Origin of the sequence: Paenibacillus sp. MAHUQ-63, assembly GCF_028765165.1 — a bacterium.
Taxonomy (GTDB): Bacteria; Bacillota; Bacilli; order Paenibacillales; family NBRC-103111; genus Paenibacillus_E.
On the sequence record NZ_JARADB010000003.1, the window covers coordinates 1,472,069 to 1,587,411 of the forward strand.

Sequence of the window (115,343 nt, forward strand, 5' to 3'; positions counted from 1 at the left end):
CGGATAAATTCATTGTTCTGCAGCGCTCGGCGAATGCGCTCCACAGCCGGGCGCATATCGTCAAGCAAATACGGATCGTGATAGTAGCGGATGCCGCCATGCATGAATTGCTCGGCCTCCGCCAAGGTGCGAATGTCTCGAAGAACAAGCAACCTGGCCACAAGCGGGTCGATCTGCAGCTCGCGCACGAAAGTTTCTATGAGCATCTCGTCGGCATTACCTATGCTCCATCTTGCCTTTGGTGCTAGCACGGGGTCGTGTCCTCCTTACAACTTCTTTAGTGAATAACGGAAGGCAGATCGTTAAGCTCTGCATCCGTTGCATGTTTATAGGGATAACCCGCATCATACGGCGCGACATGAACAAGCACTTCCGAAATATGATGGAATCGTTTCATCAACTGCTGCTTAACTTTTTTGGAAATTTCATGACCTTCCCAGACGGAAACACGGGGATTCACGCTGATCTTGAGTTCCACAACCACATAGTGGCCCTGTTCTCTGGCTTTCAGGTCGTCAACGGTAATGACGCCTTTGATCAACTGAACGACGGCAAGCAAATCGTCCGCATCCTCCTGCTGGAGGACGTAGTCCTTCTTCGTATGTAAAGTTTCCTTCACGAGGGCATACCCCATTCTCAGGATCATAAGAGAGATGATGATTCCAGCTATCGGATCCAGGTAATAGAAGATCGAGATATCGAGCAGATTAGCGACGCTGGCGCCAAACACCCCGATCAAAGCCACAATAGTAGAGTATATATCGGAACGGTGCGTCCTGCCATTGGCAATTATTTCCGGCGATTCGATGGCTTGGCCAAGCTTGGTTGTGTACTGAAACATGATTTCCTTCAACAACAGAGAAATGCCGATTGCAACAAGCGCATAGGTCTTGGACGTATGTGCCGCCGGCGTCCACAAGGATTTGACGGCGGAGAACCCCATCTCGATGCCCGCAATCAGAATCAACAGGGCGATGAGGACCGTTGTAACCGCAGCTCTCTGATCGAACCCGCCAGGATTCGTATCTTCCTGTGAACGTCCAGCTGATCTTAGTCGAACTAATGCAGCAGATGAACCTGCCACCCCTGCGGCTGAATGCGCCGCGTCAGCAAGCAATGCTTGACTTTGCGTCATGACACCAAGGATCCCTTTCAGACAAGCAAGCGCTGCATTGCCTGAGATCGCTACCCATACTGCCAGTTCCGTCTTCCGAAAACGCTCGTCTTTCACCGTTGACACTCCCCCTGAACGGATACAAAGGCCGCGCAACATTCACGCGGCCGGTTATTATGGTTATTACGCTGCTGCTTTCTTTTTAGAACTGCGTAGCGATTTTCTTTTCAAGAGGTACCAGAGTGAGCAAGCAATGACGATGGACGAATAAGCACCGCTTGTCAGACCGACCAGCTTCGCAAGCGCGAAGAGCTTGATGGATTCGCTACCGAAAATATACAAACAGCCTGCCGCGATCAATACGACGAGAACCGTATTAATATTCCGGGCCATCGTTTGCCAAATACTGTCGTTCACGAGATTCACCAGATCCTCGTCCGTTTTGAGCTTAGCGAACCGCAAGTTCTCGCGAATACGGTCAAAAATAACGATCTTATCGTTGATGGAATAACCGATCGTCGTCAGAACTGCGGCCAGGAACGGAAGGTTGACTTCCAGACGGAAAATCGCAAAAATCGCGATAACCATGAACGCATCGTGAAGAATGGCAATAATAGCGGCAATCGCGAATCGCCATTCAAAGCGGATGCTCACGTACACGCAAATCAGTACGCTGGCGATGGCTACGGCATAGACGGCCTTTAACAGCAATTCTTTGGCCAGCTGCGGGTCGACCGTGTTGATTTCCTTGGAAACCTCGGTGCCGTAAGCCGTAGCGAAAGCTTTCTGGATCGCATTGACGGTAGCGTCGGTCAACACATCGTCGAACCGGATCGATACGCGGTCGCTGTTGTTGCCGCCGATGGTCGGATCCGCGTAGTGCGACTTCACTTCCCCGCTCGTCGTAAGGCCCTTCATAATCTCATCCACTTTGGCTTTGTCCAGCTGCTTGCCGACGACAAGATCGATATTCGTTCCGGCTTTGAAGTCAACGCCGAAATTCATTCCCGAAACCAGCATCATAACCAAACCGATAAGTAATAACGCAATGGAAATACTGAAAAAGGTTTTGCGCGTATTTACAAAATCAAACCGTTTCTTAGAGTCCACGGATTTCTGCCTCCTTCACGCCGAAATAACTTGGCTTCTTCAGCAAGTTGCCTCGAATGATCAGGTGCAGCAGCCATCTCGAGAATATGACGTTCGTTAAGATACTAATGACGATACTGAGCATGGTGATGACGGCGAACCCGCGAATCGCGCCGTTACCTACGTAATACAGAACGATACCGGCAATCAAGTTCGTGACATTCGCATCCATGATCGTACGGAAGGAGTGCTTGGAGCCCGCCTTCAAGGACGAGAGAATGCTCTTGCCTGCGCGGATCTCTTCGCGAATCCGTTCATATGTAATAATGTTCGCATCGACGGCCATACCGGCCCCGAGCACCAAAGCCGCAATACCCGGCAAGGTTAACGTTGCGTTCATGAAGTCGAAGATCGCGAGCAGCACCCAGATATAAGTAATCAGCGTGAATGCCGCTACCAGTCCAGGGGCTCTGTAGTAGAACAACATGAAAATGAAGATCAGAATGGAGGCGATGAGGCCTGCACGCGCTGTTTCATGCAAGGATGCTTGTCCCAGCGTTGCGTCCACACGCTGAATATATTTCTCGGTTAACTTCAGCGGCATGGCCCCTAAGTTAATCATTTTCGCTACTTTGGTCGCTTCCGTTACACTCGTTTGTGTTATTACTGCGGAATCGCTGTCAATCGGGAAGTTAACCGCTGCTGTAGATTGCAGTTGATCGTCCAGATAGATCGACAACGTGCTGCCTACCAGTTTCGTCGTTACTTCCTTGAATTTCTCTCTGCTTTTCATCTTGATTTCTACGATCGGCTGCTTCGTGTTCGGATCGTAGCTCAATTTGGCTGCGTTCTCGACGAAGTCCGTACCGTTCATGTAGACGGTTCCGTCCGGTCCTCTGAAAGTAAGAACAGACGGCTTGGACATCAGCGTTCTCACTTCTTCTTCATTCTCCACGCCGGCAAGCCGCACGCGGATGCGGTCCGATCCTTCCGGATAGACCTCAGGCTCAGCTACGCCCAGGGAGTCAGCCCGCTTCGCAAGACTTTCCGCCGCTTGAGTAAGCGTTTCCTTCGTTAAAGGCTGCCCAGCTGTCAAAGGCTCTGCGGTGTACAAAATTTCGAACCCGCCTTTTAAATCCAAACCAAGCTTGATTCGTTCTACAAGTCTAGGGCTTGTTGCTCCGATTGCGCCGAGAACAATAACAACCGTTAGAAAAAAGAACGAGATTCTTTTCCAATCCAGCATCTCTTGCTTGTCTCCCTTCGATACTCAATATGCCTATTATATACAGGTCTGAAAATCGAGTCAATTTAAGCCGTTTCAACAAAAAATAAGCCCTATTCTTAGAATTGGGCTCCTTTATACATACTGATCGTCATCCAGTTCATGAACTGTGTCGATTTCAGCGATAAAATGTCATTTACGATTTGATGAAGGGAAGGGACTCCCGTTTTGCGGTATCGATCGCTCACACAATCCCAAATGTCTTTGCCGGTAACATGCTCATATCCGAGCAATACGAATTCTTCAACCTTGCTTAAGCATAGGCTCTCAATCAACTCATTCAATTCCAGATCGGAAATCGTATCCTGAACCTCTTCCTCGTTCGTGGGGGCTGCTTCGCCATCCGCTTCCGCATGCTCCGGTTTGTCCTCAGGACGTTGAGGAACCACATCGTTATCTTCTCCGTTCATAGCGAGATCCTCCTAAGGTCAGTTTCATACGCAATCTTGTATTATTCGCTATACACTTTCATTTTCCTGCCGGTCTGCCGGCCCGTCCGCAAAATGTTAGCATGAGCTTGACCCGATCCCGCATATTCATAGAGTAAGACAAGTATCGGAAGAGGGTATTGCATTGACGAAGCAGTCATTTATTAGAGGTACGATGATTCTGCTAGCCGCAGGAATTTTGAACCGGCTCCTCGGTTTCATACCTAGAATTACATTGCCGCGTGTCATCGGTGCTGAAGGCATCGGCCTCTATCATATGGGATGGCCCTTCCTCTCCGTCATCCTGACGATCATTACGGGCGGGATCCCCGTGGCTATTGCCAAATTGATCGCCGAGGCCGAAGCGGAGCGCAATGAAGCGCGAATTCGGAGCATTCTGCGAATTTCTCTCGCCATTACGGCGGGACTTAGCATTTTCTTTACGATTGCCTGCATCGCGGGAGCCTCGTGGATCACTTCCCACCTCTTGACCGACTCGCGCGTTTACTACACGTTCCTCACCATGAGCCCGATGATTCCCATTATCGGCATTTCGGCCGTGTACCGCGGCTACTTCCAAGGCAGACAGAATATGATTCCTACCGCCACGTCGCAGATCATGGAAACTTTGATCCGTATCGTGATGGTGCTCGTATGCGCCTATGTGATGATCCCTTACGGTGTCGAATATGCTGCCGCGGGAGCTATGCTGGGAGTGCTGGCTGGGGAAATCGGCGGACTCGTCGTGCTCGCCATCCATTTCAAGTATGATAAGAAATCGTCCCTGCAAACGACTGTTGCCCAGATCGGCACGACGAAAACGAATGGCCGAATGGCCAATTTCCGCAGAATTATGCGCATTTCCATCCCGATTACTGGCAGCAAGCTGATCGGAGCCGGCTCTTACTTGTTCGAATCCATTCTAATCGCGCAAAGCCTTGCCATCGCCGGCATTACAACCTCGCTGGCAACCGCTCAGTACGGCGCTTTGCAAGGGATGATCATCCCGATCATCTTGCTGCCGAGCGCACTGACGATGTCGTTGTCGGTTTCGCTCGTCCCCTCCTTAAGCGAAGCGGCGGCACGCAAAGATATGAAGACGATTCATGCCCGCCTCCATCAATCGCTGAAGCTGGCTCTGGTGACCGGAGCTCCGTTCGCCGTGCTGATGTTCGTTTTGGCCGAGCCTATCTGTACGTATATGTACAACCAACCCGATGTAGGCGTGATGCTGAAAATGATGGCTCCCGTCGCTCTATTCATTTATTTTCAAGCGCCTCTGCAATCTGCCCTGCAAGCGTTGAATAAGCCAGGAGCCGCTTTAATCAACACCCTGATCGGATCGACCGTCAAGCTGATCCTTATTTACTGGCTGGCCAGCAAGCCGGAGCTTGGCATTCACGGTGCCGTTTTCGCCATCAACATCAATATCGTGTTGGTTACGCTGCTGCACTGGAACAGCGTTGTCCGCTTGTTGAAGTTCCGTATGGAAGGCAGCGATTTCGGCAAGATCGGAGCCGCCATGGTCCTCACCGGGGGTAGCATCTACTTCCTCATGTACGTACCTTGGACGAACGTGGAATGGATCCGTTTTATCACATCGGCGCTTCTCGGATTTCTCGTTTATATGATTTCCATAACGGCATTCCGGCTGATTAGCTTGAAAGATTTGAGCCGGCTCCTGCATATGGGCAAAAAGATCATCCGGTAACGGGTTATCTCGCTGCCCTATCTCTTCCGGTCGAGAAACATCCGGCCTCTATGGTCGATCGAGCAGTAAAACACTTCTTTGAAATCGCGCGCACCTTTGATTTGCAGCTGATTTTTGAGCCAGAATCGGGTCTTCCCTATTTTCTCCAAATTATCGTCCTGCACCTTGCCATCCATAATAAGCGGCAGCGGAAGCCCCTCATACCGAATCGTCCCTTTCAAGCCGTGTTCGTCGACGACCGTTTCCTGCTCTTTCTCTTTTTTCTCCATGACGCTCAATTTCCCCGAAGGCTCCAGTATGGCAAACTCCACATCCGCGACATTCATGATTTTATTTTGTCTGAGCTGAAGCATTAAATCATCCAAATTGTAACGATGCTTCTTCATCTCTTCCCTGTCGATCATGCCTTGTTTGATAATAACGCTAGGTTCTCCATCGAATAGAATCCGCAGGGTTCTATTTTTTAGCGTCACATAGGCAATGACGATCTGGATCATCACCAGTGTCGCCATAGGAACAAGGCCGCTCATGAGCGGTTTGGCTGAATCTTCAAGGACGAAAACGGCGATCTCAGCAATCATGATCGAGATGACCAGATCGAACAGCGACAATTTCCCGATTTCCCGTTTCCCCATTAGGCGCAGCATGAGAAAAACGACAAAGTAGATCAGCACGGTACGTAAAAAAATGGTCAGAATATCCATGGATGCCTCCCCTGATCTAAGCTCTTGCTTGTTCTCGGAGTTCACTGGTATTCTGACCGTCGATTCACTTCATCATGCAGATTTTACGTATTCAATTGTTGGCAATTACAGCAGGAATAGCTTGAAGTAAAGGGTCGCGGCAAGGAATAGAACAAGGGAAATCGGCGCCGTGACCATGAAGTAAGTCCTGGCGTTCAGCCCTCCTCCTTCTTGCTCGGCAAGCGCTGCCGTATACATGCCGGCAATCGATCCGAACAGCGTCACACCGCTTCCGATCGCCGTTCCTGCGATGAGGGACCACCAAAGCGGCTGGACAGAGGTTTGCGAATAACTGTGTATGTCTTGACCGATATGCTCGATCACAGGAATCATCGCGGCTATATAGGGGACGTCATCAACAACCGCAGAACAGAATCCAGTAAGCCACAGAAGCAGGATGGAAAAGAACGGCACGCTGCCTTGGGCGATTTCCAAGCCCCTGGCCGCAATGAATCCCGAGATGCCGGCGTAGGTCAATCCGCCGACCATGATGAACAGACCGAGGAAGAACAGTCCCTGCGAATCCTGCACGCCATGCCAGACCGTTCGGTAATCCCGTGTCTGAATGAGCCCAAGAAGCTGCTTATAGTTGAGAGCCAGCATGGCCACAGCTCCACCCCCCGCGATATACGAGGCTTCCCACCCCAATAGTCCTTGAAATATGACAGCCAGCACGGTCAAACCCGTAACCAGGCAGCCGCCATAAAACAAGAACCGGTCCTCCGTTAAATAGGCGTCCGGCTGCAAACTGAGCGCCTCGCGCTTGTACGTTTCCGGGATGATCATTTTCCTTCCATAGAAGAACCACAGGATGAAATAGACGATCGCCAGCAGGATGATCATAAGCGGTCCGATCCGGAGCAATATGGAGCCCGATGTCACATGCCCCCCTGCTCCGATCAGCCTGTTCGACCAATTGCCCATCAGGGTCGCGGCTCCTCCCAAATGTGCGGACAGCAGCGCTGAGATCAGAAAGGGCACTGGCGATAATTTCATCATTTTACTCGTTTTGAGCAGCAGCGGGACGATCACGGCAATGGCTGCAAAACCGTTAAATAAAGCAGCAACTGCGGCAGTGAGAACGGACAAGCTCATCAAAATGGTAAAGGGCTTTAAGCGAAACACCCGAATAATTCGGCTAGCTGAATAAGAGATAAGTCCTGTTTGTTGAAAAAGTACGGCGATGATAAACCAACTGACAAGAAATAGAAGCAAGTGCCAATTCGCGTAGGTTCCTAAAGCCTTGCCGGCCGGCACGATGCCGAGCACGATCATAAGCAGTGCTCCGCCAAGCGCGGTATACATGCGGTCCCATTTTTCAATCAAGATACATACATAAGCTGCAGCGAAAATGATAAGTGCAAGAATAGCCTGCCATAGAGCGGGTCCTTGAGAAAATTCCGTCATAAATATTCACCTTCCCTTTGAACAGTCTGTACTAATTCTATGTGCTTGGCCATACAATGATGTTAATGAAAAGAATCGAATATAGGAAAGGATTGGTGCCTGTGAACCCTATGCGATCGGTCAGTCAGGTTCGAATAACATCTCCTTTATTTTCCGGGCTTGTGTATTCATTAAGCATGATGACAATTGGGACAATAGTTACATCTTTGTTTTTGCTGCTAACGAGCACACAAGAAAGTTCCTTGCATACGCTAACTACGATCATCCATGCCGTTTCTTTGTTTATCGGAGGCTGGGTGTCGGGCAAAAGAGCCGAAACACGCGGTTGGTATCATGGGGGACTCGTCGGTATTGTGTATTTCATCCTTATTTTTTTGGTAGGCTTCCTTGCATTTGACGCTGGCTTAAACCTGCAATCCCTTCAGTTGCTGGGCATTCTTTTCGCATCTGGCGCGCTCGGCGGCGTCTTGGGTGTCAATACGAAAAAATAAGTCGTTTCCGTGAAAATATCACTATCCCCCTATGGTTGTGGTATAATACTATAGTTATATTCGCAATAATTTCCAATATTAGGGGGAAAGCACCATGAGTCCGTTTCAGTCTATGACGCATGCAACGGTCTATATAGTCATTACAGTCATTGCCTTTCTAATTGCCGCCTCACGCAAAAATCCATTCGCTATAGCCGGAAGCTTCGTTCATGAAATATTCACTTCACGCAAATATTTGCTCCACTTCGTCGCGCTGATTACGATCCTCTTTTTCAACAAGGTTGAGATGTGGGTGGAGAAAAGAATAAATTATAAAGCTGATTTTACCAAATCGATCTACAGTATCGAAGGCAACTTCGTGTCATCGATCCAACATTTCTTCCATAACGATACATTAACCATGATCAGCAGCTATTTTTATGTCGTCGTTTTCCCGTCCGTTATGATTGCTTCCATCGCACTATATACATTCAAGAAAGATTTCAAATTATTCTACGCCGTTTGTTACGCGCTAATGTTCAATTACATGATCGCGATTCCGTTCTACCTGTTCTTCCCGGTCAACGAGGTTTGGGCTTTCCACCCTTCGGTGAAGCTGCTCATCCTTGACGTGTTCCCGACCTTCGAGCAGGATTACCGGCCGCTGTCCGGACTGGATAACTGCTTCCCAAGCTTGCATACGTCGATTTCCGTATCGATGGCCGTCATAGCGGTCAAGAGCCGCAACGCTTTCTGGAAAGTGTTCGTACCGATCTCTTCCGCCTTCATCATCTTCACCATCTTCTACTTGGGCATCCATTGGTTATCCGATATGTGCGCCGGTGTCGTACTTGGTGTGGTGGCTGCCAGATTGGGACTGCGAATCGCAGAGGGGCGTCTCGTGCTTGGCGAGCAGGCGCTGCTTAAGCGGTCGTTCAAGAACAACGAACTTTAATCGTAAAGCAAATAAAAAGCGAGAGCCTGAGAAGGTTCTCGCTTTTTTGATTTTATTCCTTAGCTGCCGTCGATTGAGAAACGGAGTTGATGGCAGAACGATCGAACGTCATTTTCGTTGCGTCGTTTACACGAAGCACGCAAATATCGTCGGTGATTTCCATGATCGTGCCGTGAAGACCGCCAATGGTAACGACCTTATCCCCTTTTTTCAAGCCGCCTAGCATTTGATTGCGAGTTTTCTGTCTTTTTTGCTGTGGACGAATAAGTAAGAAGTAGAGAACTACAAACATGAGCACGAGCGGCCCGTATGTATACAAATATCCTACAGCGCCTGTATCCGCAGTTGTAGTTTCAGCCAATAGAAACATAGGTATCCTCCTTTCTTAAAATCCTCTTTCATTATCATTCAGCCCGTAGCTGGCAAAGAATTCATCGCGGAAATCCAGCAAGCGGTCTTCCTGGATGGCGGCTCTGACATCGCGCATGAGCTGAAGCAGAAAGTGAAGGTTATGAATGGTCGTCAAACGGATTCCGAACGTTTCATCCGCTTTCAACAAATGACGAATGTAAGCCCTGCTGTAATTCGTGCACGTATAGCAAGAGCATTTGGGATCCAACGGACCGAAATCGGTCGCATTCTTCGCATTGCGAATGACCAGCCTGCCTTCGCTTGTCATGCATGTCCCATTTCTGGCGATCCGGGTCGGCAGCACGCAATCGAACATATCGATTCCGCGAATGGCGCCCTCAATCAACGCATCCGGTGAGCCTACCCCCATCAGGTAACGGGGTTTGTTCGCCGGCATCAAAGGTGCTGTATAGTCTAGCACTTCGTACATCAAATGCTTAGGCTCGCCAACACTCAATCCACCAATAGCATACCCCGGGAAATCCATGGAAGTCAACTGCTCCGCGCTCATTCTGCGCAGGTCCTCGTACATGCCCCCTTGAATGATCGCGAACAATCCTTGATCTTCGGGCCGGCTATGACTCTGCAGGCAGCGCTCCGCCCAACGGGTCGTACGCTCCAGCGACTTCTTCACATAATCATACTCTGCCGGAAACGGCGGGCATTCATCGAAAGCCATCATGATATCAGAGCCCAGCGCATTCTGAATCTCCATCGCCACTTCGGGAGAAAGAAACAGCTTGTCCCCGTTGAGGTGGGATTTGAACGTCACGCCTTCTTCCGTTATTTTCCGCATGTTGCTTAAACTGAATACTTGGAAGCCGCCGCTATCCGTAAGAATCGGACGATCCCAGTTCATGAATTTGTGCAGTCCGCCCGCGGCTTTCACAATATCATGTCCGGGACGAATGAACAGATGGTACGTATTGCTCAATATAATTTGAGCGTCCATCGTTTTCAATTCCTCCGGGCTCATCGTTTTCACCGTCGCCTGGGTGCCGACCGGCATAAAAGCCGGCGTCTCGATGACACCGTGCGGGGTATGGACCCGGCCCAAACGGGCTCCGGATTGTTTACAAGTTTTAATCGGTTCGTACGTTACCGCTGCTGCCACTACATCCACTTCCTATTCTAATAAATAAACATTGCATCCCCGAAGCTGAAGAAACGATACCGCTCTTTCACCGCTTCCTCGTAGGCCCGCATGATGTGGGTTCTGCCGGCCAACGCGCTGATCAACATCAGCAAGGTCGACTTGGGCAGATGGAAATTCGTCAATAAAGCGTCCACGACGCCGAAGGTGTAACCGGGATATATAAAGATGCTGGTCCATCCTTGCGACGGTTGGATTTCCGCTCCGGCTCCCGCCTGCTCACGACTCAATCCGGCAGCCGTTTCCAGCGTTCTCGCGGAAGTGGTGCCTACGGCGATGACGCGCTTGCCGCTGGCCTTGGTCTCGTTAATGGCTTGCGCCGTTTCCGGCGAGAGAATATAATACTCCGCGTGCATTTGATGCTCTTCGACGGTATCGACGGACACCGGCCGGAACGTGCCTAATCCGACATGAAGAGTGATGAAGGCGAGTCGGATTCCTTTGGCCTGCAGCTTCTGCAAATAAGGTTCCGTGAAGTGCAAGCCCGCCGTCGGCGCAGCCGCCGAGCCTTCATGCTTCGCATAAACGGTTTGATAACGTTCCCTCTCGGGCAGCTGTTCCTTGATATAAGGAGGCAGCGGCATTTCGCCCAGCTTATCCAAGATTTCGTTGAAGATGCCCTTGTAGGTGAATTGCAGGACGCGAGCGCCCATCTCGCCGACTTCCACAACCTCCGCCGTTAACAGTGGAGCGCCGACATCTCCCTCATCTTTGCCGAAAATGGCTACGGCACCAAGCTGCATCCGCTTCCCAGGCTTAACAAGCGCCTCCCAGCGGTCTTCGCCCAGCTGCTTGAGCAGCAGGAGCTCCACCTTCGCCCCGGTGTCTTTCTTCACGCCAAAGAGCCGTGCTGGAATGACCCGCGTGTCGTTCATCACGAGTAAATCCCCGGCTTCCATGTAATCGATCAACTGCTCGAACGTACGATGGCCGATTTCTCCGGTTTCTTTGTTCAAGGTAAGCAGCCTGGACGCCGTGCGGTCAAGCAGCGGCGTCTGGGCAATCAATGATTCAGGTAGGTCAAAATCAAATGCTTGTACATCCATGAGTGTGTATTCATTCCTTAGTTATGTTGACTCCAGCGTAATAGGTCTGAAGTATTTTTTTGTAATCATACCCTTGTTCGGCAAAGCCTCTCGCGCCCCACTGGGACATGCCGAGTCCGTGTCCGAAGCCCGTGCCGCGAAACACGAACGTCTTGTTCGGGCCAGCAGGCTGTACGCTGCCGGTTGCCGGCTTATCGGCCGGTTGATCCGCCGGTTTGGAGATTCCTCCCGTACCTAAGGCCGATAAATCCGATTTCTTCAGTGCCGTCGGTTGAGACTGGCCGCCTGAAAGCACATAGACCGAATCGCCGTCAGGCGCGTTCGTCTGTGAGCTTCCCGCTCCGACAATCGCCAGTTGGCTTGCTTCCGGGCTATTACCAGTATAACTTCCTGCTCCTTCAATTTCAAACCGTGTGCTCGGCAATCCGCCAAGCGCCGTGCGCAGCGCATCCGGATACGGCACTTTCACGACAATGCCATTCGCCTTCAGCTCCGTAACTCTGCCGGAAGGACCGCGTTTCGAAATTTCCAGCGACTGCAGCTCCCCGTTTACCACAGCCCCTGCAGCGGCTAATTTGCTTTTGATTTCTGCCGCCGTATAAGGGCCTCTGATCCAGGAATAGGCATTGGATTCTTTCTCCTGACCGAGAATGACGACTTTCTCTTTGGCCGCGAGTTGATCGATGGCCGGATTAGCCACATTATCCACATATGGCGCCAGACGCACGTTGACTCCCGGTTCCGTGGCTTCATAATACGAAGTTCCGTCCTTGTTCTTCTGGCCGGTATCTTTCAAATATAAAGCGGAGACATACCCCGCCCGTCCGTCGGCCAATTGAACGCGGTACCACGTCGCTTTGCCTTTCTCCGCGCCTTCATCCGGGCTTGGCACTGCGCGCAAATAATTGACCGGATTGCCCCAAACCTCGGAAGGATCGGCGGTCATTCCGCCGGAATTGGAAGAAAAGACAGGAGAGATAAGGCCGCTGCTATCGGAAATCACTTCATCCTTCGTAGCATCCACCGCTTGATTGCCTGCGGCAAACTCTCTCTGGACGCCATAGTAAGCTTGGTCCAGTGTCGTATCCGTCACTTGCGCGATCTCATACTTGTCCCCTTGCTTAATGGCAAACGTCCGCGCTGCAACGGCTTGAGCTTTCAACGCTTCGGCAGGCCATCCCGCGCTCAGCTCGGATCCGAGGACGCCGTATAAATAGGCTTCCATCGGTACTTCATTCACAAGCGCCAATTTGTTCTGGTATGTACTGATTTCCATGTCCCCGCGATATTTGCGGTCCGCCTTCTCTTTCACACCGATCATTTCACCCTTGGGGTGGACCAGCGTTTTCTGCTGCCCGGCTCCTGCGGCGAAATGTGGAATTGGATCCGCACCGTTCGCAGATGCCGTTACATCCCCCCGGCGAATAAGATAGGCTGACTTCGTATCCGCCGCTTGCAACGGAACGCCGGGAACCGCTTGCTGGGCCGTCTGCTTCACGGCTTCCAGCTGTGCGGCAGTCGCTTCGCTGCCTACCCATACGCCGTACGCCGGCTTGCCCGCCGCATCCTCCTGCACGGCGAGATCCGCCTGAATGCCGGCACCGGCGTATACGGCCGCCTGCTGCAATGCCGCAGCCTCCGTCGGGTACGTGCCCGCGCTCAAATGGAACGGCCCTGTCATCACCGGCGGAGCCGACTTCGTCAAGGCGGCAACCGTCCCGTCTTTCAGCGCCCCGGCTGCGGCGCTTTCGGCCGCCTCCTTGGAGGCATAGCTGCCGTAGAATACTTGATAAACGGTTCGGCCTTGTTTCACACGGCTTATCACGTAGGCATCGCCTGACAGAGTAGCCAGCTTGGCATGGAGCGTTTTGGCAGCGGTATAATCGGCCGTCTCCAGCATCATTGCGCCGTACTGGTCCAGCGACATCCGAAGGGTGGTGTCCGGTGCGCTTAGCCACAGCTTCTCGGGAGCGCCTGCTGCGCTGCGCACGCTGACGTCCATTCCGCCTGCGGAGCTAAGCGTCACTACGCCTTCTAGCAATTTGTATTTGGCAGAGTCTATGAATAAAGCGACGCGAACTTCATCCAAATGTTTGATTCCCGCCGCGTAGGCAGAGGGATTAAGCCCCGGGGCAGTTCCTAACAGTAATGCGGCTGTCGTGAGCAACGCCATTGTCTTCGGGGCCAGCAGCTTTCTTATCGGTTTCATTCGACAATAGTTCCTTTCCTTATGCAGCATTCTACTAAGTTAGACTCTATCATGTTGCAGAAGTTTTGTTTAGTAGAATAATAAAATAAGGCTGCGCCCTCCGTGAAAGCGAAAGAGGAGCCCGCCGGCTCCTCCCTTACGTCTTCATGACTTCTGTTCCGGCACCGGCAAGCCCAGGTGCTGGTACGCCTGCGGCGTCACGATTCGCCCTCTCGGCGTACGCTGCAGAAACCCGATCTGCAGCAAATACGGCTCATAGACGTCCTCGATCGTCTGGCTCTCCTCGCCGATCGTGGCGGCAATCGTCTCCAGCCCGACAGGACCGCCCTGGAAGCTCTGGATGATCGCCCGCAGCATCTTATGGTCGATCTCGTCCAGACCCAGGTCGTCGATCTGGATGCGCTTCAGCGCCTCTCGGGCGATGTCGAGCGTAATGATGCCATCGCCCTTCACCTGCGCGAAATCGCGCACCCGCTTCAGCAGGCGGTTGGCGATCCGCGGCGTTCCGCGCGAGCGCATGCCGATCTCGCGCGCCGCTTCGCCGACGATGCCGACCTGCAAAATGTCGGCCGTTCGGGAGACGATGTAGGTGAGCTCCTCCACCGTATAGAACTCCAGCCGGGAGACGACGCCGAAGCGGTCGCGCAGCGGCGCAGACAGCAGGCCGACGCGCGTCGTCGCGCCGACCAGCGTGAACGCCGGCAAGTCCAGCCGCACCGAGCGGGCGCTCGGCCCCTTGCCGATGATAATGTCAAGGGCAAAATCCTCCATCGCCGGATACAGCACCTCTTCCACCGTACGGTGGAGGCGGTGAATCTCGTCGATGAAGAGCACGTCGCCCTCCTGCAAATTCGTCAGGATGGCGGCCAAATCGCCCGGGCGCTCAATCGCAGGACCGGACGTGGTCCGGATGTTCACGCCCAGCTCATTGGCGATGATGTTCGACAGCGTCGTCTTGCCCAGCCCCGGCGGTCCGTACAGCAGCACGTGATCCAGCGCTTCCTTGCGCATTTTGGCCGCTTCGATATAAATCTTGAGGTTCTCCTTCGCTTGTCTCTGGCCGATATATTCAGCCAAATAACGAGGGCGCAGGCTGTACTCAATGGCGCTGTCCTCCATCATCAAATTAGCCGATATAATCCGGTCATTCTCCATGGTGATCCTCCTCAGAGCTTTCCGCAGGAAAGCTTTCTTCGTCGATATGAACGACTTTACTTCACATCAACCTTGATAAACCGTACGTCCCTAAGGGCCGGCGTTATCGTTTATTCTAGGTAAGCAGCTGCTTAACTCATCGTATATAAAGCCTGCAGCGCATGCTTCATCAATACATCTACGGAATCCGAAGGATTGGCCTTCGGCTTCACCTGCAGCCAAGCGCGGTCGGCTTCCGCCTCCGTATAACCGAGTGTCATGAGCGCTTCCTTCGCTTCCGCCCACACCGAGCTGCCTTCCGTAATTTGGGCCGAGCCTACAACGCTTAACGCCACCGCAGCCTCAGGGCTCGAGAAGGTCACAGATCCTAATTTGTCCTTGAGGTCCAAAATAATCCGTTGAGCCGTCTTCTTGCCGATGCCGGGAAGCTTCGTTAGGAAAGCCAAATTCTCTTGGGAGATCGCCAAGATCACGGCTTCCGGCTTCCCGCCGGCGGCGAGGATGCCTAGAGCAACCTTGGGCCCGATGCCCGTCACATCCAGCAGCAGCCGGAACAAAGCTTGCTCATCGCGCGATGTAAAGCCGAACAGCAAATGCGCATCTTCACGCACATGGTAATGCGTGTACAACGTTACATCTTCATGCTCCGCATGCGGGAGGGCATACGGGTTCGGACAAAACACGCGGTAGCCCACGCCATTCACATCCAGCACCGCATACTCGCTCTCCCTTAGCGCAACTTTCCCTCGTAAGAAATCTATCATCTTTTTCTAACCTCATTTATTCTAGATTGCAAAGCAGAAGAATGCGCATGGCAAATCGCGATCGCAAGAGCATCTGCCACATCATCGGGCTTCGGCACCTGGGACAGCTTGAGCAAAATTTTGACCATTTCCTGAACCTGATGTTTCTCGGCATTCCCGTAACCGACAACCGACTGCTTCACTTGAAGCGGCGTATACTCCGCAATCGGCAGCCCCGCCTGTACGCCGGCAAGAATCATGACGCCCCGGGCTTGCCCCACGGTGAACGCCGTCGTCACGTTGCGGTTAAAAAACAGTTTCTCTATGGACATTGCGTCCGGTTTATACTTCTCTATCAATTGCGTTGTAGCGTCATAGACGTCCTTAAGCCTCTGCCCCGGATCCGTATGGGCTTGCGTCTGAATCGAGCCGTATTGGACAGGAACAAGCTTACTGCCGATCTTATCAATAAAGCCAAAGCCTACAATCGCGATCCCCGGATCAATCCCCAGAATACGCACAGCATTACTCTCCTATCCTTCAAAAAAGCGAACATATGTAGTCATTTCTCATTATAGCAGATAACAAAAAAAAGAGATAGACTCCGGTTTCCCTTCATCTACCTCATCGTATCGAACAATTTTACGGTGTTGTCATCGCTCTTTCCGTCTCTTCCACGGCATAATCGCTGAAAGTCGATAATACGCTATTATACTCCTCCATATCAGAGATGCGAATTCCGTCCTTCAGCTGCTGCACCGTATCCGGCGGCAAGCTGCTTTCCAAGTACTTGATATTCAGTTGAAAAAACGTCCGAATCACATTGTCTTTGTCCGGCGTTCCGTTGAACAGCGAAAGATTGCTGCTGCCGTCGATGCCAAAAACGGCTTTCTCCTTGCATGCCGGAGACAAATCCTCAATATGTTCGGTAAACGTGACATTCCCGTTAGCGCCTACGCTCAGGATCCAGTCCGGATGCTTCACCTGCATGTCAAGCAGCTGCTCCGAGCTTTGGAGACCGAGCTGGATGCGCTCTTCGCCGCACACATACGACTTGAGCAAGTAGCTTTCTCTGCTGTCCGTAATCCGCTTCAGCACATCGGCAGCTTCCTTCAGACGCTGGTCGTCTTCCGGTGTCAGCGCGGCAATGACGGCCTGGGATGGGGAATTATCCGAACCCGGCAAATAATTCGTCGCATATAATATAGAGCCGGCCGCACCTGCAAGGAAGCACATTCCCAATGCCAACCGATTGCGTTTCCAGCGAAGCCTTCTTTTCCAATGTTTCAAAAATCGCTGTACATTCACGGGTATCCCCTTCATTCTCTTTTTTACCCGTATTGTTTCCATTTGCATGTGGCGCTATACATCATTTACCATAAGGAGAGAATCATCAAACAATCAAGACGGACGGTGAAGCTCTATCATGAAAGGTAGAAGACGGATTAAGCGTACGACACTCCTGATCATTGGAGCTGTCCTGCTATGGGGAGCGGTCGCCATCTGGAACGAAGTGTTGAAAATTGAAAAAGGCTCGACGATCCCGCGCTCAACATCGGCTTCACATCCACAAACCGATAAAAGTAACCAAACCTCCATAATTTCGGAAACAAATGGGAATAAATTAACGGTAAAATAGCTTAATAATTTGACTGTAGCCGCAGAAATGATATAGTCAGAAGTAGATGAAATATTCTCAATACTTATTCGGGGAATACAATATATATTTGACCTAGGCAGAGGAGGGGGAATCAACATGAATGTGGCAGAACTTCAATTAATTCAATTATCCAGACGGGGCGATCGGAATGCTTTCGTGGAATTAGTCGAATTATACCGCAACAAAATACAAAAGCTGGCTTTCCGCATGCTTCACAACAAGCCCGATTCGGAGGATATCGTTCAGGAGACTTTCATTCGCGTATATTTGAACTTGAATCATTACGACGAGAGTCAGAACTTCTCAACCTGGATTTATCGAATCGGCAAAAATGTGGCCATCGACTTGCTGCGCAAAAAGAGACCCGTTCAATCCCTGGATGCCGAGCTGAACGATCACGATGACGATTACAGCTATTACAGCAAGCTCGCAAGCACGGACCAATCGCCTGAGAGCGCTGTGCTTCAAACGGAAATTCAAGATCACATGCACACCTCCATCAATAAACTGGCTGATAAATATAAAAGTGTCATCACCCTGTATTACTTGGAGGATCTATCTCTTCAAGAAATCAGCACGAAGCTGAATTTGCCGATCACTACGGTCAAAACGCGGCTGCATCGCGGGCGTGAGCTGCTCCGCAAGAAGTGGGGCATGAATTTCGTCGTTGGCCTTATGGTCTTCTTCACCATCGGGATGGTCGCTTAAGCGACGACCTCCCTTCGCACAGATAAGCCTCCTGGTCCACGTCCGTGGAACCGGGAGGCTTTCTTCATGTTAGAAATTAATCCAAGGCATCGTTGGTCTCGCTTCTTCCTTCTCCGGAGCTAACCGGTGTTGACGCTCGATGAATGCGTGAAGGGCGTCCGTTCCCGAAGGCTTCGTTTTCTTGGACTTGCCGGAACTTTTGGCCTTCTCAGCCTTCTTGGAGCGAATGTCGATTTCGACGACCTCTTCCTTCTCCGTCTCTTGGGCAAGCTCGTGCGTATGGGCTTGCGGCATGAGCGGCGATTCGAATGGAGCCTGATAATGCGCTCCGGCATACGGAATTCCGTAAGGGCCAGGCTGGAATGCATACGGGTTATGTCCCCCTTGCCCGAGGTGATCGTAAGGGGAGCCCGGCGGGTATAAGCCTGGCATGCCTGACATGCCGTGCTGGTCACCCCATGGACTTGCTGCGTGACCGGTCGGGAAGCCCTCCGGTACAGCCATCCACGGGCTTGCTGCGTGACCGGCCGGGAAGTCTTCCGGCGCAGCCATCCACGGGCTTGCTGCGTGGCCGGCTGGGAAGCCTTCCGGTGCAGCCATCCACGGGCTTGCTGCATGACCGGTCGGGAAGCCTTCCGGAACGGCCGCCCACGGCTGTCCCATGATCGACGGACCGCCGCAGCCGCAGCCTCCATCCGTTACCGGAACCGTGTGCTGATGGGACGTGAGCGGCGGGTGCTCCCACGGGTGCTGCGGAGTAGGCGAGAACGCCGGGAAAGCGGCGGCCTCATGTTGATCCGAGCCCGGATAAGCGAATACTTCCGTCGCCGTGATATGAAACTGCTTGAACGGATGAACGGCTTGCGGCTCATACGGCTGATCCAGCCCGATGACTCCAGGTTCCGCGCCATGCATCATCTCAGCCCCTGCGAAATCCGGTACAGCCGGCTCTTGGGCAGGAAGTATGGGCATGGATGGCATGGATGGCATTTGCGGCATTTGCGGCATGGACGTCATTGGAGTCATAGGAGGCATCGCTTCGGGCATCGCTTCCGGCATCGCTTCCGGCATCGCCTCCTCCGCAATCGGCACAGACGGCGGCGGGCTCGCGATATCGCTCGGCTCCGCAGGCTGCGATTCCGGCATCTGATCGAACGGCATCGTCGACGGTTTCGACGGCTGCGCATCCGTATGCTCCGTTTTGGGAACGTAGACCACTTCCCCTGTCATAAGTACATTGGGATTTTTGAGCTGCGGATTCGCTTGAATCATCGCTTGGAGCGGCACGTCCCAAGCTTTGCCCAGCTTCCACAAGCTGTCTCCCTGTTGAACGATGTGCTTGTAAACAAAGTCGGAAGCAGGCGGCTCAACCGGCTTCGGCTTGGAAGGTATTTTCACCTTCATGCCGATGTCCAGCTGGTTCGGATCAGCTATTTGGGGATTAAATGCGATGAGTTGATCCAATTCAATATGATGCTTTTTGGCGAGCTCGTACAGGGTATCTCCCTTTTTGACAATATGGATTTTCAACACCTTACCTCCTTTTTTCGTTAGAAAGAACTGGCATTGGAACCTTAATCACAGTGTTTTCACATGAAAACGTGCAGCGGAAGCCAGCGGCTTATCACAATGATATTACATCTTATGCGCGATTCTAGGCTTTTGCCCCTTTCGGACAAAAAAAATCCCCCGGCCGCAGAAGGCAGGGGGATTGCTGCATTAACTTGTATAAGAATAGCTGGGATAACAGCCCAGAATACGGACCTGGCAGCCGATCGCCTCAATCTCTTGAAGGGCTGAAGGGAGCAGCACAGAGTCCAGAGAACCGGCGATATCAATATAGAAATAATAAGTGCCCAGCTTCTTCTTCGTCGGCTTAGATTCGATTTTGGACAAATTGATCCGGCGCCACGCGAACGCGGAAAGCACCTGATGCAGGGCACCCGGGAAATCTTCCGGCAGCGTAACGAGTATCGTCGTTTTCATGTCTTCCGATGATTTCAGCTCGGGCGCTTCCGCGCCGACAAGCAAGAAACGGGTCATATTGTCTTTATGATCCTGAATTTCCCGCTGCAGCATAGGGACGCCGTAGTTCGTTGATGCAATGGCCGTTCCGATCGCGGCGACCGACGGATCCTGCAAGGTGGACACAAGCCGCACACCTTCTGCCGTAGAGCTCACCTGCTCGAACTCCGCTTCGCTCAAGTACTGCTTCATGAAACGGGAGCACTGCGCAGGTACGACATGGTGGGACAGCACCTTGCGAATATGGCCGTACGGATTGGCGCCGTCGGGCGTTCCCGCGGGATTGGCATACCCGATAAGATTCATATCGATAGGGAATACCCATTCTGCGCGAATCGGGAGATCCACCTCATGAACGAGCCAGTCCACATGCAGGTGAACCGAGCCTTCAAGCGTATTCTCGATCGGAATGACACCCAGCTCCGTTTCCCCTGACGATGTAGCGTTGAAAACTTCGGAAATGAGCTTGTAAGATACGTACGTGAAATCATTGCCTAGAAAATGGCGGGTCGCTTCTTCGGAGAAAGTGCTCGGTCCGAGAATCGCAACTTTCTTCATGCCAGCACCTCTTTCTCCACGAAGGTCTGAAGATCCCCTTCCCCGTCGGCGAGCTGTGTCGTCGTCACGCCTTCGCGGCTCGGCTTCAGCCACAGCGTCTGAGCCTCGATACCTTCCTTGGCCAGCGTCTCCTTCAGGAACGCCTCCAGCTCCGCCTTACGTCCGCTTCGCGCGTCGACAAGCGCCAGCATCGTAGGTCCGGCTCCGCTAAGTGCAACGCCCAGCGCGCCGTGATGCTCGGCTTCCTCCAAGAGCTTCTCCATGCCCGGAATGAGCGCAGCGCGGTAGGGCTGATGCAGCGCGTCCTTCATGGCATGGCGGATCATCTCCAGGTTGCCTGTAGCCAGAGCGGCCACCAGCAAGGACGAATGGCTGAGGTTGAATACGGCATCCTTCATCGGCACCTGCTTCGGCATGACGCCTCTCGCCTTCTCCGTTGAAAGCTGGAATGCCGGTATCGCCACCAGCACCTCCAAATTCGCATCCGGCTCGATTCGAATCGATTCAGCCTTCTCGCCGTCCCAGAACGCTACGACAATTCCGCCGTACAAGCTGGCCCCGACGTTGTCGGGGTGCTTCTCGAGACGGCTTGCAATCTGGAACAGCTCGTACGCCGAGAGCTTGTTGCCAATCAGCGCATTGGCGCCCGCAAGCGCGCCCACGATGGCGGATGCGCTGCTGCCAAGACCGCGCGTGAGCGGAATATCGCTGTACATCGAAATCGCCAATTCAGGATGGACTACACCCGCTTCTTGAAAAACCATCTGCGCGACTTTATAGATCAAATTGGTCTTGTCCGTCGGAATCCCTTGCATTTGATCACCGATCAAGCGAATCGTCGTGTGATCCGAGATGGCCATGTCGATCCAGGCATATAAATTCAAGGCCATCCCCAGTGAGTCAAAGCCAGGACCTAAGTTAGCCGTACTTGCCGGCACCTTCACTCTTACCTTTTGCACTGCCCCATAACTCATTTCGAAATTGCGCCTCTTTTCTATTTAACCTTCAACGCGGTACACGCTCTTGATCGCGTGAATCACGTCCATGGATTCGAACTGCTTCAGCACTTTTTTCATGCTGGCCTGGTTCGCGTCGTGTGTAATAATGATGATTTCCGCCTTCGGATTATGCTGGTTCGGATGCTGGAAGACCGACTCCAAGCTGACTTCGTGCTGAGCGAAAATTTGTGTAATTTGCGCGAGCACCCCCGCTTTATCTTCAACGTGCAGTAGAATGAAGTTCTTGCAGGCGATTTGCTCGTCCGTTTTGAGCTTCTTCTCTTTGTAAGGCGCCTGCATCTTGCGGCCGTTCACGCCAAGCTTCAGGTTCCGTACGACCGCAACCAGATCCGCTACGACCGAAGTTGCCGTCGGCAGCTCACCCGCTCCGGCTCCGTAGAACATCGTCTCGCCTACCGCTTCGCCTGTCACGTATACCGCGTTGAATACGCCGTTGACGGAAGCAAGCGGATGGGAATTTTTCACCATCGTCGGCTGAACGCTGACGGAGATGTGCCCGTCATGATTTTCCGCAATACCTAGCAGCTTCACTTCGTATCCTAATTTTTTGCCGTATTGAATGTCCTCTTTGCTTACTTGGGAAATCCCTTTCGCTTCCACATCGCTGAGTGCGACATTGGCGTGGAAGCCGAGTGTGGACAGAATCGTCATCTTGCGCGCCGCATCCAAGCCTTCTACGTCCGATGTCGGATCGGCTTCCGCATAGCCCAGTGCTTGCGCCTCTTTGAGCACATCGGCGTAAGCTGCGCCTTCCTGGCTCATTTTCGTCAAAATGTAGTTCGTAGTTCCGTTCACAATACCCATGATCTTCGTGATACGATCGGAGGAGAAGCCCTCTACGAGCGTGCGAATGATCGGAATGCCGCCGGCCACGCTGGCTTCATAGAAAACGTCGCAGCCGTGTTCGGCCGCTTTCGCCAAGATTTCCGCTCCATGAAGCGCCATTAGATCTTTGTTCGCCGTCACGACATGCTTGCCGTTGCCCAGTGCCGTTAGAATATGCTCCTTGGTAGCCGCAACGCCGCCCATCACTTCAACCACGACATCGATCTCGCTGTCGCTGATCACATCCCACACGTTCTCCGTCAGCTTGTCCGCGTCCACGGAAATGTTGCGGTGTTTGGATTTATCCTGCACCAAAATTTTGGCGATCTCGATAGCTGAGCCCGTCTGACGCTGCAAATCCTCTTGATGCCCTTCAACGATACGAACGACACCTGTTCCTACTGTTCCTAATCCAAGCAATCCAACCTTGATCGGTTTCATCTTGTAATACCTCCCGAATAGTATGCTATCTTAACTGCCTTGACCTATGATCACGGCACGCTTGACTCCGTCTTGCGATTGCAGCCGGTCCAATATTTGACGAATCTCTTCCCCCATCGAAGAGGTTTCGACAGAGATGACGACGTTCGCCATGCCTTGCAGAGGTATCGTCTGATGAATCGTTAGTACATTGCCTTCCAGGTTAGCGATCAACGCGAGTACGCGGGACAGAATCCCCGACCGATGCTCCAGATCCATCGATATGGTGACGATACGCTCTCTTTCCAGCTTGCTCAGGGGATGAATCCCATCCTTATACTTGTAAAAAGCGCTGCGGCTAAGTCCGACTTGCTCAACGGCGTCGTGAATCGTCTTCACTTCGCCACGTGCCAGCAGCTCCTTCGCCTGCACCGTCTTCAGCACACCCTCTGGCAAAATATCTTCCCGGACTAAGTAGTACCTCTCAGGACCGGTATGCTTGATCGTTTGAAAAAACTCTTTGCTATCCGGCACTACCTTTACCGTCCTCTCTAGAAAGACTATTGTTTACCTATAGAGGACATTATATCGAAACATGATCGTCGAAGCAATAGGCAAATTGGTATTCCCGCCAGCTTTTGCAGCCGCTAGGTTTCCTGTGCTAAGCTGAGTGTACTAGAAAAAGAAAGGAATCGCCAACATGATTACATTGCGAATGATATCTACGGCTCTTCTCTGGAACAGCCGGGACGAACTGCTCATGATGAAACGATCCATGACGCGTACACTTTCGCCGGGATTATGGGCGGCTATCGGCGGACATCTGGAACCCGGCGAGCTGAACAATCCGCGTGCGGCCTGTTTACGGGAAATATATGAGGAAACCGGGATCGAGCATGATGAAATTCGCGATCTGCATATGCGCTATATTTTGCTTCGACTGAATGGGTTGGAAATCCGGCAGCAATTTTTCTATATCGGGCACACCGACATCAATCCGCGCATTACAACGGCTGAAGGCGACCTGCATTGGGTTCCCCGAGAGCTGGTTCTCGAGCGTCCTCTTCCATTTATTTTCCGCTCTTTGCTTGAACATTATTTCACCGCTCCGCCTGCACCGCATCCCTGGATCGGCTCCGCCGGAATTAGCGAGGACTCCGGTCTTTCCACCATACATTGGCATCCGTTCGTCGATCCTATGCAAGTTTAGCCCAAAAAAAGCAGACTTCGATTTCTCGAAGTCTGCTTTTTTGGGTTGCTGCTAGAGGGCGCTGCCGCCATATAGGAACCGGTATTCCCAGTGACGGTTTTCGATGGAATCGATGCGCACCCCGCCGCTTTCTTTGGAATACGTAGAGAGAATTTGTCCGTTGCCTAAGTAGATCGCCACATGAGAGACCGTTTGCGTGGATTTGTTAATCCCGCTGTAGCTGGACTTGCTTGTCCCTTTGTAGGACATGAAAAACATTAAATCGCCAGGCTTCAGATTGTGCCAATCCGTTTTGGCGTTTCCGAGAGATTTGACGTAGCTGCCTTGGCCTCTGGAATCACTTGGCAGCTTCAAGCCAATGCCGTCAAGGAAAGCTTGACGGACGAAATCCGAGCAATCGAACGTGCTTGTGTTATTGCGGCTGGAGCCGTACTCATAAGGTGTTCCTAAGTACTTTTTGCCTGCGGCGATAACCTTCTGAGCCTTCTCACTGGCGGTTCCGCCGGTGCTGCTCGAACCTCCGCCTCCTGACGTTGTTGTGCCTGAGGTTTTTATGTATTTGGCATTGGTGCTGATATATCCTTCACGGCCGTCGGAAGCTCTCACTTTGTACCACCAGCTGTTTACTTTAGACAAAATGGTCACTTTCTCGCCGGTCTTTAAATATCGAATGCGGGATGCATCTGTACTTGCTCCTGTACGCAGGCTAACGGAGCTTACGATTTGACCGGTCGCTGTTGCGGCCGATGCCTCTTGGGGTGACGGGACGGTTACTGCGCCTAAAAGAAGTGCTGGGACTAGCGCTAGGGTAAGTATTTGTTTTTTCATGCGTTTCATGCTGTAAATATGCCTCCTTAGCGGTTTGCTTTTAAGTGTGTACGCTGCCGTTTATATATCTTCGGACGAGGAGGCATGGATGAGGGGGTAGGTTCGTCAAAAAGATAAAAAAGGCCGCCTTCTCCGGATTTCTCCTTTCAGGCTGGCCTTTATCCGATTAGGGAGGCAGAATCCGGCGGAGGCAAGTCTTGCCTAGTAAAGCGTTGACTCTGTTCGGCCCATCTCAGCATCACCTTCTGCGCTTCCTTTCTCTGGAGCAGCGACTCGGCAAGGTGAAAGCCTTCTTCGTAGCTGCCCACTTTATCAAACCACGTCAACCGCAGTCCCGCATTAAAAATAACATGATCTCTCTCACGCTTCAGCTCCTCCGACTGATCCCCGGCAATGATCCGGCGCAGCATCGACACTTGATCCGTTTGGTCCAGCGGCTGCAGGGGCTCGCTCACAAAGCCGAACTTCTGCGGCTCGACCAGCCTTGATTCATCCCCCCATGGCGTTACGATCCGTATCGTACTGTTCTGATAGATCGGCAGATCTTCCGAGCCTTCGATCCCGTTCACTAGGTACACGCTCTGAATTCCGGATTTCATCGTAATGGGAATCAGCGCTTCCATCGTTTTCCGCTGGTTCACGCCGATGATCATGTTCATCGATTGTACGGGATTCATCACTTTCTCGATCGTGTTGATGACGGTGCGCAAACCGATTTGTTCACGGACCGGCTTCAGCTTGCCCAGCGGCGGACACAGCTGTTCCGTGTGGAGGAAGCCGATATTCGTGTGGAATAGCATCGCTTCCCAGGCTTTGCCAGATACATTCATCGCGACTCCGAAGCTCTCGAGTATGTCTTTCATGGCTGTCCCCTGTCTCGGCGGTAGCGCATCGCCTCCATGCAGCACTTGAGGAAAGCCTACCGAAGCCAGCAATAAGGAGACCGGCAGCGTAACGGCGAAATATCGGCGTCCTTCCGTCTGGCCGGCGCAATTCAGCGAATCCTCGAAAGGCTGGTATTTCAAGGAATAGCTGCGGAACACATCGATGAATGCTCTCAGCTCTTCGTCAGCTTCGCCTTTCATACATAATGCCATCAAGAATGCGGCGCATTGCGCGTCCGTGGAATCCCCGCCGGCCATCTCATGTGCGGCCTCGACCGCTTCTTCGTACGATAAATCTCGGGCTATTCCTTGCTGGCCGGATCCTATGGCTTGAATCCATCGCTTCATTGCATCTCCCCCTTTCTCGCACGAATATATGTTAGTATAGTTAACATAATGGAAGGTTGTTTAGGGAAATCGTAATACTTTCCAGTTTATGTGTCAAGTATTATGACATTATACTTGCGGATTTACCCAGATTACGCAAGTCAGTGACGCGTGAGGGAGCTCAACAGGCGGAGCTCAGGCGGAGCTCGCCGGAAGCAGCGCCTTGCTAGGCGAGCAGTAGCAGCCCGCCTCGGTGCTGCCCTCTCGTGCCAGGCGCTGCAGATCCCTCGGCCGGCCGGCTAACGGACACAGCGGACCTTATTCGGCGTGATACGGCCGCTCGATGATTCTAATGGACACACGCGACGCTATTTGCCCGTTTCTGCGCGATTTCGCCTCCGTAATCGGCAAATAAGGGCTCCGGTGTCCGTTAGAGTTATCACGGCCCCATTTTCGCGCGATTAGCGGCCGTGATGTCCGTTAGCTTCGGCGCGCGCGGCAAGGTGCCAGCCCGCTTCGGAGCTGCGCCCTCACCGCTGGGCTGCAGATCCCTCGGCCGGCCGGCTAACGGACACAGCGGGCCTTATTCGGCGCGATACGGCCGCTCGATAAATCCAACGGACACACGCGACGCTATTTGCCCGTTTCTGCGCGATTTCGCCTCCGAAATTGGCAAATAAGGGCTCCGGTGTCCGTTAGAGTTATCACGGCCCCATTTTCGCGCGATTAGCGGCCGTGGTGTCCGTTAGCTTCGGCGCGCGCGGCAAGGTGCCAGCCCGCTTCGGAGCTGCGCCCTCACCGCTGGGCTGCAGATCCCTCGGCCGGCCGGCTAACGGACACAGTGGGCCTTATTCGGCGCGATACGGCCGCTCGATAAATCCAACGGACACACGCGACGCTATTTGCCCGTTTCTGCGCGATTTCGCCTCCGAAATCGGCAAATAAGGGCTCCGGTGTCCGTTAGAGTTATCACGGCCCCAATCTCGCGCGATTAGCGGCCGTGGTGTCCGTTAGCTTCGGCGCGTACGGCCCAAGCGCCAGGCGCCGCCCCCGGAGCTGCGCCCTCACGTCGCCTGCCCGCCTCCCGTCACTCACGCTGCTTCTCGCACACTCGCTCCCCTCGCCCTCGCCCTCGCGCCGCCCGCCGCGACTCGCGCGCCTTTTGTGCCCCCTCCCGCGGCCACAAAAAAAAGGCGTCCGCAGCCATTTACACGGCTTGCGGACACCCTCTATTGATGCTATTGCTTCTCATCAAATTCAAAATCAAAATCGCCGATCTGGATCGTTTGCCCGTGCACGGCGCCGCGGTTACGCAGCTCCTGATCGATCCCCATGTTACGCAGAATGCGGGCGAAGCGCGCCACGCCATCCTGTGTGCTGAAATTCGTCCGCTTGATCAACTTCTCGATCGATGGACTTTCAACCACGAACACGTCGTTGACGCGGCGAATGGTATAATCATTCTCCTCGCGCTTCTCGTAGCGGTACACCTTGCGTTCTTCCGTCTCAGCCACAGCCTCGACTTCCGGAGCTTGCGGAATGCTTTCCACAATATCGGAAATCTTGTACAGCAGCTCCTGCACACCCTCGCGAGTTAACGCCGAGATCGGGTAGACTTCGTACTCGCTGCCGGCCGCGGCAAGCTGCTCCTTGAACAAGGCCAGATTCTCCTCCGACTGCGGCATGTCCATCTTGTTGGCCACAACAATCTGCGGACGCTGCTCCAGCTTCGCGTTGTAAAGTCTCACTTCCTCATTGATCTTGAGGAAGTCCTCGTAAGGATCGCGGCCGTCTGCTGCGGACATGTCGACCACGTGCACGATCACGCGCGTCCGCTCGACGTGACGCAGGAACTCATGACCGAGACCCACGCCTTCATGCGCGCCTTCGATCAAACCAGGCAAGTCCGCCATGACGAAGCTGCGGCCATCTCCTACATCGACAACCCCCAGGTTCGGGGTCAGGGTTGTAAAATGGTACGCGGCGATTTTGGGCTTGGCCGCAGACACAACGGACAGGAGCGTAGATTTCCCCACGCTAGGGAAACCGACAAGACCGACGTCCGCCATCACTTTCATCTCGAGCACAACCCAGCGCTCTTCGCCTTCTTCGCCGTTCTCGGCGATTTCCGGCGCCGTGATGCGCTGCGTGACGAACCGCGTGTTCCCGCGTCCGCCGCGTCCGCCCTTGGCTACGACGACTTCTTGCCCATGACGCGTCAAATCCGCGATAATCTCTTGCGTATCGTCATTAATGATCGTCGTCCCCGGCGGAATGCGAACGATCATATCTTCCGCATTGGCGCCATGCATGGACTTATTGCGCCCCTTCTCGCCGCGGGCCGCCTTGAAATGCTTCTGATAGCGGAAATCCATCAGCGTGCGAAGACCTTCGTCGACGCGGAAGATCACATCGCCGCCATTGCCTCCGTCACCGCCGGCAGGACCGCCCTCCGGGACATACTTCTCGCGCCGGAACGCTACGAGTCCGTCGCCGCCGTCGCCGCCTTTTACAAATACTTTCGCTTTATCTACAAACATCTCTGCACCTCAACTAAACCGAGACCTCGACCTTGCGGTCAAGCTCCCTATATGATGTATGAAACGGCAGCTTGATGGTAACAGCCGCTTCATCCTCTTGCCAATCCGTATGCTCCAGCACATAGGAACTGACGTTCCCAGGGAAATTCTCATGAACCGCCTTCTCAAGCAGGTCCCGTCGATATGGACCTTGATAGACGAAATCAAGCAGCAAGCCGTCTTCCTGAATATCGAACTCCAAGCTCAGCTTCCCGCTTTCATCCTCGCCGGCTGCTGCATGCCGCTGTACACACGCAACCGTCTGCCTGATCAATCGTTCAATCAATCCGTCACTTAATGGAAGCTGTCCCAAATTGATTTCCTGATCCAGAGCAACTTCCAGCTCCAATGACTTGGACTGCACCCGGAACAGCAGCAAGTAAGCGATCAAGGAGGGGATACCCAACTTGGACAGATTGCTTTCCTGCTGCATCGTCATTTTTATTTTTTCCATATACGGCTGTAAATTATCAAATTTCTTCAATTGTATGTAGCCGAACAAGATTTGCGTGTCGTTCATCCAATCATGACGCAGCCTGTTGATGACTGCTATCAAATTTCTCTGAGCAAGCCCTTCCTCACTCCGGTACTTATCGCTCCACTTCTCTTCCACGCGGCTTACTTCCAGTTTGAAAGCTGTATAACCGCATATCACCACGATCAAAAGCAATGCGCCCCTAACGACCCAAGGCTCTAAAAAGACCAGTCCCGTTAAACCAATGAGCACAAGTGCCAACAAATAAATCTGTGTGCTGCCTACTCGTTTCATCCCTCGTCCGCTCCGTTCTCCCCTGCTACGTAACCGTTCATTCAGTATAGCATGGCCATCTTGCAAACGTCACCAAACAAATGAGAAAACCTCCGCCCTTGGCCATCCGACAAGCAGCGACCGCGATTAGAGGTTGTCGTCATAGTAGGAAAAAATCCCTGACGGGCTCATCGCTCGCCAGGGATTCTCATTACGCTTCTAGTGCTGCAGCCACAGGAGCTACATCAACTGGGTATACGCTCACTTTTTTGCGATCGCGGCCCAAACGCTCGAATTTCACTACGCCTTGTACCAAAGCGAAAAGTGTATCATCCGAACCGATGCCTACGTTCGTTCCTGGGTGAATTTTCGTACCGCGTTGGCGATAGAGAATGCTTCCCGCAGTAACGGTTTGACCGTCAGCACGTTTAGCGCCAAGGCGCTTGGAATGGGAGTCACGTCCGTTCTTCGTGGAACCTACACCCTTCTTGGAAGCGAAAAACTGGAGATCCAATTTCAACATGATGTTATCCTCCTTCGTGATAGATTGTTTCAATCGTTATATAGTCACCGTAATTGTCTGCAATGGTTTGTAGCATGACGACCATAGATTCCAGAATCACCTGGATTTTGTTCCAATTCTCCGTTACGGTACGAGCGTTTTCTGGAATGGTAACATCCATAAACCCTCGCTCCATGTCGTGAATGGGAACGACACCCGTGAGCGATTCAATCGAATTATAAGTACCGAACGTTACCGCCGATACCGCAGCGCAGACCAGGTCTTTGCCAGGTACGTCATATTCAGCATGGCCTTCCACTACAAAAGATACAATTTGAGGTGAATCCGGTAGTTGACGCTTTATGGTCACGTAGATCATAAGGCAGCCGCTTACGCTTGGATTTTCTCAACTACAACTCTTGTGTATGGTTGACGATGACCTTGCTTTTTGTGATAGTTCTTTTTCGCTTTGTACTTATACACGATAACTTTCGCGCCTTTGCCGTGTTTCTCCACTTTCGCGGAAACTGCAGCACCGGATACCAATGGAGCACCTACAACAACGCCGCTCTCTTTGGATACCATAAGTACACGATCAAAAGAAACAACTTCACCTTCAGCTGCGTTCAATTTCTCGATGTATAGAACATCGCCCTCTTGAACTTTGTACTGCTTACCACCTGTTTCAATAATTGCGTACATTTGCATGACCTCCTCATGTCTCAGACTCGCCTTGTCCAGGTGACGGTCAGGAGCTATACCTGTCCGTTCTTAAACCCGTTTCGCGCGGTTACAGCATGCCTAAACAACACACTTCGAGTATTATATCACACGTACATTCTTATATGCAATGTTTTATTTGCGCTTTCGTGTCATTTCCAGCAGCCCGAGCTTCGTCCATCCGACAACGATCGTTTTGGAACGGTCTTTACGGACGGCCTGCGTGATGTTTTCCATGACCGCTGCGCGGTTCGTTTCCGATGCCATATCAATAAAATCAACAATGATGATGCCCCTGATGTTCCGCAAGCGCAGCAGCCGCGGAATCTCGGCCGCCGCCTCCCGGTTAATATCGGTCACGGTCTGTTCGAGATCAACGGAACCGGTGTACCGGCCCGTGTTCACATCAATGACCGTCAGCGCTTCGGTTTGATCGATGATCAAATATCCGCCGCTTGGCAGCCAAATCTTGCGTCGGAAGCTGACATTCAGCTCCTCTGTCACACCGAACTGATCGAATAACGGGACTTTGCGGTCATAAAATGCGACGCGGCCCCGCCAGCTCGGATGCTGCTTGCGCAGCAGCAGCTTCATTTCTTCATACACTTTGGCATCGTTCAGCCATACTTCGTTCACATCGGCGGTTATGACATCTCTGGCCAAACGCGGCAGCAGATCCAGGTCTTGATAAAGCTGCTGAGGTGCTGTAGCCTGTTTCATTTTGGAGAGAATCGTTTGCCATAAATCCCGCAAGTTCTGCAAATCGTCACGGATCGCTTCTTCGCTTTGACCGAGAGCGCCCGTCCGCAGAATGACGCCTTCGCCGGGAAGCAAATTGCCTTCGGCCAGCTGTTTAAGGCGCTGCCGTTCGGTTTCCATATCAATTTTGCGGGAAATAGCGATGTAGTCGGCGTCTGGCATGTAAACGATCCAACGTCCCGGGATGGAAACATGCGTCGTTACTCTTGCGCCTTTGGTGCCTTGCGGTTCCTTCGTTACCTGGACCATGAAGGTTTGCCCTGGTTCGGCGAGCTCCGTGATGGAGGGTTTGATCTTAGGCTGCTTGTCCATATGGACGGGGAGGAGATCGTCTATATAAAGAAAGGCATTCTTCGCTAAACCGATGTCGACGAATGCCGCCTGCATGCCGGGAAGTACGTTGACGATGCGACCCATGTAGATGCTGCCTGCCCGCTTGGAATCAAGCGGATACTGCGAATCATACTCCACAAGCCGCCCCTCTTCCAGCAATGCCGCTTGCGTAAGCTCCGGTGCGCAGTGAATTATAAGTTGCTTCATACACGTTTCACCTCAAAGGTTATTTTACATGAAAAGATCGGAAACTGCACTCCCCGGTTTTTTTCCATCCAAATAACCGCTCACCAATTGCTGCTCGGGCAGAATGGCTTGTATGCGTCCCGCCTCGTTGACAATGTAGATCAAATGATATTTCTCCCTCATAAAAAGCTTGAGCGTATCCGCCATCGTCCGCTGCTTCGTAATTACAATCGGCTGTGCCAGCGTGCCGCGGCTGAGCAGCCTACTGACACGGCTGCCCCGGCCAATCAGAAAGCGAAAGAAATGATACGGCATCTGACGGTACGCATACCAATTGGAAACAAGCAGGAAAATGCCGATGACCAGGATATTGAGCGGGAGCTGCCCGCTGGCCAGCTGGATGACGGCCATCACGATGATCGCGAAGCTTAAGAACATGGAAATCCAGACCGTATACAGAATCGTATTGTGATAGGATAACAAATACCCCAGCAGGGACTGCATAATTTTGCCCCCGTCGAGCGGCATGACCGGTATCAGATTGAACAATAGAATCATGAGATTGGCTTCGATGAAATAATCCCACCACGTGCCTGCACCAATCTCCAGCATTTTCATGAAGTAAGCGAGAAGAATCATCCATACATGCTGAATCGGCCCTGCAACTGCCACGACAAGTTCTTCCCAGGTCGGCACCGTGCCCAGCTCGTCCACAACGAGCACACCGCCGAATGGGAGCAGCTGCACTTCCTTGACGCGCCACCCTAGGCCGTTGGCGGCAGTCAGATGACCCAGTTCATGAACGAGCACGATACCGAACAGCGTGATGGCTTCCAGGAAATAGCCCGTCAAGGCGGAGCCGATCATGACGAGCGTGAATAAAGGATGAAACCGGTAAGTGGTGCCGAACAGTCTAATCAAAGGAAATCACATCCGTCGGATTGACAGGACGGCCGTCCCTCGTGAACGCCACATACAGCGTCCCTTTGACCGGATCCTTCTTCGATGCCTTGCCGATCGGCTCCCCTACTTTCATCCAATCCCCCGCTTCAACGCTCGCTTCTCCCAATCCCCCGTACAGCGATTGCAAACCGCCCGGATGGCGGATGATGACCGTAAGGCCCGTATCGGCCGCCACGCCGGAGAATATGACTTGTCCGGTATCCAGGGCATAGACAGGCGCATAATCCTGCGTATTCAGATTGACGCCAAGCTGGTTAGTCCCATCGAACGGCTTCATAACGGTTCCCTTGACAGGCGCATACATCGTCCGCTTCGAAGTGCTGACTCTGACCGCTTCATCACCTTCGCGATTGAAGCTGGGAATGAACGAGGGCGCGCCGCCGAACCGGTTCTCATACCAATTGGAAAACGCCGTGAAATTATAAGATTCGGTCAGGGAAGCCGCCACGAACTGCTTGCCTTTGTTCGCCCACGGCTCATTCAGTTGAAACATGCCGTACAACGCAGCGAACAGCATGCAGCTGACAAGCAGTTTCATCGCTATTTTACGCGGTGACGGAGGGGCAAACAGACCTCTCTCGCCATCCGGATCGTACGCATCGCCGCCAAGCGTCTTATCCATCCGCACCTTCTGCTTCCAAGCGTATTCCGGGTCCTCCAGCTCCAGTCTTCTCTTCCAATCTGAGTCCACATAGAGCGGGAGCTCCGGCTGCTGCCGGGGAGGTGCGGCTTGATCCAGGGACCGCGTTGCTCTCGCCGGACTTCCATTCAGGCTGGAATTGTCCGCTGCCTCGCGCAAATGGCGAAGGCGTTCTAACCGCCGTTGTTTCACTTTATCTTTGACTTCCATGGAAGCCCCCTCCTGTACATAGTCTTCAGAGTCGTACGAGCTAAGCTTGCTTAGTACAGCCTATGAGAAGAAGGACAAGATTATGTGAATATACGAAAAAGCCCGCTGGCTGGGGACCAGGGGCTTCCTTATGCGTGTACCATGAAATCCGTTAAAACAATTCAAGCTCGCGTTCCTGATGCAGCTTCACGCTCATAACGAGGCCGAGCGAAAGCATATTGATGAGCAGGGACGTTCCTCCGTAACTGACAAAGGGCAGCGTAATCCCCGTCAAAGGCATGATGCCGATCATCATACCGACATTTTCGAAAATTTGAAACACGAACATGGACACGACGCCGACAACGATATAAGCTCCGCTAAGCTGAGTGCTTTGGATGGAAATCAGAATCATGCGGTAAATAAGCAAGAAATAAATGAGCAGCAGAACGGCCGATCCGCGGAACCCGAACTCTTCTCCCACAACGACGAAGATCGAATCCGAATACGCGAACGGAATAAAATTACTGTGCACGGAAGTCCCCTTCAGGAAGCCCTCGCCTTCCAGGCCTCCGGACCCGATCGCCCGAATCGCGTTCCGCACCTGATAGCTGTCGTCATCGGTAACGTTCTGCGGGTAGAGATACGTATCGATCCGGTCCATCCAGTGGCTGAAGCCGTACCCTTTGAGCGCCTCGAATAAAGGATCGTGGAACGTCTTATAGAGCGTCAGCAGCAAAAAGCCCAACCCTGCCAGCACGACAATACTCACGAGCACATGCGTATATTTGATGTTGCCGATCCAGAGCATCCCAAGCAAAATGATCACGAAAATAATCGCATTCCCCAAGTCCGGCTGAATGAGGACCAGAATGAACGGCAGCAGTACAGCCCCGCAGACTGGGATCAAATCGTTCTTGATTTGCAGCAGGTCGCCGCCTCTTCGAGCCAGCAGCGCCGTCACACAGATGATCAGGATCAGCTTGACGAGCTCCGCCGGCTGGAAGGTCAAACCGCCCGGAAGCTCGAACCAGCCTCGGGCACCGTGGATTTTTTTGCCGAAGAAATAAACCGCAATTAGGGACACAATACCGATGCCATATAAGAAAGGAGCAATTCGAATAAGTACGCGATAATCGAACATGCTGCACGCCAGAAAAGCGACAAGGCCGACGGCATACAGAATAAGAATTTTGGAAATCGAGATGACGATCGACGGATGATCCACCGACGCGCTGTAGACCGTCATTGTGGAGATGATCATGAAGGCAAACAAGATGACAACAATAGGAATATCGATCTTTTTCAGTTTGGCAAGCACAGCTCGATCATCCTATTCCGATAAACTTTTTCATGCGTTTGACCCAGCCAGTCTTGTCTTCCAGCTGCATGAGAGGAACCGTATCCCCTAAGATGCGGCGCGCCACGTTCCGGTAGGCAATCGCCGCGCGCGATGAAGGATTCATTACGGTCGGTTCGCCTGCATTGGCCGCTTTGATGACATGCTCGTCATCGGGAACTATGCCAAGCAAATCGATGGCAAGCACCGAGCAGATTTCATCGATGTCCAGCATCTCGCCCTTCTTCATCATCATCGGACGAATCCGGTTAATGATCAGTTTGGGCGCGGTAATTTTCTCATTCTCCAACAGTCCGATAATCCGGTCGGCATCGCGCACGGCGGCATTCTCCGGAGTGGTGACGACGATCGCCTTATCGGCTCCGGCCACCGCATTCTTGAAGCCTTGCTCAATGCCTGCCGGGCAGTCGATAATGACGAACTCGAAATCTTTCTTGAGTTCAAGAACGATATCCTTCACCTGCTCCGGCGATACCGCATGCTTGTCCTTCGTCTGGGCTGCCGGCAGCAGGTATAACTCCTCGAAGCGCTTGTCTTTGATCAAGGCTTGCTGCAGACGGCAGCGTCCTTCGGCGACATCGACCAAATCATAAATGATCCGGTTCTCAAGCCCCATCACAACGTCCAGATTGCGCAGCCCGATGTCGGTATCCACCATGCAAACTTTTTTCCCCAAAAGCGCCAATGCTGTTCCAAGATTTGCTGAAGTCGTTGTTTTACCAACGCCACCTTTTCCAGAAGTAACAACGATTGCCTCTCCCATATGTTCTCACCCCACGCGCATTTTTCTAGTATTCAATCTTGCTTTCCATGGACATTCGGATCCGGCCAAAGCCGGTGAAGCTGATGCAGCTTGTCGATTTCCATCTTGCCGTCCTTCACATAGGCGAATTCCATGAAGGCTTCGTCAATCCCCCACTCATCCGGAGAACGGCTAATGATCCCGGCAATTCGCAGTTGAGTCGGACGCATGTGCGATGCGGCGATAATCGCCTTATCGTCACCGTCGATACCGGCATGCGCCATGCCGCGAAGCGACCCCATGATGTAGATGTTGCCCGTTGAGGTAATCGTTCCTCCCGGATTCACATCGCCTAGATATAGTAAATCACCCTCATGATGGAGGGTTTGTCCTGAGCGAATCATTCCTTTAAGTGTCGTCATTGTGACAGCAGGCTCTTCCGCAGCTGCATCCTTGCGCGGCTCGCTTTCGATCGACTGAATGAGCAGGTTGCCCTTCTGCTTAATGACGGATCGGATTTCTTCTTTTTGTTCCTCGGTCGCTTCCCGGCTGCCTAATTTCACATGAACATGTATGATCGGACCGGTCAAAATCTGCTGATGCGTCTTCTCCAGCTTGTGCTGCAGCTCCTTCAGCAAATCCTGCCATTCGCAGGCATCGTTAAGCAAAAAAACAAGGCCATCTTTGACCCCTTTTATCATCACATGGTGCTTGGTTACGGACATAGTTCATTGACAACCTCCCAACCTATACATTTCGGCTCATGTTCCTGAATTTCCTGCTAACCGCTTGGAAATTTAATCTTCGCTATTCCCAGGCACGATCCGCTTGCCTTCGAGCAGCTTGCGAATCGGGACGTAGCAAATCAAAGCAAATAGCAGATTGAACAGGACGCTCGGAAGCATGTAATGGGTGAGAGCAAATTGCAGATCGATGTCAATTAACTTGAACAACCGGTTGATTCCATAGTTAATGAGCTCAAATACGAGCAAACCGACTCCGGTTATGAGCAAATTGTAAAAAATCAGGTTAGGCTGTCTTCGCTGCGCAAGTCCGGCCAAATACCCCGTCAGGCCCATCCCGAAGGAATAAACGCCGAGCATTGCACCGTAATAGTTGAAATCGTTCAAAAGACCGAAGATCAGCCCATAAATCAATGCGGAATGACGATGATGAAAAAGTCCGATAAACATAATAAAAACGAGTGTAAAATGGGGGGTCACATGCACGCTGGCTTGCCAAGAAGACGGGATCAGCCAAACCATAATCGTGCCTTGCAGGACGAACAATCCCAATAGAATGAGCCACAGCAAATGTCGAGTCACGTAACGGCTCACCTCATTTCACTTCCGGAACTTCGACGACGAACACTTCACGAATGCGGTTGAAAGAAGCCTTCGGCTTCACCATCACCTTATACGTGATGCCGAATTCCCCGGGACCTATAGAAGAAATTGTTCCGACTTCAATCCCTTTGGGAAATACTTGTCCCAAGCCCGATGTAATAATCGTATCCCCGACTTTCATATCGTCGGCATGCTCCACCTTATTCATCACAAGCTCGCCTGTTTTGGGATCAAAGGATTCGATCATCCCGAACGGCTGATTCTCATTGCCCTTCACCGTAACGGCGATCGCCTTGGAATTGTTGTCGGTGTCCGTAATCTCGGTCAACAATTGTACGTTGGAATGGAAGCCGAACACTTTGCTCACACGGCCGACCAAGCCGTCGACGGTCATCACCGCCATATTCTCTTTGATGCCGTCCTTATCGCCTAAATTAATAGTCACCGTGCTGTTGTACGGATCCGGGTCGATCGTTACGACCTCGGCAATCCGGTACGTATACACGTTAGCCTGACGCTGACGCTCCGTGAAGCCGAGGGCTTCCATCAGGCGCTTGTTTTGCGACTCCAGCTCATTCAGGCGCTGCGTATCCCGCGCATACTGCGTCAAGGTCAGCTTCAAGGTCTTGTTTTCCTCGTAAATGACACTGAGCTGCCGGATATCCTCGAAGAAACCCGCCACTTGCGCAGCGGGCTTATAGAAGAGTCCTTGCGTCCACGATACCGTATCTTTGACAAATTTCTCCGGCCATGTCATCGGTACCCGGGGGCCCAGCGTTAATCCCATCAATATAAAGAAGCAGACTAATCCGAACATCAGAAAAATCAGCCTCTTATTTCCCATGAATTTAAACAAAGTAAGCACACCTTCTAACGAATTTTAACGCAATTTTAACGCTTATATCGTGTACTTGAGCCAGACTTGTTCTTGAATAGATGAATGTTCTCGAGCGCACGTCCGGTTCCGATCGCCACGCAATCCAGCGGATTCTCAGCCACTAGCACCGGCATGCCGGTCTCTCTCGCGAGCAAGCGGTCCAAATTGCGGAGCAGTCCGCCGCCGCCGGTCAGCACGATGCCGCGATCCATAATATCCGCCGATAATTCGGGCGGACACTTCTCCAGCGTCACCTTCACCGCTTCGACAATCGCATTCACCGTATCTGTGAGAGATTCGGTAATTTCATCGGAAGTGACGCTCATCGTTTTGGGCAAACCGGAGACGAGGTCACGTCCGCGGATCTCCAGCGTTTCGGGCTTGTCCATCGGAAGAGCGGAGCCAATTTCCATCTTAAGCGTTTCTGATGTGCGTTCCCCAATCATCAGATTGTATGTACGTTTAATGTATTGAATAATGGCTTCGTCCATTTCATCTCCGGCGATTCGGATGGAACGGCTCGTCACGATGCCTCCGAGCGAGATCACGGCAACCTCTGTCGTACCGCCGCCGATATCGACTACCATGCTGCCTGTCGGTTCCCAAACCGGCAGGTCCGCACCGATGGCAGCTGCGAACGGCTCCTCAATCGTATAAGCTTCGCGCGCTCCCGCTTGTTTGGTGGCGTCTTCGACGGCGCGCTTCTCAACGGCGGTGATGCCGGAAGGCACACAGACCATCACGTTGGGATGCCGCTGAAACAACCAGCGCTGCTTCTGGGCTTGCCGCAAGAAATAGCGAATCATCGTTGAGGTCGTGTCGAAATCTGCAATAACGCCGTCTTTCATCGGGCGGATCGCACGGATGTTGCCCGGCGTCCGGCCGATCATTTTTTTCGCTGCGTCTCCGACAGCTTCGATTGTTTTTGTATCCGTACGCAGAGCAACCACGGAAGGTTCTCTGACGATTATGCCTCTGCCTTTTACATATACCAATGTATTCGCGGTACCCAAATCAATTCCTAAATCTTTCGTAAAGCCTCCGAACATGGCAGTTACTCCTTTCCTATTGCCAACCTATTATATTACATAAAGCCTTGTTCCTTCAAACTTATGAATCTCTGATCACCAATGATAACATGATCCAGCACTTCAATTCCAATGATTCTTCCGGCTTCGACCAACCGGGCTGTCAATTGGATATCTTCCGGGCTTGGCGTCGGATCGCCGCTTGGATGATTATGTACACAGACGATAGATGCACTGCTCCGTTTGATGGCTGCGCGGAAAACTTCCCGGGGATGCACGATGGACGCATTCAAGCTGCCCATGGACAGCGTCTCCTGCGCAAGCACGTGATTTTTCGTATTGAGAAACAAGCAAACGAAGTGCTCTTTCTGCAAATAACGAAGATCCTCGCTAACGAGACTGGCGATATCCTTCGGAGAGCGGATCGTCATCCGGTCGGTCAATGCGCTCTTGGCCAGCCGCCGTCCCAGCTCGATGCCGGCCATAATTTGCAGCGCCTTGGCATTGCCGATCCCTTTGATCTCCTTAAGCTGATCAATGCTCATATCCACCAGGCTGCGCAACCCTCCGCATTCGCTCAATACGCGGTCGGCCAACCGCACCGCAGATTCGGCAACCGTCCCTGTTCGCAGCATAATCGCCAAGAGCTCCGCATGACTCAGCGCCTCGGCTCCATAATGGAGCATTCGCTCCCGCGGTCTCTCCGCAAGCGGCACTTCACGCAGCAATAAACGTTCTTCCATCAATTCCCCTCTTTCCTCCTGTAGGTTGTGTCACTTGTTCGCATCCCATTCATATGGGATTAGCCCGTAAAACGGCACAAAACCCTCGGATGGGTTAGATCCGAGGGCTTCTAGGACAATTGCTCATTATTCGTTTGTGTACATCCGAAAGCTTTCACTTTCTCCAGCATGCTGCCGATTGTATAACCATCGAAGTACGTTTCCATTTGCTTCTCGGCGTCGGTGAAGATGTTGCCCATCACCTTATCCATCTTGGATGAAATCATACAGGCATTGTTCTTCTCATCGCCGGAGCACCAACTAGGCTTCAAGGAGCCGTGGCACGTCAACCTGTAGATCTCACCGAGGGTGACCTCGTCCGGATTCTGGCAGAGGATGAAACCGCCTCCGATGCCTTCCTTCGTAGAAACGTAGCCTGCTTTGCGCAGAAAGCCCATCACTTTACGGATACGAGCTGAGTGCGTAGATACATTCGCAGCAATTTCTTCACTGGTTGCCATATGATCGGGCAGATTTGCAAGAAATACGAGACTATGGACGGCTATTGTAAATTCGCTGTTCATGGCCAATCCTCCCTGATGAATGCGAAGTCATGTCGCTTACTGTCATTGTAACCGTTACAGATAGCACAGTCAATGTGTGAAAGTCTGGAGGGCGGCCTTACAGCACCTGAATGTCGAAGTTCAGCAGCAAATCGCTCAGCAAAGACAGCGGTAAGCCTACCACGGTGAAATAATCCCCTTCAATGGACTCCACAATGGTCGCGCCGATCCCTTGAATCGCATACGAGCCGGCTTTGTCCTTCGGCTCCCCGGTTGCAATGTAGCGCCGAATCTGCTCATCCGACATGGCTTTCATCCGCACGTGCGTCACGCTGTGTGAGACGACTTCCCGGCCCGTCGCCGCGTCGACACAAGCCACTCCGCTATAGACTTGATGCGTCGTGCCCTGCAAGGCTTGCAGCATCCGGAAGGAATCCGCTTCATCCACCGGCTTGCCAAGCACCTCATCATGCAGAACGACGACGGTGTCCGACCCGATGATGATCCCATGCTTGTCGGCGGCATCCAGCATTTCCCTGACGGTTGACGCTTTGCGGATGGATAAAACTTCTACTAGCTCCGCCGGCGTTATTTTTCCTTCTACGGTCTCATCCGCGTCGCTCACCCGAATGATATAGGGTAGTCCAAGCGCTTGAATCAACTCCTGCCTCCGCGGCGAGGAAGAGGCAAGGATCAATCTTTGTTTATGGTTAAGGGTATGGCTCAACGGTAACAACTCCTAGGTTCAGATTATTATAGCTTGCGGTATAGGAGGAAGGCTCCTACCAAGCCAAGAATGCTGCACAAGTTTAGTCTCACCACAAGGTGGAGCTCATATTTCACGACTTGCAGATCCGCCTCGGGATCCCACGTAATCGCGACCGATTTGGTCAAGAACGATAGAGCAGGCACAGACGCCAGCAGCTGGCCGATGATAATCCCGGTAATTAAGCCGATGATCAGAAAAATGATGAGCGTGAAGGTGCCTTTTTTCAATTGCTGTCATCCTCTCTTCTATGTACAAGCCCTATTATACGAGCATGTTCTAATTTTTGCCATGACAAATATGGTCCATGGTGTTTCTTACCTGCTTACAACCCTGACCGATCCTAGTAAGATAGTTTAGTGGAGGTATTTCAACAATGACTTTACTCAAAAGACTTGTCCTGTTCACCTTGCTTCTAACCTTTGCATTCCCTTACCAAGCTTTCGCTTACAAAGTCGTCATCGATGCCGGACACGGCGGGAGCGATCCCGGAGCCATTGGTGTAAACGGTTTGCGGGAGAAAGATGTCAACCTGGACATCTCGCAAAAGCTGCGGGACGAGCTCACCGCTCGAGGCTACAAGGTCTTCATGTCGAGAACCGACGACTCGTACTGGTCGCTTGCTCAGCGCGTAGCCTACACCGACTCCCTGCAAGCGGATTTATTCGTATCCATTCATGCCAACTCGCATCCGAACAGCGCAGTGAAAGGTTCCATGGTGCTGTATTACGACAACGATTACCCGCAGGAAGACTATCCGGCCAGCGATAAAATGAAGCAGCTCACGCCATACAGCAAAGATTTGGCGCAGCATGTTCTGGATTCGCTCGTGTCGGCTGCCGGAACCAAAAACCTGGGGCTGGTGCCGAGCGCGGTTTATGTAGCCCGCATGGGCAGCATTCCCAGCATTCTGGTGGAAACCGCATTCCTAAGCCAGTCCGGCGACGCAGCTATGCTGGCGAACGATGCCGTCCGGGCGAAAATGGCTGTCGGCATTGCGAACGGCATTGCGGCTTATTCCCCTCCGCTCTTCACGGACACCCTCGGACATTGGGCCAGAGAAGCGATTGTGCGCATGAAAAATAAAGGCGTCATCGAAGGCATCGCCAACCGGTATGAGCCCGACCGCGCTTTGAAACGCTCCGAGTTTCTCGCCTTGATGGACCGCACGTTCTCCTTCAGCAAGCTTGAAGCGGCTTGCGCGCCGAGCGGGACCGTCACCTCTTCGGTTTACAGCTGCTCGGAGGGAACTGCCAAGTACAAGGACTTGCCTGCAACTCACTGGGCAAGCCCGCTATTCGCCAAAGCCCAGAAGTTGAACCTGCTCCAGGGCTATGCCGACGGGACGATTCGCCCCGACCAGCCGATCACGCGAGGCGAGGTGGCCTACCTCTTCGATCGTCTCCTCCAGCTATCGGCCAAAACCGGCAGCCAAAGCGCAGCTCCTAAGGCTTCATTTGACGATGTGCCTGCTGCACTATGGAGCGCGAAAGCGATCTATGCATTGAAGCAGAAAGGCATCATCAACGGCATCACCGATACGTCGTTCCAACCTGACCGAACGATGACGCGTGCGGAGATCGCCGCCTTGCTGGACCGTTATTACGCCAAATAGGATCCCTCAATGACGAGCGGAACGCCGCCAAGAACGGCAAAAAGCCTTCCCGAGATTTCTCTCGGGAAGGCTTTTTTGTGGAGCCCGATGCCCGCGGATCCGGGACTCGGGACCGGGACCGGTGCACCAACATAGGCACCGGCACCGGCACCGGCACCGGCCGGCTAACGGACACTGCGGCGCTTATTCGGCGGAAAACGGCCGTTTGGCCATTGTAACGGACACCAGAACCGCTATTTGCCGGTTTCGGCGCGATTTCGCGCTTAGATCGGCATAATAAGGTCTCCGGTGTCCGTTAGCTTGGATGCAAGCCCATTGTCCCACGAATAGCGGCTGTGGTGACCGTTAGCTTCGCCAAGTGCATCCGACAAAGCTTCATAAGCTCTGTCGGAGCACTGCGTCATCCTAGGAGGCCACGCTAATCTTCTTGAGCAGCTCCTTCTGCGCCAGGATGTACTGCATCATGGAAGTTTGGGCCTGCCACAGCATCGCCGTGGAAGGCGATTTTTTGTATTCATCCATAGACTGCACGGCGCTGTTCAAGGAAGCAGTCATTTTTTGCACGATTGGCTTGGAATCGTCGTTTAAGCCTTCGTTCAGCGCAGCCGTCAGGGTGGTTAAGTTTTGATGCGAGGCGTGAATGGCTTGCAAGGAGCTGTCCGAAAGCGCCGTCGGCTTCGTTTCCGCAAGATGAATGATGGCCAATTCATTGATCGTCCCCACCAGCTTATCCCCCTCGGCAATAAAGGAAGGGACCGCTTCCGGCTTCGACCCGCCCCAGCGGATGCCCGCAGCTGCCGGGATATCCAGGCTTTTGACATACACCTCGATCGTCTTGTCCGCCGTTTGGACCTGCTGCCTGAGGGTAGTCGCATCCTCTTTGCTTTTCGCAAATCCCACAAAAACAGTAGGTTTATCCGAAGCATCGAGCGCGGAAGCCAAGCCTTTCTTCCTCAGCGTATCCTGAATTGCTTGAGCGCCCTGCAAGGAGCTGAAAACGCCGTTTTGCAGGAAATTATAGGATTTGGCTGGAATCTGTACAGGGGTCACAGCTCCCGCCGCGGCCGGAACCGTGGTTCCTTGATCCGTTCCCGTTGAGGCAGTACCGCCCGGGGCCTTGGACGTTCCGCCCGATTGAACGTTCGATGTCGGCAAGGCGATTGTATTTTTGCCGGAAGCCGGATCCGCCTTCTGGCCATCCGAAGAAAACATGGATAGGACGAAGAAGCCGAACGCGATCCCCGTTACAACAGCTCCCGCTACCGAGGTGGCAATGCGAATCCAGGGTGTGCCGCCCGATCGGGCATATCTCGGCCCTATTTCTTCTTCGATATAAGGACCTTGCTGCGTCCAAGTTGACCATTCGTCGCGATTGCGTTCGGTCACCGGCTCTGGCCTATGCGGTGCGGGCGGCGGCGTCTCCCGGCTTTCCTGCTGCTCCCGCACGGCCTGGGATTCGCGAATGATTCGTTCCACCCGCTCCCCTTCCGTCTCAAACTGGCTCGTCCAGCTCCCGAAATCCGTCGTGAACGTATTCAGGGCATGCGGTTCAAACAAGCTTTCGACTTGTTCCCGCTCCGCCTGATGATAAGGCGTAACTCCTTCCTGCTGGCGTGTATCTCTATTTTCGCTGTCTATGACTTTGAATTCTTCCTGATAGAGAGGGATGACCTTCTCTTCCGGACTCGGCACCCGCGTTCCTTTGCGTCCGGCATCCGCAGCTTCCTTGCCGTCAAAACGATACGTGATTCTTGCTTTACTCATGCCCATTTCACTCCTCATCATCTGTATTTGGAAACGGTCCTGCCGTCTTCTTGTCCAAATCTTCTGTTACTAGATTATGATTGAGAGAGTTGAAATATGTTCGCTTGGCACAAAAAAAGACCGCCTACAGCCAATTGGCATGCAGCGATCTTTCTTCTAATCGTTCGTCTCGTATTTCTTGCGCAGTGATTTTGCCAACCCGTCGGCCGCTTTCCATATATCGCCGGCTCCCATCGTCAGCACCAAATCTCCCGGCTGCACGCATTCGATCAAATAGGTGAGAACCTCATCCCGCGTAGCGATATGCCGCACGTTCGGATTGCTGTTGCTCTTAATCAACTCTACCAGCTTGGCTGAGTCTACGCCTTCGATCCGCTGCTCGCCCGCCGGCGAATAAATGTCCGTAATGATGACCTCGTCCGCCTCATCGAAAGACCGGCTGAACTGCTCGAACAAATAATACGTTCGCGTGTAACGTTGAGGCTGGAACACCGCTATGATTCGTTTGCCCGTAGCTTTGGCAGCGGAGATGGTCGCTTGAATTTCAGTCGGATGATGTGCGTAATCATCGATGACCAAAATATTTTCGACTTCTCCGAGCACCTGGAATCTGCGCTTGGCTCCGCGGAACTCCTGAATCGCTTCGGCAATTTTGCTGAAAGACAGGCCCGCTTCCAAGCAAGTGATTAACGTCGCGAGTGCGTTATAAACGTTGTGCTTACCCGGAACGGACAAGGAAATTTGGCCTAGTGCCGCTCCCTTGCAGTGAACGGTAAAAGTCACTTTCCGGTCGCCTAACGTAATATCGCTGGCCACATAGTCAGCATCGGTTTCTATGCCGTACGTGACGACTTCGCTTTGAATGGACGGAATCATTTCACGCAAGAAAGCGTCATCTTGGCAAACGATCGCTTTGCCGCCCGGGCGCACTTGCGAAAGGAACTGCTTATAAGCTTTCTTCAAGTTCTCGAAATCGCCGTTATAGTTCTCCAGATGATCCGCTTCGATATTATTGACCAGGGCAAGCGTCGGATGGTATTGCAGGAACGTGCCGTCGCTCTCGTCGGCTTCCGCGACCACGAATTCGCCTTTGCCCGCTTTGGCGTTGCTGCCCACATTCATAATTTCCCCGCCGATAATATAGGTCGGATCCATACCGCAGATCTCCATGACCAAGGCGATCATCGAGGACGTCGTCGTTTTGCCGTGTGCTCCGGCTACCGCAATGCCTTTGCGCTCATTCATGAGTCTGGCCAGCATTTGGGAGCGGTGAATGACCGGAATGTTTAATTCTTCCGCTGCTTGCATTTCCACATTGTCTTTGGACAAGGCTGTCGAATAGACAACCAGATCCGCACCCGATACGTTGCGGGCTTCATGCCCGATGAAAACCTGCGCACCCTTGGCTTTCAATTTCTCCGTTAACTCTTGGTGTGCCAGATCGGAACCGGAAATCCGGTATCCCATTTCAAGCATGACTTTGGCAATAGCACTCATGCCGTATCCGCCGATGCCTATAAAATGTACGTGTTCAGCTTGACTCACGCCGTTCTCACCATCCTTTTTCAGAATCGGTTTGATAGGTAATCCAAGAACGAACATCAGAGATTAAATACAGCGTGCCGGATACGACCGCCAGATCATCCTGCTCAGTTCTGCTTGTAAGGATTTCCAGTGCCTGCTTCCAATCTGGCTCCACGACGATATCCACCTGACGGTTCATATCATGGAGCAGCTCACGTGCCAGGTCGGCAAGCAAGGAGGCATCCCCTTTTTTATGAAAATCGGGTTCCGTCAGAATAAGAGTATCCACCAATGGTAGTATATGCCTGAGGTAGCCCGTATGATTCTTTGTCGAAAGCATTCCCATCATAAGGTGAAGCTTCTTGTAGCTGTATACGGTTTGGAGTGCGGCAGCCAGTGTCGCAGCCCCTTCCGGATTATGCGCGCCATCGAGCAGAATGCGCGGCTCGTTCGAGATCATCTCGAGACGTCCGGGCCAACGGGTCTCTTTCAACCCTCTGTACAAGTCCTCATCATCTACGATAAGGGCGTAGTATTGTCGCAGCACCTCCAGCGTCATCACAGCCGCAGCGGCATTTCTCAACTGATGCTCGCCATTGAGGGAAATCGGCAATCCGGGAATCGGCCGGAAAGGCCCCCGGAAATCGAAGGTTTGAAGATCCAGCTCGCTTGTGACATTGGAGAAGTCGAATTGCTGCCCCAGCGTGTACAAGGTTGCCTTCTTCTCTTTCGCCTTCTGCTCGATAACGCTCAAGCCTTCGTGAGGCTGCGCTGCAGTAATGATCGGAACGCCTGATTTGATAATTCCGGCTTTCTCCGCCGCCACCTTCTCGATCGTATCTCCCAGAATCTCCATATGGTCATGGCCGACGTTAGTAATGACGGTTACGACCGGATTGACGATGTTCGTGCTATCCAGCCTTCCCCCCAGGCCCGTCTCCCATACCACATAATCGGGATAAGCCACTTTGCCGAAATACAGGATCGCCAGCGCCGTGGAAATTTCGAACATGGACGGAGCGCCGAGCTCCGTTTCGGCAATCTCGTCAATGACAGGCTTCATGTCATTAACTAATCTTAGCAGTACGTCGTCCGGAATATCCTCACCGTTCACTTGGATACGATTCGTATACTTCTCCAAATACGGGGACGTGAACGTCCCCACATCATAGCCGCACGCCCGCAAGACGGATGTTAAATATGCGCAGGTAGAGCCTTTGCCGTTCGTTCCCGCCACATGAATGAATTTCAATCTGCGTTCGGGATGTCCGAGCTTCTCCATCAGCATCTCCATGCGCGCTAACCCTGGTTTGATGCCAAGCTTTTCCATCCGGCCCACAATCCAGGCAATCGCCTCTTGCGCGCTCTGGAATGCGTCCGGATGATTGTCTTTGATTTCGTTCATCGATCTCATCCTCATTTACTATATGAATCACCTTGTATGCGTAACTAGGCAATCGTTGGTTTTGCGAAAATTATGCTTGTAATTCCGCTAATCGAGCAATCACTTTATCCCGCTTATCCGCATAATCGGCAAGCTTCGCTTTCTCTTCCTCGATGACCTTCGCAGGCGCCTTGGCGACAAAGCCTTCGTTGCCCAGCTTCTTCTCGATACGGGCCACTTCGCCGTGCAGAGTCTGCAGCTCTTTGTCCAGCCGCACCAGCTCTTGCGCGATGTCGATCAGCCCGGCCAGCGGCAGGAACAGCTCTGCGCCTGTGATGATCGCCGTCATCGCTTTGTCAGGGGCCGCCATGTCGGCATTGATTTGCAGCAAGGACGTGTTGCAGAAGCGTTTCAAATAGTCTTCGTTACGCTGCAGAATAGCTTGCGTTTCGACGCTTGCCGGTTTGATCAGCAGCTCTACCTTCTTGCTCATCGGCACGTTGACTTCGGAACGGATGTTACGCACGGAGCGAATTGCGTCCATAAGCAGCTCCATCTCGCGCACCGCATCCGGGGATTCGAACGCCGGGTTCTCCGTCGGCCAGGATGCGAGCGTGATCGTTTCGCCTTCATGCGGCAGATGCTGCCAAATCTCCTCGGAGATGAACGGCATGAACGGATGGATCAGGCGCTGCGTGCGGTCGAGCACATAAGCGAGGACGGACTGCGTCTTTCTCTTCGCAGCGGCATCCGTGCCGTACAGGCTCAATTTGCTGAACTCAATGTACCAGTCGCAGAGATCGTCCCAAATGAAGTTGTACAGCAAGCGTCCGGTTTCACCGAATTCATAGCTGTCGATGAGACGGGTAACATCGCGCACGGTTTCGTTCAAACGATGCAGAATCCAGCGGTCCGCCGTACCGAGCTCGCCGGACAGATCGATGTCCGCTGCCGTTACGCCTTCGAGATTCATCAGCGCAAAGCGGGAAGCATTCCAAATCTTGTTGGCGAAATTCCGCGCCTGCTCGACGCGCTCCCAACGGAAGCGGAGATCCTGCCCCGGCGTGCTGCTGGTCGAAATCATGTAGCGCATCGCATCGGCGCCGTACTTCTCGATAACCTCCAGCGGGTCTACGCCGTTGCCGAGCGATTTGGACATTTTGCGGCCTTCCGAGTCGCGTACGAGACCGTGCATCAGAACGTCTTTGAAAGGAATTTGGTCCGTGAATTCGAGCGCCGTGAAAATCATCCGGGCTACCCAGAAATAAATGATATCATATCCCGTTACTAGAACATTCGTAGGATAGTAACGTTTCAAGTCCTCCGTATCGTTCGGCCAGCCCAATGTGGAGAAAGGCCATAGCGCAGAGCTGAACCATGTATCCAGTACATCGTTATCCTGCTTCAGGTTCGTGCTTTGGCAGCTGGAGCAGGCATGGGCATCCTCGCGCGATACGGTGATATGGCCGCAATCCGCACAATGCCAAGCCGGAATACGGTGACCCCACCATAGCTGGCGGGAAATACACCAGTCGCGTACGTTCTCGATCCAGTTCAGGTACGTTTTCTCGAAACGGTCCGGTACGAAGTTAACGCCTTTGCCCGATTTCTGCGCTTGAATCGCTTGATCGGCAAGCGGCTGCATCTTCACGAACCACTGCGTGGACAAGTACGGCTCGATAACCGCGCCGCTGCGCTCGCTGTGCCCTACCTGGTGAACGTGCTCTTCAATTTTGATCAGAACGCCTTGTTCTTTGAGGTCGGCCACGATTTGCTTGCGGCACTCGAAACGGTCTAGGCCTTGGTAAGGGCCCGCGTTCGCATTCATCGTACCGGATTCGTCCATAACGAGAATTTGCGGAAGATCGTGGCGCTTGCCTACTTCGAAGTCGTTCGGGTCGTGCGCAGGCGTAATCTTCACTGCGCCGCTTCCGAACTCTTTCTCTACGTACTCGTCGGCAATAACCGGAATCTCGCGGTTAACGATCGGCAGCAGCAGTTTCTTGCCGATCAAGTGCTGGTACCGCTCATCCTTCGGATGTACGGCAACAGCCGTATCGCCGAGCATCGTCTCGGGACGCGTCGTCGCGACCGTGATGGCATCCTGGCCGTCCGTCGTTCTGTAAGTCAGGTGGTACAGGGCGCCTTGCACCTCTTTGTATTCAACTTCGATGTCGGATAGGGCGGTGCGGGCGGCAGGATCCCAGTTAATAATATAGTTGCCGCGGTAGATTAACCCTTTCTCATAGAGCGAAACGAAAACTTCGCGAACCGCTTGGGACAGTCCTTCGTCGAGTGTGAAGCGCTCACGGGAGTAGTCCAAGGAGAAGCCCATCTTGGCCCACTGCTCGCGAATCGTATTGGCGTATTGTTCTTTCCATTCCCAAACTTTCTCCAGGAATTTCTCACGGCCGAGGTCGTATCTCGTTTGCCCTTGCTCGCGGAGCTTCTGTTCAACCTTCGTTTGCGTTGCTATACCCGCATGGTCGGAGCCTGGCAGCCATAGTGTGTCAAAGCCCTGCATCCGCTTCGTGCGAACGAGGATGTCCTGCAGCGTGAAATCGAGCGCATGCCCGATATGCAGCATCCCGGTCACGTTAGGAGGCGGAATCACGATCGTGTATGTTTCCGCGTCCGGACGGCCGCCCGCCTTGAAGAACTCGTTCTTGATCCAGAAGTCGTACCACTTGCGCTCCGCTTCTTTCGGATCGTACGTCGTTGGCATTTGCAATTGTTCTTTGGTTTCATTTGCTTCTGTCATAAGTTTACCTCCATCACTGTTATCGCTGTTGAATCGGCTCTGGGAGCCTGTAATTAATCTTGGACACCGGTAAAATCAAACAAAAAAAGCCCTTCGCCCGCAAAGGACGAAAGGCTTGCTTCCGTGGTACCACCTTTATTCCGCACAGCTTCAATGATGAAGCGCACGGCTCTCGAACAGATAACGGCTGCGGCCGGCAAATGCTAAGCCTGCGACCCTTCGGGCGCTTGCATCACATTCACAACTCCAGGGCGACTTCGTTCGGTTGCTTCCTATGGAACCTTTCAGCGCTGCAGTTCCACTCTCTGAAGGGCATTCCGCCTACTACTCCCTATCGACGTTTCCAATATTACTCAAAATGGTTTACATCATATGATATCGAACATTTGTAACTGAGTCAATATATCATTCCAGTATTACCGATTATACATAAAATATGCTTCAAGTTGAAAGATGTTCCCCACATAGAATAAGAGCCCCCGGCCGTTATCACAGCCGGAGGCTCTTGCCTATGTATCGGTACATTATCTTGGGAGATAAATGACCTGCCCGATAGAAATCTCCTGATCGCTCAGCCTGTTCAGGAGCTGAAGCTCGCGCGGATTGATCTGATAACGCTTGGCGATCGACTCCAGCGTGTCTTCCTTCTGCACGATGCACATCTTCAGCTTGCGGAATTCCTGCGAATTCTCACTGCTCTGCAGGAATAGACGCTTCCATTCGACCGCATCTATACGCGACTCCTCGGCGAGCGCAGCCTGGGCTTCTTCTTCAGACTTCCGCTTATCCGCGAGGTACGAGCCTGCCTTGGACAGCAGGGATTTGATGCCGTACGGGTTAATCTCAACAGCCTCGTTGGCCTTTTTACCAAACGCAACTTTAAGATCCTTCTTCTCTTCCGTAACCACCGTGCTCTCCGAATGGGGGCTCACCTTCAATTCTGTTTGTTCGATCTCCACAACGACCGATCCGCCGTCATCATCTTCCTGAACGGCCGGCGGCGCAAACTGCGGCTCAGGCGTTTCATACACAGGTGCCGGCGGCGGCTGGGACACTTGCGGCTGAGACTCGACCTGAGGCTCGATCTGGGGCTCGACCTGAGGCTCGGGCTGCGGAACCGGCGGAATGTAAGGCGTCTCTTGAATCGGCTCTACGGGTAAAGCGGCCGGAGGTTCGTTCCGCGGATAGTCGACTTCGTGCACGAACGTTACTTCCTCTTCCTCCCGCCAGCTCTCTACCGGAGCCGAAACGATTTCCACACCCTGCAGCGACAGCACACCGGTTACATTCAAGCTTCTCGCCGACAGGAGATCAATATCGAAATTTTCGATCTCCACTTGGATATCCTCGACGCGATGAATGCGATTCAAGGGCAGCGTGATCTCGACAGGAATCAAGTGCTCGAGAAGCCGCGGCGCCCCCCCTTCTTCACTGGCATAGTTGCCGGATAGCTGCAAATTCCCCTTCAGTATCGCTTGATCATCCAAAGTAAGCACCTGAATGTGAGGAACCAATTCCACATCGTTCAACTCTTGTATCCCCGCCAAATCTTCTTGCAGATGAACGCGCTCGTAGATATCGAATCTCAGACCTGGTTGTTGTTCAGACACCGGATTAATCCTCCCTTCCATCAAACCCGGATGCCGGAGGGCATTCTCGGATTGTTGGGCCATTTACTTGTTTGTCTTTCTAAGTATATGGGTGGGAAGGGCCAGGCATGACTACATTTTTGACTTGTCAAGCAGCTGCTGCAAATCTAGCGGCATCGGCGCATGAATCTCGAGCCGCTGCCCTGTGACGGGATGCTCGAAGGTCAGCCGCTCTCCGTGCAGCGCTTGGCGGCCGATTAGACGGGACGAGCCCCCGTACAAGGTATCCCCGGCAAGCGGATGTCCGAGATAACTCAAATGCACCCGGATCTGATGAGTGCGGCCGGTGTCCAGCTCCAGCTCGACGAAGGCCGCATCCTTCATCTGGCGAAGCACGCGGTAGTGCGTCAATGCCTGATCGCCGCCCGGAGCGACCCTCCGCTTGCCCGCATGATGGCGGTCCTTAGCGATCGGCTTATCGATCGTTCCCTGCTTCGCCCGGAATACGCCTTGCGCTATGGCCACATAGCGTCTATCAATGCGCTTCTCGCGCATCGCTTCGTCCAACAGGACATGCGCCCATTCATTTTTGGCATATAAAACGGCTCCCGTCGTATCTTGATCAAGACGATGAATGTGACGCACGGCGCAGGCTTGCCCTGTCGATTCGTAATAATAGGCCACGGCCGAAGCCAATGTCCCGCCTTGACCCGCTTCCGCAGGATGAACCGACATCCCCGCCGGCTTATCTACGACCAGGCAGAAGTCGTCCTCATAGAGAATTCCGATGTCGCGGTTCTCAGGCCGAAACGACGCTTCTTCCTTCGGAAACAGATGAAGCCGGACGATACCGTCTTGAACCCGGATCAGGTTCTGTGAAGCCAGTCTCAGAAAATATTTCTTCGGAACCGGCAAGCAGGCCGCCAATTCTTCCACCGCCCCTGGCTTCAGCGGCTTCCATGCGTCATTCGGGACTTTCAATTCCAGCCATTCTCCGTTTCGTTTCCACTCGGTCATCGGCGCATACCTTTGCGGAACGATAGGACAATGCCTGCCAAAATAAGCAGAAACAAGAATGTTATTGCCATAAGATCTATAGGAAAATCAAAAAAGTAGTATCGTTTCATGAATCTATAACTCCTTAAGGATATTGGGGACGTACACTTTATTTTAACAATTACCAATATCAATTGCATGCAAAAATATGATAATATAAATCTAGTATTGATTTTTTTCGACACTGTCACAACCGTAAGATCTCATAGAATACTAGATCGGGAGAGGAACAACTTGGGTAGTTCAATCTTAGAACATTTTCGCAGTTATAGTTGGCTTAAGCGGGTGTTACTCGTTATTGCCATATGTACATTCCTTACTTCAAGCTTTTTATTTCTAACCCCGCCGGGAACATTCATTCGCGAATATTTGGCCAAAACGGTCATTACCACGCAGCATAGGGATTGGGCCTGGATCTTCGTCGGCGCTCAGCGCAGAGACCAGATGGTGCTGGAGATGCAGAACTTGACCGAAGTCAACTCGATCGAGAAGCAGGAGCTGGGTGCGGTGCAGTTCAATAAGAACCGGCCGATCGAAAGCCTGGTGAAAGTCGAAGACATTTCCGGTCAATTCTGGAAAGGCAAAAAAATGTATGTGTACGATCCGCGAACCATTCGCGTTGTGGTGCCTGCGAAACAAGGAGAAGGCGAACGCATCACCTCCATGGTTCAGCGCACGGGCGCTGTCGCAGGGGTCAATGGCGGCGGCTTTAACGATCCGGACGGACTGGGCAACGGATTCGCCCCAATTGGTGCTATTATGTCCGGCGGCGAAATTCTTTATACCGACCAAGAGGGCAGCATTCCGCAGCATATCGTCGGTTTTACCAAAGAAGGCACGCTCATCGTCGGGAAATATTCGATTGACGAGCTGCTGAAGCTGCATGTAACGGATGCCGTTTCGTTCTATCCCCGCGTCATCGCGAACGGCAAGCCTCTGATCACGAGCGGCGACGGCGGCTGGGGACGCGCACCGCGTACAGCGGTCGGGCAGAAAGCCGACGGTACGGTCATTTTCATCGTTATCGACGGCCGCCAAACGCACAGCGTAGGCGCAACGCTCAAAGAAGTGCAGGATATGTTCCTTGCGGACGGGGTCATTAACGCAGGCTTCCTGGACGGCGGAGCTTCCTCCGAGCTTGTTTACAATGACGAATTGATTACCAAGCCTTCCAGCCGTTATGGCGAGCGCCGCTTGCCATCCGCCTTCCTTGTCTTCGATCATCCGGACCAAGTGAAAGTGGAGAACGTATGGGCAGGACTTACGACCATCGATCCGGGCGGCGCTTACGACCACCCTGATTTCTTGAAAGAACAGGCCGAGAAGAAGGCGAATCAGCCCAAAACGACACCAACGCCTAAACCGACGTCAACACCGTCGAACAAAGCTGAGGCCGGCAATGAATCCGGCAAGAACGGTACTGGCGGCAGCTCACAGCAGCCGTCGGATTCTGTGAAGCCAACCCAGTCGGCGAAGCCGCAAACTTCCCCGACACCTACACCGTCAACGCCGGCGGAACCGACTCAGAAACCAACACCGACACCTTCATCAACGCCGCCGCAAGATAACGGCGGAACGAATACAGGCAACGGGGGCTCCTCTGCAGGAGCTTCCGCAACGCCGAAACCGAGCGCGAACCCAACGCCGAGTCCGAATGCGAACCAAGGCGGCGGCAACAGCGGAACCGCACCGACATCACCGGGATCCGGCGCAGCAGGCGCGACGACGACGACGGCCAAATAAGTTACATAACAAAAGGGAGTCCCGAAGCCATCATCATGGCGGGGACTCCCTCTTTGTTATGCGCTAGGCAAGGCTGAGGCTTAAAGCCGCTTCAAAGCCTCGCGGTGCGCCTCAACCGTTGCCGCGATATCGTCATCCGAATGCACCGTGGAGACGAACATGCCTTCGAACTGCGACGGGGCAACCGAAACGCCCAAATCAAGCAAATGGCCGAAATAAGCGTTAAACTTCGCCAAGTCCGACGTTTTGGCCGTCTCGTAGTTCGTTACTTGCTGATCCGTGAAGAACGGGCATATCATCGAGCCTACGCGATTGATCGTGCTCGCAACGCCCAGTTCCGCTGCATTGCGCGCGAATCCGGCCTCGAGCATCGCGGATTTGCGCTCCAGCTCCTCGTATACGTTCGGCTCGCCGAGCAAAGACAGCGTTGCATAGCCTGCTGCCATCGCCAGCGGGTTGCCTGACAAGGTGCCCGCTTGGTAGATCGGACCTGCAGGAGCCACCTGCTCCATGATGTCCAGACGGCCGCCATAAGCCCCTACCGGCAGTCCTCCGCCGATAACCTTGCCTAAGCACGTCAAGTCCGGTGTGATGCCGTAGAGGCCTTGTGCGCAGTTCTTGTGCACGCGGAAGCCTGTCATCACTTCATCAAAAATAAGCAGCGATCCATACTGCTTCGTAATCTCGCGCAATCCTTCCAGGAACCCTGGAGCCGGCGGAACGACGCCCATATTTCCGGCGATCGGCTCCACGATGAGTGCGGCGATTTGCTCGCCGAATTTCTCGAAAACGAGCTGAACAGACGCCAGATCATTGTAAGGCACTGTAATCGTATTCGTCGCCACGCTGTCAGGCACCCCGGGGCTGTCAGGCAGTCCAAGCGTCGCTACGCCGGATCCCGCTTTGATCAACAAAGAATCCGCATGCCCGTGGTAGCTGCCTTCGAATTTCACGATCTTGTCGCGTTTCGTGAATCCGCGGGCCAGGCGCAGAGCGCTCATGGTGGCTTCCGTGCCGGAGTTCACCATGCGCACCATCTCGATGGACGGTACGCGCTCGATGACTAGCTCCGCCATCTGCGTCTCCAGAAGCGTCGGCGCACCGAAGCTTGTCCCCTTCTCCGCGGTCGCCTTAATCGCTTCCAGCACGACGGGATGAGCATGCCCTACGATAAGCGGGCCCCAGGACCCGACGTAATCAATGAAGGTGTTGCCGTCAATATCCGTGACGCGGGAACCCAAACCTTTGTCCATGAACAAAGGGGTAAGCCCTACGGATTTGAAAGCGCGAACGGGCGAGTTGACTCCCCCGGGAATGATTTTCTTGGATGCCTGGAAGGCAGCCGCTGAGCGCGTGTCGATTCTGCTCGAATTTGCCATAATTTCATACCCCCAATAAGCTTTCTATGATAAAATGTCGACATCATACTATTTGAAAAAGGCGGTACCGATCATGCTTGAATTTATCAAAAAAGTACCTTTGTTCGCGCAGCTGAACGAAGCTCAGCTTGATGCGCTTACGCAAATCTGCACGAGACGTTCCTATAAAGCCGGTACGGTGCTGTTCGCCGAGAAAGAGATCGGCAGCGTGTTTTACGTCGTCGTCAGCGGATCGGTCAAAATCTTCACGACCGGCAGCTCCGGCGAGGAGAAAATATTGTCGATCTGTAAGTCCGGCGAAAGCTTCGGCGAATTATCGTTGATCGACGGCAAGCCGCGTTCGGCTTCAGCCCAAACGTTGGAGGAGTGCGTGCTGCTCTCCATGACGGCGCAAAACTTCCTTGACCTGCTGCGCAGCCATTTCGACATTACGCTCGGCATCATGAAGGAGCTTGGCAACCGTCTGCGCGATACGAACCAGCAGGTCTACGATTTGACCTTCCTCGATGCAAGAACGCGCGTGATCAAGAGCCTGATCACAATGGCCAACAAGCACGGCATCCGCAACGGAAATACGATCACGATTAAGCTTGTGCTGAATTTCGATGAAATCTCCCAGCTGGCCGGTGTCCAGAAGGTGACCCTCATGCAGGTCGTCCGCGATTTGGAGGAGAAACGAATTTTGGCCATCTCCCCGTCTGACTTCAAACTGGATCTGGCCAAGCTTCGTTAAACCGTTACAGCTCCTTCGCGAGCAGCGGTAGGGATTTGGTCGGCCAGCTGCCATGCGGCTTCTTTGCCCTGCCGGATACAGTCTGGAAGGCCGACGCCATGGAAGCCCGCACCCGTAACGAGCACGTTCGGCATCGCTGCCGCAAGCTCCTCCCGGAAAGCTGCAACCTTCTCCAGATGTCCGACCGGGTATTGAGGCATGGAATGCATCAATCGGGTGACCTCCGCGAATCGGGGCTCTGCGGTCAACCCGAGCAGCTGCTTGAGATCGTGCCGCGCCTTGGCGATCAACTGTTCGTCCGACCAAGCCGGCCACTCCTGTTCTCCGGACCGCCCGATATAGCATCTGAGCAGCACTTTGCCTTCCGGAGCCGTATGCAGCCACTTCGCCGAAGTCAGCGTGCATGCCGTAATCGTACTTCCTTCGGTTCTCGGAACGAGAAAGCCCGAAGCATCGAGCTCGAACGGAATGTCTTGACGGTCGAACGCCATGATGACATTCGCTACGGAGATATAATCGATGCGCTCCAGTTCCTTGGCAGCCGGCAGATCGGCCAGCATCCGGGCCGCCTGAAACGTAGGCGAAGTCACAATAACCCCGTCAACGATTTCGCTGTGCCCATCCTCGAAAATCACTTCCGATTGCGCTCCCGACTTGCGCACCGAAGCAACCCCAGTACCCGTACGCAAATCCGCAGATTCCAGTGCATGAACCAGACGGTCTACCATCGTTTGCAGCCCTTTTTTGAACGTAACGAACACCGAATGCCTAACGGCGGCAGGCAGGTGCGCCGTTTCTTCGGTCACGTTCTTGCGGCTCGCCATCATGCCGAGTATCAAGCTTCGGTTCTTCTGTTCCATCATGCGAAACTGCGGGAACGTCGATTTCAAGCTGAGCCGGAACGTATCGCCGGCATAAATCCCGGCGAGCAAAGGCTCGACGATGCGTTCCAGCACTTCCTTCCCTAACCTCCGCTCCAGGAAATGACCCAGCGATTCGTCCGCCGTCATCTCCCGCTTCGGCAGAATGAGATCGAGGGCCGCCCGCATTTTGCCCATCGGAGAAATCAGTCCGGTCTTCATGAAGGGCGTCATCTGCGTCGGTATCCCAAGCACGAGACCCGGCGGCATCCGGTGCAGCTTGCCTTGGCGGACAATGTACGTTTTCTTGGCCTTGGGATTCGTACCTGTCAGCTCGTTCTCAATGCCGAGGTCGTAAGCCAAGTCGATGATAGGGCGCTTCCTGGCCAGGAATGAATCCGGCCCTTTCTCAATGACGAAGCCTTCCTTCTCCAGTGTCCGGATCTTTCCGCCGAATGACGGAGACTTCTCGACGACCGAGAGGCGGAACGGCTTTCCTTCCGACTCCAACCGTTTCTTCAAGTAGTACGCGGCGCTAAGTCCGGTAATCCCCCCGCCAATAATCATGTAATGAGGAATGGGGGCACTCATGACGCACCGTTCGTCTCTTGCCATTTCTTATGAACGACATCGCTCAGCGTTTGCATATAGAGGGGATCGGTATTCAGCGATTCGGTTCTTTCCAGGTGAAGTCCAAGCTCCTTAGCCAAAGCTTGCGCTTCAATATCGATGTCGTAAAGCACTTCAAGATGATCGGATACGAAACCGATCGGGCATAGCAGAACGTTCTTCACGCCTTCTTCCTTGCGGATTTGCTGCAGCACATCGAGAATGTCGGGACCGAGCCACGGCATGGCCGTTTGCCCTGCGCTCTGCCAGCCGAACTGCCAATTCGTCAAGCCGACGCGATCGGCAATGGCTTTCGATGTTGCCAGCAGTTGATCCGGGTACGGATCTTTCATCTCGAGAATTTTCTCAGGCAGAGAATGCGCCGTGAAAATAACCCGAATGTCCGCTCGCTGCGCATCCGTGAATTTCACCAGCGCATTCTCCACCCGCGTGCTTAGAGCTTCTACCAGCTTGGGGTGCAGATGGTAGTCCAGCACGAAGCTGATGGACAGCCCCTGCTCCTCGGCCTTTTCCTTCGCTCTCTTGACATAGCCACCGACGCTCATCGTCGAGTAATGCGGAGCGAGTACGACGCCTACAGCTTCTGTAATGCCGTCCTTCACCATCTGCTCGACGCCGTCTTCAACGTAAGGCTGCGCATGCTTCAAGCCTTGATAGCATACGAATTCCACTTCCGGATGCTCGCTGCGCAGCGTATCCTCCAGACCTTGAACCTGCTTGTTCGTATTCTCCCGCAGCGGGAAGAACCCGCCCACGATGGCCTCATAGCGTGCCGTCAATTCATGCAGCTGCTCGGGAGTCGGCGGGTGACCGCGTCTAATATGCGTATAATAGGCTTCGACTTGATCCAGACTTTCCGGGGTCCCGTAGGACATGACTAAAACACCGATTCGACGTTTGGTCATCCTAAACACCACTCTTTTCTGCTTGTTGAGTTAATACGGAATGTGAATACTCATGGATGTAGGCGGTGAGCTCTTTCAGCTTCTCCAAGGAAGCTTCCGGGAACAGTCCGTGCCCCAGATTGAAAATATACCCGGGCTTCTTCATGCCTTCATCCATTATCGCCTTCGCTTGCGCTTGAATCACAGACATCGGAGCCGTAAGTACATAAGGGTCCAGGTTGCCTTGCACGGCGAAGCGGTCGCCGACGCGCTCACGGCCCACTGAAATGGGAATACGCCAATCCAAACCGATGACATCCGCTTGCAGATGGGTCAAGTAAGGAAGCAGCTCGCCTGAGCTGACGCCCGGGAAATAAATTTTGGGCTCTTTCAAATGCGACAGCTCTTGGAAGATGCGTTCCATCGTCGGCAGCACGTACACCTGGAAGTCGGCAGGCGAAAGCGCGCCCACCCAGCTGTCGAACACCTGAACCGCTTTGGCGCCTGCTGCGATATGGGCTTTCAAATAAGTGATGACCATATCCCCGAGTTTGTCCATAAGGGCAAACCAAACCGCAGGCTCGGCATACATGAGCCCTTTCGTACGGATATAGCTTTTGGAAGGCCTTCCTTCGATCAAATAAGAGGCTATCGTGAACGGAGCACCCGCGAATGAAATGAGCGGAACCTCCAGCTCTCTGTCCAAAATGCGAATCGTCTCGATGATATGGGATAAGTCCTTATCCACATCAATCGGCCGCAGTCGTTCGACGTCTTGCGCCGTACGCACCGGCGTATGAATGACCGGCCCGACGTCTTTCACGATATCGAAATCGACACCTAGCGAAGCAACCGGATTCATAATATCGGAATATAAAATCGCCGCATCCACACCAAGCTTCTTAATCGGCATCAGGGTGACTTCGGCAGCTAGTTCGGGTTGTTTGCAAATTTCGAGCAGCGAATACTTTTCTTTAATTTTGCGGTAATCCGGATCGTATCTTCCAGCTTGACGCATATACCAGACCGGGAGCGTATCTACTTGCTCCTTGCGGCATGCTTTAATAAAATTGTCGTTGTAGCTCATGAGGCACCTTCCTCTGGTTTCCATCTATTCTCATCCATTATGCCCTAATTATACCCCTGTCACAACCGACGTAAGCTTACGTTTTGCGACAAATGTATGACAAAAGAACCATCCCGCAACTAGCTGCACAGCGGTTCAATTTCCTCGGGAAACTGCGCGGCTGGCCTTCTAGGGTGAATGGTTCTTCATATCCAATTTAGCTGTTTTGTAAATAACGGGCAATATCTTTGGCGAAGTAAGTCAAAATGATATCGGCGCCTGCCCGCTTGAAGCTGAGCATCGTCTCCATCACGATCGCTTCCTCGTTCACCCAGCCTTGCAGCGCAGCAGCCTTAATCATCGAATACTCGGCGCTGACGTTATAGGCAACGACCGGCAGATCGAAATTGTCTTTGAGCATCCGAATGATGTCCATATACGCAAGAGCCGGTTTCACCATCAGGAAATCGGCGCCTTCAACGACATCGCTTTCCGCTTCACGCAGCGCTTCTCTGCCGTTCGCAGGGTCCATCTGGTACGTTTTGCGATCGCCGAATTGCGGTGTGGAATGCGCCGCATCCCGGAATGGACCGTAATACGCCGACGCGTATTTGACGGAGTAAGCCATGATCGGCGTATTCTCATAGCCCGCTTCGTCCAGGCCGGAACGGATCGCATGCACGTAACCGTCCATCATGTTCGACGGAGCAATGATGTCCGCTCCCGCTTTGGCCTGCGAAACCGCCGTACGAACGAGCAGCTCCAGGGAAGGATCGTTCGCGACATCGGCTGCGCCCGTTACCGGATGATGATGAATGACGCCGCAGTGGCCTGTGTCCGTATACTGGCATAGGCAGGTGTCGGCAATAATCAGCAGGTTCGGGTTCAGTTCTTTGATGAATCGCGTAGCCTGCTGCACGATGCCGTTATCTATATACGCGGACGTGCCGGTTGCATCCTTGTAATCGGGAACGCCGAAGAGCAGAATCGCTTGAATGCCAAGAGACGTGATCTCGTCGATCTCCGCTTTCAGCATGTCGAGGGATAGATGGAATACGCCAGGCATCGAAGGAATCTCCGACTTCACATTCGTGCCGTGCGTGACGAAAATCGGCTGGACCAAATCGTTCACCGTGACCTGATTTTCACGAACTAAATTGCGAATGGCTGCATTACCGCGCAAGCGGCGGTTACGAACAACAGGGAAACTCATCAGGAATTCCGCCTCCTTATGAATGCTTTTATTGGGTTTGAATCATGCTTTGCACGAGCGAAGCTACCGTAGCCTCCTCGGCCATATACGTGATCGGCAGCCCATACCGGCGTACCGTTTCTGCGGTTTTGGGACCGATACAAGCGATTTCCACGCCTTGCAGCAGCGTTACCGGGTCTTCAACCCCCAGCTTACCAAGGGCTTCAATCAAATTCGTAACGGTGGATGAGCTTGTAAAAGTAATGATATGAATGCTCTTGTTCTGAAGCAAATAAATAACTTCCTCGCCGTCCTCCGTTGACAGCACATTCTCGTACAGATCAACCTCCGCTACGTGCAGACCTGCCTCGCGAAGCTTCACAGGCAAGTAATCGCGCGCCAGATCGGCTATCGGCAGAAGAACCTTCTGCCCCGGCTGCAAATCGTCTTGAATGGCTTCCAGGATGCCTTCGCCCTGAAACTGAGCCGGCAGCACATCCGCCAGAATACCCCGGTCTGCGAGCGCCTCGGCTGTCTTGGGACCTACTGCGGCAATGCGGGCGTTGCTCATTCTGCGCACATCGATGCCCCGCTCCCGCAGCCGTCTGAAGAAAAACTCCACGCCGTTCACACTGGTCAGAACGATCCAGTCGAAGGATGGCAGCTCATCCAAAGCTTCATCCAGCGCTTGCTGCGCTTCGGGGCGGCTCGGCGGCTGCAGACGAATAACGGGAAACTCAACCGCTTCTCCGCCCATCTCGTCTATCAAATCGACAAGCTCGCTTGCCTGGCTTCTCGCTCTGGTAACCAGAATGCGCCGCCCGAACAGCGGCTTCTTCTCGACCCATGCGAGCTTCTCGCGAAGCTTGACGACCTCGCCGACGATAATCACCGCCGGAGATTGGAAGTTGGCCGCTTTCACCTTATCGGCGATATCGGATAGAGTTCCCGTGATTGTCGCTTGGTCCGCCCAAGTTCCCCAACGGACAAGCGCGACCGGCGTTTCCGGCGACTTGCCGCAGCGCAGCAATTCCCGGCAAATCTGCTCCAGATTGGCGACACCCATCAAGAACACCATCGTGCCGATCGCCTTGGCCAAATTCTCCCAGTCCAGTCCGGAATACGTCTTGTTCGGATATTCATGGCCTGTAATAATGGCAAAGGACGATGTAAAGTTACGGTGCGTGACCGGAATTCCGGCGTAAGCGGGCACGGCAATCGAGGACGTAATGCCCGGAATGATATCGAAGGTGACCCCGTGATCGGCCAGCAATTCCGCTTCCTCGCCGACGCGGCCGAATACGCTGGGGTCGCCCCCCTTGAGACGTGCCACGACTTTCCCTTGCAGGGCCAGATCCAGCAGCAAATGGTTAATCTCTTCTTGCTTTAATATATGTTTGTCCGGGAGCTTGCCGACGAATATCAGCTCGGCCTCCGGTCTGCGATGTTTGAGTAAGCGAGGATTGGCCAAGCGGTCGTACACGATGACGTCCGCTTTCTGGATGGCTTCCATGCCGCGAATCGAGATGAGCTTGGGATCTCCGGGACCCGCTCCGATGAGATAGACTCTTCCTTGGTTCACGCGGCTCACTCCCTTACCTCGGCTAAAATGCGTTCAGCCCCTTGGGCGATCAGCTTATCGGCAATCAGCTGGCCTAGCGCTTCCGGATCGGTACCGGAAGCCGTTTCCTTGAGCATGGTCGCGCCGTCCGGCGTACCGACCATGCCGGTTAGCGTCAACAGCGGCGCTTCGCCGGCGCTGTTTGTTTCGCTAACGCTCGCGTAAGCGCCTAGCGGCACCTGGCAGCCTCCGTTGAGTCTGCCGAGGAAAGCCCGCTCCGCGCGCACAGCGAGCGCGGTTGGCGCATGCTGGAACTTGCCCAGCAGGTCCAGCATGAAGGCGTCGCCGCCCCTGCACTCGATGCAGAGCGCCCCCTGCCCTACGGCAGGGAGGCACTCCTCGGGCGGCAAGTACGCGCTGATGCGATCCTGCCAGCCGATCCGGTGCAAGCCGGCCGCGGCCAGCATAATCGCATCGAAGTTCTCCTCTTCGAGCTTGCGCAGCCTCGAATCGATATTGCCGCGGACCGATTCGATCCGCAGGTCCGGGCGAAGATGCTGCAGCTGGCTGGCGCGGCGCAGCGAGCTCGTTCCGACGAGCGCGCCTTGCGGCAGCTCGGCCAGGGAGCGATACCCCCGTGTGATCAGCGCATCGCGCGGATCTTCGCGCTTCGGTATCGCGCCCACGATCAGCCCTTCCGGAAGCTCGAAGGGCATATCTTTCATGCTGTGGACGGCCATATCGATCTCGCCGTCCATGAGCGCCTGTTCGATCTCTTTGACGAACAGGCCCTTGCCGCCAACCTTGGATAAAGTGACATCCAGGATGCGGTCGCCTTTGGTAACAATTTTCCTGATCTCGAATTGGCATTCAATCCCGTGCTCCGCAGCAAGCTGCTTCAAGGACTCTACCGCCTGCCCGGTTTGCGTTAAGGCCAATGCGCTTTGTCTGGTTCCTACAATAATGGTTCTCATCTCATACCCGCCTCCTATACTCGCTGCCCGAAATCTTGTATCGCTGACCAGGAAGCCCGGTCTGTCTCCGCCTGACCGGACGAAGCATCCGGCCACGGCTCACTCTCTATCGCAAGGAAAAGCTTGTCCTTCCAGCTTTCGAACGTGCCGTCTCGTATTCTTGCCAGCACATCCCATTCCAGCATTTCTTTGAACATGCGCTGTCTGGCTTGTTTATCACTTATTTGGCTTTGAACGAGCTGCCGCACCTCGCTTAGGAAATCAAGATAAACGGCATATTCCTCGCCATAATCGCGATCCAGGTCGCGGGCGATCTTCCTTGCGGCGGACGGGCTTGCCCCACCGGTCGATACGGCGATGACCAGCTTCCCTCTGCGCACCACCGACGGCTGAATGTATGTGCTCAGTTCAGGCTGATCGACTACATTGACCAGCTTGCCCTGCTTCGATGCCAGCTCGAACACGCTCTTGTTCACTTGAGCGTCGTTCGTTGCGGCGACAATCAGCGCATAGGGATATAAACTTTCGCCCGTCATCATAGACGGATGGAACGTCTGCCTGTGCAGAACTACGCCGGAATGCTGTTCTAGGACAGCAATGCCCGGCGTAAATTGTTCGCTGATAACGGTAACGTTGGCCCCGGCATCCAGCAGGGAGAGCACTTTGCGCTCTGCGACTGCTCCGCCGCCGACAACCAGACAGTGCTGGCCGGCCAAATTAACCATAATGGGATAAGGATGCTTCATGATCATCAACTCCATATCCAGTCATGAAATCCGGAAAAGAAATTGGAGACAACGAAATTCAGCACCACGATGAAGAAAGCTGCAAGATTCCACGCGGCCAGCTTGTAGCCGGAGATCCGCATCGACTTCTGTTGAAACAAGTAGAACGCATAAGCCGCCAAAACAAAGAACGAATTGATGACCTTCGGATCGTAGAGCAGGTTATGATCGCCTTCCAGCACGACCCAGACCACGCCCAGACTTAGTGCCAGCAAGAGCAGCGGGGCGCCGATAATGACCGAGAAGTACGTGTAATGCTCGATCTTCTCCAGGGAAGGCAGACGCATCACGGTTTGTGAGAACTTCTTGGCTTTCAGCATATTGTGCATAAATACATACATGCAGGAGAAGATGGCTGCGATGGAAAAGGCCACGTAACTGCCGATCGCGAGCGAAATATGTATAAATAATAGCTCGTCATTGACGTCCCAATCGGCTTTGATCGGCGTTACGTGAGGATTGCCAAAAACATTCAGTGCCAGGATGGCGAAACCGAGCACATTCACAAAGAAAACAAACAATTCAATACGGAAAAACCGGTTGACGATTAATGAAATCGTGACGATGAGCCACGAGAACATGAAAAGTACGTCGGAGCGGGCAAACGCCCATTCCGTCAAATGGCCATACAAATTGATGCCCAGATAAGCGGTCTGTAGAGCCCATACAAACAAAAGCAGCCCCGTCCCCATCCGTTTTGCGCTTCGGTTCGCGTTCGCGAAATCCGAAAAGTAAAACAATAGGCTCAGGGCATACATATAGATCATCGCATCAAATAACCAGCTACGAGTTACCATGGCACCTCTCCCAGGCGATTAGCGCCTTCATCTCAAGTTTTCGCCAGAACATCGGCAGCCTGCAAACCGCGTACAGACAGCTTGTCTTCCAGCAGTTGCTTGGCTTCCAGCGCTTTGTTCCCAGCTTCCTGTGCTTGTGCTAACTGATCGGCTTCTTCTTGCTGCTCGAGTGTCTCTTCGAGGGCGAACAGCTTCGTGAAGAGTTCAAGCGCTTCATCCCCGTGGCGTTCTCCCGCCATCTCCTTAATGCGGAGAATCGGGTCGCGCAGTACCTGGTTCACGATGCTTTTCGTTAATTTACGAATAACTTTAATTTCACGTTCATCGAGGTCGGGCAGCTTCTTCAGCATGCTCTCCATCGTCTCTTCGTGGATTTGGCTCGCTTTCGTTTGAAGGGCGTTGATAACGGGACTCACGCCAAGCGTCCGGGTCCATTGCTCGAAAACGCCGATCTCCGAGCCGATCATCGTCTCGATCTTCGCCGCTTCTTTCTTTCTCTCTTGCAAATGCTTGTCGACGATGTGCTCCAGATCGTCGATGTCATACAGGAACACGTTCGGCAGCTCGCTGATTTGCGGATCCAGATCCCGAGGAACCGCGATATCCATCATGAAGAGCGGACGTGATTTCCGCTTTTGGACATACGACTGAATGTTGCTCTTGGTCAGCACATAGCCTGGAGCGCCTGTGGAACTGATGATAATATCCACTTCCGGCAAATGCTTGGGCATGTCTTCAATCGTGCTGGGAACCCCATTGAACTTCGCGGCTAACTCGGCCGCGCGCTCGAACGTGCGGTTCACCACGATCACCTTGTTCGCACCGTTGGCGTATAGATGCTTCACGGTAAGCTCGCTCATCTTCCCGGCGCCAATAATCATGACGGTCTTGTTCATATAAGAACCGAAAATACGCTTGCCAAGCTCAACGGCAGCATAGCTGACGGAAACCGGATTGTTGCTGATGCCTGTTTCGGAATGAGCCTTCTTGGCCAAAGTGATCGATTGCTTGAAGAGCGTATTGAAATACGAGCCCGTTGCTTTCATTTTTTGGGACGATAAAAAAGCATCCCGCACTTGTCCGAGAATTTGCGTTTCTCCGATTACCATCGAATCCAACCCGCTTGTTACACGGAAAAGATGCTCAACCGCCTTCTCATTTTCATACATATATAAATGTTTCTGAAACTGATCCTTGGGAACTTGAAACCACCGTTCAATGAAATGTGTCAAATAGTGACTGCACATCTGTGCCCGATCCACAACGGCGTAAAATTCCGTGCGATTGCAGGTGGCGACAATTACACACTCCAAGATGCTCTTCGTCTCTTTCAATTCTGTCAATGCGATCGGTAAATCCTGCTCTGAAAAAGCGAATTTCTCCCGAATTTCAACCGGAGCCGTCCGGTAGTTCAAGCCGACTGCGATAATATGCAAAGGTACCACCTGCCTTTCATTCGATTTCTATGTATCATTATAGCACAGCAACTCCTGCAATCCGACAAATTTTTTGTATAATTTATGAATGCTTCGTCTGCTCGTTAGTTTTAACAGCAATCGGCTCCTATATACCTTCACAGGGATTAGAACCAATTTATTGAAGCAGCTTTTTACGCAGAAAGGTTGTCAAATCCGTATCCAGCTTAGCCAGCTTATCGTTCTGGGAAGTGACGATATCTCCATTGGATGCCATGATTTTCTCATAAATATCGTACATGCTTTTATACTGGGTAGCGGCTTCCTTCAAAATCTGTTGTTCCTCCGGCTTGAGCGCTCGTTCTCCACCCACCTGGAGGCGCTGAAGATATTGGGATAGCTGCGTAATACTTGAGAGCGGCGTCAGGAACTCCGATCCCCCAGCTGCAAGCACAAGCCGCTCATGGGCGAAGCCTGCCGAATACAGCGCCAGTTCGCTGGCATCGAGCTCATCGGTCGACTTGCTCTTCGAAGCCTCCTCCAAGTAGCTTTTCAGCAGCTCCATCTGGAACAACGACACTTGATACAGCAGATGCGTCGCGTCATGTTCTTCTTTATGCGGCCCGATCATCTGAACCAATTGATAAATCGGCCAGATGATGAGAAAGATGACGATACTGTACAGGATGGCTTTTCTCGTTAATTTTCGTCTCACTGCGCAATCCCCGCTTCCTTAATCGGACATGTGATCGGACATCTGCTTGGACAGCTGCCGCAATAACATTGTATGGGCGCAGGGACAAACAAATAACCACGGATTTGCTCCGTGGCTATCGTTTATTATGATGGGCAGATTGTTATTTCACGAGCTCTGCCAGTTTAATTTCAGGAGTTTCAACTTGCAATTCACCCATGCCGCGAACTAGCTTCTTCGCATGGAACGTTTCTGGTTTCAATACGGATACCATAAAATCAATGGCCAATTGCGGGTCCACCGTCTCGCCGCAAGTATAACAGTCCAGCGCGGCAAAACCTCTCTCAGGATACGTGTGAATGGAGAGATGACTCTCAGACAACATAACAAGTACAGTTGCGCCTTGTGGTTCAAATTGCTTGGATTGTACAGATAGTACGGTTGCTCCGCATACCTCGGCAGCTTCAATCATCTGAGCCTGCAACCATTCTGCATTGTTCAGAAGTTCGAAATCTACCCCCCAAGTATCAACAGCAACGTGTCTTCCGAAAGTTGAGTATTCAGTTTCCATCTTTCGGTTCCCCCTTCCTAGGAATAAAATGTGTGTAAAAATTTCATCCGCTAGGACCTACGTCATTCACTTCCCGAGGGTATTATCTCTCGCAACATTCAATGTCCTGAGTGAATCCTGGTTCCTATATTGTTTCAACGAGAATAAAAATAACATCTATCGACGAGAAATGCAATAGTTTTTTTTGCCAAGCGCCTTCTCATCCCGACACGCAATATCTAATGTATGACGAAGCTCTTTCAGTTGTTCATTCCAGGCAAAAAGTCGTAAAAAAGACACAAAAAAGACCCGAAACCGGGTCCTTCATCTAGTGCGTATATGTGGTTGTTATGCCTCCAGGATAAACAAACGATGTGTAAGTTCTCCCAGGCGTGTGTCGATCTGTTGATGTTCCCCTTGATCCTGCACCATGTTGCGCAGGTCCAGAAGATGGTTGATTTGGTCGTAGATCATTTCGATCTCTTGCTCGACTTCTTTCTTTTCGAACATTTCCTGCATCAGACCGATAGTGTCTCTGTACTCATAAATGACAGTCAACACTTGTCCTTTGACTTCTTCGATCTTAACGACAGTACCGCGTTCATAGTGGTAAACCATTGTATAGCCGGGGTAAATGCGGTTCACCTTGGCGCTGCCTTTGAACTCGGATACGGCTTTGCGCATTAAATTAGCCAATAAAGTATTACTTAATCTGCAGGATCCTGTACATTCATATAGGCCCGATTTCTTCTCAAATGAAAGGACGATTTCTTGACCTGCGCCGTCTTGGAACACAACCTCTTGGTTGCCGTTTTCCAAAACTTTCACTTGCAAAGTCACTTGGTGATCCACGAACATTTGAAAAAACCTGAACATCTCGGCTTCTGTTAACTGGAGGCAGGTCTTGACATATTCAGTCGCTAACCTTTGTGCCATAAAAATCCCTCGATTCTTTGTTTTCAAGCGATGAACAATTACCTTGTTTATATTATACTACATGCGTCTCTAATATTCCTGCGTACATTTCATGATAATCCGCCAAATATTCTGAAAAAACCAAGGAAATACGGAATGCCAGCAAATTTTCCCCAGAAAACCTCACTTTCCTGTATCCTTCTTTTTGATTTCCTCGCTCTTATGGCTTCCTTCTCTTATTTACACAAAAAACCGCCCCATGAATCAGGACGGCTCTTTAAGATCATTATGTTCGCTGGCTGCAGCAGGAGCTGTCTCCAGTGCAGTCGCGGGTCCATCCTCTCCGTAAGCAATGGCGCCCTCGAGAATACCCCACAGTTCGTCCCTGCCTAGCGTGAGCTCTGAAGAGAACAGCAGCGGCTGAACCCCTTTATCCATGCCGAGCGTTTCCCGCACGATCTTAAGGTGTTTGGGCCACTGGCTTTTGGGAATCTTGTCCGCTTTGGTCGCCACGACGAGTACCGGGACATCATGATGTCTCAGCCACTCATACATCGCTTGGTCATCCTTGGATGGCGGATGTCTGAGATCGACCAACTGCATGACAAGCCGCAGCGTTTCACGGTTCAGCAAATAGCTTTCAATGAATTTGCCCCACTGCTCCCGTTTCGTTTTGGATACTTTGGCATAGCCGTATCCGGGAAGATCGACGAAATATAAGTCCTGATTGATCCGGTAATAGTTCAATGTTTGGGTTTTCCCCGGCTGCGAGCTGGTTCTGGCCAAATTTTTGCGGGAGATCATACAATTGATAAGAGACGATTTCCCGACATTAGAACGCCCTGCCAGAGCAATCTCCGGCAAGGCATCCTGTGGATATTGGCTAGGTCCAACCGCACTGATGACGAATTCAGCTTGATTGACTTTCACTTTGATTCAACTACTTTCTATGGTTATCCGACATGAGCGGGCGGCCTGTTCTTCACAAGCGCATGTTCGAGCACTTGATCCATATGGCTCACCGGGATGAAGGTCATCTCTTCGCGGACGCTTTCTGGTACTTCGACGATATCCTTCTCATTATCCTGCGGCAGCAAGACGGTACGAATGCCGGCCCGATGAGCTGCCAGGGCTTTCTCTTTCAAGCCACCGATCGGCAGTACGCGGCCGCGCAGCGTAATTTCGCCCGTCATCGCAACACTTCTGGAGACCGGGATATTCGTTAGCGCCGAGATCAAAGCCGTCGCCATCGTGATCCCTGCGGACGGACCGTCCTTTGGAATCGCGCCTTCCGGGATATGAATATGGATATCATTCTTCTCGTGGAAATCAGGTGCAATGCCGAGCACATCAGCCCGCGTACGCGTATAGCTGAACGCCGCCTGGGCGGACTCCTTCATAACGTCACCGAGTTTCCCCGTTAAAGTGAGCTTGCCTGTTCCCGGCATTACGGTAACTTCAATGACCAGCGTGTCGCCGCCGACTTCCGTCCAGGCAAGCCCGGTCACGGCTCCGATCTGGTCCTTCTCTTCCGCTACGTTATACCGGAACTTGACTGGTCCCAGATAATCCTTCAAGTTCTCTTCTGTCACATGAACCGGTGTCGAGGGATCGGATACGATCTTCTTGGCCGCTTTGCGGTTCATGCCCGCAACTTGCTGTTCCAGGTTCCGTACGCCGGCTTCGCGTGTGTACTCGCGTACAATCTTCATCAAAGCGGCATCGTCGACAACCAGTTGGTCTTCCTGCAGACCGTGATCACGCTTCTGCTTAGGCAGCAAGTATTTCTTTGCAATTTGCAGCTTCTCAATCTCCGTGTAGCCCGGGATGTAGAGAACTTCCATACGGTCCAGCAAGGGACGCGGAATGTTGTGAACGGCGTTCGCCGTTGTCACGAACATGACATTCGACAAGTCAAACGGTACTTCAATGAAATGATCGCTAAAAGTGCTGTTTTGCTCGGGATCAAGTACTTCAAGCAAGGCCGACGCAGGATCGCCGCGGAAATCCATCGCCATCTTATCGATTTCATCCAACAAGAAGACGGGGTTGTTCGCACCTGCATTCTTCATCCCTTGAATAATCCGGCCGGGCATCGCGCCGACATACGTTCGACGGTGGCCGCGAATCTCGGCTTCGTCTCTGACACCGCCCAATGAGATGCGGATGAACTGTCTGCCCATCGATCTGGCAATGGAACGGGCAATGGACGTCTTCCCGACTCCGGGAGGGCCGACGAGACACAGGATAGGCCCTTTGAGCTGCTGGACCAGCTTCTGAACGGCCAAGTACTCCAGCACCCGCTCCTTCGGCTTCTCCAGACCGAAATGATCTTCATTGAGAATCTCTTCCGCTCGCTGCAGATCAAGATCATCCTCCGTCGACTTGGACCAAGGCAAGCCCAGCAGCCAATCGATATAGTTGCGGATGACGCCGCCCTCAGCGGAAGTCGCCGGCATCTTCTCCAGGCGGTCGATTTCCTTCTCGACCTTCTCCCGTACTTTGTCCGGCAGCTCGGCTTCCGAGAGCTGGTTGCGCAGCTCATCGGCTTCGCCTGCCCGCCCCTCTTTGTCGCCGAGCTCCTTCTGGATCGCTTTCATTTGCTCGCGAAGGTAGTATTCCTTCTGCGTTTTCTCCATCTGCTTCTTCACGCGCTGGCTGATTTTGCGTTCCAGCTCAAGCACTTCGCGCTCATTGTTCAGAATATTCAGCATCTTCTCAAGGCGCTCGCGAACATCAACCGTCTCCAAGATATCCTGCTTATCTTTGATTTTGAGCGACAAATGGCTGCAGATGACATCCGCCAATCGGCCCGGCTCATCGATATCCGAAACGGCCGCCAGCGTCTCCGGGGTGACCTTCTTGGATAAATTGATGTAATGCTCGAATTGATTCAATACCGTACGCATGAGCGCATCAATCTCAGGATCGGTAGTCTCTTGCTCCGGCAGCTCCTTGGCGGTAACTTCGTAGTATTCATCATTCACGAGGTACTCTACAATCTCAGCACGCAACACGCCTTCGACCAATACGCGGATCGTTCCATTCGGAAGCTTCAGCATTTGCCGCACTTTGGCAATCGTCCCGATGCGGTAAATATCCTCTTTGGAAGGTTCTTCAATGTTGATCTCAGATTGAGAGCAGAGGAGAATCATGCTGTCATCCACCATTGCCCGCTCAAGTGCTTTAACCGACTTTTCTCGCCCTACATCCAGATGTAGAACCATACTCGGATAAACCAGCAGTCCCCTCAGAGGCAATAGCGGCAATCTGCGCATCTTGATTTTTCCGGGTCCCATCCTCTGCACCTCCATATATAGGGAGCTTTGAGCCCAGCCCAAAGTCTCTCATGATTGTAATCATTTTAATTCGTTGCTTTTACATTTTATCAAAACTGCAAACAAAACACCAATTGGCACCCTGACAAAACGTGTGAGGTTCAAAATGTATCGCAGGATAAGCTCACTACGAATCGATCGTATGCTGTGGATTCGCATGCAAAATCGGCAGCGATGAGGAGGCAATGTTGCGATCTGCGGCATAAGGCATCGGAATCACATTATCATGCAGCTCGATACCCAGCGCTGTCATCAACACTTCTTCAATGGAGTCAGCGGCAATGACTTCAACGCCCGGCAGATCCGTAAACATCTCCTGCCAATTTTCTTTCGGGATAATCACCTTCGTCGCTCCAGCCTGGAACGCCGCTTCCACCTTCGCCACCACGCCGCCTACCGGCTTCACCTTCCCGTGGATGCTCATTTCTCCCGTCATGGCCAGCTTATTGTCTACCGGGATTCTATGTATCGCAGAGGCAATCGCTGTCGCCATGGAAATGCCTGCAGAAGGTCCGTCGATCGGCACGCCGCCTGGGAAATTGATATGCAGGTCATAATCGGAGGTGTTGAAGCCAAGCTTGCGCAGAACGGTCAGCACGTTCTCCACCGAGCCGCGCGCCATGCTTTTGCGGCGAATGGTGCGGGAGCCTCCTCCCACTTCCTCTTCATCGACAACACCTGTAATGTTGAACTTCCCTGTTCCTGGAGCGGCAGGAATCGCCGAAACCTCAATCTCCAGCAGGGTTCCCAAGTTAGGGCCATACACCGCTAACCCGTTCACAAAGCCGACTTGCGGCTGGGCAGGCACTTTGCGCTCCGGTCTCGGAGGGATTTGCGATGAATTTACAACCCATTCTATGTCGGAAGCCGTAATTTCATCTCTTTTATCCGATAAAGCAATACCTGCGGCAAGCTGAATCACGTTGACCGCTTCCCTTCCGTTCGTCGCATACTTCATGACGACTTGAACGGCCGCTTCGCATTTTTTGAAGCCAATCTTATCGAGCGCCTTGCGGGCAATCTCCCCAACCTCTTCCGGCAGAAGGGGACGGAAAAAAATCTCCATACAGCGGGAACGAATCGCCGGAGGGATCTCGCTCGGCGTACGCGTCGTCGCCCCTACCAAACGGAAATCCGCAGGAAGTCCGTTTTGAAAAATATCGTGAATATAGCCTGGAATATTCGTATCTTCGGAGCTGTAATAAGCGCTCTCGAGAAATACTTTCCGATCCTCCAGCACCTTTAGTAATTTGTTCATTTGTGTTGGGTGCAATTCACCGATTTCATCGATGAACAAAATGCCGCCATGGGCTTTCGTTACAGCGCCTGGCTTCGGCTGCGGGATACCGGCAACGCCCATCGCTCCCGCGCCTTGATAAATCGGGTCATGCACCGAACCGATCAGCGGATCGGCAATGCCTCGCTCGTCGAAGCGCGCCGTCGTCGCATCAATTTCTGTAAATTTGGAGTCCGGGCGGAACGGCGACTCCTGGTTCTTCTTCGCTTCTTCCAGAACGACGCGCGCTGCGGCCGTCTTCCCGACACCCGGAGGCCCGTAAATGATGACATGCTGCGGATTCGGTCCGCATAGCGCGGCTTTCAGAGCCTTCAGCCCTTCGACTTGGCCAACGATATCCTGCATGGTGGATGGTCTTGTTTTCTCCGATAACGGCTTGGTTAGCGAGATCGATCTCAGCTTTCTCAGCTTCTCCAATTCTTTCCTCGACTCTCTATCGACAGCAGTACGGTTCGTCTGTTGGTTACGCAGCAAATTCCAGAAATACAGCCCGATTACAACCGCAAAGAACACTTGAATGACCATCAAAACAATACTTAAACTCATTTGTCGTACCTCCTTCGTAAACCTTAGCGATAACTTCCATTATTCCCGTGTAAAAGAAGGTTAATCCAATCCATGCAAACTTTTGGATGACGTATGATCGCCCTCTCCAAGAAGAAGGATAAGTACAGATCATCATGCAAAAGGATGTGGCGTTTTGAAGCGGCTATTAACAATGTTCGTACTCCTACTTTGCTTTTGCACAGCAGGTTCAGAAGCCTATGCTCTGGCAGGCAACCCGCTTCTGCCCTATGCCGACGTACTGATCGATGTCGGTCATGGCGGTATTGATACCGGGGCCAGATTCGGCAAATATGATGAGAAAGATATGAATCTGGCCATATCCAAAAAAACATATAAGCTTTTGCAGAAAAGAGGATATCGGGTCGTCATAAACCGGACGGAGGATTATGCCCTAAGTACGGATAATAAGTGGTCCGTTGGCAGCAGGCACCGCAAAGACTTGGCGCAGCGTTCCGGCATCGCCAATACGATCAAACCCAAAATGATGCTCAGCATGCACATCAACTGGTCCGGCAAACCCGACCGCAGAGGGCCGCTCGTTTTTCACCAAAATCAATCGGAAAGCATTCTGCTGGCCAATCTTCTTCAAAATTCGCTCAACCGCGTATATGGAACGGAAGACCTGCCTATTCTCGGCAAAAAGTATTATGTGCTCCGGAATACGAAATGCCCTTCCGTCATCATCGAGTTCGGCTTTATATCCAATAAATCGGACCGTAAGCTGCTGAACAGCTCGCATCACCAGGCTAAGCTTGCCGAAGCCGTTGCACGCGCCGTGGATCAATTCTTTGCGATGACCCAATCGCCAGCTAGAACGTCTTCCCTCCAAGGCTCACCGTCTGGGAAAGGGGCACGAAGCTTGCTTCCTTTTGGATCGAAGGAATAGCTTCTTTAATTACACTAGCCGTCTTCTTCCCCGGAGGGCCTACATGGCCGATGGCGATGACCAAATCTCTGTCGTGGACAAGCTTTTTGAACCGCACCATCTGTTTACTGATATGGCTGTATGTATACAAATCATCAAAAAACAACTGATTTTCTGAAAATGGTACCCCTTTGCGGGAAGCCAGCTTCCCAATCAGACTTTTGGGCGACGTGCGGCTGTCAAGAAGGATCAAGTTTCTCTCTTTGCATATATCGACCAAGATGTTCATGATTCTTTCGTCAGCCGTCACCTTGGAGCCCATATGATTGTTAATCCCGATCGCATAAGGGACATCCTCGACAGCCGCTACGATTCGCTTGCGAATCTCATCGCTGGACAAGTCCGTTGTGAGGGCACCCGGGCCCAGCCAGCTCTTCTTGCCGCGCACAGGCTCCATCGGCAGATGCAGGATGACCTCATGCCCTTTATCATGGGCCAGCTGGGCATCCTGTTTCGTGGACGGAAGGAATGGCATCACGGCAACCGTGAAGGGGATCGGCAAGTCGAGCATTTCGGCGGTGCCTTCCATGTTGTTGCCGAAATCGTCAATGACGATGGCCACCTTCTTGCTTTTGGTCTCGACGGCCGGAGAAGAGGGTCCCAGTTCGCTCGGTTGCGAAGCTCCCGTATGCACCGGCAGCAGCAGCAAAAACAGGCTAACGGCTGCAGCCAGGGAAATGTGGCGTCTTGGTTTCATTCTTTTGAGCATGTTCATGAGGTATTCTCCTTAATGATCGTGAGTTCGTGGTGCGAGCAAATTTCCAGTTTATCTCATTATGCTACGTATGCCGCTGAAATATGCGCCAGAAGAATAACAAAAAAGCCGTTACCTTCACCTCCAAGAGGCAAGTATAACGGCTGATAGGTTCATGAATGATTAGTGCTTACGACCGGGAATAACGCCTGTTTCTTCATAGGCTTTGACGATAACGTCGATCTCTCGCTTCAGCTCGCTCAGCAGCTCGGCTTCCGGCACTTTACGGATCATCTCTCCGTAGCGGAACAGCATTCCCTCGCCGCGCGCTCCCGCGATTCCGATATCGGCCTCACGTGCTTCGCCAGGGCCGTTGACGGCGCAGCCTAGAACGGATACTTTAATCGGCACCTTGATCTTCGCGATGTAATCCTCCACCTCATTGGCGATCGAGAACAGATCGATGTCGAGGCGTCCGCAGGTTGGACAAGACACCAGGGTAGCTGCGTTCGTAATCAAACCGAACGTTTTGAGCAGCTCGCGCGCAACCTTGATCTCTTCCACCGGGTCTGCGCTCAAAGAGATACGCAGCGTGTTGCCGATGCCCATATGGAGCAGCGTACCGATTCCCGCAGCGCTCTTCACCGCGCCGGTGAACAGGGTCCCCGCTTCCGTAATCCCAAGATGCAGCGGATAGTTGAAAGCCTTGGCCGCCTGCGAATAAGCCGCGATGGCCATCGGTACATCCGAGGCTTTGAGCGAAACGATAATATCGTGGAAATCGAGCTCTTCCAGAATATTGATATGGAACAATGCGCTTTCTACCATCGCTTCAGGCGTCGGGTATCCATACTTCTCGAGAAGATGATTCTCCAGCGAGCCTGCGTTCACTCCGATCCGAATCGGAATGCCGCGTTCCTTACAAGCCCTCACGACCTCCTCCACTTTCTCCCGGCGGCCGATATTGCCCGGATTGATACGAACCTTATCAATACCGTTCTCAATCGCAGCAAGCGCCAACCGGTAGTCGAAGTGAATATCGGAAACTAGCGGAATATGAATCTGTTTCTTAATCTCTTTAATTGCCTCGGCCGCTTCCTTATTGTTCACCGTGACGCGAACCAATTGACAGCCCGCTTCTTCCAAGCGATGAATTTCGGCTACTGTCGCCTTCACATCCGCCGTCTTGGTCGTACACATGCTTTGCATGATCACTTCGTTGCTGCCGCCGATCGTCAAGTTGCCTACGCGAACGGGACGTGTGTCTTTTCTATGGAACATTATGGTTTCTCTCCCCATGACACCAAACATCCTCCGCTCCAATTCCCTGTGAAGGGAACCGGATTGGAGGCTGTGTGTTCGTTTATGAAATTATGGGTTACGCACTTTCTTCTTTCTTCTTGCCTGCTGTCGAACCGTCCTTGGTCGTCAATACAGGAGCAAGCTTGTTTTGGACCGTTTCCTTGGATACGACACAAGTGGATACATCCGTTCTCGAAGGGACTTCGAACATCACATCAAGCATAATGCTCTCAATGATCGCTCTAAGACCGCGCGCACCAGTGTTCCGTTTGATCGCTTCCTTGGCAATGGCGTCAAGCGCCTCTGCGTCGAATTCGAGCGAAACGTTATCCATCTCCAGCATCTTCTGGTATTGCTTCACAAGCGCGTTCTTCGGCTCGGAAAGAATCCGAACGAGAGCAGCCTCATCCAGCGGCTCCAGAGTGGAGATAACCGGCAGACGTCCTACGAACTCCGGAATCAAGCCGAATTTGAGCAGATCCTCCGGAAGCACCATAGACAAGTACTCGCCCGGTTTCAAATCGACTTTGGCACCGTCCGTGCTGAAGCCGATCACTTTTTTACCGATTCTGCGTTTGATGATTTGCTCCAGGCCGTCGAAGGCACCGCCGCAAATAAACAGAATATTGGTCGTATCGATTTGAATAAACTCTTGATGCGGATGCTTGCGGCCGCCTTGCGGTGGAACGGAAGCTACCGTACCTTCAAGAATTTTCAGCAATGCTTGTTGAACGCCTTCACCGGAAACGTCTCTCGTAATGGACGGATTCTCGGATTTGCGCGCTACTTTATCGATTTCATCGATGTAGATGATGCCGCGCTCGGCTTTCTCCACATCATAATCGGCAGCTTGAATCAATTTGAGCAAAATGTTCTCAACGTCTTCACCCACGTAGCCTGCTTCGGTCAAAGAAGTTGCATCCGCGATAGCGAACGGCACGTTCAGGATTTTGGCAAGCGTTTGGGCAAGAAGCGTTTTACCGCTTCCTGTCGGTCCGAGAAGCACGATGTTACTTTTTTGAAGCTCTACATCTTCCAGCTTGTTCTGCGAATTGATACGCTTGTAGTGGTTATAAACCGCTACGGCAAGCGACTTCTTCGCTTGATCCTGGCCGATGACATACTGGTCCAGAATGTTGCGGATTTCCTTCGGTTTCGGAACATCCTTCAGATCCAGTTCTTCCTCGTGACCAAGTTCTTCTTCCACAATCTCGGTGCAAAGCTCTATACATTCATCACAAATGTAAACTCCCGGACCCGCAACAAGCTTGCGCACTTGGTCCTGAGATTTTCCACAAAAGGAACATTTGAGTTGGCCTTTTTCATCGTTAAATTTAAACATGGGATCACTCCTTTATTTCAAGTCGTTTCGAGTGATAACCTCGTCGATTAACCCATATGCCTTCGCTTCTTCAGCGCTCATAAAGTTATCCCGGTCGGTGTCTCTTTCGATCTTTTCAAGCGGCTGTCCCGTACGATCCACATAAATCTGGTTGAGTTTTTGCTTTGTTTTGATAATCCAATCCGCGTGAATCTTTATATCGGTCGCTTGACCTCTTACGCCGCCGAGCGGCTGGTGAATCATCACTTCTGCATTCGGCAGCGCGTATCGCTTGCCTTTGGCGCCTGCCGTGAGCAGCAGGGAACCCATACTTGCGGCCATCCCTACGCAAATCGTAGATACGTCAGGCTTGATAAATTGCATGGTATCGAAGATACCCATTCCAGCTGTTACAGATCCACCTGGCGAATTGATATATAAGTGGATATCCTTATCCGGATCTTGAGCAGATAAAAAGAGCAGCTGGGCAATGACCAAATTAGCCACATCATCATCAATGGCGCTTCCAATGAAAATAATGCGGTCCTTAAGTAGACGTGAGTAGATGTCGTAAGAACGTTCCCCACGTGCTTCTTGTTCGACAACCATAGGAATAAGACTCATTGTACCAACTCCTTTTGTGGCCAAAGCCATGTTCTCAAATTGGGATTCAGTAACAGTTTAACATGTTTGAGCAGCAAAGTCATTTTTTCAGAGGCGTGCTATGTATGGGATGGGCTTGCTTATGTTTGTGAGACGGTTCGGGAGCTAAAATAGGGTAAAAGAAAGGCACGTTGCTTACGTACGTGCCTTTACTAACCTTATTTATACTGCTGCGGAAACATGCTTGCTATTTTCGAGCAGGAAGTTCACCGTTTTTCTGACCACAAGATCGTTGCTCAGACCTTCCAAGCTGCCGTTGGAAGCAAACAGCTCACGAAGCTCTGCAGTTGTTTTCTGGTAAGAAGGAGCATATTTCTCGAGTTCCGCGTCAACTTCTTCATCGGAAACTGTGATGTTCTCAGCGGCAGCGATAGCTTCAAGAACCAAGTTGTTGCGAACACGCTTAGCCGCGTCTTCTCTCATTTGATCTTTCAGCGCGCTCTCGTTTTGACCGGAGAACTGGTAGTAGATTTCAAGCGTCATGCCTTGGGAACGCAGACGTCTTTCGAATTCTTTCACCATTACATCAAGCTCTGCTTCTACCATGGAAGCCGGGATTTCTACATCAGCGTTTGCTGCAGCCTTCTCAACAACAGCTGTTTCACGTGCAGCCTCTGAATCTTGTTGTTTGCGCTCTTGAAGACGGTTTTTCAGGTCTTCTTTGTACTCGGCAAGCGTATCGAACTCGCTCACGTCTTTGGCAAACTCATCATCAAGCTCAGGCAAGTTTTTGCGTTTGATGTCGTGGATTTTCACTTTGAACACAGCCGCTTTGCCTTTCAGCTCTTCGGAGTGGTAGTTCTCAGGGAAAGAAACTTCAACGTCTTTCTCTTCGTCTTTACCAAGACCAACTAGCTGCTCTTCGAAACCTGGGATGAAGGAGCCGGAGCCAAGCTCAAGGGAGTATTTCTCCGCTTTGCCGCCTTCGAATGGTACGCCGTCAACGAAGCCTTCGAAATCGAGTACGACAACGTCGCCGTTCGCTGCTTGTCCTTCTTCAAGAACGACCAGCTCAGCATGGCGTTGTTGCAGACGGGAAAGCTCGCTGTCCAATTCTTCGTCCGTTACATTCGCATCTGCAGTTTCAACTTCGATGCCTTTGTAGTCGCCGAGTGTAACTTCCGGCTTCACTGTAACTTTCGCTTTGAATTTCAGAGCTTGTCCTTTGCCGAATTGCTCAACGTCAACTTCCGGACGGTCAACCGGCTCGATTTTGACTTCTTCAATCGCTTGTACGTATACTTCTGGCAAAATGATGTCCAGTGCATCTTGGTACAGGCTTTCAACGCCAAATTTAGCTTCAAAGATCGAACGCGGCACTTTACCTTTACGGAATCCTGGAACATTCACTTTCGCGGATACTTTTTTGAATGCTTTATCAAGTGCATCTGCGACGCGCTCAGCGCCAACTTCCACTTCAAGAACGCCTACGTTCTTCTCTATTTTTTCCCAACTTGCTTTCATTTTATGCTTTCCCCTTCCAAAAATGTACGATGACATAGTTTTCACGTTACGCTCATTATAACCATTCTATTATAACATATAACAAATTCATTTCAAGGCGCGCCTACTCACTTTGATGAATCAGGGTCAAACTGCTTCACAAACGCTTGCAGGACAAGGTGTGCGCGCTTCCACGGAAGTGACATTGAATCCACAATTCCGTAGGTATCAAGCAGTTCCTCCCGGTCCACGGATCCGAACAGCTGCTCTTGAAGAACCACATGCAGCGCGGATGCCCAGATGTCGACGGCCCCTTCCTCCGTCCGCACCAAATCCGTATACAGCGACGTTCCGTAAGCATAGGCCAGAAATTCCTGCCACATCTGTTTTGCAAAATAAACAAAATCGGGTTGGTTTATTTCACTAATGTCCCCTACTCTGCGAATCATATCACGGATTTGCATTGGAAATTCCTCCGGGCACAGCGGAGTCTCCTCAATATCTACAGCAATCCGGGTTCCATTCTTGGGGAATTCCACGATTCCCTGTTCCCCAAGCTGCTTCAGCGCCTGCAGTGCCTTGAATTGAATGTGCGGATGCCGCGGTCTCTCGTACAGCCATTCTTTAATGGCTGCGCCAATTTCCGGCCGGTCGATGAAGCTCAACTGCTCCAGAGAGCTCACTTGTTGTTCTAATGTTCCTTCTCGGAGGGACTGGATCAGTTTCTGTGCGTAAGCACCGTCATCGGCTGCTTTCTCATGAATGTACTGGCGCAGCAAATCCTCTTCCGCCTCCAAATCTTCCTCGGACGGCACCTGATCCGGGAACATCGTCTCGGGAAACATCGTTTGCAGCCAAACGAGCAGCGCCCCCCATTGTTCCGCTTTGAGCGGATCGATTCCCGGAAATTGTAGCAGAAAAGTCAACAGCTGGAGAGCGTCGCTATACTGCTCCTTATGTAGAAAGCGGGTCAGTTCATCCTCGTAATACTGTATGGTTTTCGGAAAAAGAATCACATTGTTCATTGATGCTTCAGTTATTTGGATCACCTCAAGATCTTGTTCTCGCTGGTGACAGTTTACTTGATTGTTTCCACGAATGCAAAATAATTTTATAAGAAGGGTTGACTTCCCATAAAACGATGTGATAGTATTACTCTTGCTTCGCCAAACAGCCACGAGCCGGGCGGTAAGAAGTGATCTATGTCCCAGTAGCTCAGCAGGATAGAGCATACGCCTTCTAAGCGTACGGTCGGGGGTTCGAATCCCTCCTGGGACGTTCTGCAAGACGAAGAGACCACGAGAAATCGTGGTCTTTTATTTTTTCTCTTCTATTATAAGTGCGTTATTCTGACTAGCTCGGAATGTGCTTTTTATGGCTCCCTTTGGGTCGCCTATCTATGAATTCGGGAACTGCTAGAATTCATCAATAGCGCCAGTCGAGAGTTTTTGGAGGTCCTACAAAAGAGAAAATAAAAAGGAGCTTCCCCTCGAGCGGGGAGGCTCCTTTTCGGCATTACACGTGCGGCCGGTTCGGTGGCAAATGGCCTGGCTCCGTAGAGTCCAGGTTAGACTGAATCCGCGACGATTGCTTGGAATGATCGATGGTGCTTTGTATTTTCTGCTTCATGCTTTTCCCTTTACCACCCATATGAATGATTCCTCCTAGAAGTGAATTGATCACTCTACTAGTATGGAGCTACAGCGGAGCTAATATGCTGTATGAAATAACCACTTTATGCCGGGCTAACGGACACCAGCGCCGTTATTGCCGCGATAAGGCCCCCTCCTCGCTTCTAACGGACACCAGCGCTCTTATTTGCCTATTTCGGGGGATGTTTCCTTCAAAATGGGGCAAATAGGGGCACTGGTGTCCGTTACAATTACCAGTCGGCGATATTTGGCAAAATAAGCGCCGCTGTGTCCGTTAGGCCGGCCGGGGAGACCAGGGCCTAGGCTCGGTTCGGGTCTGGGTTCGTTAACACCACACCCGAAAATACCCGAGCATAACAAAAGCCCGCAGAGAAACTTCTCTGCGGGCTCCCGGTGGTGCCATTTAGACGTTAGTGCTTGTTGTTAGGCAAGTTACTGCCCGGTCGACCGTCACCTTGAGTCCTGAAATTCTTCGCGGCTTTCCTCTGCTTGTCGTGCAGTTTGCTGATGAAATGGCTATCCATGAGCATTCGCCTCCTGAAGAAAGAATGGCACTACCCTTTTAGCATGTCACGCAAGCTCTAAATTTAAACGCATAGCTAAATTAAGAAGAGCTCCTCTGGATTCGGCATCCACTTTGGCTTTCTCATAAAGCTCCTCGATCTGACTGCGTTGCTCGATAAAAGCAGGCTCCGATTTGATGGCGGTTTGCGTCCAGTTGATGAGAACGTTCTCGGCTTGGGTCAGCTCATTATAGGCACGGTGCAAGCCGACGCGCTCGATCACTTCTTCCAACTCGGCTTGACCGATTTCTTTGCCAGCCTCTTTCAACTCATTAATGCGTTTATCCGCTTGATTACTGATTTGTAAAAAATGCTCTCTGGCTGCCAGATAATCAATCTGCGCTTTGGAATGCTTCTTTTTCATCGTCATCACCTTTGCCTTTAGTAAGTAAGAATTGGATTAATTGTAACAGGCTTCATCTAAAAACACAAAATCCGTCTGAAAAGTCGACCCCCCTCGACGTTCGGACAGACATTATATGCCACCATTCCGCATACCTTTTATCATTATGCTCTCTTCATAAAGAAAGGAAGGAACGTCTATGTGCGGAATAACGGGTTGGATAGATTGGCGGAAAGACTTGACCGGGTACCCGTCCATTCTAGAAAATATGACGGAAACGCTCCATTTGCGCGGACCGGATGCTTCCGGCACCTGGATCTCGCAGCATTGCGCTCTCGGCCACCGGCGGCTTAGTGTCATGGATCCGGAGAACGGCGCTCAGCCCATGGTCCGGAAACAAGGCGACTACACCTATACAATCGTATATAATGGCGAACTCTATAATGCCCCTGAGCTGAAAAAAGAGCTGGAGCTGCGCGGTCATCATTTCCGCACGACATGCGATACGGAAGTGCTGCTTGTTGCCTTTATGGAATGGGGGCGGGCTTGTGTAGACCGTTTGAACGGGATTTTCGCTTTTGCGGCATGGAATGACCAAGAACAATCGCTGTATTTGGTTAGAGACCGGCTTGGCGTAAAGCCGCTTTTTTATTCTCATCAGAACGGCGTTCTTCTATTCGGATCGGAGCCAAAAGCCATCCTGGCCCATCCGGACTTCCAAGCGGAAGTCGGTGCCGAAGGGTTGGCAGAAATATTCGCAGTCGGTCCGGCGCGCACGCCGGGACATGGCGTTTACCGCAATATGTCGGAGCTGAAGCCAGGCCAATGCGCGGTTTATGACCGCAACGGCTTATCCATTCGCACCTACTGGAAGCTGGAGAGCCACGCGCATCCGCACGACGTCGCTGCCACCGCGGAGCATGTCCAAGAACTGCTGAACGACACAGCGCAGCGGCAGCTCATTTCCGATGTTCCGATTTGTACGCTTTTATCCGGCGGTCTCGATTCCAGCGCCCTGACCTCCCTTGCGGCCGAGCATTACAAAAATAGCGGGAAAGGCGCCCTGCACACTTTTTCAGTGGATTATAAAGACAATGATAAGCATTTTAAAGCCAATCTGTTTCAACCGAATGCGGACGCCCCGTGGATCAAACGAATGACGGAGCATCTCGGCACCGAGCACCACTTCATCGAATTCGACACACCTGAGCTTGTGGATTCCTTGAAAACAGCCGTGTTTGCCAGGGATACGCCGGGGATGGCCGATGTCGACGGGTCCCTTTATTTGTTTTGCCGGGAAATTAAGAAGGAGGCTACCGTCGCCATTTCCGGTGAAGCGGCCGATGAAATTTTTGGCGGATATCCGTGGTTTCATAATGAGGAAGCCTTAAATGCGTCGACCTTCCCTTGGTCGCTCAAACTGCCTAACCGGGTGAACCTGCTCGCCCCCGATCTGGTGGACTGGATCAAACCGGTCGAGTATGTCAGCAACCGGTACCAGCAAGCGTTAAGCGAAGTGCCGCGGCTCGCCGGAGAGACAGGTCAGCAAAACCGCATGCGGGAAATGTCTTATCTCAACATTACCCGGTTCATGCCGACGCTGCTCGATCGCAAAGACCGCATGAGCATGGCCGTCGGGCTCGAGGTCCGGGTGCCCTTCTGCGATCACCGTCTCGTAGAGTATGTGTGGAACATTCCTTGGGAAATCAAAACGTCGGGGGACCGGGAAAAAGGCATTTTGCGCAAAGCCTTGAAAGGCGTTCTCCCGGACGATGTTCTGACCCGTAAGAAAAGCCCGTACCCAAAAACGCATAATCCGAATTATTTGGCGGCTGTGCGCAAGTGGGTGCTGGAAATTTTGGATGATCCCAGTTCACCGCTGCTCCCTTTCATCGATGTGAAAAAAATTCGCGCCTTGGCGAGCTCGGATAACAACGACTTCGACCTGCCATGGTTCGGTCAATTGATGACAGGACCCCAAATGTTCGCCTACTTGGCACAAGTGGATACGTGGCTGCGTCACTACAAGATATCTATCCGTTAAAAATCAAAAAGACCTGCTGTCCACGATATGTGGAAGCAGGTCTTTGGTATAATCAGCCGTTCTGATCCGGCAAGCGATCCAAAAACAGCCGTAAAGCTTTGGCCCTGTGGCTGATTTCATTCTTTTCTTCCACTGTAAGCTCCGCCATCGTTCGGCCGAGCGCAGGAATATAGAACAACGGATCATACCCGAAGCCCCCTTCGCCGCGCTCTTCTGCAATAATATAGCCGCGGCAGGAATCCTCGGCTTCAATCGTCTCGTTCGCAACAGGATCAATGAGCGCAAGCGCGCACACGAAAGACGCTTCGCTAAGAAGCTTGGGATGCGTCCCATCCGCCGGAATTTCTTCGGCCGGCGCGGCCGCATGCAAAGCATGCAGCAGCTTGGCGTTGTTATCCGCATCGGTGGCTTGCTCGCCCGCATAGCGGGCCGAGTATACGCCCGGCGCTCCACCCAGCGCTTGCACGCACAATCCGGAGTCATCGGCGAGCACGGGAACGTGCAGATGCGCCGATATGATTTGCGCCTTGATCCGCGCGTTCTCGGCGAACGTCTCGCCGCTTTCTACGATATCCGGCAAGTCCGTATAATCCGCCAAACTGCGAACCTTATACCCTTTGGCGCCGAACAGCCGTTCAAACTCCTTCACTTTCCCTTCATTGCGTGTTGCAATGACGACGATATTACTTCGAAGCCGCATGTTGAACACCTCGAATACGGTCAGCGATCGGGCCGAGCACCTTGCTCTGCTCTTCGATCATCGTACGAATGCCCGCCTCTGCGAGCAGCAGCAGCTCATCCAATTCCTTGCGCGAGAACGGTGCCTCTTCACCCGTGCCCTGAATTTCGACGAATTGACCTTGCCCTGTCATCACAACGTTCATGTCCACCTTCGCCTGCGAATCCTCTTCATAATTCAGATCAAGGCGCGGCGTATCGCCGATGACTCCGACGGAAACGGAAGCCAGAAAGTCGTTAATCGGGAACTTCGCCAAATTTTTCTCCGTGGCCACCTTGTTGATGGCAAATGCCATGGCAACGAAAGCGCCGGTAATGGATGTCGTACGCGTTCCGCCGTCGGCTTGGATGACGTCGCAATCCAGCGTAATGGAGCGCTCGCCCAGCGCTTCCAAATTAACGACGGAGCGCAGCGCCCGGCCGATCAAGCGTTGAATTTCCATAGTGCGGCCGCCAAGCTTGCCCTTGGCAGACTCACGCTGATTCCTAACCTGTGTCGCACGAGGCAGCATGGAGTACTCAGCGGTTACCCAGCCCTTGCCCTGCCCTTTCAAGAACGGAGGAACGCGCTCCTCCACAGTTGCCGTACAAATCACTTTGGTATCGCCAACTTCGATCAGCACGGAACCTTCAGCATGTTTTATGTAATGTGGGGTTATTATCATGGGACGTATTTCTTCGTTCGTTCTTCCGCCAATGCGCATTTTAATCGTATTCTCCTCCTGTTGCTTCGAACCGAAGCTAATTGCTCTCGCCCCATTAAGATGGAGTATTCTATCAGTATTATTCCTAATTAATACTAAGTTATCTCGACAGCATGCGCAACTTTTTTGACTTGTAAATAATCCCGGGAATAAATCCACATAAAATAAGAACCCCCATGCAAGTGACTGCATAAGGGGCTATAGAGCGGTACAAGCTATTACAGCTTTGAAGGGTTAATCTGATTAGGTCTGAGCACCGGCTTGGTGTAGGTCTGGCTGTTGTCCGATGTCGTGAACTTCACGGAACCGTCCACTTTAATTTGCACTTGTTTGAACGGCGTATTCTCGGTCAAGGAAAGAATCACCGACTGCAGCGCATCCGTGGAAGCCTTATTGTCTGCGCCGAGAAGCTTGTTCGAGAAGTCAACCGTCACAAGGGAGTCCGCCGGCTGAATGCTCTTGACCTGCGTTGTCGCATTCAGAACGGATGTCAGCCCTTTCTTCTGGTCGGGCCCTTTGATTAATTGGTCGACGACCGCTTGCGCGATGTTATCGGTTCTTTTCACGAGCCGTGTGACCGGTACATAGTACTTATAATTTTGATCGTTCTGATTCAGGAAATAGAGTGTCACCGGCGTCGATTGCCCGAACTCCGCATCTTCAGCCTTCTCTAAGTTAATCCCCATCGAACGGGCCAACGGCGTGTCAAGCGGGGTTTTCCCTTTCGGCATTTCTTTGAGGTCTTTGCCTTCAACACGCAGCTGCACTTTCTCAACCGTTGGGAAGTTTGTCAAATTCCACGTGATGGCTTCCAATATTTTTCTCTCATTTTGCTGATCATAGGCAAGAAACTCTTTGGAGAAGTCTACGATCGCCCGTTTGTCGTTGGTGACGTTCAAGCTGATTACTTTCGTCCCCTGCGGGAGCAGCGCTTGGAAGCCGGATGGGAGCAGGCTCGCAACAGGACCTCCGTCAACCATGTACTCCAGCGTCGTTTTCGCTACGGATACCGTCTTGGGCAATCCCAGACTGAGCGGTGCGACGAAGCCTTTGGCATCCTTCACATAGACTGTCATTTGGGCTGAGTTCTCTTCCGCCATATCAATCGTGACCGCGGCCGATGTGGTTTTCGCGTCTGCTTCCGCACCCGTGGTCGGAGGTGCATCGATGTCACTCTTCTTCCCTGTGCCCAGGACCGAGCATCCTGTGGTCAGCAAGGCAATCACCCCCGCGATAGCGGCTGAACGAATCCAATGTTGATGTTTCATTTGCTTATTTCCTCCTTCGAGTTTTGCAGAAGCTTGCCAGGAAGCATCTGCCGTGTATTTTTTTCGGCTTGGCCTGTACACTGCTTGTTCGTATTAATATGTATACGGAGCTTTGTCCGATTTATAACTACTTTTTGTCCACTCTATGAAAAAAACAAAATAGCTGAAAAGCGCGCAGCTTCCGCACGTTTTCAGCTATTGGAAATGATATGCTATACTTGGTAACATAACCGAGTTGCACATAGAAAGATCCCTATACTGGAGGGCCTATCATGAGAACATTCCTCAAAGATAAAACACTCATTTTCAATGAATTCCGGGAAGAGGTGTTCAGCCACTACCCGCAAGCCGTCATCGAAGAAGCTGTAGCCCGTCTGCTCGTCGAAATCAAAGGCATCAAGAAAATTCCGCACGAAATGATTGCGTCGACTTTACTTGGCGTTCTGAGCAAAACCGAAACTTACAATGTCATGTCCACGCTCATGGAGCTGGAAAAAAAGGTCAAACACGATTCCGAGCTGCTCGCCAGCATGAAAGATCCCGCTTATAACGTTCATCGTACGATCGCAATGTCCATCTGCGGCTTGTACGGCAGCGGCGCGGCTTCTCTCTTCGGATTTGTCGATTGCAAATTCCGTTTCTTCTTTCCGACGAAACGGCCGAAGTCGTTTATATCCAAGGGCATCTGCGCCATTGTCGCCTCGACGGCAAGCGTCATTATTTCGGAGAATGTGAAGATCGATTATACGCAGCGCAATCTCGACATGCTCGCAGCAAGAGGCGTGCAGTTGGAAGATATGGTCGAGATCCTGGATCAGCTTCAGCGGCCTTATAATCCGGATATGGAGCGCAAGCTATGCGAAGAGCATATCCTTGCGGTGCTGCGCAAGCAGCAGACGTTCCATGCGCTTCAGCTGGCGATCAAAATCGATACGGCCGTCGAAGCCGGCGAATTCAAGCCGCAGTATAACCATATTGTCGGCCAGGACGAAGGGCTGTTCGGGGTGGACGAAAGCATCGCAACCGCAGTTCCGCTCATGTACGGGACGATTGCGCTCACAAATTTCGGGTACCTCGATAAGGAGAAACTCGGAATCATCCAAGACCTCGACAGCGATCACTCCGAGGGCAAATGCAACACGTTCATCGACGATATGGTATGCGGCATCGTCGCCGCGGCTTGCGGCCGGCTGGCGCATAATAATATACCGACGTACAGTAAGCCTCTGAAGTAACACAATACTGAAGTAACACAATAAACCCTCATGACGTAATTGGTCATGAGGGTTTATTGGTGTCAAGCAGCTATGAACTTCTGCCCGCTGCGACATATTGGATCAGCTCCGCTGCCGGGTCGGCTGCGCGGATGCGTCCCTCCGCTTCGAGCAGGATGAGGTGCGCGATCGTCTCCGACAGCGCGAACCTCATCTGGTGAATGCTGAGCCGGTCGCCGAACGTCGCCCGGCATACCTCATAAGCGCTCAGCGGCGCGCTTAGCTGCCCTTCCATGAGCGCGAGCCGCTCATGATGATGGCGCACGAGCTCCTCCGTGCGCGCATTAAAGCCCTGCCATGGCTCCCGGTGTCCCGGGTAAGCCATGCGCACCTTCAGCCTGCCGATCTCCTGCAGGCTGGTCAAGTACGCGCCGAGCGGATTCTCTTCCACCTGCGGGAGGAAGGAAACGTTCGGCGATATTTGCGGCAGGACATGGTCGCCGCAAAACATCACCTCCGCCTCGGCATCGTAGAAGACCAGATGACCCGCGGCATGGCCGGGGGTCTCGATGGCTTCGTACACGCGGTCTCCGAGGCGCACGGGTCCTTCACGCAGCAGCGTCACCTGAGGCTGCGGCGAAACCAGCTCGACGAAGCTCTCCATGTGCTTCGTCATCTCCGCAAGCCCGGCTTCCGGGAAGCCATGCCGGGCGAAAAGCGCCAGCAGCAGCGCCGACATCGGCTGCTCCGCGCCCCACAGGAGCTGCACTTGCGCGTACCCGGTCTCCGAGAGGAGAACCGGCGCGCCCGTGCGCTCCTGGAACCATCCGGCCATCCCGTAATGGTCGGGATGGTGGTGCGTGAGCACAATCTGCTCGATGTGCTCGAAGGCGATGCCGCGCTGCTGCAGCACCTCCTGCCAGCGCGCCTCCGCATCCGGGGTGTGCAGCCCCGGATCGATTACGGTGTAGCCCCGGCTGCCGCGGATCAAATAAGCGTTCACCCAGCGCAGCGGAAAGGGCAACGGCACCTTCACTTGCGTTATTGTATCTGTATGTTCTGTCACGATGTTCATTCGCCTGTCATCCTTCCTTGCGCCCCACAAAAATCATCCGGCTGGAAGCATCCGCCTCGTAAGCCTGGCCTTCATACCCGCCGTACACATGGTCGATATGTAATCCCGCGCGGTGCAGCATCGTTTCGAACGCCGCCCGGTCGTACAGCTTCACCTGTTCCAAATAATTCCTCTCCGCAAGACCTTCTTGCGAAATTACTATTCGCTTGCGCACGCAGCCATCCTCGATCGCTCTGGCTTCGCGAATACGCAGGTCCCCTTCCGTCCTTTCGGACTGCAGGACCAAATGCTTTTGAATATAGACCGGATTCAGGAAATCGACGATGAAACGGCCGCCTTGGTTAAGCAAACGGTTCATCTCGTGGAACACCCGTTCGTTCTGCTCATCCTCGTCGAAATAGCCGAATGAAGTAAACAAATTCACCACGGCATCGAACTCGTGCCGGATCGGAACATTCCGCATATCACCGCGCAGCCAGTTGACCCGCTTGTCTTGATCAAGCTTCACCGCTTCACAGAGCAGAACCTCGGACAAGTCCACGCCCGTAACTTGATAGCCGAAGTCCGCCAATGCCAGCGAATGTCTGCCCATCCCGCAGCATAAGTCCAGCACCTCGGCCCCTTGGGGCAAGTCGAGCCAGTCGATCATCTTTTTCACTTCATGATAAGCGCCCTGCATGTCCCGATGCTTGTATACGAGCAAATAGTCATTCCCGAAACTTTCCTGATACCAAGCCATTTTGTTGTCACACCTTCAATTTCTATTTATGATGATTAGGAATTTCAAATGAGTTCAACTTCGACCGCACAATTCGCAAGCCTTCGGCAGCTTCTTCTCGGGAGAAATTGCCTGCTTCGAGACGATCTTCATCCGTTTCCAACAGAGCTTCATAGAAAGCAGTGCCTTGCCGGAGAAACTCCGATTGTCCCGGATGATCCTCCATATAATGGAAAATGACATCCTCCGCCTTTGCATAATCACCCATTTTGGCATAGTGGGCAAAGAGCAGTCTCTGCACATCTTCGGGAATCACCCAAGACTGCAGCCTTCCCAAGCTGGCCTGAATGCGGGATGTAATCTCCGCTGTTTCCTCATCCTCAGGCGCTACTTGCGGAGAAAGCGACAAGTGAAGCAGCAGATCCAACGATTTCAGATAGGCGCGATACGCCCCGTCGGTTTCCTCATGCTGCTTCAGCAAATCTCCATGCCCCACAAGCATGTCCCCGATCACCATCGCCTTCGCCGTGTCCAGATTCCCCTGATAGGACAGCAGCTCCAGGATATCCTTGCTCGACAACGCCTGAAGCGAATGAATATGGAGTCCGAGCAGGTGGCGGCTGGCTTCATCCAACTGCTGCTGAGCATCCTCCAACTGGATGTGTTCCTTATTAAAAAGAATGCGGTGCAGCACCAGTGTCATTTGCTCGATCTGCCGCATAAAATAATCGCGTTTGAACATCCGTTACGCCCCCTCTGCCCAAAGAAAATGCCTCATTTCAGCTTACCATGCCACGGAAAGAAACTCAAAAGAAGAGATCGCCTATTTTTAGCCATGGACCGCACCATTGGCAACAGCCCTTCATAAACTAATTTTGACTGTATCCCTAAACCTTGTATTTCCCAATACCCGAGCAAGGAGGGGTGACACACATCCATGGGCAGCGACCACAAAAACAAATTTCTACTTACAAACCGCGAACGCGAAGTATTCGAACTATTAGTGCAGGACAAAACGACGAAGGATATCGCACAGCAGCTTTTCATCAGTGAGAAAACTGTGAGAAATCATATTTCCAATGTCATGCAAAAGCTGAACGTAAAGGGTCGTTCACAAGCGGTTGTAGAACTGATCAAGCTTGGGGAATTAAAGATCTGATTCCGTCAGCAGAGGGATCCATGTAAGCCTTCGAGCCTCCATTGGAGGATTCGAGGGCTTTTATGTTGCAGACAAGATCTCCCGCACTATGTGAACGTTTTGTTAACCCAACATTTCGACAACAACCGATCTCAGGCATGTACTATGATAAGAGCAAGTACATTACATCTTTAGGAGGCTTTTACCCCGCATGATAGACGTGATCGCCGAACAAAAAAACGTGTTTTCCCTGTCACAACTCCTGAACGTGGAACCTGGCATTCTGCTCCGGCTCTGCCAATATATTGAGTCTAGAGGCCACCAGTTCACCAAATCAGCGGAAGGCGCCTTTGAATTTAACGATAATGATATCGCCGTTATTTTAGCCCTTTATTGAGGGCTAATTTTTTTTGCTTGCGCGCGCGGAAATACGTTCCTCTATTTGCGATAAAATCGGCTGATATCTTGGCTAAGCGGAAATATAGTGCCTTATTTGCAGGAATACAGCCTCAGGCATGCCATTTTGAATGAAATAAGGAATCCTATTTCCCCTTCGGCGGCTGATTGGCTGTTTTCTCGTGAAATAGCGCATCCTATTTCCTTGTCGCTGTGCTCTCAACCATGTCGTATGGGTCATCGACCTAAGACTAGAGCTCTGTGACAGCTCTAACGGACACAGCAGCCGTTATATGGGCGAAATGCATCCCGTTTCTTTTCTAACGGACAGCAGCGACCTTATTTCGCCAATTCTTAGGCGAGAATGGGTTCAACTAGGCAAATAACGGCACTGGTGTCCGTTACATTGGTAACGTGGCCCTCTCCCAATGAATAAGGGCCGCTCTGTCCGTTAGCGGGGGCGGACCCATGCTAGGCTAGTGCCCTACGTGCGCTAGCCTAGCTGAGTAACACAAGGTACCCATAAAAAAAGAAGCCCCGCACGGGACTTCTTCCACTGCTCTACTTCCTTTCCTGCTCCTCAACCTGCACCGCTCTTGCTACTTCTCCCATTACTGCTACTGTTTTTACTCGCTCCTGCTTCTGTTTCTGCTCCTGCTCCTGCGTCTGCTTCTACTTCTATTCCTTCTTTTACTCGCTGCTGCGGCACCTGCTCTGCCCATGTTTTGCTCTAGTCCTTGCTTCTGCTACTACTTCTGCTACTTCTGCTGCTTCTGCTACTGCTGCTACTGCCGCTACTGATGCTGCTGCTACTGCCGCTACTGCTGCTCCTGAGTCTACTTCTACTTTTACTTCTATTTCTAATTCTACTTCTATCTTTGTTCCTGCTTCTACTTTCGCTTGTGCTGCTCCTGCTCTTGCTTCTACTTTTGCTTGTGCTGGTCCTGCTCTTGCTTCTGCTTCTGATGTGCTACTGTTTATACTTTTGCTACTGCCCCTGTGCTACTGTTCATGCTTCTGCTTCTGTTTCTGCTTCTGCTCCTACTTTCCGCTGCGCTGCTACTGCTGCCACTGCTACTGCTCCTGCTTCTACCCTTGCACTTACCTACTCCCATACCACCGTTCTACTAGCTCCTTCTACTCCCGTACGTAAACTAACCGAAATTCCCATACTCCACTTGCTTCTCTATCTACTTGTACCTGCCCCGTTCTATCATTACTCTTGCTCTCGATCACTTACTCTTGCTCTCGGCTCACTTACTCTTGCTCTTGATCACTTACTCTTGCTCTCGATCACTTACTCCTACTCTTACCCTTACTTTTACTTACACCTTCTTCACTACTGCTTTGCTACTGCTATACTACTTTTACTCCTACTTCACTCCTGCCTTACTCCCCCTACACTCACCCTTGCTCTTCCTCGACAACCCCAACTTCTACACCTGCTCTTACACTTTAACCTGGAACTCCTACTCCTACTCCTACTCCCAACGTGCCATTACTTAACCGTAATCGAAGTAACAACATTATTCGTCCCTTTCAGCTGAATCTGCTGCCCTTCCTTAAACAAGGACAGGTTGCCGGAGATCGTGACAGTGGACGCGACTTGATAGACCACCGTTTGCACACTGCCGTTTACGGATCGCTCAATTGAAATCGTCGCCAGGCCGCCTGCCGAATTGAGGGTCGTTCCTTTCATTTTGCCGGTCACATCGAAGGACACATTCGCATCCACCATTTTCGTCACTTCAATATAAATGACTTTATTGTCGGAGGTGCGAATATCGACCTCATCGCCGATTTTGAGGTCACCCACACCCGCTTTCACTCCGTTACGATAGACGATGACGTCCGGATGCAGCACAAATGTCGTAGTTACACCCGATTTCGTGAGCCTAAGCTCATTATTGACAACAGTGGCGCTAACCGTCCCGTTGGTTATGATAGGCTGCACCATTTTAGTCACTTCAATATAAATAGCCTTGTTCTCCGAGGTGCGAACGTTCACTTCATCGCCAACCTGCAGAGCGGCAGCGGTAACCTTCACTCCATTGCGGTATATGATCGCATCCGGATGCACGATGATTTCATAATTCACGCCATCTTTCACTAGCTTGAGCACATTATTGCTGACAGCGGCTGTAATAGTCCCGCTATTGGTGATCGCTTGCGCCGTGCGCGTCACTTCGATGAAAATCACTTTATTCTCCGATGTCCGCACATTGACTTCATCGCCAACCTGCAGAGCGGATACGGCAACCTTCACACCGTTACGGTATACGACGACATCCGAATGCAGCGTATAATCGGAAGTCACGCCGGATTTGGTAAGCTTCAGCACATTGCCGCTTACGGCCGCCGCAACGGTGCCGCTGGTGGAAACAGGTACGACCGGACGGATCACTTCGACGTAAATGACTTTGTTCTCGGAGGTGCGGATGTTCACTTCATCGCCGATTTTCAATTCGTACGGACTCACACGAACCCCATTGCGGTAAGCGACGATATCCGGATGGAAAGCTAATGTAGAGGTAACGCCAGACTTCGTCAGCGTCAATGTATTGTTCGCTACCGCCGCACTGATAATGCCGCTGTAGATTGTCGTTTGTACAGATTTGGTCACTTCAATATAGATGATTTGATTGTTAAAAGTGCGCACTTTCACTTCGTCCCCAGCCAGCAGGGCCGACGGGCTTACCTTGGTTCCGTTACGGTACACAAAAACGTCCGGATGCAGAGCATACGTCGTCGTTATGCCCGAACTTGTCATCACCAAGGAGGAAGTACCCGTAACGCTATCCACGGTTCCTGTTATCGTGCCGTTCGTTTGATCCGGCAATTGACCGCCAGTCCGATCAAGCAATGCGGCTAGCTGTGCTCGCGTCACAGGCTGATTCGGCCGGAAGGTGTTGTCCTCGAAGCCGTCGATCAACGCTTTTTCCAACGCCACAGCGACATAGCCGACAGAGCCGGCCGGAATTTGCTTCGCATCCTTGAAAGGCAGCGTCGTATTCATTTTCGCTTTGGCCTGGGCTTCCAGCTTCAAGGCTTTGACGAGAAGCGTCGTCGCCCACAGCCGGTCCGCTTCCTTCGAAGGCTGCACCATGTCGTCGTTTTCCGAGAACAGATCGTTCTCTAACGCAACGGCCACATAGCCTACGGCCCAAGCAGGAATTTTATCCGCATCTTTGAAGTTGAGTCGTGTGCTCATTTCGGCCGATGATTCCGCTTGGCTGCGAAGTCCCATTAGACGAACGGCTGCTGTGATCGCTTCTATCCGCGTCACGGTATTATGCGGTTTGAACGTACCATCCTCATAACCTTCAAATACACGCTTCGAAGCTAAACTTGCAATATATCGTATGGCCCACTCTGCATTCTTCAAATCTTCAAACGTGAGATGAATTTCAGCTTTCCCGTTGTCTTTCCACTTGCCATAAGCGTTCCCATTGCCATTACCATTGCCATTACCGTTGCCGTTTCCATTGCCATTCCCATTGTCTTTGGCCATAACGGCTGTACTGCTCCCCATGATCGTAACAACGGCAAGGCCTGTCGCGATGATTTTTTTGAGCTTCAAGCTACACACACTCTCCTTCTTAGCGAATGACTACATCAAATGGGTTCGTCGACTTGGTAATTTTTAGGAGGGTAGTGTCGGATAAAATTTTCACTATCAACCGATTGGCGTAAGCACCGCCATTATGCTATGTTGGAAGAAATTGCATGTAAGGAGCGACGCTCGAATGGCACAGGAACAAGAACAGGCACGGGATGAATCATTGGCCCATTTTCACCCAATTCTACAATTATGGTTCACATCGCGCTTCGGCGAGCCGACCGACGTGCAGAAGCAAGCTTGGCAACAAATTCGCAGCGGTACCCACACTCTGATCTCATCCCCTACCGGCTCAGGCAAAACATTGGCGGCTCTGCTGCCTTGCATGGACAGCGCATTGCATAAGAAGCAGCGCGAGGGCGACAGCTATGCGGCCGGCGTACGCGTGCTGGTGGTGACACCGCTCAAAGCGCTGAATAACGATATACACGACCATCTGTTTCATTTCATGCGGGAGATTGAGGAACTGGTCGCCACGCTCACACTCGACACCCAAGAAGACTGGCAAGGGCTTCGCGTCGGCGTCCGCACCGGCGATACGACGCAGAGCACGCGGGCGTCCATGCTCAAGCATCCGCCGGATCTGCTCGTGACGACGCCGGAATCGCTCTATCTGCTGCTCACGTCCCCGCGGGCGCGGGAGATGCTGAAGAGCGTGGAACAAATCGTCGTCGACGAAATCCACGATCTCGCGGCGGACAAACGCGGGATGCATTTGTCGCTGACGCTGGAAAGGCTCGACGCCTGGTGCGGACGAGCCGTTCAGCGGATCGGCGTGTCCGCGACGCAGAAGCCGATCGAGCGGGTCGCGCGCTTTCTCGGCGGATGGGAGGCGGACACGCCGCGCCCCGTCGCGATCATCGAGAGCCGCGCCGAGAAGCGCTACGCGCTGCAGGTGACCATGCCGGAGCCGGCGCGGGCAGGAGCAGGAGCTGACCAGGAGGCAGTCTGGACGCCTCTGGTTGATCGCCTGCTGCAGCTCATGGAAGGCTGCCGCACGGTCCTCATCTTCGCGAACAGCCGCAGGCTGTGCGAACGGATCACGCTGCGGCTCAATGACCACGTCGGTCATGAAATCGCCCGCAGCCATCACGGCAGCGTCGCCCGCGAGATCCGGCTCGAGGTCGAGCGCCAGCTGAAGGCAGGCGAGCTCCGCTGCCTCGTCGCCACGTCGTCGCTGGAGCTCGGCATCGACGTCGGCCATGTCGATCTGGTCATCCAGATCGACTCGCCCTTCACCGCTGCCGCAGGTATCCAGCGGATCGGCCGCGCCGGCCACGCCGTCGGCAGCGTATCGCGCGGCGTGCTGCTTGCGCGCAGCCGCAGCCTGCTGCCGGAGCTCGCGGTGCTCAGCCGGCGCATTGCCGCGCGCGACATCGAGGCGATCCGCATCCCGCGCGGCAGCCTCGATGTGCTGGCGCAGCAGCTCGTCGCCATGACAGCCTTGGGCGACGAGCTGGATGTGACGCGCCTCGCGCGTCTGCTCGCCCGGAGCGACTCCTTCCGCGAGCTGCCGCAGGAGCGCTGGCTCGCGATGCTGGAGGTGCTCGCGGGATTATACCCCTTCGTGCGCCCGCTTATCGCATGGGACCGCGAATCCGGCCGCCTCGAACGGGTGGCGGCCACCCAGATGGCCGCGCTGACAGGCGCGGGCACTATACCGCAGAGCACGGCCTATCCCGTGCACCATAACGAAACCGGACTTCATCTAGGCGAGCTGGATGAAGAATTCATTCACGAATCGTCGGTCGGCGACGTATTCCAGCTTGGAACGGCTTCATGGCGCATCGTGCGCAAACGGCCTGAGCGGATCTATGTCCAGGAAGCCGAGAACCGGTACAGCGAAATCCCTTTCTGGCGCGGGGAAACCGGTGGGAAATCGTTCCAGCTAGGCGTTCAGACGGGGCAGCTGTGGCGCGAGCTTCGTGACCGGTTGCATGCGCAATCACACACCGAAGGGGACCTTGACGTGCAAGCATGGCTGATGGAAAGCTACGCTTTCGATACGGAAGCCAGCCGCGCCTTGATCAGCCTCATCCGCAATCAAATCGCGGTGAATACGGTTCCGAGCGATACGACCGTCGTCATCGAATCGTTCGCCGATGAGCAGAATCAGACCCACTATGTGCTGCACAGCCTGTTCGGGCGCAAAGTGAACCGCACTTGGCTCATGGCGCTGGAGAAACAGCTCGAGCGTGAAGGCCACCAAGCCCTATATACGAATGCCAAAGACAACGGTATCGAGCTGATCTTCCCCAGCTTTCAGGAAGCGGTCATCCAGTCCGTCATGTCGCTCACTTATGAGGAGGCGGAGCCTCACATAATCGGGGCGGTCGCGGAATCCGGCATGTTCGGCGCAGCATTTCAGCGGCTCGCTGAGACGTCCCTGCTGCTATCCCGCAGCTTTACCCGGATGCCGGCTTGGCTGAAGCGGCTGCGCGGGCAGGAACTGATGAAGGAAGCGCTGCCTTTCAAAGAGCGGTTTCCGCTTTTTCAGGAGGCGATGCGCGAATGTCTGGAAGAGCAGGTCGATCTCGAGCATCTGCGCACGATTCTGCACGACATCGAAGCAGGCGGCATCGAATTCGCTCTTCACCGCAATCACTTCCCTTCACCGCTGGCGGCACAGTTCCAAGCCGATTACGTAGCGCAGAAAATATATGAATCCGATGCCTTATCACGGGATCTGCAAGTGGAGTTATTGGGCTTCAGCAGGCAGATGGCGGCCGATATTTTCGGAGAGGCAACCGTGCGCAATGCCATCGATCCCGAAGTCGCAGCCCAAGAAGCAAGCAAGCTCACGAGCGCAGATGAACCGTGGGCTTCCTCGCAGGAAGTCTACCGTTATTTGAAAGAGAGAGGCGATGCATCGGCTTCCGAGCTTGCCAAGGCTGGAGCGTTGGCGGAGGGGCAAATCGAGGTGTGGATGCGTGAGTTGACGGCGCAGGGCCGAACTGCAGCTGTCTCTACAGCCGGCGTAATCCGGTATATATGCCGGGATGAAGAGGAGTTTTACAAAGACTTGGCCCAAGATCCTCTTGCCAGAACGTTCATCTTCCAAAGATATGCCGACGGAAGAATGTCTTTCACCGCGATGGAGCTTCAGGTCCGCTATGGACTGGATACTGATTCTGTTGATGCATGGATAGCGGAAGCGGTCCAAGCCCGGGCCATTGAAGCCGCACCTTTCGCCGATCCGGACACGGAAGAGCTGTGGACAAGCTCCAAAGTCGCCTCGCGCTTGGTGCGCCAGTCGCTGCAGATTCTCAGACGGGATAGCTCGGCTATATCCCCGCTCGCCATGCTGACACGTATGCCGCTTATGCGAAAGCTGACAGACCGCGTAGAAACTCCGGGCATGGAAGCGCTTCGGGACATCATTGCCGATCTGCAAGGACTGTTCCTTCCGGTCTCACTTTGGGAATCCGTGCTATTTCCCGCCAGACAGATAAGCTACCGCAAGCAGGATCTCGACACTTTATGTTCCTCCGGTGAAATCCTATGGATCGGGCGCAAGGACCCCGATGAGAAAGAAGGGCGCATCGCCTTCTTCCTGACGGAAAGCTCAGCGCTCTATGAGCCTTGGCTCGCCGCCATGCAGCATAGGCCGCCATCCCGCCCGGAGCTGCTCGGCCTCCTGCAGAATAAGGGCGCCGTCTTTCTGAGCAAGCTCGGTCTGGAAACCGGCCAAACTCCGTCCGTCCTGTTGGAAGAGCTTCTTCAGCTCGTCTGGGACGGTCATGCCGCCAACGATCAGTTCGCGCCGCTTCGACTGCACGCAACCGGACCGTCCCCCTCGAAGAAGGGGGATAAGTTCCAGTCCGGCCTAGGCCGGTGGTATGCCCTCAGCACCTGGCATAACCCGGCTTTCGACCGCCAGTCGTCCGCCATGCAGTGGACGCACCACCTGCTGGAGCGTTTCGGCTTGGTGACCAAAGAGCTCGTTTCCACGCTTTGTCCATATCCGTGGGAAACGATTCATACGGCACTGCGCCAGCTGGAGGAATGGGGGCTTGTCGTCCGGGGGCTGTTTATCGCCGACCTGCACGCTCTACAGTTCGCCTCTAAAACATTCATCCGCCAGCTGCAGCAGAAGGCCGAACCGGTGCCCGACCGCCCGACCGCCTTCACGCTCGTAAGCGCCGTCGATCCGGCTAACCCCTTCGGCTTGCTGGTCCCATGGCCGGAGCTATCCGGTATCGCCTTCTCGCGCAAGAGCGGCAACTACTTGGCCCTTAGGGGCAGCGAGTGGCTGTATTGGATCGAAAATAACGGCAAACGTGTCTACCGGCTGGCATCAGGTTCGGACCAGCCTCAGGACGATGCCGCTACCGCACAGGAGCTGAAGCTGATGTTCCGGCAGCTGCTCAAGCAGCATCAGCTGCGCAAAATCGTGGTCGACGCATGGAACGGCGTCCGCATCACCGAAGCGCCCGAGCAGGCAGCATTAAAGCTTCTCGGCGCAGAAAAAGACCGCACCAGCTTAGTGCTTTGGCCAAGCCAACTAAGCTGAGTACGGTCTATGCACGTTCCACTTGTACGGCACATATTTTAAATTCCGGCATCCGGCTCGTCGGATCGAGCGCATCATTCGTCAATACATTGATCGAATGCTCGTCGCCCCAATGGAACGGGACGAATACCGTGCGCGGTTGAATGCCTTCCGTCACTTTGACTTCGACAACGAGTGAGCCCCGGCGGCTTGTAATGCGGATTTTGTTATCCATGCCAAGCCCGATCCGCTTCGCCAGCCAAGGATGCACCTCAGCGACAGGGACGGGAGCCTTCTTGTTCAGAGCTTCCGTGCGGCGTGTCTGTACGCCGCTCAAGTAATGGTTGGCCAAGCGGCCCGTTGTCAGGATGAACGGATAATCGCTGTCGATCGGCTCGGCCGGCATTTTCGGCTGAATGCCGAAGAGTTTGGCTCTGCCGTCGGGATGATGGAATCGATCGGCGAATAAATGCGGTGTTCCCGGATGATCGGGGGATGGGCAAGGCCAGAAGAGGCCTTTCTCCTCCTGCAGTCTTCGGTACGTGATGCCGCTGTAATCGGCTTTCCCGCCGGCAGTCGCGGCAGCGAGCTCGTTGAACACTTCTTCAATGCTTGCATATTGGAAATAGGCTCCGCGTCCCAGCGCTTCCGCCAGCTCGGAAATGATGCGGTAATCAAGCCTGCAATTGCCCGGCAGCTCCACCGCCTTGCGGCGATGGAAGACGCGCCCCTCCAGATTCGTCATCGTCCCTTCCGCTTCTGCGAAAGACGAACCCGGGAGCAGATAATGCGCGTAGCGGGCCGTTTCCGTTTCGAACATATCGATGACGACGAGCAGCTCCAGCTTCTGGAGCGCCCGCTCCACCATCCGGTTATTCGGACTAGAGACGAGCGGATTGGAGCCGAGCACGATCAGCGCTTTGATCTCGCCTTGATCCACCTTCTGCAGCAGCTCGTAAGCGGAAACGCCTTTGCCCGGCAGTTCGTCCGGGTCGATGCCCCATACGTTGGCGACGTGCGCCCGGGCTGCCGGATCTTCGATCAGCCGGTAGCCCGGCAGCTGATCCGCCTTTTGCCCGTGCTCGCGTCCGCCTTGACCGTTCGCTTGACCGGTAACGGCCCCATAGCCGCAGCCGGTGCGCCCTATTTTGCCGGTGACCAGCGATAAATTAATATAATTCAGCGTATTTTCCACACCGTTGGATTGCTGCTCAAGCCCTCTCGCCGTCAGCACGATCCCCGTCTCCGCCTTGGCAAAGCCGCGGGCGATAGTGCGTACGACAGCTTCCAGAACGCCCGTCAGCTCTTCCACTCTGGCCGGCGTGTAAGCCTTGACCGCTTCCCGCAGATGCTCGAAGCCCGACGTGCGCTCGCGAATGAAGCGTTCGTCCACAAGCTTTTCCTCCACCATAACGTGCAGCAGGCCATTGATAAGTACGGAGTCGAAGCCGGGCTGCAGCCGGACATGAATGTCGGAAACCTTCGAGGTCATCGTGTTGCGCGGATCGATCGTGACGATGATGGCGCCTTTCTTCTTGGCTTCCAGCAAGTAAGGCATCATGGTCGGCTGGCATTCGGCGATGTTCGTGCCGGCAAGAATAATATATTTGGCATTCGGAATTTCAGTTAAGGGCATCGTCATCCCGCGGTCAATCCCGAAAGCCTGATTGGACGCCGCCGCTGCGGAAGACATGCAGTAACGCCCATTGTAGTCGATATATCTGCTCTTCAGCGCTACCCGCGTAAATTTACCCAGCAGGTAACACACCTCGTTGGTTAAGGAGCCGCCGCCGTAGACGCCGACGGTATCGGCGCCATGCTCGGCCTGGAGGCTCATGATGCGGCCGGCGATGTCCGCATAGGCGTCTTCCCATGTCGTGGCTTGCCACCGCTCCGCACCGCTCGAGGCTTGCCGGAGAGGCTCTGTAATGCGGCCGGCATGAAAGACGTGATCCAGCGCATTCAGCCCTTTTTGGCAGAGGCGGCCGGTCGCAACCGGGAAATTCGGACTAGGCTTGGTAACGAGACCGGACGTTTTCTCGCTCGGTATGATCTCCAGTCCGCACTGCATACTGCAAAAGCAGCAATGGGAGGAGGGTTGATCTGTCGGAACGGTCAATAACGGTGACTTCATTGACTTCATTGCTCCCCACCCCATCTTATCTATTTAATTAACTGGCCAATTCTTTCTCCGCAGGAAATCCGATATAAATATAGCCCTCATGAATTTTGGTCGAATACGTTTGCACGCAGCCAGTGTCCGGTGCCTGGACAAGACCCGATGGAAGATGGATTTTGCGGTCATGCATCGGGCAGAACACATGATCGTCGCAGACGATCCCTTCCGCAAGCACCCCTTCCTTATGCGGGCAGCGGTTTTGAATCGCTTGAATTTTACCGCTTTTCATTTTGAAGAGAGCTACCTCTTCCCCTTGATACCGGATCGTTTTGCCTGTATTCACCGCTAAATCCTCGTAAGATACGGCCTCAACCCAGATCATTTGCTCTTCTTGTGTTTTCATGGTCTTCTCCTCCTGAGTGATTTATTAGGAAAGCTCTACGACTTCGTATAGGTCACGTTGAATTTTTTTGCTTTCGATAGCCTGCTTCCAAGGATCCTTCGTTACGGAAAGCGCCAGATCCATTCTTTCGCATAATGCCTTGCGTTCTTCTTCGTTGTTTACGACATCGCGAATATGTTCAATACCCAGGCGGTGTACCCACTCGCTCGTGCGCTCGCCGTATTTGCCGGTTTCGCGGTAGTATTGCAGGTACGCTTCGGTATACTCAATAATTTCTTGCTCGGTTTTCACAGTCGTCAGGAGGTCGCCGACACGCACCTTCACGCCGCCGTTACCACCGGCATACAGCTCCCAGCCGCCGTCCACGGAGACGACCCCGAGATCCTTGATGCCGGATTCCGCACAGTTCCGCGGGCAACCCGACACGGCCAGCTTCACCTTGGCCGGCGTGTTCAAGCGCTCGAATCGCTTCTCCAGCTCAATGCCCACCGCCATGGAATCGCCCGTGCCGAACCGGCAGAACGTTTCGCCGACGCACGTTTTGACGGTACGCAGCGCTTTGCCGTATGCATAGCCAGACGGCATGTCGAGCGCTTCCCACATCGCGGTGAGGTCTTCCTTCTTCACACCGAGGAGGTCAAGGCGCTGTCCGCCTGTGAACTTCACTGTCGGAACATTGAATTTCTCAGCCACTTCGGCGATCCGCTTCAATTCGGTCGGATTCGTGACGCCGCCATAGATTCGCGGAACGACGGAATAGGTGCCGTCCTTCTGAATATTCGCGTGCATCCGCTCGTTCACGAAACGCGATGTGCTGTCGTCTTTGTACGTTTCCGGACTGACCATGCCCAAGTAGTAGTTGAGCGCCGGGCGGCACTTGGAACAGCCTTCTTCGTTCTTCCAGCCGAGTACGCTCATCACTTCACGCACGTGCGACAAGCCTTTCGTGCGGATCGCCTCGACGACTTCATCCCGTGTATGGTCCGTACAGGAGCAGATCGATTCTTTGGCCGCATTTTTGTCGTAAGCGGAGCCTAACGTGAAAGCTAACAAATCGCTGACGAGCGGTTTACAGCCGCCGCAAGAACGGGATGCCGTCGTGCAGTTTTTCACCTCTTCGACAGTGGTTAAGCCCTGCTCTTTGATTGCGGAGCAGATCGTTCCTTTGGTAACGCCGTTACATCCGCAAATGATCGCATCGTCCTTCATCTCCGCTACGCCGGAAGCGGCGCCGCCGCCTGAGGCCGAATCCGTCAGAATCGATGTCTTGGCCATACCGCTGACATCCGTTTCTTCTCTAATCATTTGCATAAGCCGCGTGCCGTCTGCCGTATCGCCGAAAAGCACCGCGCCGATAATTTTGTTATCCTTAATGACGACCTTCTTGTACACGCCCGTGAACTCGTCATGAATACGAATCGCTTTCGTGCCTTCCCCGTCTACGAATTGACCTCCGGAGAATACGTCAACCCCCGATACTTTCAGCTTCGTATACAGAACGGAACCTTCGTACGGCCCCGTCTCCACGCCGGCCAAATGCTTCGCCAGCACGGCGCCCTGCTCGTAAAGCGGCGCTACAAGCCCGTAGGCGACACCGCGGTGCATCGCACATTCCCCGACGGCGTACACGTTCGGAACGTTCGTCTCCATATAATCGTTCACGATGATGCCCGGATTACACTCAATGCCGGATTCCTTCGCCAGCGCCACATTCGGACGAATTCCTACGGCCATCACGATCAAATCCGCTTCGGCCACCGTACCGTCTTTGAACTTCAAGCCGGTCACCCGCTTGTCGCCGACGATTTCGGCGGATTGCTTCTCCAGCAGGAAGTTGATGCCTTGCTCTTCCAGCGCCGCTTGCAGCATCTTGGAAGCGGTACGGTCCAATTGCCGCTCCATGATGGTGTCGACGATATGCACGACATCCACCTTCATCCCCAAGTTGAGGAAGCCTCTGGCCGCTTCCAGACCCAACAGGCCGCCGCCGATGACGATCGCTTTCTTGAATTTCTTGGCGGATTCAATCATGATTTCACAATCACGAATCGTCCGGTAGGCCATCACGCCTTCTTTGTCCGCACCGGGCAGCGGGATCATGAAAGGGTTGGACCCTGTCGCCAAAATCAATTTATCGTAGGCAACCGTTACGCCTTTATCGCTTGTTACCGTTTGGGCCGTTGTGTTAATTTCCGTTACCGTTTGATTTGTATATAAGGTAATATGATTGGCTGCATACCACTCGTATGGATGTATAACGATATCCTCAACTTTGGAATCCCCCGCCAGCACGTAGGATAACAAGATCCGGTTATAGTTCGGATGAGGCTCGCTCCCGAAAATCGTCACCTCGTACTTATCGGGTGCAAGTTTGAGCAAATGTTCAACCGCATTAACACCCGCCATTCCATTACCGACTAAAACTAACTTTTCCTTTTGAGCCATGACTCATCTTCCTCTCTATTATGTCTCTCTATATCCCAATGTTTGGTCAGCCATATCCATTAAAAAAGGTCCACTTGGGAGCAGCGCTCTCGCGATGACTCCCAAATGGCAGATTTGGGATATGGAGCTTGAGTAGTTCTGAATAGAACTACCAAAGACGGTAAGTCGTAAACGTCTTTGCCCATACAGCCTGTGTGGTCGGCCAGGCTGCATGAGCAAAAACTTTTACATGGTGCTGCCGGTCTTGAGGATGAACACGTTCCAAGACCGGCAGCGCATCCTAATCTTTAAGCATGCACGCTGTCAATGCTTGAAGGAGCGACTTTAACTTTGCCGCCTTCGCCAATCCAGCTGCGTTTCCATTGCCCTTGAACAACCGCAATCATAATGATGCAGAATACGGCGATAGCGCTGAGAATAAGGAAACCCGGTGTGAACGAACCTGTCGCTAATTTCACATTTCCTAGAATCTTAGGCAGGAAGTAGCCGCCTATACCGCCTGCGGCACCGACAATCCCCGTCATAACGCCGATTTCCGTCTTGAAGCGCTGAGGCACGAGCTGGAAGACCGAACCGTTCCCCATCCCGAAAGACATCATGGCGATGAAGAGCAATACAGTGGTGATGGGCAGCGCCGGCAATGTCGAGATGCCTGCCATCATGATGGCGACGACACCATAAAGGACCATCAGCATGCGGATACCGCCGAGCTTATCGGCCAGCCAGCCGCCGACCGGACGGAAGAAGCTGCCGCCGATCACGCATAGCGTTGTGAAATCCGCCGCGCGAACCGGGGAAAGTCCATACTGCGTGTTGAAGAAAATGGTCAAGTATGTGGACATGCCGACGAAACCGCCGAACGTTACGCTGTATAAAATGCAGAACAACCAGGAATCTCTTTGCTTCAGCACCTTACCGTACTCAGCGAGCGTTTTGGGTGCCGGTTTATTCGGACTGTCCTTGGCCAAGAGGCTGAAGATAACGAGCGTTATGACAATCGGAATCATAGCGATACCGAAAACAACGTGCCAGTCGCCGTAATGCTGTGCGATCCGGTTAGCGAACAGCGTCGCGAAGATCGTACCGCTATTTCCCGCCCCGGCGATCCCCATCGCCAGACCTTGATATTGCGGCGGATACCAGGAGCTGGCCAGCGGCAGTGCAGCCGCGAAGCTGGCTCCGGCGATGCCGAGCATCAGCGCGACGAAATACATATCGCCCATGGAGTCAGCGAACTGCCATCCCCAAAACAGCGGGACCAGCGTCAGCGACAAGCCGATCTGCCCGGTAAGCTTCGGCCCGATTTTGTCGGTCAAGACGCCGAGCACCAGCCGGAGCACCGCTCCCCCCAGAGTAGGCAGCGCAACGAGATTGGCTTTCTCCGCCGCATCCAATTGGAAATCGTTAGCGAGAATAACCGCCAGCGGACCGAGAAGCACCCAGACCATGAAGCTCATGTCAAAATACAAGAATGAACTGAACAAAGACCCTTTGTGACCCACTTGCAAGAAACTCTTCCGATCAACCATGTGCTTCTCTCCTTTTGTGAGGCTTTGCGCCTTCTTTTTTTCCTACCCTAATCTTCCAGAAGAACTGCCGATGGACAGAAAAGGCCGACGAACATGACCCCGCCATAGCGCGGAACGTTCGTCGGCCTCTTTGCCACTGCCGCCACATCTTCGTGAACGGCATGTTAGATTATATTTCGTGAAATAAACATAAATCGCCTATCCGGTTACGTATTTGTAAGGGGATAGGCGCCATTGCCTGAGGAAGTGGCACATCATTGTGCCGATTTCTAACTTGATTATAGTATGACTTCTCGGGATATGTCAATAAACATAACACAAAAATTTTTATTGTGTGAGATTTGTTCTATTATATCGACAAAAAAGGAATACATATGCTATAGTTATGCCGTGCAATCATTCAAATCAACGAATAAACCTAACATGAAGTTGCCATGATTCATAATGTTTACAACGATGGAGGTAATCAAATGTTGCAATCATTTATACTGATCGACGAGTTGAAACGAACTCGCTCAGCTACCTCCTCGGCGTCTACAATCCAGCAGAACGATCCTGACCGTGTCCGTGTATCCTCACCTGACGAAGTGCTGAAAGATTTGGGCTTTCGCGTCTATACAGCATCCACAATAAAGGAAGTTTCCTTTATCATTCCGAAGGTCGATGCTGTATTATTAAGTGTAGGCCCGGATCAAGTGGAAGCCTGGCGTACGCGTATCCTGGCGCAGCGAAGCCTTCCTCTCTTCTGGTGGTGCGATGCTCACACATTTCCTTCTAATGAATGCAGAATGGATGCAGGTATAGACGGTTTAATCGGTTCCACCATGAGCTCTCTCGAAATTCATTGCGCATTGCTTCTTGGCGTGAACCATTATTTCCAACGTACAGAGTGGCAGCAAGAACGAGAACAACTCCTCTCCAAGCTGGAGGAGCGCAAATGGGTCGATCAGGCCAAGCGGATCTTATGCGAGATTAAAGGCATTTCCGAAGCGGAAGCGTACGACTTTTTGCGTAAACAAGCTATGAATGAACGTAAGCGTATGGTAGATGTCGCTACCTCCATCGTCAAGGTGTACCAAATACTACAAGATCAGAATCAAGGAGGCCGGAAACGATGATATCTTTACTCAAAGAAGTGGGCCGCGGGAAACGCGGAGCCAGAGATCTTACGTACGAAGAGGCTTCCCAAGCTGCAGAACTCATGCTGACAGGCGGCGCGACACAAGCTCAGATGGGGGCTTTCCTCGTTGCCGAGCGGATCAAAATGGAGTCGCCCGATGAAATTAAAGCGTTCATCCACGCTCTTAGCAAACGCTCGGCCACGTACCCGATCCCCGGCAGTATGGATTGCGCCGGACCCTATGATGGTCGCGGCCGCACGTTCATCGCAACCTTGCCTACTGCGTTCGTGCTTGCCGCCTGCGGGCTGCCCGCTACGCTGCACGGCACGCCCAGCATGCCGCCCAAATGGGGCATCACGCTGACGGACGTGCTGGACGCGCTCGGCGTCCCCGTACTGACAACATCGCGGGAAGCGCTCATTTCCGCTGCAGCCCGAACCGGTTTCCTGTTCGCCCCGACGGAAAGCTGGTGCCCGCCGCTAGGCGAATTGCGCGAGCTGCGCAAAGAGCTCGGCCTGCGGACGGTGTTCAACACCGCCGAGAAGCTGCTGCGCTTCACCGAAGCACCATACATGGCGGTCGGCGTGTTCCACGGCACGGTGTTCGAGAAAGTGACGAACCTGCTGATCGATCTTGGCGTTACGCGCGGCATCGTCGTGCAGGGCATGGAAGGCTCGGAAGATTTGTCCGTCGAGAAACGCACGCGGACCTTCGTCATACAAGACGGTAACAGCGAACTGTTCATAGTCGATCCGGAGATTTATGAATTGATGGTCGAAGTGCCTGAAGTGGAATGGACGGCCAAGCTTCAAGGCGACACTGCACTAGCCGTATTGCGCGGGGAAGCCGAGCTGCCTTACTTGAATATGGTGCTGCTCAACAGCGCGGTTCGTTTGTGGATTTCCCAAAAAGCCGGCTCCATCGAGCAAGGCATTTACATGGCAAGGCACGCGATCGAACAAGGAACAGCTCTTCAGACCTATACGGAATGGACGGAAGCCATTAAGACCGTATCCGCCACTTGATTGTTTCATACAGCCCTTCAGGCAGCATCGACTGCTTGGGGGCTTTTCTGTGTCCGCCTGGTGACTGTCATCTTTTAGGAAGGAACACCTTCATCTGGCAGCGAAGTGGTCGACTATCAGATTTTCGTCAGGAAGTGAATCGCATCATGTCGACCCGTCATCTAGTCCTTACATCCGTTATTTATCTTCTTCCGGCCTTCTATTTCTTCTATTCGTCCGTTGAGATCGGTCTTCGCAATCCCAAAAGCATTATCAACCGCTCCGCGGCGTTGTTCGTTGCTTGCTTCGCCGTCATGTGCATCGTGCAATGTATGCTGAACTTGTTCCCGCTGGCCTATGCCCCGCTTTTTTATCAGTTCGTCTTTCTCCCTCTCATCCTGGCATCCACCGGCATCGGGATGATGTTCTATTTCCATTTGACCAAGTTTGCCCAGAGGATACCGAAAGCCGTGCGGCTGATCGTCTACTGCTTGCCCTTCTGCCTGTTCGCGCCGCTGACCATGTTCACGCCGCTCGTTATCGACGGCTACGTCGTGAACAATGAGTGGGTGAAGCCCGCCGTTGGGCCATTATTTCCCGGCTTGATCGCTTTTGTTTTCTTCTATTGTCTTACAGAGATTCTGCTGCTGGTCCATATCATCCGCCGGCATAACGGCAGCGGGAATCACAAATACTTGATTCTCATGGTGTGCAGCTTCATTACGCTGTTGTGGGCGTTCAGCCTGTATATTGTCGGCAATGTCTCGGATGCGTATCTGGCCTTGCCGGAAATCTCCATCCACGCCGTCATTTTCTATATTTATGCCGTGCGCAGGATCATCAAAAAGTATGACATGCTGCCCAATGATTCGCGGAAATACGAGCTGCTCTTCGAACTGGCTCCATTCGGCGTAGCGCTGCTCGACCAGGATGCCAACATCGTGGAAATCAATGCCGCCGGCAGGAGCATGCTGCCTCCGGTAGAGAAGAACCACGGGAAGCGCTCCTACTCTTTCTTGGATACGTATCCCAAAGACATGCATGCGCATTTGCTGGAAACGCATCGCAGGCTGTTTGAAGCGAAACAGCCTTTGAGCAACCACGAGATTACCAAAACATCTTATCTGGGCAACAAGTCTCTCACCTTCGTGGTGGATACGCAGTACTTGGATGTCGATGACGAAACGCTGCAGTTCCTCATTCTTCGGGACATCTCTGAGCAAAAGGAAGCCGAACAGAAAATCTCCTTTCTAGCTTATCACGATGCGCTGACAGGACTGCCGAACCGGAACTTGTTCCACGAACGGGTCAACGAGGAGCTGCTGCAAGCCCAAAGTACCGGGCAGCTGCTCGCCGTTATGCTGATTGACTTGGACCGGTTCAAAATTGTCAATGACTCCCTGGGTCATCAGGTCGGAGACCGGCTGCTTCAATATGTGGCAGGCCTGCTGAATGAACCCTTCCATGAAGGAAGCACTGTCGCTCGAATCGGCGGAGATGAGTTTCTCATTCTGCTCCCGAATCTTCCATGCAAGGAAGCCGGAGTGAGCATCGCCAGCCATCTGATCGGCCGTTTCCAGAAAGCCTCCTTCCAAGAAGAAGGGCTGGAGCTGAGCATTACGGCCAGCATCGGCATCTCCTTCTATCCGGATGACGGCGAGGATGTGCATTCCCTCATTAAAAGCGCGGATATCTCGATGTATAAGGCCAAAGAGCAAGGCCGCAACCAATTGGAGGCGCATCAAGCCTCCATGAGCCATAAGGCCGATGAGCGGCTCACGATGGAGCGCAATCTGCGTAAAGCGATCGAGCTGGACGAGCTCGTTCTCTATTACCAGCCGCAGATCGATCTGGCAAGCGGGCAAGTCTGCGGCGTGGAAGCGCTCGTCAGATGGCATTCACCTGACAAAGGGATGATTCCTCCGCAGCACTTCATCCCGTTCGCCGAAGAATGCGGATTGATCGTTCCGCTAGGCGACTGGGTGCTGAGGAACGCTTGCCTGCAGAGCAAACGTTGGCAGGACGAAGGTCTCCCTCCCCTGAAGGTGGCGGTCAACATCTCCGCGCTGCAATTTCATCAACATTGTTTCGGAGACCAAGTTCAATCCGTCTTGGAGGAAACCGGACTGGATCCGAGCCGTCTGTGCCTGGAAATTACAGAAAGCGTCGCGGTGCAGAACGAAGAGAAAGCCATCGCCGTGCTGCAGCAGCTAAGCGCGCTAGGCATATCCATTGCGCTGGACGACTTCGGTACCGGGTACTCGTCTCTGTCTCTGCTCAACAAACTGCCGATTCATCAAATCAAAATTGACAAGTCGTTCATCGGCGACAAATCGCCGCAGGGGGGACAAATCGCCAAAAGTATCATCTCCCTGTCGCGCAGCCTGAACCTGAGCGTACTTGCGGAAGGCGTGGAAACGTAGGAGCAGTACAACTTCCTGGCCGAAATCAACTGCGACAGCATCCAGGGCTTCCTCATCTCGCGGCCGATTGCGGCAGCGGAATTCGCACAATGGCTGCGCGCCACCCGGATCGTATAAGAGCCCAAAAAGGCTGCCGGACATCCAAACGGATGTTCGCGCAGCCTTTTTCTTATCCTATTTTACAGCTTCAGCAACTTGCTTGACCATGCCTTCAACGGAAATCAAGCCGCCGCCGGAAAGGTACCAGAAGTTCGGATCCAGATAAACGATGTTGCCGTTCTTGAAGGCGTTCGTCTTCTTGACAATCTCGTTCTCAATCGTTTGTTTGCCTGACGATTTGCCGTCTACAACCTTCCCGCGATCGACCACGAACAAGTAATCGGGATTTTTCTCCAGAATGAACTCGTTGGAGATGTTCTGGCCATGCGTAGTGACTTGAATGCTGCTGTCTGCCGGTTTAAAGCCAAATACGTCATGAATGATACCGAATCTTGAACCGGCGCCGAAAGCGCTCAGCGATGTATCCTGTACAAGGACGATCAGTGCGTTTTTCCCGGATGCGGATGCTTTCGCTTGCAATTGTTTCGAAGCCTCTTCGATCTTGGCGACTTCGGCTGCCGCTTGCGCTTCTTTGCCAAAGATTTTGCCTAATGTTAAGGCATTCTCTTTGAACGACTCCATATATTTGGTCGTATCTACGCCCATGTAGATGGTCGGGGCAATTTTACTAAGTTCAGCGTAGGCTTTCTCGGAACGACCGGAGATGATAATCAGATCCGCCTTGCTCGCATTGATTTTCTCAAAGTCCGGCTCAAACAGCGTGCCCGCGTTCACATATTTGGCATCTTTGAATTTATCCAAATACGATGGAATATTCGTTTGCGGAAGGCCGGCTACTTCTACACCAAGACGGTCTAGTGAATCCAGAACGCCGTAATCGAAGACGAACACTTTCTTCGGGTTCGTTTTCACTTTCGTTTCCCCCAGCTTGTGCTTCACGGTAATTTCCGCAGGTACCGCAGGTGAAGCTGATGCTGCTGTTGCCGCTGCTGTTGCCGCCGGTTGCGGGCTTGCTGCCGCGGTCTTGGCCGTTTCCGTACCGGCTCTGCTGCCGGCCCCGCAAGCCGCTGCAAATAGGGCGACCATCGCCGCCGTAAGTAATATAAGTATTTTTCTCATCGTTGAGCACCTCTTTCATTTCATTTAAAATATAAACAAATTTTATTGCCGTTCATTTCTTGAATCGGAATGTCCATGTCATACACAGCACGAAGGACGGCGGAATCAATCATTTCGTCCGTCGTTCCTTCCTTCACCAATCTGCCTTGCTTGAAGGCAACGATCCGGTCCGAATAGCACGAGGCAAAATTGATATCATGAATCACGATAATGACCGTCTTGCCGAGTTCATCCGCAAGTCTGCGCAGCACCTTCATAATCTGCACGGAATGCTTCATGTCCAAATTGTTCAGCGGTTCGTCGAGCAGGATGTAGTCCGTATTTTGGGCAATGACCATGGCGATGAACGCCCGTTGGTTCTGCCCTCCGCTCAGCTGATCGAGATATTTGTGCTGCATGTCCTCAAGCTCCATGTACCGGATCGCCTCATCCACGAACTGCCAGTCCGCTTTCGTTAGCTTGCCTTGAGAGTAAGGGAATCGCCCGAAGCTCACCAAATCGCGCACGGTCAACCGGACATTGATCTGATTGGATTGCTTCAGAATGGCGATTCGCTTGGCCAGCTCCTGGCTCTTGACTTTGCCGATTTCTTCGCCGTCAATGAACACTTCGCCGCTATCCTTCGCAATGAGCCGGGATAGGATCGAGATGAGAGTGCTCTTCCCTGCGCCGTTAGGCCCGATCAACGAAGTAACCTTGCCTTTGGCGATACGCAGGGAAACCTGCTCAAGAACGGTGTTGGTACCATAGGATTTGGACACATTGCTAATTTCAATCATGATTTATTCTCCCTTAGCAGCAGGTATAAGAAGTACACGCCCCCGATGAAATTGATGATAACGGCAAGCGGTGTGGAGAAGCTGAAGATGCGTTCCACAATCAACTGTCCGCCTACTAACAAGAAGATGGAGAGCAGGATAGCGCCGGGAATCAAATACCTGTGCCGGTATGTCTTCATGAACTGGTAAGAGAGATTCGCCACGAGCAAGCCCAGGAAGGTGACCGGACCGACCAGTGCCGTCGCGATAGAAACGAGCATCGCAATGATGATCAGCAGCCTTTTCACCACATATTCAAAGGGCACTCCAAGGTTAACAGCCTGATCCCTGCCGAGCGACAGGACATCCAGATATTTCACGAATCTCAGGCTGTATAAGGTGGCTGTGGCACTTAGCAGAACCGAAATCACCAGCAGCTTGCTGTTAACCGTGTTGAAGCTGGCGAAAGACCGGCTCTGCAGGATGGCGAATTCATTCGGATCGATCAGCACTTCCATGAACGTCGTGAAGCTGCCGAAGAAGGTCCCGAGAATAATGCCGAATAGCAGCAGGAAGTACAGATGCCTCTTCTCGCTCCGGAACAGGAACTTGAACAGGAGCAGAGCAAACAGCGACATCAATCCGACGCTGATGGCGAAATTCACATTCCCATTGGCGGACAGCACGCTCTTCGATCCCAGCAAGAAAATGACCGTCGTCTGAATGAGCATGTACAAAGCGTCCAGACCGATAATGCTCGGAGTCAGAATCCGGTTGTTCGTTATCGTCTGGAATAAAATGGTGGAGTAAGCAATCGCTGCGCCCGTCAGCATGAGGCTGACGACTTTAATGCTTCGTCTGGGAAGCACATAATCCCAGTTGCCACCCGCATGCAGCGTAAGGAAGGCGGCAATGACCGTCAAGGCAGCGAGCGCGAGCAGACTGAGCTTCCATCTAATCGTCATAAGCTTGTCTCCTCAACAGCAGAAATAAGAATAGCCCGCTCCCGATGATGCCTACGGTTAAGCCGATCGGAATCTCGTAAGGATAGATGATCACACGTCCCAGAATGTCGCAAAACAGAACGAACACAGCGCCAAGGAGCGCTGTATGCGGCGCGATCTTCTTCAAATTGTCCCCTTGATAGATGGATACGATGTTCGGAACGACCAACCCCAGGAACGGGATGATGCCGACGCTCAAAATATTCACCGAAGCGACAACCGCAACGATCGTCAATCCGATATTGACGACCTGCCGGTAATTCAGCCCCAGATTTGTAGCGAAATCCTCCCCCATCCCCGCAATCGTAAACCGGTTTGCATACACATAGGCGATGATTAGCATCGGGATGCTGATGTAGAGCAGCTCGTATCGTCCCTTCATGACGGTCGCGAAGTTGCCCTGCAGCCAGGACGATATATTTTGAATCAGATCGAACTTGTAGGCGAAAAAAGTGGAAATCGAAGTAATGATGCTTCCGTACATTAAGCCGACCAGCGGAATGAAGATCGTATCTTTGAAGCGGATGCGGTCCAAGATTTTCATGAAGACATAAGTGCCGGCGAGCG

The 115,343-nt window shown here is 52.7% G+C and carries 105 protein-coding genes, 1 tRNA gene and 1 other annotated feature (2 of these 107 running past the window's edge); of the genes, 19 read left to right on the forward strand and 87 right to left on the reverse strand.

Translation table 11 applies throughout. The features are described 5' to 3' along the window. The 5 genes from recJ to PUT07_RS22305 form a co-directional block, all read right to left on the reverse strand. On the reverse strand, nt 1–251 hold the beginning of the coding sequence (recJ, locus tag PUT07_RS22285) for a single-stranded-DNA-specific exonuclease RecJ (RefSeq protein ID WP_274470661.1). The gene continues 2,200 nt to the left of window position 1, outside the view; 251 of the gene's 2,451 nt are visible here — the first part of the coding sequence; the start codon lies at nt 249–251; its stop codon lies beyond the left edge, outside the window. A 26-nt stretch (nt 252–277) separates the two neighbouring features. Next, nucleotides 278–1,231, reverse strand: a complete 954-nt coding sequence (locus PUT07_RS22290) for a cation diffusion facilitator family transporter (protein WP_274470662.1) — start codon at nt 1,229–1,231, stop codon at nt 278–280. A 66-nt stretch (nt 1,232–1,297) separates the two neighbouring features. Beyond that, complete coding sequence (secF, locus tag PUT07_RS22295) at nt 1,298–2,224, reverse strand: protein translocase subunit SecF (RefSeq protein WP_274470664.1); 927 nt, start codon at nt 2,222–2,224, stop codon at nt 1,298–1,300. Next, nucleotides 2,214–3,446, reverse strand: a complete 1,233-nt coding sequence (gene secD / locus PUT07_RS22300; RefSeq protein ID WP_274470933.1) for a protein translocase subunit SecD — start codon at nt 3,444–3,446, stop codon at nt 2,214–2,216. The genes secF and secD overlap by 11 nt, the downstream gene beginning before the upstream one ends. 101 nt (nt 3,447–3,547) lie before the next feature. Further along, on the reverse strand, nt 3,548–3,898 hold the full coding sequence (locus PUT07_RS22305) for a post-transcriptional regulator (RefSeq protein WP_310189447.1): 351 nt from the start codon (nt 3,896–3,898) through the stop codon (nt 3,548–3,550). 163 nt (nt 3,899–4,061) lie between these two features. On the opposite strand from PUT07_RS22305, the gene spoVB reads away from it, so the two are divergent. Further along, nucleotides 4,062–5,627 carry a stage V sporulation protein B gene (gene spoVB / locus PUT07_RS22310; protein WP_274470665.1) on the forward strand — a complete coding sequence of 522 codons (1,566 nt, stop codon included), beginning with the start codon at nt 4,062–4,064 and terminating at the stop codon, nt 5,625–5,627. A gap of 17 nt (nt 5,628–5,644) precedes the next feature. On the opposite strand, the gene PUT07_RS22315 is transcribed toward spoVB, so the two are convergent. Beyond that, the gene (locus tag PUT07_RS22315; RefSeq protein WP_274470666.1) at nt 5,645–6,331 is read right to left on the reverse strand and encodes a DUF421 domain-containing protein; all 687 of its coding nucleotides are present in this window, start codon (nt 6,329–6,331) and stop codon (nt 5,645–5,647) included. A 105-nt stretch (nt 6,332–6,436) separates the two neighbouring features. Continuing rightward, nucleotides 6,437–7,777: an SLC13 family permease gene (locus PUT07_RS22320; protein WP_274470667.1), complete on the reverse strand. Its 1,341-nt coding sequence runs from the start codon at nt 7,775–7,777 to the stop codon at nt 6,437–6,439. Nucleotides 7,778–7,887: 110 nt separating this feature from the next. On the opposite strand from PUT07_RS22320, the gene PUT07_RS22325 reads away from it, so the two are divergent. Next, entirely contained in the window at nt 7,888–8,268 is a 381-nt protein-coding gene (locus tag PUT07_RS22325) for a TIGR04086 family membrane protein (protein ID WP_274470935.1), read from the forward strand. Between the two features lie 94 nt (nt 8,269–8,362). Beyond that, on the forward strand, nt 8,363–9,202 hold the full coding sequence (locus tag PUT07_RS22330) for a phosphatase PAP2 family protein (protein WP_274470668.1): 840 nt from the start codon (nt 8,363–8,365) through the stop codon (nt 9,200–9,202). A gap of 52 nt (nt 9,203–9,254) precedes the next feature. On the opposite strand, the gene yajC is transcribed toward PUT07_RS22330, so the two are convergent. From yajC to PUT07_RS22370, 8 genes are all read right to left on the reverse strand, one after another. Further along, nucleotides 9,255–9,572, reverse strand: a complete 318-nt coding sequence (yajC, locus tag PUT07_RS22335; RefSeq protein ID WP_274470669.1) for a preprotein translocase subunit YajC — start codon at nt 9,570–9,572, stop codon at nt 9,255–9,257. A gap of 15 nt (nt 9,573–9,587) precedes the next feature. After that, nucleotides 9,588–10,727, reverse strand: a complete 1,140-nt coding sequence (gene tgt / locus PUT07_RS22340; RefSeq protein ID WP_274470670.1) for a tRNA guanosine(34) transglycosylase Tgt — start codon at nt 10,725–10,727, stop codon at nt 9,588–9,590. A 17-nt stretch (nt 10,728–10,744) separates the two neighbouring features. Next, nucleotides 10,745–11,812 carry a tRNA preQ1(34) S-adenosylmethionine ribosyltransferase-isomerase QueA gene (gene queA / locus PUT07_RS22345; RefSeq protein ID WP_274470671.1) on the reverse strand — a complete coding sequence of 356 codons (1,068 nt, stop codon included), beginning with the start codon at nt 11,810–11,812 and terminating at the stop codon, nt 10,745–10,747. Between the two features lie 10 nt (nt 11,813–11,822). Next, complete coding sequence (locus tag PUT07_RS22350; protein ID WP_274470672.1) at nt 11,823–14,021, reverse strand: SpoIID/LytB domain-containing protein; 2,199 nt, start codon at nt 14,019–14,021, stop codon at nt 11,823–11,825. Between the two features lie 144 nt (nt 14,022–14,165). After that, a complete protein-coding gene (gene ruvB / locus PUT07_RS22355; protein WP_274470673.1) occupies nt 14,166–15,176 on the reverse strand; it encodes a Holliday junction branch migration DNA helicase RuvB in 1,011 nt (336 codons plus the stop codon). A gap of 131 nt (nt 15,177–15,307) precedes the next feature. After that, entirely contained in the window at nt 15,308–15,940 is a 633-nt protein-coding gene (gene ruvA, locus PUT07_RS22360) for a Holliday junction branch migration protein RuvA (protein WP_274470675.1), read from the reverse strand. After that, nucleotides 15,937–16,440 carry a crossover junction endodeoxyribonuclease RuvC gene (gene ruvC / locus PUT07_RS22365; protein ID WP_274470676.1) on the reverse strand — a complete coding sequence of 168 codons (504 nt, stop codon included), beginning with the start codon at nt 16,438–16,440 and terminating at the stop codon, nt 15,937–15,939. Before ruvC ends, ruvA begins: the two co-directional genes overlap by 4 nt. A gap of 121 nt (nt 16,441–16,561) precedes the next feature. Then, on the reverse strand, nt 16,562–17,227 hold the full coding sequence (locus PUT07_RS22370; protein WP_274470678.1) for a BofC C-terminal domain-containing protein: 666 nt from the start codon (nt 17,225–17,227) through the stop codon (nt 16,562–16,564). 118 nt (nt 17,228–17,345) lie between these two features. Between PUT07_RS22370 and PUT07_RS22375 the strand changes: the two genes are divergently transcribed. Together PUT07_RS22375 and sigW are read left to right on the forward strand one after the other, a co-directional pair. Then, a complete protein-coding gene (locus tag PUT07_RS22375) occupies nt 17,346–17,558 on the forward strand; it encodes a hypothetical protein (RefSeq protein ID WP_274470680.1) in 213 nt (70 codons plus the stop codon). Nucleotides 17,559–17,675: 117 nt separating this feature from the next. Then, nucleotides 17,676–18,287 (forward strand): RNA polymerase sigma factor SigW, encoded by a 612-nt coding sequence (gene sigW / locus PUT07_RS22380; protein ID WP_274470682.1) that lies wholly within the window; start codon nt 17,676–17,678, stop codon nt 18,285–18,287. Between the two features lie 69 nt (nt 18,288–18,356). Here sigW and PUT07_RS22385 read toward each other — a convergent pair whose 3' ends face one another. From PUT07_RS22385 to PUT07_RS22405, 5 genes are all read right to left on the reverse strand, one after another. Beyond that, a complete protein-coding gene (locus tag PUT07_RS22385; RefSeq protein WP_274470683.1) occupies nt 18,357–19,817 on the reverse strand; it encodes a LysM peptidoglycan-binding domain-containing protein in 1,461 nt (486 codons plus the stop codon). A gap of 189 nt (nt 19,818–20,006) precedes the next feature. Next, a complete protein-coding gene (pheA, locus tag PUT07_RS22390) occupies nt 20,007–20,870 on the reverse strand; it encodes a prephenate dehydratase (RefSeq protein WP_274470685.1) in 864 nt (287 codons plus the stop codon). Beyond that, nucleotides 20,867–21,844 (reverse strand): homoserine kinase, encoded by a 978-nt coding sequence (gene thrB / locus PUT07_RS22395; RefSeq protein WP_274470686.1) that lies wholly within the window; start codon nt 21,842–21,844, stop codon nt 20,867–20,869. The genes pheA and thrB overlap by 4 nt, the downstream gene beginning before the upstream one ends. Nucleotides 21,845–21,868: 24 nt before the next feature. After that, nucleotides 21,869–23,155, reverse strand: a complete 1,287-nt coding sequence (locus PUT07_RS22400; RefSeq protein ID WP_274470688.1) for a homoserine dehydrogenase — start codon at nt 23,153–23,155, stop codon at nt 21,869–21,871. Nucleotides 23,156–23,185: 30 nt separating this feature from the next. After that, on the reverse strand, nt 23,186–23,668 hold the full coding sequence (locus PUT07_RS22405) for an ACT domain-containing protein (protein WP_274470689.1): 483 nt from the start codon (nt 23,666–23,668) through the stop codon (nt 23,186–23,188). 166 nt (nt 23,669–23,834) lie between these two features. On the opposite strand from PUT07_RS22405, the gene PUT07_RS22410 reads away from it, so the two are divergent. Continuing rightward, complete coding sequence (locus PUT07_RS22410) at nt 23,835–24,344, forward strand: NUDIX domain-containing protein (RefSeq protein WP_274470690.1); 510 nt, start codon at nt 23,835–23,837, stop codon at nt 24,342–24,344. Between the two features lie 51 nt (nt 24,345–24,395). On the opposite strand, the gene PUT07_RS22415 is transcribed toward PUT07_RS22410, so the two are convergent. The 20 genes from PUT07_RS22415 to PUT07_RS22510 form a co-directional block, all read right to left on the reverse strand. Next, on the reverse strand, nt 24,396–25,172 hold the full coding sequence (locus PUT07_RS22415) for a C40 family peptidase (RefSeq protein ID WP_274470937.1): 777 nt from the start codon (nt 25,170–25,172) through the stop codon (nt 24,396–24,398). 158 nt (nt 25,173–25,330) lie between these two features. Then, entirely contained in the window at nt 25,331–26,404 is a 1,074-nt protein-coding gene (locus tag PUT07_RS22420; RefSeq protein WP_274470691.1) for an anthranilate phosphoribosyltransferase, read from the reverse strand. 1,217 nt (nt 26,405–27,621) lie between these two features. Next, on the reverse strand, nt 27,622–28,923 hold the full coding sequence (gene obgE, locus PUT07_RS22425) for a GTPase ObgE (protein ID WP_274470692.1): 1,302 nt from the start codon (nt 28,921–28,923) through the stop codon (nt 27,622–27,624). 13 nt (nt 28,924–28,936) lie between these two features. Continuing rightward, a complete protein-coding gene (locus tag PUT07_RS22430; RefSeq protein WP_274470694.1) occupies nt 28,937–29,731 on the reverse strand; it encodes a Spo0B domain-containing protein in 795 nt (264 codons plus the stop codon). Between the two features lie 190 nt (nt 29,732–29,921). After that, nucleotides 29,922–30,233 (reverse strand): 50S ribosomal protein L27, encoded by a 312-nt coding sequence (rpmA, locus tag PUT07_RS22435; RefSeq protein ID WP_171686887.1) that lies wholly within the window; start codon nt 30,231–30,233, stop codon nt 29,922–29,924. A gap of 4 nt (nt 30,234–30,237) precedes the next feature. Beyond that, nucleotides 30,238–30,591 carry a ribosomal-processing cysteine protease Prp gene (locus PUT07_RS22440; protein WP_274470695.1) on the reverse strand — a complete coding sequence of 118 codons (354 nt, stop codon included), beginning with the start codon at nt 30,589–30,591 and terminating at the stop codon, nt 30,238–30,240. Between the two features lie 11 nt (nt 30,592–30,602). Continuing rightward, nucleotides 30,603–30,914, reverse strand: coding sequence for a 50S ribosomal protein L21 (gene rplU / locus PUT07_RS22445; protein WP_274470696.1), 312 nt, complete (start codon nt 30,912–30,914; stop codon nt 30,603–30,605). 12 nt (nt 30,915–30,926) lie between these two features. Then, nucleotides 30,927–31,014, reverse strand: a sequence feature (ribosomal protein L21 leader region). 53 nt (nt 31,015–31,067) lie between these two features. Continuing rightward, nucleotides 31,068–32,231, reverse strand: a complete 1,164-nt coding sequence (locus PUT07_RS22450; protein ID WP_274470698.1) for an Rne/Rng family ribonuclease — start codon at nt 32,229–32,231, stop codon at nt 31,068–31,070. Nucleotides 32,232–32,255: 24 nt separating this feature from the next. Further along, nucleotides 32,256–33,131: a M50 family metallopeptidase gene (locus tag PUT07_RS22455; RefSeq protein ID WP_274470700.1), complete on the reverse strand. Its 876-nt coding sequence runs from the start codon at nt 33,129–33,131 to the stop codon at nt 32,256–32,258. Further along, entirely contained in the window at nt 33,124–34,023 is a 900-nt protein-coding gene (locus PUT07_RS22460) for a M23 family metallopeptidase (protein WP_274470701.1), read from the reverse strand. The genes PUT07_RS22455 and PUT07_RS22460 overlap by 8 nt, the downstream gene beginning before the upstream one ends. 151 nt (nt 34,024–34,174) lie before the next feature. Continuing rightward, entirely contained in the window at nt 34,175–35,323 is a 1,149-nt protein-coding gene (locus PUT07_RS22465) for an FtsW/RodA/SpoVE family cell cycle protein (protein WP_274470703.1), read from the reverse strand. 7 nt (nt 35,324–35,330) lie between these two features. Beyond that, nucleotides 35,331–36,125 (reverse strand): septum site-determining protein MinD, encoded by a 795-nt coding sequence (gene minD / locus PUT07_RS22470; protein ID WP_274470704.1) that lies wholly within the window; start codon nt 36,123–36,125, stop codon nt 35,331–35,333. 32 nt (nt 36,126–36,157) lie between these two features. Further along, nucleotides 36,158–36,829, reverse strand: coding sequence for a septum site-determining protein MinC (gene minC, locus PUT07_RS22475; RefSeq protein WP_274470705.1), 672 nt, complete (start codon nt 36,827–36,829; stop codon nt 36,158–36,160). Nucleotides 36,830–36,901: 72 nt separating this feature from the next. Then, nucleotides 36,902–37,429 (reverse strand): rod shape-determining protein MreD, encoded by a 528-nt coding sequence (gene mreD / locus PUT07_RS22480; RefSeq protein ID WP_274470706.1) that lies wholly within the window; start codon nt 37,427–37,429, stop codon nt 36,902–36,904. Between the two features lie 13 nt (nt 37,430–37,442). Then, complete coding sequence (mreC, locus tag PUT07_RS22485; protein ID WP_274470938.1) at nt 37,443–38,294, reverse strand: rod shape-determining protein MreC; 852 nt, start codon at nt 38,292–38,294, stop codon at nt 37,443–37,445. A gap of 47 nt (nt 38,295–38,341) precedes the next feature. Further along, complete coding sequence (locus PUT07_RS22490) at nt 38,342–39,376, reverse strand: rod shape-determining protein (protein WP_274470707.1); 1,035 nt, start codon at nt 39,374–39,376, stop codon at nt 38,342–38,344. A gap of 35 nt (nt 39,377–39,411) precedes the next feature. Then, nucleotides 39,412–40,098: a RadC family protein gene (gene radC / locus PUT07_RS22495; RefSeq protein WP_274470708.1), complete on the reverse strand. Its 687-nt coding sequence runs from the start codon at nt 40,096–40,098 to the stop codon at nt 39,412–39,414. 110 nt (nt 40,099–40,208) lie between these two features. Continuing rightward, the gene (locus tag PUT07_RS22500) at nt 40,209–40,661 is read right to left on the reverse strand and encodes an RrF2 family transcriptional regulator (protein WP_274470710.1); all 453 of its coding nucleotides are present in this window, start codon (nt 40,659–40,661) and stop codon (nt 40,209–40,211) included. Nucleotides 40,662–40,758: 97 nt separating this feature from the next. Then, entirely contained in the window at nt 40,759–41,367 is a 609-nt protein-coding gene (locus PUT07_RS22505; RefSeq protein ID WP_274470712.1) for a Maf family protein, read from the reverse strand. Nucleotides 41,368–41,393: 26 nt separating this feature from the next. Next, nucleotides 41,394–41,636: a DUF4321 domain-containing protein gene (locus PUT07_RS22510; RefSeq protein WP_274470713.1), complete on the reverse strand. Its 243-nt coding sequence runs from the start codon at nt 41,634–41,636 to the stop codon at nt 41,394–41,396. Nucleotides 41,637–41,782: 146 nt separating this feature from the next. On the opposite strand from PUT07_RS22510, the gene PUT07_RS22515 reads away from it, so the two are divergent. Further along, nucleotides 41,783–43,021, forward strand: coding sequence for an N-acetylmuramoyl-L-alanine amidase (locus PUT07_RS22515; RefSeq protein WP_274470714.1), 1,239 nt, complete (start codon nt 41,783–41,785; stop codon nt 43,019–43,021). Between the two features lie 263 nt (nt 43,022–43,284). Here PUT07_RS22515 and PUT07_RS22520 read toward each other — a convergent pair whose 3' ends face one another. From PUT07_RS22520 to PUT07_RS22550, 7 genes are all read right to left on the reverse strand, one after another. Beyond that, nucleotides 43,285–43,425, reverse strand: a complete 141-nt coding sequence (locus PUT07_RS22520) for a hypothetical protein (RefSeq protein WP_274470716.1) — start codon at nt 43,423–43,425, stop codon at nt 43,285–43,287. Between the two features lies 1 nt (nt 43,426). Continuing rightward, on the reverse strand, nt 43,427–44,785 hold the full coding sequence (locus PUT07_RS22525) for an SPOR domain-containing protein (protein ID WP_274470717.1): 1,359 nt from the start codon (nt 44,783–44,785) through the stop codon (nt 43,427–43,429). A gap of 156 nt (nt 44,786–44,941) precedes the next feature. Further along, nucleotides 44,942–46,330: a UDP-N-acetylmuramate--L-alanine ligase gene (murC, locus tag PUT07_RS22530; protein ID WP_274470718.1), complete on the reverse strand. Its 1,389-nt coding sequence runs from the start codon at nt 46,328–46,330 to the stop codon at nt 44,942–44,944. Nucleotides 46,331–46,337: 7 nt separating this feature from the next. Then, nucleotides 46,338–47,714, reverse strand: a complete 1,377-nt coding sequence (locus tag PUT07_RS22535; RefSeq protein WP_274470719.1) for a bifunctional folylpolyglutamate synthase/dihydrofolate synthase — start codon at nt 47,712–47,714, stop codon at nt 46,338–46,340. 70 nt (nt 47,715–47,784) lie between these two features. Beyond that, nucleotides 47,785–50,454, reverse strand: coding sequence for a valine--tRNA ligase (locus PUT07_RS22540; protein WP_274470720.1), 2,670 nt, complete (start codon nt 50,452–50,454; stop codon nt 47,785–47,787). 524 nt (nt 50,455–50,978) lie between these two features. Continuing rightward, complete coding sequence (locus tag PUT07_RS22545; RefSeq protein WP_274470721.1) at nt 50,979–52,064, reverse strand: LysM peptidoglycan-binding domain-containing protein; 1,086 nt, start codon at nt 52,062–52,064, stop codon at nt 50,979–50,981. A 111-nt stretch (nt 52,065–52,175) separates the two neighbouring features. After that, nucleotides 52,176–53,060 carry an RluA family pseudouridine synthase gene (locus tag PUT07_RS22550; RefSeq protein ID WP_274470722.1) on the reverse strand — a complete coding sequence of 295 codons (885 nt, stop codon included), beginning with the start codon at nt 53,058–53,060 and terminating at the stop codon, nt 52,176–52,178. A gap of 273 nt (nt 53,061–53,333) precedes the next feature. On the opposite strand from PUT07_RS22550, the gene PUT07_RS22555 reads away from it, so the two are divergent. Continuing rightward, on the forward strand, nt 53,334–54,842 hold the full coding sequence (locus tag PUT07_RS22555) for a phosphodiester glycosidase family protein (protein ID WP_274470723.1): 1,509 nt from the start codon (nt 53,334–53,336) through the stop codon (nt 54,840–54,842). An 80-nt stretch (nt 54,843–54,922) separates the two neighbouring features. Here PUT07_RS22555 and hemL read toward each other — a convergent pair whose 3' ends face one another. Next, nucleotides 54,923–56,221: a glutamate-1-semialdehyde 2,1-aminomutase gene (hemL, locus tag PUT07_RS22560; RefSeq protein ID WP_274470724.1), complete on the reverse strand. Its 1,299-nt coding sequence runs from the start codon at nt 56,219–56,221 to the stop codon at nt 54,923–54,925. Nucleotides 56,222–56,294: 73 nt separating this feature from the next. On the opposite strand from hemL, the gene PUT07_RS22565 reads away from it, so the two are divergent. Beyond that, nucleotides 56,295–56,954, forward strand: coding sequence for a Crp/Fnr family transcriptional regulator (locus PUT07_RS22565; RefSeq protein ID WP_274470725.1), 660 nt, complete (start codon nt 56,295–56,297; stop codon nt 56,952–56,954). On the opposite strand, the gene hemG is transcribed toward PUT07_RS22565, so the two are convergent. The 15 genes from hemG to lonB form a co-directional block, all read right to left on the reverse strand. Further along, nucleotides 56,951–58,405 (reverse strand): protoporphyrinogen oxidase, encoded by a 1,455-nt coding sequence (gene hemG, locus PUT07_RS22570; RefSeq protein WP_274470726.1) that lies wholly within the window; start codon nt 58,403–58,405, stop codon nt 56,951–56,953. The two genes, PUT07_RS22565 and hemG, sit on opposite strands and share 4 nt — an antisense overlap. Beyond that, complete coding sequence (hemH, locus tag PUT07_RS22575) at nt 58,402–59,349, reverse strand: ferrochelatase (RefSeq protein ID WP_274470727.1); 948 nt, start codon at nt 59,347–59,349, stop codon at nt 58,402–58,404. The genes hemG and hemH overlap by 4 nt, the downstream gene beginning before the upstream one ends. Nucleotide 59,350: 1 nt before the next feature. Next, a complete protein-coding gene (gene hemE, locus PUT07_RS22580; RefSeq protein WP_274470728.1) occupies nt 59,351–60,415 on the reverse strand; it encodes a uroporphyrinogen decarboxylase in 1,065 nt (354 codons plus the stop codon). Between the two features lie 196 nt (nt 60,416–60,611). Further along, entirely contained in the window at nt 60,612–61,607 is a 996-nt protein-coding gene (hemB, locus tag PUT07_RS22585; RefSeq protein ID WP_274470729.1) for a porphobilinogen synthase, read from the reverse strand. 28 nt (nt 61,608–61,635) lie between these two features. Further along, nucleotides 61,636–63,168 carry a uroporphyrinogen-III C-methyltransferase gene (gene cobA / locus PUT07_RS22590; RefSeq protein ID WP_274470730.1) on the reverse strand — a complete coding sequence of 511 codons (1,533 nt, stop codon included), beginning with the start codon at nt 63,166–63,168 and terminating at the stop codon, nt 61,636–61,638. A gap of 5 nt (nt 63,169–63,173) precedes the next feature. Further along, complete coding sequence (gene hemC, locus PUT07_RS22595) at nt 63,174–64,121, reverse strand: hydroxymethylbilane synthase (protein ID WP_274470731.1); 948 nt, start codon at nt 64,119–64,121, stop codon at nt 63,174–63,176. A gap of 14 nt (nt 64,122–64,135) precedes the next feature. Then, on the reverse strand, nt 64,136–64,867 hold the full coding sequence (locus tag PUT07_RS22600; protein WP_274470732.1) for a precorrin-2 dehydrogenase/sirohydrochlorin ferrochelatase family protein: 732 nt from the start codon (nt 64,865–64,867) through the stop codon (nt 64,136–64,138). A gap of 5 nt (nt 64,868–64,872) precedes the next feature. After that, nucleotides 64,873–65,703: a cytochrome C assembly family protein gene (locus PUT07_RS22605; protein ID WP_274470733.1), complete on the reverse strand. Its 831-nt coding sequence runs from the start codon at nt 65,701–65,703 to the stop codon at nt 64,873–64,875. Between the two features lie 32 nt (nt 65,704–65,735). After that, the gene (gene hemA / locus PUT07_RS22610; RefSeq protein WP_274470735.1) at nt 65,736–67,139 is read right to left on the reverse strand and encodes a glutamyl-tRNA reductase; all 1,404 of its coding nucleotides are present in this window, start codon (nt 67,137–67,139) and stop codon (nt 65,736–65,738) included. Between the two features lie 157 nt (nt 67,140–67,296). Beyond that, nucleotides 67,297–67,833: an S-adenosylmethionine decarboxylase gene (locus PUT07_RS22615; RefSeq protein ID WP_274470736.1), complete on the reverse strand. Its 537-nt coding sequence runs from the start codon at nt 67,831–67,833 to the stop codon at nt 67,297–67,299. Between the two features lie 142 nt (nt 67,834–67,975). Continuing rightward, nucleotides 67,976–68,383 carry an adenosylmethionine decarboxylase gene (gene speD, locus PUT07_RS22620; protein ID WP_274470737.1) on the reverse strand — a complete coding sequence of 136 codons (408 nt, stop codon included), beginning with the start codon at nt 68,381–68,383 and terminating at the stop codon, nt 67,976–67,978. Between the two features lie 327 nt (nt 68,384–68,710). Further along, a complete protein-coding gene (locus PUT07_RS22625) occupies nt 68,711–69,298 on the reverse strand; it encodes a non-ribosomal peptide synthetase module (protein ID WP_274470738.1) in 588 nt (195 codons plus the stop codon). 243 nt (nt 69,299–69,541) lie between these two features. Then, nucleotides 69,542–70,207 carry a ribosome biogenesis GTP-binding protein YihA/YsxC gene (gene yihA, locus PUT07_RS22630; RefSeq protein WP_274470740.1) on the reverse strand — a complete coding sequence of 222 codons (666 nt, stop codon included), beginning with the start codon at nt 70,205–70,207 and terminating at the stop codon, nt 69,542–69,544. Nucleotides 70,208–70,230: 23 nt separating this feature from the next. Beyond that, nucleotides 70,231–72,576: an endopeptidase La gene (lon, locus tag PUT07_RS22635; protein WP_274470741.1), complete on the reverse strand. Its 2,346-nt coding sequence runs from the start codon at nt 72,574–72,576 to the stop codon at nt 70,231–70,233. Nucleotides 72,577–72,742: 166 nt separating this feature from the next. After that, nucleotides 72,743–74,458: an ATP-dependent protease LonB gene (lonB, locus tag PUT07_RS22640; RefSeq protein ID WP_274470743.1), complete on the reverse strand. Its 1,716-nt coding sequence runs from the start codon at nt 74,456–74,458 to the stop codon at nt 72,743–72,745. A gap of 154 nt (nt 74,459–74,612) precedes the next feature. Here lonB and PUT07_RS22645 point away from each other — a divergent pair, with 154 nt between their 5' ends. After that, on the forward strand, nt 74,613–75,365 hold the full coding sequence (locus PUT07_RS22645) for an N-acetylmuramoyl-L-alanine amidase family protein (RefSeq protein WP_274470744.1): 753 nt from the start codon (nt 74,613–74,615) through the stop codon (nt 75,363–75,365). On the opposite strand, the gene PUT07_RS22650 is transcribed toward PUT07_RS22645, so the two are convergent. From PUT07_RS22650 to PUT07_RS22675, 6 genes are all read right to left on the reverse strand, one after another. Continuing rightward, nucleotides 75,289–76,119 (reverse strand): divergent polysaccharide deacetylase family protein, encoded by an 831-nt coding sequence (locus tag PUT07_RS22650; protein ID WP_379240304.1) that lies wholly within the window; start codon nt 76,117–76,119, stop codon nt 75,289–75,291. The genes PUT07_RS22645 and PUT07_RS22650 overlap by 77 nt on opposite strands. Before the next feature lie 162 nt (nt 76,120–76,281). Beyond that, a complete protein-coding gene (ispG, locus tag PUT07_RS22655; RefSeq protein ID WP_274470745.1) occupies nt 76,282–77,379 on the reverse strand; it encodes a flavodoxin-dependent (E)-4-hydroxy-3-methylbut-2-enyl-diphosphate synthase in 1,098 nt (365 codons plus the stop codon). A gap of 97 nt (nt 77,380–77,476) precedes the next feature. Then, nucleotides 77,477–78,742, reverse strand: a complete 1,266-nt coding sequence (gene clpX, locus PUT07_RS22660; protein WP_274470746.1) for an ATP-dependent protease ATP-binding subunit ClpX — start codon at nt 78,740–78,742, stop codon at nt 77,477–77,479. 12 nt (nt 78,743–78,754) lie between these two features. Then, nucleotides 78,755–79,345, reverse strand: coding sequence for an ATP-dependent Clp endopeptidase proteolytic subunit ClpP (gene clpP, locus PUT07_RS22665; protein WP_029194632.1), 591 nt, complete (start codon nt 79,343–79,345; stop codon nt 78,755–78,757). A gap of 201 nt (nt 79,346–79,546) precedes the next feature. Beyond that, nucleotides 79,547–80,848, reverse strand: coding sequence for a trigger factor (tig, locus tag PUT07_RS22670; protein WP_274470747.1), 1,302 nt, complete (start codon nt 80,846–80,848; stop codon nt 79,547–79,549). Nucleotides 80,849–80,955: 107 nt separating this feature from the next. Then, nucleotides 80,956–81,852: a hypothetical protein gene (locus PUT07_RS22675; RefSeq protein ID WP_274470748.1), complete on the reverse strand. Its 897-nt coding sequence runs from the start codon at nt 81,850–81,852 to the stop codon at nt 80,956–80,958. Between the two features lie 179 nt (nt 81,853–82,031). Between PUT07_RS22675 and PUT07_RS22680 the strand changes: the two genes are divergently transcribed. After that, nucleotides 82,032–82,105 (forward strand) — tRNA-Arg (locus PUT07_RS22680). Nucleotides 82,106–82,342: 237 nt separating this feature from the next. Here PUT07_RS22680 and PUT07_RS22685 read toward each other — a convergent pair. From PUT07_RS22685 to PUT07_RS22695, 3 genes are all read right to left on the reverse strand, one after another. Continuing rightward, nucleotides 82,343–82,477 carry a hypothetical protein gene (locus tag PUT07_RS22685; RefSeq protein WP_274470750.1) on the reverse strand — a complete coding sequence of 45 codons (135 nt, stop codon included), beginning with the start codon at nt 82,475–82,477 and terminating at the stop codon, nt 82,343–82,345. A gap of 412 nt (nt 82,478–82,889) precedes the next feature. Then, entirely contained in the window at nt 82,890–83,009 is a 120-nt protein-coding gene (locus tag PUT07_RS22690; protein WP_338000767.1) for a DUF4023 domain-containing protein, read from the reverse strand. 40 nt (nt 83,010–83,049) lie between these two features. Further along, the gene (locus PUT07_RS22695) at nt 83,050–83,406 is read right to left on the reverse strand and encodes a hypothetical protein (protein ID WP_274470752.1); all 357 of its coding nucleotides are present in this window, start codon (nt 83,404–83,406) and stop codon (nt 83,050–83,052) included. A 178-nt stretch (nt 83,407–83,584) separates the two neighbouring features. On the opposite strand from PUT07_RS22695, the gene asnB reads away from it, so the two are divergent. Continuing rightward, nucleotides 83,585–85,429: an asparagine synthase (glutamine-hydrolyzing) gene (asnB, locus tag PUT07_RS22700; protein WP_274470754.1), complete on the forward strand. Its 1,845-nt coding sequence runs from the start codon at nt 83,585–83,587 to the stop codon at nt 85,427–85,429. 52 nt (nt 85,430–85,481) lie between these two features. On the opposite strand, the gene PUT07_RS22705 is transcribed toward asnB, so the two are convergent. The 3 genes from PUT07_RS22705 to PUT07_RS22715 form a co-directional block, all read right to left on the reverse strand. Next, a complete protein-coding gene (locus tag PUT07_RS22705; protein ID WP_274470756.1) occupies nt 85,482–86,129 on the reverse strand; it encodes an XTP/dITP diphosphatase in 648 nt (215 codons plus the stop codon). Beyond that, entirely contained in the window at nt 86,113–86,871 is a 759-nt protein-coding gene (rph, locus tag PUT07_RS22710) for a ribonuclease PH (protein ID WP_274470757.1), read from the reverse strand. The genes PUT07_RS22705 and rph overlap by 17 nt, the downstream gene beginning before the upstream one ends. Before the next feature lie 218 nt (nt 86,872–87,089). After that, nucleotides 87,090–88,139, reverse strand: coding sequence for a GerMN domain-containing protein (locus PUT07_RS22715; RefSeq protein WP_274470759.1), 1,050 nt, complete (start codon nt 88,137–88,139; stop codon nt 87,090–87,092). 272 nt (nt 88,140–88,411) lie between these two features. Between PUT07_RS22715 and PUT07_RS22720 the strand changes: the two genes are divergently transcribed. Next, nucleotides 88,412–89,374 (forward strand): phosphatidylglycerophosphatase A, encoded by a 963-nt coding sequence (locus PUT07_RS22720; protein WP_274470766.1) that lies wholly within the window; start codon nt 88,412–88,414, stop codon nt 89,372–89,374. Nucleotides 89,375–89,444: 70 nt separating this feature from the next. Here PUT07_RS22720 and PUT07_RS22725 read toward each other — a convergent pair whose 3' ends face one another. Genes PUT07_RS22725 through PUT07_RS22735 form a run of 3 tightly spaced genes read right to left on the reverse strand, consistent with a single transcriptional unit; the run spans nt 89,445 to nt 91,888 of the window. Continuing rightward, nucleotides 89,445–90,428, reverse strand: a complete 984-nt coding sequence (locus PUT07_RS22725; RefSeq protein ID WP_274470940.1) for an MBL fold metallo-hydrolase — start codon at nt 90,426–90,428, stop codon at nt 89,445–89,447. A gap of 7 nt (nt 90,429–90,435) precedes the next feature. After that, entirely contained in the window at nt 90,436–91,167 is a 732-nt protein-coding gene (locus PUT07_RS22730; protein WP_274470767.1) for a class I SAM-dependent methyltransferase, read from the reverse strand. Between the two features lie 22 nt (nt 91,168–91,189). Continuing rightward, the gene (locus PUT07_RS22735) at nt 91,190–91,888 is read right to left on the reverse strand and encodes a DUF6483 family protein (RefSeq protein ID WP_274470768.1); all 699 of its coding nucleotides are present in this window, start codon (nt 91,886–91,888) and stop codon (nt 91,190–91,192) included. Nucleotides 91,889–92,083: 195 nt separating this feature from the next. Between PUT07_RS22735 and PUT07_RS22740 the strand changes: the two genes are divergently transcribed. Continuing rightward, nucleotides 92,084–92,305, forward strand: coding sequence for a helix-turn-helix domain-containing protein (locus PUT07_RS22740; protein ID WP_028556998.1), 222 nt, complete (start codon nt 92,084–92,086; stop codon nt 92,303–92,305). 190 nt (nt 92,306–92,495) lie between these two features. Further along, complete coding sequence (locus PUT07_RS22745) at nt 92,496–92,681, forward strand: hypothetical protein (protein WP_274470769.1); 186 nt, start codon at nt 92,496–92,498, stop codon at nt 92,679–92,681. 1,497 nt (nt 92,682–94,178) lie between these two features. On the opposite strand, the gene PUT07_RS22750 is transcribed toward PUT07_RS22745, so the two are convergent. Then, a complete protein-coding gene (locus PUT07_RS22750; RefSeq protein WP_274470770.1) occupies nt 94,179–96,260 on the reverse strand; it encodes an S-layer homology domain-containing protein in 2,082 nt (693 codons plus the stop codon). A gap of 166 nt (nt 96,261–96,426) precedes the next feature. Between PUT07_RS22750 and PUT07_RS22755 the strand changes: the two genes are divergently transcribed. Then, a complete protein-coding gene (locus PUT07_RS22755) occupies nt 96,427–100,812 on the forward strand; it encodes a DEAD/DEAH box helicase (RefSeq protein WP_274470771.1) in 4,386 nt (1,461 codons plus the stop codon). Between the two features lie 7 nt (nt 100,813–100,819). Here PUT07_RS22755 and PUT07_RS22760 read toward each other — a convergent pair whose 3' ends face one another. The 4 genes from PUT07_RS22760 to PUT07_RS22775 all read right to left on the reverse strand — a co-directional run bounded on the left by PUT07_RS22760 (nt 100,820) and on the right by PUT07_RS22775 (nt 107,287). Beyond that, complete coding sequence (locus PUT07_RS22760) at nt 100,820–102,925, reverse strand: molybdopterin oxidoreductase family protein (protein ID WP_274470772.1); 2,106 nt, start codon at nt 102,923–102,925, stop codon at nt 100,820–100,822. 37 nt (nt 102,926–102,962) lie between these two features. Further along, nucleotides 102,963–103,313: a nitrite reductase small subunit NirD gene (nirD, locus tag PUT07_RS22765; protein WP_274470773.1), complete on the reverse strand. Its 351-nt coding sequence runs from the start codon at nt 103,311–103,313 to the stop codon at nt 102,963–102,965. Nucleotides 103,314–103,337: 24 nt separating this feature from the next. Continuing rightward, nucleotides 103,338–105,758 (reverse strand): nitrite reductase large subunit NirB, encoded by a 2,421-nt coding sequence (gene nirB / locus PUT07_RS22770; protein WP_274470775.1) that lies wholly within the window; start codon nt 105,756–105,758, stop codon nt 103,338–103,340. A gap of 287 nt (nt 105,759–106,045) precedes the next feature. After that, nucleotides 106,046–107,287, reverse strand: a complete 1,242-nt coding sequence (locus tag PUT07_RS22775; protein ID WP_274470776.1) for a nitrate/nitrite transporter — start codon at nt 107,285–107,287, stop codon at nt 106,046–106,048. 470 nt (nt 107,288–107,757) lie between these two features. Between PUT07_RS22775 and PUT07_RS22780 the strand changes: the two genes are divergently transcribed. The 3 genes from PUT07_RS22780 to PUT07_RS22790 all read left to right on the forward strand — a co-directional run bounded on the left by PUT07_RS22780 (nt 107,758) and on the right by PUT07_RS22790 (nt 111,835). After that, entirely contained in the window at nt 107,758–108,405 is a 648-nt protein-coding gene (locus PUT07_RS22780; protein WP_274470777.1) for an ANTAR domain-containing response regulator, read from the forward strand. Next, nucleotides 108,402–109,433 (forward strand): anthranilate phosphoribosyltransferase, encoded by a 1,032-nt coding sequence (locus PUT07_RS22785; protein WP_274470778.1) that lies wholly within the window; start codon nt 108,402–108,404, stop codon nt 109,431–109,433. The genes PUT07_RS22780 and PUT07_RS22785 overlap by 4 nt, the downstream gene beginning before the upstream one ends. Nucleotides 109,434–109,579: 146 nt before the next feature. Then, a complete protein-coding gene (locus PUT07_RS22790) occupies nt 109,580–111,835 on the forward strand; it encodes an EAL domain-containing protein (RefSeq protein WP_274470779.1) in 2,256 nt (751 codons plus the stop codon). Nucleotides 111,836–112,009: 174 nt separating this feature from the next. On the opposite strand, the gene PUT07_RS22795 is transcribed toward PUT07_RS22790, so the two are convergent. The 4 genes in view from PUT07_RS22795 to PUT07_RS22810 are tightly spaced (at most 20 nt apart) and all read right to left on the reverse strand, a layout consistent with a single transcriptional unit that may run on beyond the window. Next, the gene (locus PUT07_RS22795) at nt 112,010–113,014 is read right to left on the reverse strand and encodes a siderophore ABC transporter substrate-binding protein (protein WP_274470781.1); all 1,005 of its coding nucleotides are present in this window, start codon (nt 113,012–113,014) and stop codon (nt 112,010–112,012) included. Between the two features lie 20 nt (nt 113,015–113,034). After that, nucleotides 113,035–113,793, reverse strand: coding sequence for an iron ABC transporter ATP-binding protein (locus tag PUT07_RS22800; RefSeq protein WP_274470783.1), 759 nt, complete (start codon nt 113,791–113,793; stop codon nt 113,035–113,037). Then, on the reverse strand, nt 113,790–114,737 hold the full coding sequence (locus PUT07_RS22805; RefSeq protein WP_274470784.1) for an iron chelate uptake ABC transporter family permease subunit: 948 nt from the start codon (nt 114,735–114,737) through the stop codon (nt 113,790–113,792). Before PUT07_RS22805 ends, PUT07_RS22800 begins: the two co-directional genes overlap by 4 nt. Beyond that, nucleotides 114,727–115,343, reverse strand: partial view of an ABC transporter permease gene (locus PUT07_RS22810; RefSeq protein WP_274470785.1) — the 3' portion only. It continues 337 nt past the right edge of the window; only the last 617 of its 954 coding nucleotides appear in the window; the start codon falls outside the window, past its right edge; the stop codon is at nt 114,727–114,729. The genes PUT07_RS22805 and PUT07_RS22810 overlap by 11 nt, the downstream gene beginning before the upstream one ends.

Bases quoted from the DNA above. Each gene is read 5' to 3' on its own strand.
- asnB (WP_274470754.1), top strand. From the start codon at position 83,585: ATGTGCGGAATAACGGGTTGGATAGATTGGCGGAAAGACTTGACCGGG.
- PUT07_RS22520 (WP_274470716.1), bottom strand. From the start codon at position 43,425: ATGACGCAGTGCTCCGACAGAGCTTATGAAGCTTTGTCGGATGCACTT.
- PUT07_RS22800 (WP_274470783.1), bottom strand. From the start codon at position 113,793: ATGATTGAAATTAGCAATGTGTCCAAATCCTATGGTACCAACACCGTT.
- PUT07_RS22410 (WP_274470690.1), top strand. From the start codon at position 23,835: ATGATTACATTGCGAATGATATCTACGGCTCTTCTCTGGAACAGCCGG.
- minC (WP_274470705.1), bottom strand. From the start codon at position 36,829: ATGTCCGTAACCAAGCACCATGTGATGATAAAAGGGGTCAAAGATGGC.
- PUT07_RS22790 (WP_274470779.1), top strand. From the start codon at position 109,580: ATGTCGACCCGTCATCTAGTCCTTACATCCGTTATTTATCTTCTTCCG.
- clpX (WP_274470746.1), bottom strand. From the start codon at position 78,742: ATGTTTAAATTTAACGATGAAAAAGGCCAACTCAAATGTTCCTTTTGT.
- PUT07_RS22515 (WP_274470714.1), top strand. From the start codon at position 41,783: ATGACTTTACTCAAAAGACTTGTCCTGTTCACCTTGCTTCTAACCTTT.
- hemE (WP_274470728.1), bottom strand. From the start codon at position 60,415: ATGAGCTACAACGACAATTTTATTAAAGCATGCCGCAAGGAGCAAGTA.
- ispG (WP_274470745.1), bottom strand. From the start codon at position 77,379: ATGTTCCATAGAAAAGACACACGTCCCGTTCGCGTAGGCAACTTGACG.
- hemC (WP_274470731.1), bottom strand. From the start codon at position 64,121: ATGAGAACCATTATTGTAGGAACCAGACAAAGCGCATTGGCCTTAACG.
- PUT07_RS22705 (WP_274470756.1), bottom strand. From the start codon at position 86,129: ATGCGGCTTCGAAGTAATATCGTCGTCATTGCAACACGCAATGAAGGG.
- PUT07_RS22400 (WP_274470688.1), bottom strand. From the start codon at position 23,155: ATGAAACCGATCAAGGTTGGATTGCTTGGATTAGGAACAGTAGGAACA.
- PUT07_RS22490 (WP_274470707.1), bottom strand. From the start codon at position 39,376: ATGTTCGGAGGCTTTACGAAAGATTTAGGAATTGATTTGGGTACCGCG.
- PUT07_RS22650 (WP_379240304.1), bottom strand. From the start codon at position 76,119: ATGAACATGCTCAAAAGAATGAAACCAAGACGCCACATTTCCCTGGCT.
- PUT07_RS22450 (WP_274470698.1), bottom strand. From the start codon at position 32,231: ATGAAGCAACTTATAATTCACTGCGCACCGGAGCTTACGCAAGCGGCA.
- PUT07_RS22785 (WP_274470778.1), top strand. From the start codon at position 108,402: ATGATATCTTTACTCAAAGAAGTGGGCCGCGGGAAACGCGGAGCCAGA.
- PUT07_RS22550 (WP_274470722.1), bottom strand. From the start codon at position 53,060: ATGACCGAGTGGAAACGAAACGGAGAATGGCTGGAATTGAAAGTCCCG.
- PUT07_RS22415 (WP_274470937.1), bottom strand. From the start codon at position 25,172: ATGAAAAAACAAATACTTACCCTAGCGCTAGTCCCAGCACTTCTTTTA.
- PUT07_RS22715 (WP_274470759.1), bottom strand. From the start codon at position 88,139: ATGAAACATCAACATTGGATTCGTTCAGCCGCTATCGCGGGGGTGATT.
- PUT07_RS22625 (WP_274470738.1), bottom strand. From the start codon at position 69,298: ATGGCACAAAGGTTAGCGACTGAATATGTCAAGACCTGCCTCCAGTTA.
- tig (WP_274470747.1), bottom strand. From the start codon at position 80,848: ATGAAAGCAAGTTGGGAAAAAATAGAGAAGAACGTAGGCGTTCTTGAA.
- minD (WP_274470704.1), bottom strand. From the start codon at position 36,125: ATGGGAGAGGCAATCGTTGTTACTTCTGGAAAAGGTGGCGTTGGTAAA.
- sigW (WP_274470682.1), top strand. From the start codon at position 17,676: ATGAATGTGGCAGAACTTCAATTAATTCAATTATCCAGACGGGGCGAT.
- PUT07_RS22430 (WP_274470694.1), bottom strand. From the start codon at position 29,731: ATGAAACGAGTAGGCAGCACACAGATTTATTTGTTGGCACTTGTGCTC.
- ruvA (WP_274470675.1), bottom strand. From the start codon at position 15,940: ATGATAGATTTCTTACGAGGGAAAGTTGCGCTAAGGGAGAGCGAGTAT.
- PUT07_RS22605 (WP_274470733.1), bottom strand. From the start codon at position 65,703: ATGGTAACTCGTAGCTGGTTATTTGATGCGATGATCTATATGTATGCC.
- PUT07_RS22695 (WP_274470752.1), bottom strand. From the start codon at position 83,406: ATGAAAAAGAAGCATTCCAAAGCGCAGATTGATTATCTGGCAGCCAGA.
- obgE (WP_274470692.1), bottom strand. From the start codon at position 28,923: ATGTTTGTAGATAAAGCGAAAGTATTTGTAAAAGGCGGCGACGGCGGC.
- PUT07_RS22690 (WP_338000767.1), bottom strand. From the start codon at position 83,009: ATGCTCATGGATAGCCATTTCATCAGCAAACTGCACGACAAGCAGAGG.
- PUT07_RS22330 (WP_274470668.1), top strand. From the start codon at position 8,363: ATGAGTCCGTTTCAGTCTATGACGCATGCAACGGTCTATATAGTCATT.
- PUT07_RS22725 (WP_274470940.1), bottom strand. From the start codon at position 90,428: ATGAACATCGTGACAGAACATACAGATACAATAACGCAAGTGAAGGTG.
- clpP (WP_029194632.1), bottom strand. From the start codon at position 79,345: ATGAGTCTTATTCCTATGGTTGTCGAACAAGAAGCACGTGGGGAACGT.
- PUT07_RS22440 (WP_274470695.1), bottom strand. From the start codon at position 30,591: ATGATCTACGTGACCATAAAGCGTCAACTACCGGATTCACCTCAAATT.
- PUT07_RS22320 (WP_274470667.1), bottom strand. From the start codon at position 7,777: ATGACGGAATTTTCTCAAGGACCCGCTCTATGGCAGGCTATTCTTGCA.
- PUT07_RS22565 (WP_274470725.1), top strand. From the start codon at position 56,295: ATGCTTGAATTTATCAAAAAAGTACCTTTGTTCGCGCAGCTGAACGAA.
- rph (WP_274470757.1), bottom strand. From the start codon at position 86,871: ATGCGCATTGGCGGAAGAACGAACGAAGAAATACGTCCCATGATAATA.
- PUT07_RS22745 (WP_274470769.1), top strand. From the start codon at position 92,496: ATGATAGACGTGATCGCCGAACAAAAAAACGTGTTTTCCCTGTCACAA.
- hemG (WP_274470726.1), bottom strand. From the start codon at position 58,405: ATGAGTGCCCCCATTCCTCATTACATGATTATTGGCGGGGGGATTACC.
- PUT07_RS22500 (WP_274470710.1), bottom strand. From the start codon at position 40,661: ATGAACAGCGAATTTACAATAGCCGTCCATAGTCTCGTATTTCTTGCA.
- PUT07_RS22325 (WP_274470935.1), top strand. From the start codon at position 7,888: ATGCGATCGGTCAGTCAGGTTCGAATAACATCTCCTTTATTTTCCGGG.
- PUT07_RS22780 (WP_274470777.1), top strand. From the start codon at position 107,758: ATGTTGCAATCATTTATACTGATCGACGAGTTGAAACGAACTCGCTCA.
- PUT07_RS22540 (WP_274470720.1), bottom strand. From the start codon at position 50,454: ATGACAGAAGCAAATGAAACCAAAGAACAATTGCAAATGCCAACGACG.
- PUT07_RS22600 (WP_274470732.1), bottom strand. From the start codon at position 64,867: ATGAAGCATCCTTATCCCATTATGGTTAATTTGGCCGGCCAGCACTGT.
- PUT07_RS22740 (WP_028556998.1), top strand. From the start codon at position 92,084: ATGGGCAGCGACCACAAAAACAAATTTCTACTTACAAACCGCGAACGC.
- thrB (WP_274470686.1), bottom strand. From the start codon at position 21,844: ATGAGTTATGGGGCAGTGCAAAAGGTAAGAGTGAAGGTGCCGGCAAGT.
- PUT07_RS22420 (WP_274470691.1), bottom strand. From the start codon at position 26,404: ATGAAGCGATGGATTCAAGCCATAGGATCCGGCCAGCAAGGAATAGCC.
- ruvB (WP_274470673.1), bottom strand. From the start codon at position 15,176: ATGGAGAATGACCGGATTATATCGGCTAATTTGATGATGGAGGACAGC.
- hemL (WP_274470724.1), bottom strand. From the start codon at position 56,221: ATGGCAAATTCGAGCAGAATCGACACGCGCTCAGCGGCTGCCTTCCAG.
- PUT07_RS22350 (WP_274470672.1), bottom strand. From the start codon at position 14,021: ATGAAACCGATAAGAAAGCTGCTGGCCCCGAAGACAATGGCGTTGCTC.
- radC (WP_274470708.1), bottom strand. From the start codon at position 40,098: ATGGAAGAACGTTTATTGCTGCGTGAAGTGCCGCTTGCGGAGAGACCG.
- PUT07_RS22375 (WP_274470680.1), top strand. From the start codon at position 17,346: ATGAAAGGTAGAAGACGGATTAAGCGTACGACACTCCTGATCATTGGA.
- PUT07_RS22675 (WP_274470748.1), bottom strand. From the start codon at position 81,852: ATGAACAATGTGATTCTTTTTCCGAAAACCATACAGTATTACGAGGAT.
- PUT07_RS22730 (WP_274470767.1), bottom strand. From the start codon at position 91,167: ATGGCTTGGTATCAGGAAAGTTTCGGGAATGACTATTTGCTCGTATAC.
- lon (WP_274470741.1), bottom strand. From the start codon at position 72,576: ATGGGACCCGGAAAAATCAAGATGCGCAGATTGCCGCTATTGCCTCTG.
- PUT07_RS22755 (WP_274470771.1), top strand. From the start codon at position 96,427: ATGGCACAGGAACAAGAACAGGCACGGGATGAATCATTGGCCCATTTT.
- hemH (WP_274470727.1), bottom strand. From the start codon at position 59,349: ATGACCAAACGTCGAATCGGTGTTTTAGTCATGTCCTACGGGACCCCG.
- PUT07_RS22685 (WP_274470750.1), bottom strand. From the start codon at position 82,477: ATGGGTGGTAAAGGGAAAAGCATGAAGCAGAAAATACAAAGCACCATC.
- mreC (WP_274470938.1), bottom strand. From the start codon at position 38,294: ATGGGAAATAAGAGGCTGATTTTTCTGATGTTCGGATTAGTCTGCTTC.
- PUT07_RS22795 (WP_274470781.1), bottom strand. From the start codon at position 113,014: ATGAGAAAAATACTTATATTACTTACGGCGGCGATGGTCGCCCTATTT.
- PUT07_RS22305 (WP_310189447.1), bottom strand. From the start codon at position 3,898: ATGAACGGAGAAGATAACGATGTGGTTCCTCAACGTCCTGAGGACAAA.
- rpmA (WP_171686887.1), bottom strand. From the start codon at position 30,233: ATGTTGAAATTGGATCTCCAGTTTTTCGCTTCCAAGAAGGGTGTAGGT.
- PUT07_RS22775 (WP_274470776.1), bottom strand. From the start codon at position 107,287: ATGGTTGATCGGAAGAGTTTCTTGCAAGTGGGTCACAAAGGGTCTTTG.
- PUT07_RS22315 (WP_274470666.1), bottom strand. From the start codon at position 6,331: ATGGATATTCTGACCATTTTTTTACGTACCGTGCTGATCTACTTTGTC.
- PUT07_RS22525 (WP_274470717.1), bottom strand. From the start codon at position 44,785: ATGAGTAAAGCAAGAATCACGTATCGTTTTGACGGCAAGGAAGCTGCG.
- PUT07_RS22735 (WP_274470768.1), bottom strand. From the start codon at position 91,888: ATGTTCAAACGCGATTATTTTATGCGGCAGATCGAGCAAATGACACTG.
- lonB (WP_274470743.1), bottom strand. From the start codon at position 74,458: ATGAGTTTAAGTATTGTTTTGATGGTCATTCAAGTGTTCTTTGCGGTT.
- PUT07_RS22720 (WP_274470766.1), top strand. From the start codon at position 88,412: ATGAGAACATTCCTCAAAGATAAAACACTCATTTTCAATGAATTCCGG.
- PUT07_RS22760 (WP_274470772.1), bottom strand. From the start codon at position 102,925: ATGAAGTCACCGTTATTGACCGTTCCGACAGATCAACCCTCCTCCCAT.
- yajC (WP_274470669.1), bottom strand. From the start codon at position 9,572: ATGTTTCTATTGGCTGAAACTACAACTGCGGATACAGGCGCTGTAGGA.
- PUT07_RS22460 (WP_274470701.1), bottom strand. From the start codon at position 34,023: ATGGAAGTCAAAGATAAAGTGAAACAACGGCGGTTAGAACGCCTTCGC.
- queA (WP_274470671.1), bottom strand. From the start codon at position 11,812: ATGGATGTACAAGCATTTGATTTTGACCTACCTGAATCATTGATTGCC.
- PUT07_RS22535 (WP_274470719.1), bottom strand. From the start codon at position 47,714: ATGAACGAAATCAAAGACAATCATCCGGACGCATTCCAGAGCGCGCAA.
- rplU (WP_274470696.1), bottom strand. From the start codon at position 30,914: ATGTACGCAATTATTGAAACAGGTGGTAAGCAGTACAAAGTTCAAGAG.
- hemB (WP_274470729.1), bottom strand. From the start codon at position 61,607: ATGAGTTTCCCTGTTGTTCGTAACCGCCGCTTGCGCGGTAATGCAGCC.
- speD (WP_274470737.1), bottom strand. From the start codon at position 68,383: ATGGAAACTGAATACTCAACTTTCGGAAGACACGTTGCTGTTGATACT.
- nirB (WP_274470775.1), bottom strand. From the start codon at position 105,758: ATGGCTCAAAAGGAAAAGTTAGTTTTAGTCGGTAATGGAATGGCGGGT.
- PUT07_RS22805 (WP_274470784.1), bottom strand. From the start codon at position 114,737: ATGACGATTAGATGGAAGCTCAGTCTGCTCGCGCTCGCTGCCTTGACG.
- pheA (WP_274470685.1), bottom strand. From the start codon at position 20,870: ATGAAGAAAGTTGCGATTCTCGGACCGAGCACTTTCTCCGAAGAAGCG.
- nirD (WP_274470773.1), bottom strand. From the start codon at position 103,313: ATGAAAACACAAGAAGAGCAAATGATCTGGGTTGAGGCCGTATCTTAC.